Below are 90,785 nucleotides of genomic sequence, written 5' to 3'. Positions count from 1 at the left end.
GCTGATAAAATTCAAGCGGATAAAGACCGCTTAGCCAAAGAGCAAGCTGATAAAATTCAAGCGGATAAAGACCGCTTGGCAAAAGAGCAAGCCGATAAAGCCAAAGCCGAGCAAGATCACTTAGATAAAGAAAAAGCAAACACAAAACCCGTTATCGCTATCAGCAATCCCATTGATATAGAAAATACATATCGCTCTATGCAAATGGCGGCTGAAAATGGTTACAAAGCGATAAACATGCAACAAGGACAACTACGTTACTTAGCCTCGGCAACTTGTAACGTTGGATTAGATAAAGCATGTATCAGTGGGTTTACACACCACCAGCGTTTAAGTAATGCTAATGCCACACAAACAGGCTTAAGTGGTGCTTACCGTGTAGATATTCGCAATATGCCTGTCGTGTTAGGTCTAGCACTTGATACCGATATTTATTCTTCATTACCTAAAGGCTATCAATATCAAGGTTATCCACTGCCTTTAATCGGATTTAGTATCGATTTAATTCCGTCACTGAGTCTTAAACCAAATAATAATGCGCTACACCTTTCTTTAAAAGGTGCCTATTTAAACCGAAAAGTTTCGATAAAGCGTCCATTATTAACGGATACCGAAGCAGGTAAAGGTGATGCGAAAATTAAAGGTTATCACATTGATCTTCAAGGCTATTATCCTTACAGTCTAAAATCCACACTTACATTAACGCCTTTTGCAGGGATCACCTTTACAGAAATGTCGCGTTCAGCTTACAGCGAAACACAAGGCGCTAATTTTGCTGCACACTATGACAAACTCAATACAGACGCTATCTTTGCCAAGTTTGGATTAGGTTTAGAGTATTTATTAGGTTCATCAATGATACTTACTACCAAAGCGGGTATGTATTGGCATATCACACAACATCAGAGTAATTTTAATAGTCATATTGAATATTTAGGTACACAATCTATTGATTATACTGAGAACAAAAAGCAGTTAAAACAACGTCCATTTGCACACACAGGATTAACTTATCAATTTGATAATCGCTCGTCGTTTAATACTTCTGTTAATTGGGAAATGACAACTTATCGCTATCATGATGTACAATTAGGCATGAGCTATACCTATCGTTTTTAAGACTAATTAATCTACTCCCTATCTAATTTTTAGGTAGGGAGTGAAATCTATCGATGGAAAAAACAATAAATAGGGAAGATAAATTGAATATTACTTTTGAAGATACGATGTTGTCGTAAATTGTTTATTGTCATCAACCCACCACACTTTTGTCGAAACCTTCTCAAGTAACGCTTTGTTGTGACTAAAGATTATCAAGCTTAAAGGACGTTTTTGGCTTTCTTCTATTAATACTCGCCAAATATCGGCTTGAATTTGCGCATCTAATTGCGCAGTCACTTCATCGGCAATCAAGATTTGAGTACGAGGATCAAGCGCCCTTAATAAGGCGATACGCGCTAATTCTCCACCAGATAATTCATTCGGTCTACGCGTTAACCACTCTTGTTTTATTCTTAGTTTTTCAAACCAACTTTCATCAGGCGTCCAAGCATCTTGGAGGCTATTTCCAGTTGTTCGAAAAGGATTAAAGCATTTATCAGGATGTTGAGGAACTAATTGGATAGGGCAATAACCTTTAGTCGATAAAGGCTTTTGGTTAAGTAGGATCTTACCACTGGATGGTGCTTGCCACTGCGCTAGAACTCGACCTAATGTCGTTTTCCCTGTACCGCTTGGTGCTGAAATACCCAGCCTTTCTCCTGCTTCTAACGAAAAGGAGAGATCTTGCCATAACATCTTACCTGCTTGCTGAACAGATAATTGTTTTAACTCTAAAAGTGGCATAAAGATAACTCCAGAAATAACAGATAAAATGTATAAAAATAAGACTTAAAAATACAATATTATAATGGATTAAGTGATGTTTCTTTTGTATTAATAAATTGTTGTTCAGGTAATGCATTCCACAGTGTTTTTAACCATTCGCTACCTTCGTGACGATTAAGCACCGTAGCAGGGATAACTTCATTGACCTCACCTTGATTAAGTACCGCTATCGTATCTGCGAAACGTGCAGCAAGAGCTAAATCATGTGTTACCCAAAGCACTGATTTACCCTGATTGCATAACTCTCTTAAATGCCCAAGCAACAGACATGCATGCTCATCATCAAGCCATGAGGTAATTTCATCAGCCAATATATATTGAGCATTAGATAATGTTGCATTACAGGCTAATACACGTTTTGCCATACCACCTGAAAGTTTGGCCGGATAGGTTTTAACTAACGAGCCTGATAGATGATAAAGCCCTAATTGCTGCACAATATCATCTGATGTAACTTCAGCACCACTCAAATGCGCTGAGCGGCTTAATTGTTCACCGATACAAATTAAAGGATTAAGTGCTGTCACGCCCTGAGGAATATAACAAAAAGTATTACCACGGTATGCAATCAGCTCTCGCTCACTCAATGTATGACCATTCAGTTTAATCGCACCACGCACTCGCATATTTGCAGGCAATAGCCCTAGTGCACTTTGCAATAGTAAGCTTTTACCTTCACCGCTACCGCCAACTAGAGCAAGCATCTTTCCCGGTTTAATATCCAGAGAGATTGATTTTAGCAACGGTTGCCAATTTCGTTTTCCTAGCCAACGAAATTGTGCAATATCAATGGAAAGCTGCTCAAAACTTAACATCCTGCTCCTCTTAACCACAATTGTTGCATTGCTTTAGCAAATTGATCGAAAATCAATACTAGACACATTAAAATCAACCCCGGAAACACCACCATCCACCAAGAACCTGTACTTAAATAGCGTAATGCATCAGCCAATAATAAACCGAGAGAAGGCTCATGAGCTGCTTGTCCAAAACCTAAAAAGCTTAATGCTGCGCTATGTAATACTGCATGAGGAAACATCAGTAACGTTCCCACAATCCACTGCGGTAATAACATGGGGATATAATGTTTTTTTACACATTCAAAAGGTGAATTGCCAATACGACGTGATAACATCACATAATCCGCTTCACGGATACGCTGAATTTCACCTCGTAAAATCAACGCAAGTTTAGGCCAATGAGTTAATGCCACTGCCCAAATCACCCCTTGCTGCCCTCCCCCTAATGTAAAGCAGATCAAAATCAACAATAACAAATGTGGTAATGCCAAAAGTGCATCCACAACCCCTCGAACAAAAAAATCACAATAGCGATTGATCGAGGAGATACCGGCAAAAATCAGTGCAATTGCGCCACTGACAACGGCACTTGTCACACCGATATTGAGGCTACTTAACATCCCTTGAAAGCAACGTAACCACAAAGAACGACCGAGATTATCTGTACCAAACCAATATTGCTCAGATGGCGCTTGGTTTCTTGCCAAAAAGTTCATTGCAATATCAGTATGAGAAACTGAAAAACCGTAAGCCACTAACCCTATCAGAGCGAGGGTAACTAATAACAATCTCAATAAAGGCTTGTTGGGATCGTAAATCATAAGTCTCGCAAAATTCCTTTATTAATACGTCTTAATAATGTGTTAGAAATACTATTACCAAAGAAAATCAAAATAGTGCTGAAAACAACAATCCCCATTAAGAGAGGAATATCGCCTCTTAATCCCGCATCAACCGTCGCTTGCCCTAAGCCTGGATAAGCAAATACTTTTTCAGCCAAAAGAGAGCCACCAAGTAATTCACCAATTGATGCAAACTGTAAGCAAAGTGCGGGCGTAATGGCATGACGTAGAACATGAAATAGCATCATAGCCCAACCTTTATCACCTTGAGCCTTAGCAAAATGGATAAATTCACTGCCCATCACTTCGGCAACTTTCGCACGAGTATGCAGCGCAATATTCCCTGTGCCTAATAATCCAAGCGCAATCATAGGTAAAATAAGATGAGAAAAACGTTGGCTTAACGTTGCTGTTTCGGCACTACTTCCCATTGGCCACGCACAACAAATTGGCGCCCAATGCAAGGTGACAGAAAACAGAGATAACAGCAGTAATCCTACCCAGAAAGTTGGTAACGCGGCTAATAAATAAGATAAAGTAGAAATAATCCTATCTGGCCAGCGATTAAGGTATCGACCAGCCACTAATCCCATCACAACACCAATAACACCTGAAAATACCCACGCTGAAAAAAGTAAAATAAAGGAAGGTCCAGCACGCTCACGAATAACATCAATAACAGGCATGTTATATAGCATGGAATAACCAAAATCCCCTTGAATGATTTGGCTAAACCAAAGCCAAAATCGCATCCATAAAGGCTGATCAATTCCCCAACGTGCTGCGATTAAAGGGTATTGTTCAGGAGGAACATTCAGGAGATCACTGCCGATATAAGCCTTAATAGGATCAATCGGTGAAAAACTTAATAAAATAAAAACACCCGCTGTTGTCACCAACAGCAGGCAGAGTAATCGCAGGAAAAAACCTGCACTTTGACGTATTACTGACAAGTCCACTTCCAAGTATCTACACTATTTAATAATGACCATGAACCATGGATTTCAGGTGTTCCTGTACCCAGATCAACACAAGGATTAGTTAGGTAAGTGTGTTGCACATTCATCAGCCAAGCCCAAGCAGCATCACCTTTTACACCAACGCCATTTTTACCATCCCACTCAACGGCTTTCCAATGAGGAACGGCTTCTTGCCATGTATGAGCATCGAGTGCTGCTTGCAGATGTTTTTCCACTTCAGGATTTTTATAATAACCGGGGTTATAGTAACCAACACCAGCCGCATTTTCGCTGTAGTGATGATATAACTCCATAGGATCAAGACTTCCCCAACCGAATAAAGTTGGATTTGAGTGCATATAACGCTCTACAGTATCCCAGCTCCCTGATTTAAGATCCATTTGGATACCAAGAGGCTGTACTAATGCACGAACTGACTCTGCTAAATCGCGACGTGTCGCATCACCACTGGTATACCACAAGGTTAATTTAGCCTCTAAACCGTCTTTTTCACGAATACCATTTTTATTGAGTTTCCAACCTGCATCTTCAAGAATTTGTTTTGCCTTTTCAACATCACCATCTTTAAATGCTGCTTCAGTTTGATCCCAAGGTAGTCCTTTTACACCGGTATAAGCGGGAACCGCATAACCATCAAGAACTTGTTCTGACAGTAATTTACGGTCAAGAGCATAATTTATAGCTTTACGGATAGCGATATCAGCCGTGATATCATTACCTATATCATAGCCTTGTGCATTCTTTTCACCTGATTTTACCATTGGGAAAACAATACCGCGATTTTCAACACTTGGTCTTTCCCATAATTTTGTATTAGGTAAATTTTTAGCAATAGCCGCGGTTGCTGGTGGAATGCGAACGATGCCTAATTGCCCACTTTGAGCAGCGGCAAAGGCCGCATCTTCATCAAGAAAAACAAAAATGAGCTTTTCAAAATCGTTTTTCTGCCCTGCATAATAAGGGTTAGCCTCAACAATTAATTGTTGGCCCGGTTGGAAACTGACCATGCGATAAGGACCTGCACCAATTGGCTTTTGTGCATAAGTTTTTTCATCATACTTATCAGCAGAGACAATGCCTAACGAACCTAATACATTAACAAACGTACTCTGTGGTGCTTTTAAGGTAATAGTGACATGTAAATCATCATCTGCTTTTGCAGAAAGAAAATTCCCCATATCTACTTTACCGCCACTTGCAGCCGCATTGTTATAAGTAAACACAATATCTTTTGCCGTTAGTGGTAAGCCATCCGAAAATTTTAAATCGGGTTTTAATGCTAATTTCCATGTTTTGCCATCTTCACTTGGCTGGTAGTCGCTTAACATATTGCTATACCAAGAGAGATCCGCATTTTGCTTTAACAATGGGCTATGAAGAAGTAAATAGCTACCATGGCTCCACCCCAACATTGGGTCAAAACCTTCGGTTGGCTCTTCGCCAATAGCCAGTTTTAACGTTTGAGCAGATGTTGCAAAAGGGACGCTTAGTGCGGCTAAGCAAGTTAAAGTTACTAATGATTGCCGCCAACCAAACCGAATAGACATAAAACATTCTCCGATTTTTTAGATACGACTTATCTCCAGTCTCTAATCCCATTAGAAAAGAGGCTGAAATAAGATAAATAACAATGATAATTATGTTGCTCTACAATTATTGCAGATAAAGAATAAATCAGTGACACCATAATAAAATTTTTCATTCAACTACTCGAATAATATTCGACAGTTTATTGATTTTACATAAACTTTTATTAAGCAGTATTACTCATTATGGCAAACTTCTAGCAAGTGCACAGTATTTTTCTGATAAATAAGTTATATATTTATCATTGAATTTATCAGTGAGCGCAAAACTAAATAAAGTGACTTTTTAACGAAATTAGATTATTTCATTTTATTTAATATGCATTAAAAATAAAGAAGGCACATTATTGTGCCTTCTTGTGATTATGAATTTAATATTTTCTTTAATTTAAAATAGCGCCGGCCTAAACGCCAACGTAATCTAAAATCTTTTGCATTCTGCCAGATAAGTGTCCAAATTCCTCTATCAAAAAGCTCTTTAACTATTTGTTTTTTAACTTCAATAGATTGAATAGCGCCGATTGAATGAATAATTCCTAAACCTTCTTTTGCGATTTGCCAATAACATGCATTAATATTTTTAACGATATCCTTATGCTTTTGATTAATAGCATCAAGCATCTCTAATATTTTCATGTAATTATGAATAGTTCGAACATGAATAGTATCATTAGGCGTTGCATGAGAAACAGATTCAGAGTGAATAAAATAGTCGTAATAACGCTCATCAATATATTTAACACGTTTGGCAGTTAATAATGCCTCCGTTGTCCATGGAATATCTTGATGATGTAAGCCTGGCTCAAAATAATAACCATGTGCAAGTAGAAATTCGCGTCGATAAATATTCAACCAAGTTACATGTAAGAATTTTTTAGAGTTTAATGCTATTTTTAACCACTGTGGTCCCGTTAAAACATCCGTTGAATGTAATCGGTTAGATGGGAAAATAGGACGTGAAGGACGCCCATCAGCATAAACATAATTACCATTGCAAGTCGCAATATCTAAATCATCAGCAAGAGCGATTTCGAGTAAACGAGAATACATTCTGGCATCAATAACATCGTCTATATCCGGAAAAGCGACATATTTTCCACGGGCAACATGAAAACCAGTGTTACGAGCAACGGAAACGCCTTGGTTTTCTTGTGTCAAAATAGTGACATCAGGGAATTTATCTTTCCATTCATTAAGTATTTTTAGAGAACTATCTTTAGAACCATCATCAACAAGAATAAGCTCCCAACTTTCTAGTTTTTGTGTTTGTAAGTAGCTAAAAAACTGAGGTAAGAATTTTTCGCCATTGTAAACAGCAACAACAATACTTAATTGAGGCGCAAAAGAAGACATAACCAACCTTTTTTTATTCTTAGTAAGAGGAAAATTTAATTGCCATCATTTGACTTAAGGATAACAAACATCATTACCCACATATCAAGCTATTCATGCGATCCTATATTGAGATTTAAGACAAAAAGTGGCTTTTCTACTAATTCGAAGCAAAAATCATTATTAATAAGGAATTAGTATAGTTAACTTTAGAAATACCCGATGAAGAAAAGGTTAAGCAACGTTATTTTTTAAAAGAGATGGCTAAAGGAAAACTTAAGGTTAGAGAGGAGAATAGATGTTATTAGCAATAGAATAACTTAACAATGAGTAATATAAGTTACAAAAAACACTTTTTTTATAATTAATGATACTTATATTACTCATTAACGAAAAACATCCGCAAAGCGGATGTTTTAGTTTTTATCTATATGAATAATCTTTGGATACTTGTTCTACTTTTATTCTTCGATATCTTCTTCATCACAAACTTCAAGCTCCGGAAAGTAATCAACTCGCCAAGACTTGATGCCTTGATAAATTTCATCAACGGCATTTTTTACTGCTTCGGTCATTGGGTAATAAAAACCGACTAAATCAGGTTGGATACCTAGAAAAGTGATATCAGGAATATCATCTTTTAATTGATCAATAAGAAAATTCAGCGGCATATTATGGGTGCTCATAATAAACATTTCCGCTATATAATCAGGATCTATCACCCTGATCTCACCCGGATTTAAACCAATATCAGCAGCATCAACAATGACAACACATTGCGGTTGTAGCTCTCTTACTTGGTAAGAAACATTCTCAGGCGCACTTCCCCCATTGATAACAATCCATCCATCAATAGGGTTTGCTTCCATTAACTCGGCAAGCAGAGGGCCTGCACCATCATCCCCCATCATACTATTGCCTACCGTTAATACCACTTTAGGTGCTGTCATTGCTTCACTCATGGTTTTCTCTTCACTATCAAATAAATCGCAGGTTCTGCGTGGATCTCACCCAGTAATTTAATCAGCGTTTGACTCCACTCACTAAAAATAGGATCGTCACTTTTTGTGATAGGATCAAATGCTAACGCTAATAAGTGAGTATGCTCAGAGTTAATATTGATTTCACCAAATGTCAGTAATCCATGCATTTTGCGCTTAGCTTCACCTTCAGGTAATAAATCAATCCACTCTTTATATTTTTCTAAAGGGCAGACTAACTCTGTTTTTAAACAGTCAATCATTCCCACATGGTGGCCAATTGCAAGCGAGTAATACATCACCTGTTGCGCTTGTTCAGGAATATCATCATCACTATCTACAAACTTTTGTCTTAATGACCAAAAGTAAACTTTAGCGTCATCAGGCATATATGCCTCCTTGACTTAAAGAGTAAACCAAGCGTTTTACAATCTCTGATAAACGAGGATCGTTAGCTTGTCGTAACCATTCATCAACACGACCATTCACTTCTTGAATTGTGGCACCTTCAAGTAACGTCAAGAAATGATCACTGATTTGTCTTCCTTGGTAATAACCTGCAAGACGACGCGCTTCACGCTCAATCATTACCCGAGCATCAAGAGGAATAGAAGGTAAAATAAGTGAAGCTTTTTCATTCTCAACTTCTATATGTGATTCGCCTTTTAATTTCTGATCAAGCAAACCTAAAGCAACAGCAAAACCATAAATAGTTGCTGCTGGCGTTGGAGGGCATCCTGGGATCCATACATCAATAGGCACGATAGATTCGCTACCACCCCATACGCAATACAGATCGTGGAAAATACCGCCACCACAGCCACAAGCGCCATAAGAGATACAGATTTTTGGATCTGGCGCTGATTCATAGGCACGTAATGCAGGAACACGCATTTGGCGCGTTACGGCGCCAGTGAATAATAAAATATCAGCGTGACGAGGTGAGGCTACCACTTTGATACCAAAACGTTCAGCATCAAAAACGGGTGTAATTGCAGAGAAAATTTCAATCTCACAACCATTACAACCACCACAGTCAACACGATAAACATAAGCTGAACGCTGAATATCTTTCAACAATGTTTGCTTTAGCTTTTGTACCTGATCATCTAAGGTGATTGGTTGGCTAACATGATGATTAATGGGAATTTCTGGTAGACTCATTTTATTGTACTCCCGATCTCGCCCATACTAATATTTTCACGGCCATCAGATAGTAAGTTATGTTTACGCTTACATTCAGGGCAGGTTTCAAATTGTGGTCGCATTGCTTCCACGGTATTTTCATCCCAACCCGATTGCACTAATAATGCCATCGCATATTCAACGGATTTTTTAGGGGTAAATGGCTGATGGCACTCACGGCAATTCAATAACTTAAACGTTCCTTTTATATAAAGGTCTGATTTTTTCGTCACTGCCGTTTCAAACATATCTGATAAAACAATCGCTCTTGTTGGGCAAACTTCTTCACAGCGACCACAGTAAATACAGCGACCAATAAACAGCTGCCAGTGACGCTCACCTGTTTCTAAATTGGTTTCCATCGTTAATGCATTGGCAGGGCAAGCCGCAGTACAAGCACCACAAACAATACACTGCTGTGGATCATATTCAGGCTTTCCTCTAAAACCATCCGGTAAATCCAGTGGTTTAAATGGATATTTTGTTGTTGCTTCGCCTGTTTTGATTATGGTTTTAAACAATTTTAACATCGTTCATTCCCTCACTTGAGCGGCGAATTTTTACGTTCGATGCTATAACGTTCAATTTCTTTATAAGAAACTGTTTTAGATTTACGTTTTTTCACATCGACGAGCGTTACCCTGTCAGTACAGGAATAGCAAGGGTCAAGGCTACCGATAATCAATGGTGCATCAGATACGGTATTGCCTTGCAACATATAACGTAATACAGGCCAGTTAGCATAAGTCGCAGCGCGACAACGCCAGCGGAAGAGTTTTTGGTTATCACCCAACATACTCCAGTGAACATCTTCACCGCGTGGTGCTTCTGTAAAACCCAGTGCAAATTTATATGGCTGATAGGTAAAGCCTTCTGTTAATAACGGGCCTTCTGGCAGGTTATCTAAGGCATATTCAATCATTGAAAGTGAATCAAGGACTTCTTTAATACGAACCATAACGCGTGAGAATACATCGCCACCTTCATAACTAAAGAGTGTCAGAGGAAGATTGCCATAATCAGCAAATGGGTGGTCAAAACGCACATCACGTTTAAAACCACTTGCTCTGATCATTGGGCCTACAGGGCTAAAATCACGAGCAACTTTTTTATCTAAAATACCCACACCCACAGTCCGTTGTTCCATGTTAGGTGCAGTGAGAAGAACATCGACAAGTTCAGTTACTTCACGACGCATTTCTCTTATTAATTGAATAGTTTTAAGACGCTGATCTTTTAATATATCGCGACGAATACCACCAATTAAGTTTAAGCCATAGGTTTTACGTGCACCGGTGAGCATTTCTGCAATCTGCATTGATTTTTCACGAATACGGAAAAATTGCATAAAACCAGTATCAAATCCTGTAAAGTGGCTCGCTAAACCGATGTTGAGTAAGTGGCTATGAAGACGTTCAACTTCTAATAAGATTGAACGAATGGTATGCGCACGACGTGGCACTTCAATACCTAACGCATTTTCAACAGAAGTCACATAGGCCACGCTGTGGGTAAATCCGCAGATCCCACAAACACGGTCTGATAAAAAGGTAACTTCATTATAACCCATACGGGTTTCAGCCAGTTTTTCCATACCACGGTGAACATAGAACATGCGGTAATCGGCATCGACAATATTTTCACCGTCTACAAATAAGCGGAAATGTCCAGGCTCATCCGAAGTAATGTGCATAGGACCGATAGGTACAACACGCGCATCTTGCTTACCTTCATTCACAAAAGGGTAAGTTTCAACTTCGGTTGTTGGTGCCGGACGTTGACGATAATCCATTGCATCTTTACGCAATGGATACATATCTTCTGGCCAGTCATCAGGAAGCACTAAACGACGCTCATCAGGTAAACCAACGGGAATAAGACCATACATATCACGGATTTCACGTTCCCCCCAAACAGCAGCTGGCACTCGCGGTGTTACAGACGGAAATTCTAGCGTAATTGGACTAACATGGGCTTTAACTACAATCCAGCATTTTTCACCCTCTTCCATTGATAATGCGTAGTACACGGCATAATCCCCGTTTAAACTACGTTCGTCATTACCAAATAAGACCGGTAACCAACCACCTAAGCCGTAATACAAATATTCCACCACTTCAGGAAGTGATTCTGTTTTTACTGTTATCGTCAATTGATCAGCGGTTTGTCGCTCTTCATCAAGAACAGCTGATGGGAATTTTTCACGAACTTTGGCAACATAATCTCCACCTAGTTCTTTTCCCTCTTTTCTACTGACATAATTTTGGTAGCTCACGTTACATCTCCTGAACTGATGTGGATTGATTGCTGATTAACGTTGTTGGCCATGCATAATTTGGTGATTCATTTTTATCAATATTCATCACGATATTAGCGGCATTTTCTAACAGCTCGCTGACAGGTTTAGGAATGTGAGTTCCCATTAACAACATAAGAGCAATCAGAATGACCATTGGTAATGTGGTTAAGATCCCCAGTTCACCTTTAACAACAACATCAGGTTTTGGACCAAAGACGGTTTTCGCCACCATACGAACTAATCCACCTAATACTATGGTTAATAACAATAATAATAGGATAGTTAAGCCAATGTGCTGAGAAGCTAAACCTGCCACAACAATCATAAATTCACTGATAAAGACGTTGAAAGGAGGCATTCCCCCTAACGCTAACGCGCCACCAGCAAAAAGAGCTGCACTTAATGGCATCACTTTAAACATACCTTTTACGACATTTAAATCACGTGTGCCATATTTCAATAACACGTTACCAGAGCCACAGAACAACAGTGCTTTCGCTAAACTGTGGTTTAAGGTGTGGAATAAAGCAGCCAAAATCCCAATTGGCCCACCAATTCCTAATGCCACGGCAATTAACCCCATGTTCTCCACACTGGAATACGCTAAAAGACGTTTCATATCGCGCTGAATAAGAATAAAGAAAGCCGCGATAGCCACAGAGAGGAAACCAAAAATCAGCAGTAAATTACGTGTAAATTCAGTGCCAATAGCAGCATCAATAATGATGTAGTAACGAATGATGATTAACAGAGCACAATTTAGTAATACAGCCGATAACAAGGCACTGACTGGGCTTGGTGCTTCACTGTGCGCATCGGGTAACCAAGCATGCATTGGGAATAATCCCGTTTTGGTACCAAAACCGATTAAAATAAAGACAAAAGCTAAATGCATCAGAGTTGGGTCTAACTGGTCTGTATATTTCAACACTTCAGTCCAGAAAATGGCCTGATCTGGATCAGGCATAAAGCTTGCGGCATTGGCATAAACCAAAATAGTACCGAAAAGACCAAACGCGACACCGACACTACAGATGATGATGTACTTCCACGCTGCTTCTAAAGAAGAACGCTGACCATAAATTCCTACTAAGAATGCAGAGCTTAGGGTTGTTGCTTCAATGGCTGCCCACATTAGGATCAGGTTATTACTGGTGACCGCTAATAACATGGTGAATAAAAACAGATGGAAGAAACCATAGTAATTACACAAAGTGCGTACTGAGATTTCACCCTCATCCACTTCGTGACCCATATAGCCAATAGAATAAAGCCCCGTTAAAAAGCCAATAATGCCTAAGATAGCGAGGAATAATGCACCTAAGCTATCAACGTGAACCCAATTCGCAGCAGCCAATATTTCGCCATGAGACATGACATCTGCCACAGTTCCTAATGCTGCGACTAACAAAACGGTGATACCAATCGCATGAATGCCTGTCACAACAGAACGAGCACCTGCTTTTAATAACGGACTCAGAAACGCTAGTATTGAAAATACCAACGGCGCAAACATTAAAATTGTTAACATGGTTGTTTGGTTCATCTCCTCACCCCTTCAGCGCGGTCAGTTGATCCACGTTCAGTGTGTTGAGCGTGCGGTAAATCTTACGAGCCAACACTGCCATCACAATCACAGCAAAGATGGCGTCAGTGGCAATACCGATTTCGACCAGTTCTGGTGCTCTCCACGCTAATAGTGCCAGTGTTAAATGAGAGCCGTTTTCCATTAAGCAATAACCAAAAGCTTGTTTTAGGATATTTCGTTGAGTCACGATGCAAAGCAGACCCAACATAAAGTGTCCCAGAGAAACTGCGAGAGCCGGTTTTAAATCAGCAACCATAGGTATTTGAATTGGCTCAACCACAAACCAGCTTAATATCACGATAACAGCCGCCAACAGCATTAAAATCGCAGGGCTGATAATGCTGACATTCGCACTAGGATCCGATAATTTACGAAACGCAAATCCTAGGATCAGTGGCACAAGCAGAACTTTAGTGAAAAAGGCGGTGATCGCCCAAAGTGTCAGTTGGTGTGCATCTAAGGTATTGGCTAAAGTGACGAAAATCATTACCAAGACGAAAGATTGCAATGCATAGAACCAACATGAAGCAATCGGCTTTTTCGCGCCAATTACTAGTAGCGAAGTTATCATCATTAACCCCGCCAAATTATTTACGATAAGTGCTCCAGTCATGATTTATCTCCCTTATCCTAGCCAAGTGACTGCGATAACACTGGATGCAAAGGACATAATAATCAGTATTCCAATGACAATTTGCATCGCCATAGGAACAGGTTGTCCTTCCTCAACTTCTTTACTTGGCTTGCCCGGTACAACACGGCCAAACCAGTAGATAAACCAAGTGAAGCTAGCAACAGATTCAATCAGCACCAGCACCATAATTGGTGTCATCACCCAGAAAATACTCGACAACTCAAAACCCGCGGCAAAAATTGGGAATTTACTAAAGAAGCCATTAAGTGGTGGAACACCTGCAATTGCCAACGCGGCGACACAGAAACCCACACCCAATAATGGATATTTATTAATTAGCCCTTTTAAGCGAGGCAACATGCGAGTACCGCAGCTATAGCTCAATGCGCCAGCAACTAAGAAGAACAAACTTTTAGCGAAGGCATGGTTAAAGATATAAGCAATACCGCCTTCAAACGCTTCACGCGGTCCAAAGATAGAGATAGATAATGCGAGGAAGATATAAGAGAGCTGAGTAATGGTTGACCACGCTAACAGACGTTTCATGTCTTTTTGTGGCAGATACATCATAAAGCCATAAATCAACGTGATAACCGCCATGGTAATACCCACCCAACCAATAAGATGAGGGACATCACCACCTGCTGACATAATGGCACGAGCAAAGATATAAACACCAACTTTCACCATTGATGCTGCGTGTAAGTAAGCACTCACAGGGGTTGGAGCTTCCATCGCATCAGGTAACCAAGCTTGTAGCGGTAGTTGAGCTGATTTACCCCAAGCTGCAAAGAGGATACCGCCAAACACAATCAGTTTGGTTGGCTCATCTAAGGTTGCAATTGCAGTTAATTCAAATGTACCCGTACTCACAAATAAGGTTGCTGCCGCGAGATAAAGACCGATTGAAGCAATGTGAGTGATCAACAACGCTTTCATTGCTGAGCGGAGTGATTTTTCAGATTGGTAGTAACCGATTAATCCCCAAGAACATCCCCCTGTGATTTCGAAAAACAGGAGTTGACCTAAAATAGTTGATGAAAGGACTAAACCAGCCATTGCTCCAATAAAAATCAGCAAGAAGGCATAATAGCGACGAGTACCCTCATGTGGATGCTCACGGTTGCCGTTAGTCAGATAGCCAGTAGAGTAAAAACTCACTAACAACCCTAAGAACACAACAGCGAAAGCAATCAAGGTACTAACACGGTCAATGGTAAAACCAAAGAGTGCAACATCACCATATTGTACTAGCGTAATTGTGGTATCGACTTTACCTTCAGCGAGGAACTGCCAACCTAAAACAACTGTTCCTAATGTGGCTAATAAAGCGAAAAGTGTACATAACCACTTCGCCATCCGATTTGGCATTAAGGACGTAATCAACGCCCCCGCAAATGGGATGAGTAAGGTCGCAAGAGCTATATTTTCCATTGTAATCATCGCTCCTTATAGACCGGTTAAATAGAAAACAAGAGCCAGTGCCGCAACACCGAATCCTAACCATGTCACATGGTGAGTTAGCAGGAAGCGACCACGCGCTAAACTGTTTTCAACCAATGACGCTAATACAAACACCACTAACAATTTCACAGCCATTAAAACTAACGCTATAAACAGTGCAATAAAGGTGAATTCTGTTGCTTTGCCGAAAGGAATAAATATGGCTAAGAACAGTTCAGCCACTACAACTTGTTTTAAACCAAGACCCAGCTTCACCATGGCAAAACCAGAGCCTGAATACTCAGTTAATGGTCCTTCTTGTAACTCTTGTTCAGCTTCAGCAACGTCAAATGGCATTTTGCCCATTTCGATAAATGCCGCAAAAGCACAAGCTAATAAGGCTAACAGTGTTGCTGTGGGTGATACCCAACCTTGAGCCAGAGTTGCACTGATGGTGCCAACGTTGGTTGAACCCACAATTAAAGCCACCACAATCAGTGATAACACTAAAATTGGCTCAACTAACACACCCAGTGTTAATTCACGGCTAGCACCAATACCCGCAAATGGGCTTCCTGAATCCAGCCCAGATAAAGAGAAGAAGAAACGATAAAGTGCAAACAAATAAATCAGTGCGATAAGATCGGCTGCACCCGCAAACAGTGACGTTGCAGTAAAGACAGGCAGTGCCATGGCAACCACTAACATACTTCCAAGTAACACATACGGCATCACTTGGAAGATCACACCAGATTGCTCAGGTGCTACTGATTGGCGTTTAAACAACTTAAAGATATCTCGATAATCTTGCAAAATTCCAGGGCCTCGACGCGAATGCATCTTGGCGCGAATTGTGCGCGAAATACCTGTACATAACGGGGTTATCGCCAGCAAAAAGAGTGCTTGAATTAGTGCGAATATTCCCATCATTAACGTAGGTGCTTCTTGGAAAGTCATAAGTCCCTCTCCTTACGCTGCGATGACTAAAAGCAAGATGACCAGCGCTGCAACAACGTATAGACAGTAAAGCCTAAAATCCCCGCCTTGTAGGCATTGGATACGTTTTGCAAATCGTTGGATCCCACGAACCAGAGGATAAATAATGCGTTCATCCCAGAATGGTTCGACCTTTTCAGCACCGAGCTGTGTTTTATTAAAACCACGAGACAGCAATGGAGATGGATCAAGCTGTTTACGCATACGATAAAGTGGTGCAAACATGCTACGTAGTGCTTGAGTAAAGCCACCTGCTGACACCGCCATGTCTTTTTCCCATACATAACCACACGCCCAAGGATTACCTTTACGACGAAACGCAGGTTGATTGCCTTTCAGGCCAAGATAAATCAGGAATGGGATAAGCGGTAAGGCAATTAATAAAACAAATGTTAATGCTGGAGAGAACATTGCTTGTGATGCGGTATCAGGAACAAGCATTGCGCCTTGAGTCACAGTTAATGCACTGGTTTCGCTAAGTGACATTGCAATGTTTGCAATAATTGGTGCAACAAAAGCCGCCCCAACACCTAACACAACACAGAAAAGTGCTAATAAACCCATTGCAATCGTCATTGGTAAAGGCACTTCTTTCGCTTTTGTTGCTTGCTCGCTACGCGGGCCACCACAGAAGCTAACACCATAGACTTTAACGAAACACATTGCCGCTAATGCACCCGTAATTGCCAGCATAATAATGGCGATAGGACCACTTAAGCGCATCACAAAGTTACCTTCGTAACTCATCGAAAATAGCGATTGGTAGGTATACCATTCACTCACAAACCCGTTTAGTGGCGGTAAAGCTGAAATGGACATACAACCAATTAAAAAGGCTGTTGCGGTATAAGGCATTAATTTTGCCAATCCGCCCATCTTATCCATATCGCGTGTGTGAATTTGGTTAATGATGGCGCCTGCACCTAAGAATAATAATCCTTTAAACACTGCATGGTTTAATAAGTGGTATAACGCCCCTAATAGACCCAGTGCAGCAATTACAGGATGGTCGGTTGCCATACCAACCATGCCAACACCCACACCCATTAAAATGATGCCGATATTTTCAACGGTATGCCATGCGAGTAAGCGTTTTAAATCGTGCTCTGCTAAGGCGTACATAACACCTAATACAGAAGAAACGGCACCAAACCCAAGAACAACAATGCCCCACCACATTTCTGTAGCGCCTAATAAATCGATACCGACTTTGATTATCCCGAAGATACCAATTTTAACCATTACACCTGACATTAATGCCGATGCGTGTGAAGGCGCTGCGGGGTGAGCTTTTGGTAACCAACTGTGTAATGGCAACATACCGGCTTTGGCACCAAAACCAAAGAAACCCAGTAAGAACACCACAGAAGCCATTGCAGGAGAAAGAGAGAGCTGGCGGAATGAATCAAAATCAAGGCTACCACTTTCACGCCACATTAAGAAGAAGGCAATCATGATTAACACGGAGCCTGCGTGAGCGATAAAGAAGTAAAGTAAACCTGCGTGAATAGATTCGTCATCTTGGTCAGCAATAACTAAGAACCAAGAAGCCAGTGACATCATTTCGAATAGGATAATAAAGTAAAACGCATTATCCATCACCACTAAGCCAACCATAGAAGCAATAAACAGATTCATAAAGAATCCCATGCTCCAAGCGCCACGTCCTTTATATTCTTGCACATAAGCAAGAGAATAAAGCGCACACACACTGACCAATAATGAAATGACGAACACCATAAAGGCGCCTAACATATCCATGCGTACCACGAAGGCTGCAAATTCAAATGGGCCTGCCGCGGTAAAAGTGGCGATTTCACCACCCAAAATAACCGGTAATGCACTTAAAACACCTAATACACCGCCGATGATTGCGCTGATCCCTGAAATAAGGATTGCCAATCCTTCCTGTTTCTTTAAAAACAGTGCAATAACGCCACCAACAACATACAGGATGACTGACCACAGCAGTAACTGAAGAGGTTCCATATTACTTCCGCTCCTGTGTCAAAGTAGATAAATCGTCAAGACTCGTAATAGGTTCCATCACAGAATCTAAGCGACGCGTTTTCATCTGCTCTTCAAGTTTGTCTTCTTCAACTAAATGCAATGCATCTGTCGGACACACCTTGACACAAGCAGGACCTTCATCAGAGAAAGCACACAAATCACATTTCACTGCAATTGCACGAATACCCACATTCCACGCAAGAAATGGGTTGGTGGTTGGAAGACTTGCTGGCACATCGGCCAACATTTCTTCAGGAACAAAATGTTCAAAGACAGCTGGTAAGTTAACGGGTTTGCTACCTGATGGTGTAATTGCCCCAAAGGGACAAACCAGACCACATAACTTACAGCCAATACACAGGCTCTCATTAAGAAAGATCATATTATCTTCATGAGTAATGGCATTGACTGGGCACACGCGAGCACAAGGAGCATCCTCACAGTGCCGACAAAGCATCGGGGCTGTCTGATCCTCCACTTTTACCACTGTAAGACGCGGGTGCGCCTGTAATCCCACAGCTTGATGAACTTCCGAACAAGCTGCCATACAGGTATTACACCCTATGCATCGTTGTGGCTCTGCAATTACAAAGCGATTCATTCGCCACATCCTCCGAGAAAAACGTTTAACAGCATGACTGTCGTCAATTTTTCTTTAGATGAAGCATATTTCGTGCCAAGAGGGGATTTATTTTATTTACATTTAAAATCAATGAATTAAAAAATAAAATGAAAATAAAAAATGACGTGTCGACAATTATGACGTTGACAGTGAGTGGTGAGTTCTAAACAACAATTTCGTCGTCACTATGATTAGGTATCAAAAATGGCGAAACACAAAGAAAAAAATAGCTGAATTATCTTTAGATAACTCAGCTAACTTTAAACACGTAATATTAATGTTTTCTTTTATAACATAAGATTAAGGCATTAAAGGAGATACCAGAGGTGTTCTTTCATCATTAACCACTTTACCAAAACGCTCACTGCCTGCATTCCAATCGGTGATTGCTTGTTGAATTTCTTCTTTGCTACGACCAATAAAATTCCACCACATCAAAATTTTTTCATTTAAAGGTTCGCCACCTAAGAAAAGAATTTGTGCATTGTCACTGAGTTCAATTGTTAATGACTCAGCGTTTTGTATCCCAATATAAGCAAGTTCATTCGCAGCAAAGCGTTCCCCTTCTATTGTCATTTCTCCCGTTAAAACAAAAAGCCCATATTCGTATTTAGGATTTAATGATAAAGGAATGCGAGTAGCATGTTTTGACATAATATCCATGCCAACCATGGGTAATAAACATAATACGGGAGAGCTGTGGTTTTGATAATCACCGATGAGTAACGTGAAGTCAGCGCCATCGGCTTGCCATTTAGGCAGATCAGGATAGTGATCAAAGCGCGGTGGCATATTTCTTTTATCGTTTGGTAGTACTATCCATAATTGTGCCAGATGAACTTCTTTTTTATCACCGTGACTATCTTCTGAATGGCTAATACCGTGACCGGCTGTCATTAAATTCACTTGTTGAGGTCGAATAACTTGCTGAAAACCTAAGCTATCACGATGTAAAATTTCGCCTTCTAACATCCAAGTAAAAGTTTGCAAGCCAATATGGGGATGTGGCGAAATAGCTAATTTATCGACAGTATCATTAAAAACGGTGGGGCCTAAATGGTCGAGAAAACACCAAGGTCCAATTAAGCGTTGTTTTTTATCAGGTAAAGCACGATAAGTTTCAATCCCTCCAACATCACGGGTTTTAGAGGTAATACGTAATGGGGCATTTACTGCGTCAGAGTGTTGATGTTCCATTGTTCACCTACTTTTTAATTTATTGTTAGGTCATAAAATACTTTATTTATTATCTAGTATAGATACTAAACCTTTATCTATTTAATAAGCAAAATATATCACTTAAATAAAAAATAAGCCTGATAATTCAGGCTTATAAAAGTGAATAATAAGAATGACTTAAATCTTATAAATTTTCTTTTCTATTTGTCTCATTGAATTTAAGCCAGATTGTAAATCTTCAGGTGTTGCTTCAGAAAAACCTTCTGTAAAGGTTGCTGATAAATAGGCATCAACCATCATTTTAGCTTTAAAAGGTGTTATTAATAAGCCACCCATTGCCATCATATTACAGTTATTAATTACCTTACAAAAACGAGCTGTCGTGATACTTTCACACACACCACAATAAACATTTTTATGTTTATTCGCACTAATACTCACACCCATTCCTGTACCACAGAAAACAAAGCCAATATATTCAGGGTGTTCAGAAACAATCGAACCAACTTTATCGCCCACATCACAATAGCCAATAGGGCCTGATTCTGTGAGATCTTTTATTGTGTAATTTTTTTCTGACAAATAAGATTTAATCGTATTTTTAAGCTCAAATCCTGAAGGATCTGCTCCCATAATAATCGTTCTATTTTCCATATAGCCTCCTAAATTAACTCAAGTACTACTGGTAAATATAACTCATTGATAACATTTAAATTTAAAATAAACTCAAAGGCTATTATTTATATTTAACCTAAATAAAGTATAGATTAAAATTCTATTATTTGTGTTTAAGTATGGGGATTTTACAAAAAAAGAAGAAATAAAGAATGGAAATTAATTCTATAAAGAAGTTAATTAACCTATAAAATAAGTTAATTTTATTACGTTATAAATTGAATTAATAAAAAAATAAAAGAGATATATCAAAGTAAATGTCTATATTGAAAGGGTTTCCCTAGTACAACTAAAATATAAAATAAAGATCAATAATATTACAGGATTAATGTTTTTATCTATACTCTTCAATATCTCTTAAAGGAAAGTCAAAAAACTTAAAGTAAATATTGCTGTGGATAATCTTTACCAAAACAACCTACACACTCATTCTAAGAAAATGGTTATTTTTTACCAATTCCAATATTGAATAGAGCATTCATTTTTGGCATTCTAAATATAATAAAGGGATAAATAAATTATGAACAAAATAATAACATAAAAAATTAAATAATGCAGTAATACAAATTAATCAATTTTTTAGAAAGAAAATAGTATAGTTTATTCAATTATTATAAATTAAAAATAAAAAAATACCGCAGATAGTTAACATTATCTGCGGTAATTAATTATTGTACTTAACGTTACTCTCAGTAAAATAATCTACACGATTATTTTACGCGTGATACGTATTCGCCTGAACGAGTATCAACTTTGATGACTTCACCAATTTGTACAAACAGTGGTACTTTAACGACTGCACCTGTACTTAATGTTGCTGGTTTACCACCTGTACCTGCGGTGTCACCTTTCAGGCCTGGATCAGTATCAACGATTTCTAATTCAACAAAGTTTGGTGGAATAACAGCGATAGGACGATTATCCCACAGAGTTACGATACACTCAGCTTGGTCGATCAACCATTTAGCATTATCACCAACAGCTTTTTCGTCTGCAGCTAATTGCTCAAAAGTTTCGTTGTTCATGAAATGCCAAAACTCACCGTCGTTGTACAGGTAAGTTAAGTTGATATCCATGACATCAGCACCTTCTGCTGAATCAGTAGATTTAAATGTTTTTTCTAGTAATTTGTTAGAGATCAGTTTACGCAGACGTACACGAGCAAATGCCTGACCTTTACCTGGTTTAACAAATTCACATTCAGTAATGACGGCTGGCTCGCCATCTAACATGATTTTAAGACCTGAACGAAAATCGTTGGTATTATAAGAAGCCATGAATATCCTCTAACTTTTTTAATTTAAAATGGCATAGCCAAAAAATGGCACACATTGTAACTCATAATCACCCCACCAGAGAAGTCTGGTTAACACAACTCGCGCAGGCAATCAGTGATCCTGTTGAATTACTCCAACTTTTAGCATTGGAACATCACGCTGATCTCCAAAAAGGGGCTCAGGCGCGACGGCTTTTTCCGCTACGGGTTCCCCGTGAATTCGTTGCACGCATGAAAAAAGGCGATCCTAACGATCCATTACTTTTACAAGTATTAACTGCAAATGCTGAATTTACCATAACACCGGGATTTTCTACGGACCCGTTAGATGAGCAACAAAATGCGGTGCCAGGTTTATTACATAAATATCAGAATCGTGCATTGCTTCTGGTCAAAGGTGGTTGCGCTGTCAATTGCCGCTACTGTTTTCGTCGTCATTTTCCTTATGAAGATAACAAAGGAAACAAGGCAAATTGGCACAAGGCAATAGAGTATATCAAAAATAACCCAAAACTCGATGAAATCATCTTCTCTGGGGGCGATCCTCTTATGGCAAAAGATGATGAACTTGATTGGTTAATAACACAACTAGAAGCAATCCCTCATCTTAAGCGTTTACGCATCCACTCTCGCCTACCTGTGGTTATTCCTGCTCGCGTCACTGATGCGCTATGTCAGCGCTTACAACAATCACGTTTGCAAAATATCATGGTACTGCATATCAATCACGCCAATGAAATTGATGATACATTGAGAGAAGCGTGTTTAAAGTTAAAAAAAGCCAATGTGACTTTATTAAATCAAGGTGTGTTATTGCGGGGGATTAATGACAGCGCTGAAATTCTCGCCGAGCTAAGTCGCGCCTTATTTGATGCTGGTGTTATGCCTTATTACTTGCATGTTCTAGATAAAGTACAAGGCGCGACCCACTTTATGGTGCCAGACAGAGAAGCTAGAGAAATTATGAAAGGACTTATGAGTTTAGTATCAGGTTATATGGTACCTAAACTCACGCGTGAAATTGGTGGAGAACCAAGTAAAACGTTGTTAGATCTTGGATTACGCCAGCAATAATCAATATGACAGAAACAAAAAAGCTGTAGCTCAATTCAAATAGATGAAGTGACTACAGCTTTTTTATCTATTAGCAGACTAATAAATAGTGAATAAATTAAATGCCCTTATTGGCATTTATAAACTTGTCCACTCATTTTGCTATCTAATGGTGCAAAGCTATCAACAAAGCTACCTGCGCCAGTACCAACATTAAAAATAACGTTACCACCCATTGCAGCTGCTTTATTACGTAAGTCGTTAGCAGCACCTCGCAGTGATTGGCTTTCAGTACGGGAACCTGATAACCAGTTATTTTGAACACCTGTCACTGTTCCTAATAATTGGCATTCACTGCCTGGTTGCGTATCAGTGATTTGTACCTGTGAGCCAGCAGTGCTTAATGTGTTTGTTGCAGAACAGCCTGCTAATAACAACGCTGCAGCAGCTCCCAATAACAATTTAATTCGCATGATCCCCTCATTTATTTGAGTGTCCGTTTAGTCAAGACAACAATATACCTTGTCATCCCTCTTATGCGCAAAAATAAATCATTATTACTATCTCACATTAGCCAATAGCCTTAAGATATTATTTTCGCTTTAAACTTATTTTAACGTACAAATTCGGCTTTGAGATAGACAAAGCAACAATGCCTCTATTCTACACCGCTTTTATGCTTTTAAAATGATCTGTCCTATTTTCAGCCTACACAGTGCGAGAATGAACACACTATTTGTTCATTTTTTAAAAATCGTCAGACAATCAATAATCACCTGACGATAATATTGGCCTAAATTAACTCAAATGATGATTCAGCGCTTCTTCTTTTAAATCTAATTCATGGCGTAAACGATGAAAAATATGCTCGCTAATATGACGTGATTTACGCAGTTGTTGCAATGCATCACGTTCAACCTTTAATGCACTACGAGATAATTTACGCTCCATACTAAACAAGCGTTTAAGATCAAGTGCACCTTCTTGCACACTATCTTCACTATCAAGACGACGGCTATAAATTTCTAATAAATGTGAACCTGCCTCATTGCGTAGTGACATTTCATCTAAGTCTTCGCAAGGTTGATTCATTAATTCATTGATATGTGCAATTGCTGCTTCATTTAAAGCTAAGCGTGTACGAATTTCATCATTTTCATAAGGTAAATCTTCTGATAGCCCTTTAGTTAAAATCGGCAATGCAATTGTTGCGATTAATAATGAGCAAAGAATAACGCCCATAGCAATAAAGATAGCCAGATCACGTGTTGGGAAAGGTGAGCCGTCAGTCATTAATAAAGGAAGTGTTAAAATACCAGCTAATGTAATTGCACCTCTCACCCCAGCAGTTGCCATAATTGCCATCAAACGTAAATCATGACGTGATAAATGCTTATTCGGTGAGCGGAATACCGTTAACCACATTGAGATCCATACCCATGCAAAACGTAGCACAGCAAGGGCTATTGTAATAACAATAATATAACCTAATACAGCCCAAGGATTAGTAGCCCCAGCAGATTGTGTCACTTCAGGTAAAATTTTCCACATTGCCGGAAGTTGTTCACCTAATAAAATAAAGATCATTCCATTAAGCGCAACTTGAACCGTATCCCACACAGCCTTACTTTGCATACGTGTTGCAGCTTGCATACGACCCACAATTTTCTCGTAGTGCATTGCAATACCGGCAACAACAGCAGCAAGAATACCTGACACATGAACATGCTCCGCCAATAAATAAGCAAAAAATGGCATCAGTAAGCTAATCAAGATTTGGATAGCCGGATCTTCACCTGTGCGTCTCACCAAAAACTGATTTAACCGCCCAATAATACCCGCAACAATTAGACCAATTGCCGCCCCGCCTAAAGCCACAACTAAAAACTGTCCTGTGGCTGAAACAATAGAAAAAGATCCCGTTAATGCCGCAACAACCGCAAAGCTAAAACAAACTAAACCAGTTGCGTCATTAAGTAACGATTCCCCTTCTAAAATATGCGTCATACGAGAAGGAAGTGGCGAATTTACAGTCATAGCTGAGACTGAAACAGGATCGGTCGGTGACAAAATTGCCGCTAGAGCAAATGCAATCGCAAGTGAAACAGAAGGAATAAGCCAGTGAATAAAAAAGCCCATGCCAATTACGGTGACAACCACTAAACCGATCGCTAACGACATAATCGGTTTAATCTCTTGGAACAACGCTTCTTTGGGAATACGCCAACCATCTAAAAACAGCAATGGAGGAATAAAGAGGAACAAGAAAAGATGTGGATCAAACGCCACTTCAAAGCCAAAGATCGACAAACAAGCTCCTACAGCTATTTGGATCAACGGCAGAGGAATTTTTTCTGACAGTAATCGTGAGATAAACACACTCACAATCACGGCAAAAAGAAAGATGAGTACAATTGCGACGACAGACATGGTGAACACCCCAATTTATTTAATATTTTTTAAGCGGTGCAGTAAAAACGATCTGTTGTCTAGTTGTAAAGAAATAAGTTGTTTCTAATTATATAAAAAATGAATTATCTGATAATTCCTAAATCAGAGATGTTAAGCAAAATAACCTAACCATTAACCATATCGTTGATTTTTATTTATCGCTGACATAAAAAAACCCGAGCCTAAGCTCGGGTTTTCTTGTAAAACGGTAAGCTGATGAATTACATCATGCCGCCCATTCCACCCATGCCGCCCATACCACCAGCGCCACCTAAATCCATTTTGTCGTCTTTAGGTGAATCGGTGATCATCGCTTCTGTTGTGATCATCAGACCTGCGATAGATGCAGCAAATTGTAATGCAGAACGAGTCACTTTAGTTGGATCTAAGATACCCATATCAATCATATCGCCGTAAGCATCAGTTGCAGCGTTATAACCGTAGTTACCTTCACCCGCTTTCACGTTGTTTACAACAACAGATGGTTCTTCACCTGCGTTAGCAACGATTTGACGCATTGGAGATTCCATTGCACGTAATGCAACGCGGATACCTACTGTTTGTTCTTCGTTATCACCAACCATCTCACGCAGAGCGTTAGCAACACGAACCAGTGCAGTACCACCACCAGCAACAACGCCTTCTTCAACTGCTGCGCGAGTTGCATGCAGAGCATCGTCAACACGAGCACGTTTTTCTTTCATTTCAACTTCAGTTGCTGCACCGACTTTAATTACTGCAACACCGCCAGCTAATTTAGCAACGCGTTCTTGTAATTTTTCACGGTCATAATCTGAAGTTGCATCTTCGATTTGTTGACGGATTTGAGCTACACGACCGCTGATTGCGTCTTGGTCACCTAAACCATCAATGATTGTAGTAGTGTCTTTGTTGATAACAACACGTTTTGCTTGACCTAAGTCTTCTAACGTTGCTTTTTCTAACTCCATGCCGATTTCTTCAGAAATAACAGCACCGTTAGTTAACGTTGCGATATCTTGCAGCATTGCTTTACGGCGATCACCAAAACCAGGTGCTTTAACCGCAGCAACTTTAACGATACCACGCATGTTGTTCACAACTAAGGTTGCTAGTGCTTCGCCTTCAACATCTTCTGCAATGATAAGCAGAGGTTTGTTAGCTTTAGCAACACCTTCTAAAACAGGTAGTAATTCACGGATATTTGATACTTTTTTATCAACTAACAGAATGAATGGGTTTTCTAATTCTGCAGTACCTGTTTCAGGTTTGTTGATGAAGTAAGGAGACAGGTAACCGCGGTCAAACTGCATACCTTCAACAACATCTAGCTCGTCTTCTAAGCCAGTACCTTCTTCAACAGTGATAACGCCTTCTTTACCAACTTTGTCCATCGCCTGCGCGATCAGAGTACCAACGGTTTCATCAGAGTTCGCTGAAATGGTACCAACTTGAGCAATTGCTTTAGTATCTGAACATGGAACAGACAGTTTTTTCAGTTCTTCGACAGCAGCAATAACTGCTTTGTCGATACCACGTTTCAGATCCATTGGGTTCATGCCTGCGGCAACTGCTTTTAAGCCTTCGGCAATGATTGATTGTGCTAATACTGTTGCAGTTGTAGTACCATCACCTGCCGCATCATTGGCTTTAGAAGCGACTTCTTTCACCATCTGCGCACCCATGTTCTCGAATTTATCTTCGAGTTCAATTTCGCGTGCTACAGATACACCATCTTTAGTAATAACAGGTGCACCGAAAGATTTATCTAAAACAACGTTACGACCTTTAGGGCCTAAAGTTACTTTAACTGCATCTGCAAGAACATTAACACCACGTAACATTTTATTACGAGCATCTACACCGAATTTGACGTCTTTAGCTGCCATCGTATATTTCCTTTGAATTCGTTCAGTTTAAGAAGATCTTAAAAGAGAAAAATTATTCTTCTACAATTGCTAAAATGTCGCTTTCAGACATGATAAGCACGTCTTCGTTATCAATTTTTTCTGTTTTAACGCCATAACCGTCGTTAAAAATTACGATATCGCCAACTTTAACATCCAGTGGTTTAACGTCGCCGTTTTCCATAATACGGCCTTGACCTACGGCTAAAATTTCGCCACGAGTAGATTTACCCGCCGCGGTGCCAGTAAGGACGATACCGCCTGCTGATTTAGCTTCGACTTCTTTACGTTTAACAATAACACGGTCATGTAATGGACGAATCTTCATTAATAGTGCTCCTATAAAAAAGTCCATATCAGGATTAAGGTTGATACCAGTGCCTAAGATGAACCAGTACCATGACGATACAGGTGGGGGCATCCGGTAAAACTTCAAGGGGAGAAGTGTGTTTTTTTTTCAAATTTTCCCCTTTTTAGTCGATTATGCTTTGGGCTAATTATTTTTTATCAGAAAAATGGTCGTTATCCTGATCTTCACCCTTATTATTCAGTTGGTTACTCGGTGAATCTTCTTTGCGCTGATACTCACCTTCAAAGGTGGCGCCATTTTGACCAGAAGAAAATCCACTTTGTCCATGATTGCCTGAATAAACACGAATACGAGAAATTAATTTTGTCACTAACAGTGCTTGTAATGGTGGCAGTAACAACAGTAAACCTAAGAAGTCCGTAAAGAAACCGGGGATCAACAATAAAATACCCGCCAGTATTAACGAAACGCTTTTCACCATTTCAGCAGCAGGCACTTCACCCACTGCAAGTTTTTGCTGCATTGAAGCAATATTTTTTACGCCCTGATTTTTTACCAATGAGACACCAACACAAGAAGTCAGCACCACAAGGAATAGTGTTGTAAGTACGCCAATCGAAGATGCTACATTGACGAAAATCACAGCTTCTATATAGATAAGAAGACAAATAACAATTAATGGGAGCCAACGCACTTGGTTCTCCTTTTTATAAAAAAAAGATTCATATTATTAATAGAAAGGAGTGTGAACTACATCTAAGGTGATGGTTTACGAACTCGCTTTTTCTTAGTTTATCTACATAATAATGGGGAGCCTAACACTCCTTTTCAAGGGGCGTTAAAAAGAGAAGTAGAACTGTAAAATCCATGAGATAGATCACAAAAAGAAAATATTTAGACGTTATTTACGTATAAAGTGATCCAGCTTAAAGGTATTTGTTCACAACCCGAATATGATCGTGTCAGTACCAAGCAAAACGGTAAGTTATATTACATTATTAACCGTTAACGATATATTTTATTAACAAGCGCATAACTAGACAGTTAAAATTTTAATAAGAAGGTTCTCATGTCAAATAAAACTCGTATCGAAGAAGACCTGTTAGGTAAAAGAGAAGTTCCTGCTGATGCTTATTATGGCGTCCACACTTTACGTGCAATTGAAAACTTCTACATCAGTGATCGTACCATCAATGATGTTCCAGAATTCATCCGCGGTATGGTAATGGTGAAAAAAGCTGCTGCATTAGCAAACAAAGAACTTCACACTATTCCTCGTGAAATCGCTGATACGATTATCAAAGCCTGTGACGTAGTATTAGAAACAGGTAAACACATGGATCAATTCCCAGTTGATGTATTCCAAGGCGGTGCTGGTACTTCATTAAATATGAATACCAATGAAGTTATCGCAAACATCGGTCTGGAATTAATGGGCCACCAAAAAGGTGAATACCAATACCTGAACCCGAATGACCACGTCAATAAGAGCCAATCAACAAACGACGCTTATCCTTGTGGTTTCCGTGTAGCGGTTTATAACTCTGTTATCAAATTAACTGAATCTATCGAACTGCTGAAAGCTGGTTTTGATAGAAAAGCAGTTGAGTTCAAAGACATCCTGAAAATGGGTCGTACTCAATTACAAGATGCTGTACCAATGACTTTAGGTCAAGAATTCCATGCTTTCTCTGTACTGATGAAAGAAGAAATCAAAAACCTGAAACGCACTGCTGAGTTACTGTTAGAAATGAACTTAGGTGCAACAGCTATCGGTACTGGTCTGAACACAGCTCCTGGTTACCAAAAACTGTCTGTTGAAAAACTGGCAGAAGTCACTGGTTTAGCTTGTGTTCCAGCAGAAGACTTAATTGAAGCAACTTCTGACTGTGGTGCTTATGTAATGGTTCACGGCGCATTAAAACGCTTAGCTGTGAAAATGTCTAAAATCTGTAATGACTTACGTTTACTGTCTTCTGGTCCTCGTGCTGGTCTGAAAGAAATCAATCTTCCAGAACTACAAGCAGGTTCTTCAATTATGCCAGCTAAAGTAAACCCAGTTATTCCAGAAGTTGTTAACCAAGCTTGCTTTAAAGTTATCGGTAATGACACTTGTGTAACTATGGCTGCTGAAGCAGGTCAATTACAATTAAACGTAATGGAACCAGCTATCGGCCAAGCAATGTTCGAATCAATCGCTCTGTTAAGCAACGCTTGCCGTAACTTAGTAGAAAAATGTGTTGATGGTATCACTGCGAATAAAGAAATCTGTGAACACTTCGTATTTAGCTCAATCGGTATCGTTACTTATCTGAACCCATTCATTGGTCACCATAACGGCGACATCGTTGGTAAGATTTGTGCAGAAACTGGTAAGAGCGTACGTGAAGTTGTTCTAGAACGCGGTTTATTAACCGAAGAACAACTGGATGATATCTTCTCTATCGAGAACTTAAAAAACCCGGCTTACAAAGCAAAACGCTTCGATGATTAATAATTGTGTTTTATAACATGACACTGTTAAACATAAGAATGAGCTCTTAAAAATACAAGGCACGAACTCTTTAAGAGGCGTGCCTTTTTACTTGATTGTAAAAACAAAAATTTAACTTATCTTTCTCATTTTTTTAATTATCTCAAGGAGTAAACGCTATGTTAGCCGTAGAATTGATTATCGTTCTGCTGGCCATTTTCCTCGGTGCGAGACTTGGGGGAATTGGTATCGGGTTTGCCGGTGGTTTAGGGGTTTTAGTTTTAGCTGCTATCGGTGTTAAACCTGGTTCAATCCCTTTTGATGTTATCTCCATCATTATGGCTGTTATTGCCGCAATCTCTGCGATGCAGGTTGCTGGTGGTTTGGATTACCTTGTTGGGCAAACTGAAAAACTGTTAAGACGTAATCCAAAATACATCACAATTCTTGCGCCAATTGTGACTTATTTCTTAACTCTATTTGCAGGTACAGGGAACATCTCTTTAGCAACACTGCCAGTTATTGCAGAAGTTGCAAAAGAACAAGGCATTAAGCCTTGCCGTCCTTTATCAACAGGTGTTGTTGCAGCTCAAATCGGTATTACTGCATCTCCTATCTCTGCTGCAGTTGTGTACATGGCATCAGTCATGGAAAACCCAGCAATGGTCGGTGAAGGTAATACAGTAAGCTATATCACACTGTTATCTATCTTATTACCAGCAACCTTCCTAGCAATCATCCTGATGTCATTCATCGTATCTTGGGTATTTAACTCAAAACTATCTGATGATGCTGTCTATCGTGAGCGTTTAGAACAAGGTCTGGTTGAGTTACGTGGTAGCCAAGAACGTAGAGAAACATTACCAGGTGCTAAATCATCTGTAATGCTGTTCTTACTGGGTGTTGTCTGTGTTGTTACTTATGCAATCATCAACAGCCCAAGCTTAGGTATCGTGAAAGAACCGTTAATGAACACCACTAACGCTATTCTTATCATCATGCTGAGTGTTGCAACGCTTATCACTGTTTTCTGTAAAGTTAAAACTGATACCATCCTCAACTCAAGTACTTTTAAAGCAGGTATGAGTGCATGTATCTGTATTCTGGGTGTTGCATGGTTAGGTGATACTTTCGTTTCAAGTAACATTGATTGGATCAAACTGACTGCGGGTGATTTGATCACTGGCCATCCTTGGTTATTAGCCGTTATCTTCTTCTTCTGTTCTGCACTGTTATATTCACAAGCGGCAACAGCAAAAGCATTAATGCCAATGGCTTTAGCGCTAGGTGTATCTCCATTAACTGCAATTGCATCTTTCTCTGCGGTTTCTGGTCTGTTCATCCTGCCAACTTACCCAACACTGGTTGCGGCAGTTCAAATGGATGACACAGGTACAACCCGTATCGGTAAATTAGTCTTCAACCACCCATTCTTTATCCCTGGTACAATTGGTGTGGTATTAGCTGTCGGATTTGGTTTCCTCTTCGGCGGTATGATCCTGTAGTTTGAAGTAAAAAATTAAAACATTGCAAAAAAGCGCCTAGCGCTTACAAGAAATAAAAAAACAAAAAAATACCCTATCACAAGATGGGGTATTTTCATTTTACCCGGTCGCCTCTTGCTTTCATTTTTAGTTAAAGTCTGCTAATTATGATGTTTTCGCGACAACGTGATTTAAGGAGATTTCCGTGCAACGTGAAGCGTTATTAGACCACGTACTTATCCAGCTAGAGCAATATGGCTTAGCGGCGACTTTACCAGAGCTTCTTCAGGACTCGGGTATTAATGAATCTCAACTTCACCCATTTTGGCCTGATAGAGATGCCTTAATTTTTGATTGTCTTCGCCATCACGGGCAACAAATAGATATTTGGCAACGCCAAGTTATGCTAGATGAAGAACTGACGATCGAACAAAAGTTACTGGCTCGTTATGATCAGCTCACTATACGTTTAGAGAAAAACCGTTTTCCTGGTTGTTTATTCGTTGCAGCATGTAGTGCATACCCTGATGAACACTCTCAAATCCACCAATTAAGCCAACGTCAAAAACAGAGCTCATTTGATTACTCTAGAACGCTACTACGCGAGCTTGATATCGAAGACAGTGAGTTAGTTGCTAAACAAATGGAACTCATCTTAGAAGGCTGTTTAAGCCGTTTAATGGTCAATCATCATGCTGATGATATTATTACAGCAAAATTATTGGCAGAGGATATTCTTAAGATTGCTCAATGCCGAAAAAATGGTGCATTAAGTTAGTTATAAGTGCAGGAAAACAAGAAAAACGGTCTATTTTTTCGTTTGTACTCAATTTTTCTCTGCTGAGTAGCAAAAAACAATTTAATCATCAAAAAAAGAGAAAGTTTTCTCTTCGATATACAAAAAAGTGAATATCTTTACTGATTGTTATTTAAGCATTTTTTACTAAAAAATCGCTTATGATGAAAATTTAAACTCAAATAGAATAAAAAGAAAGCAAACAAACTTATTTTTGTATTTTTTATTAAAAAGACGTTGACGCATCCCGCTGAATACGGTTTAATGCGCCTCGTTAGCCCGAATAGCTCAGTCGGTAGAGCAGGGGATTGAAAATCCCCGTGTCCTTGGTTCGATTCCGAGTTCGGGCACCATCTTTAGAAAAACCAGCCTTAGGGCTGGTTTTTTGCTTTTATAGACTAAGCTAGTTGTTGTGATTAACAAATACACTTCATCACCTTTTCCCTTTTCTACCTACCTCATTCCTATCTGTTAGAAAGTAGATCAAAATAAATACAACACTATTAATAATATGCTAGTCCAGATATATTTGCCTCATATGAGAATAAGGAAGGTAGATTATGAAAAATGGAATTGAAGGCTTAATGTTAAAGAATGGGTTCACACCAAAATCTTCATTATTAGAAATAGCCATTCCTAATAATGGTGTTGATTTATCTAAAGGTTTTTTTATCATTATGGGGAAATGACTGGCATTTTGAGCTCTTGAAAGTGAATGATTTAATTCATAAATATATATTTTATCTTCCTTCCCATTTTGACAAAGGTTACCAATAGATTCTTGTGTTGAACACCCTGATGAAATTAACCCTTGTTTTTAATTTTTATTGTCAAATAAATAATGTTTGCCATTTTCAACCCTTTTATCAAGAATTTAATCTAAGTATATTTATACTTGCATAGTATATTTCCTCTAATCGTTCATTAATCAAAATAATAAGGTCACTTTGTATATTTAAATTGATTAATGATTTAATCATTTGAACATTTGAACATTGTAATCAATATTCTGTAAAATTAAATGATGCCTCCCATACAAGGACAAACAAAAATGGAATTTCCCAAAGATCGAGTTTACCATTCAGTCATCTGTGTATTTGCCTTTATAGGCTACTTTTTTTCCTCATTTAGTCTCTTGCTCACCCCAGCCCCTGCTACATTGTTTCAATCGCCTTATATCATCTCATTAATCAGTTTTTTTATTTACCTCCCCTACTGCTTGATTATTTGGATTGCTTATCAAAAAAAGATTAAATTAATGCCATTAGGCCACCTTCAATGGAATTCACTGAAAGCCCCTTTTTTAGCCTTATTGGGATTATATTTTATTAGTTTATTTTTAGGCTCTGAAGATGATTCATGGGTTACAGAAATCGAATCTATTACAGGTTTTGCCTTCTTCTTATTTGCACTCTCAGTTATCTTTATTGCTCCCATTACTGAAGAAGTCATTTTTAGAGGTTTTCTACTAAATGCAGGCATGTGGTATGGCAATATAGGAAAATGGATTGCCATTATTATCTCTTCACTTCTATTTGCCGCTATGCATACTCAATATGAGTCAATTACTACGTTTATCCTTATTTTTGTTGTGGGTGTTGTGTTTTGCCAAATCAGAATAGGGACTCGTTCATTAATCGCGCCGATAGTGATGCATGGAATACACAATACAATTAGTATCGTTTTTTTAATGTTATAGAGTTTTTATTTAATAAATTTATATTTTTTATAACAAAACACTTATTCACTTTATAAGAAATGATATGTAATAGATGAAAATGTTTTTATTATTATTTTAGAGAATGATCTGATTTTATGCGCAATAATACCGAATATTATTCATCACTATCTAAATAAGTTATATTAACTTCCATAAAAATAAAATGAAAAAATAAATATAGAATGTGATTATAACTACATGCTTTTTCAGCGTATTAAAGTATGATAAGCGATATTAATATGACAAGGATATTACCATCTTCTTAAATTAAGAGAACTCTATATGAATTTGTTTTTCCAAAATAGCCTAGCTTTTCCTAGCATTATTTTTAGTGCATTACTAATTATTATCTCTTTTTATTGGCTTTGTGCTGCTTTTGGATTATTAGATATTGATTTATTTAATATTGATAGTGAATTAGATGTTGATGCAACAGGTTTCGCAGGTTGGTTAACAAAATTAGGGTTAGCGGGTATCCCAGTTACGATTATTTTAACCTTCTTTACCCTTATAGGCTGGTTTATCAGTTACTTTACTAACTATTGGATTATCAGCGCTATTGAAACAGATTTTATTTATTATTTAGTTGGCTTTATTGCATTAATCATTATCTCTTTTATTTCTCTTAATCTTACTGCGGTATGTTTAAAACCCATTCGTAAAAAGCTCATATCACGTAATAAGCCTAAATCAGTACACCAATTGATAGGCAAATTAGCCATAGTACGATCAGCGAATGTCGCGGAAAACAAAGGTGAAGCCCTTTTAGAAGATGGGGGTGCAGGTTTAATTTTACAAATTAGAGCACCAGAACACGAGAATATTAAACGAGGAGACAACGTTATTATTATTAGTTATGACGCGTCTACTCACAGTTATCAAGTCGTAACGGAAGATGAATTTCATCGCTGATATCCACATTCGATGAAATGTAATTAAGTTAATAAACAAATACGATTAAAAAATGACGGCATCGTCTGAACCTATGGAGAAAAAAGTATGGATTTGGCTTTCGTTATGCCTTTCTTAACTATTGTTGGCTTCGCAATTCTAATTATTTTAGGGTTATTTGGATTATTTAAAGCTTTCTATATAAAAGTGCCTCAAGGTACAGCCTTAATAGTCAATGACATGACCTCACAACCTAAAGTCCATTTTACAGGTGCGCTGGTTTATCCAGTTATCTACAAAAAAGAGTTTATGCGTATTTCTCTTTTAACGTTAGAGGTTGATCGTCGTGGTAAAGATGGTTTGATTTGCCAAGATAACTTACGTGCTGATATTACCGTTGCATTTTATTTACGTGTAAATGAAACCACTGAAGACGTATTAAAAGTCGCAAAAGCCATTGGTGTTGATAGAGCGTCTGATCATCAAGCAGTCAGCACTCTATTTAGTGCTAAATTCTCAGAAGCATTAAAAACAGTAGGTAAACAGTTTGAACTGTCGAAACTTTTTGAAGATAGACAGAATTTCCGTGATCGTATTGTTGATGTTATTGGTAAAGATCTTAATGGTTATGCATTAGAAGACGTTGCTATCGACTATTTAGAACAAACACCAAAATCTGCACTTGATCCTAACAATATTTTTGACTCTGAAGGTATCCGAAAAATCACGGAAATTACCGCTATTCATAATATTGAAACTAACCAAAAAGAGCGTGATCAAGAACTTGCTATTCAAAAGAAAAACGTGGAAACCCGAGAAGCAAGTCTGGCCTTAGAACGCCAACAAGCCGATGCAGAAGCACGCCAAAAACGTGAAATCGATAATATTCGTGCTCGTGAAACATCAGAAACCCTGCGTGTACAAGAAGAAGAGCGCTTAAAAGCAGAACAAGCTCGTATTCAGACTCAACAAGAGATTGAAATTCGTGAAGAAAACCGTATGCGTGAAGTGGAAGTTGCACAACAAAATCGTACTCGTGCAGTCACCATTGAACAAGAACGAGTTAATCGTGCTCGTGAATTAGAAATTGTTGCTCGCGAACGCGAAGTTGAGTTGCAACGTATTGAGAAAGAAAAAGCGTTAGAAGAAGAACGCAAAAATATCTCAAATGTTATCCGTGAACGTGTCGCCGTAGAAAAAACGGTTGCTCAAGAAGAAGAACGTATTAAAGAAGTACGCGAAGTTTCAGAAGCTGAACGTATGCGTCAAGTCACCATCATAAATGCACAAGCAGAAGCAGAAGAGTCTTTAGTCCGCCAAGTGAAAAGAGCCGAAGCTGATGAATCTAGTGCTAAACATAAAGCTGAAGAAATCAGCACGATGGCAAAAGCTGAATTAGAAGCCTCGGTAAAACAATCAGAAGCGAAAAAACGTTTAGCGGAAGGTATTGAAGCTGAGCATGCAGCATTAGGTCTTGCCGAAGCTCGAGTGCGCCAAGCAACCGCAGAAGCCGAAGAGAAGGAAGGCCTTGTATTGGCTAACATCACTGCTGAAAAACTATTAGCAGAAGCACGTGGCATGAAAGAAAAAGGCTTAACTGAAGCGCAAGTGATGGAAGCGAAAGCACAAGCCCAGCAACAACAAGGCCTTGCAGAAGCAAAAATCTTAGAAGAGAAATTAGCCGCTCAAGCGCGTGGTGAAGAACAACAAGCCAATGCAAAAGAGAAATTAGGCCTTGCTGATGCGAAAATTCTTGAAGAGAAACTCGCAGCACAGGCGCGTGGTGAAGGCCAATTAGGATCAGCACAAGCTGAAGTTATTCGTCAACGCTTAAAAGCTGAAGCTGATGGTTTAACAGATAAATTCAAATCTATGGATCACCTCAGTGATACGGCGCGTTCACATGAAGAATTCCGTATGAGTCTTGAAAAACAATTTGAACAAGCGATGGCATCTATTGAAGCCAACAAAGAAATTGCACGCGAACAAGCCGATGTATTGGCAGCTGCACTGAGCAAAACCAATATTGAAATTGTGGGCGGTGATGGCAACTTCTTTAATACCTTCTCTAAAGCATTAAGCTTAGGTAAAGCGGTAGATGGTTTTATGGATAAAAGCAGTTTTGCCAAAGAGAACGTTGAAAAACTGATTAACCGCACTCAACAAGATAAAAAACTCGATATTGCTTCTTTATTAAAAAATCCGGAAGTCCAAGATTTAATTAATGGATTTATGGCAACAAAAGGTGCCAATCCACTGATTAAAGATGTGACAACTAAATCAGGCTCCTCTAAAGAAGAATAATGTTATTTAGAGGGCGAAAGGCATAGAGATATCTCTATGTCTTTTATCTTGTTTTTATCGTTTAAGCCAAGGAAATCCGTTATACCATGTCTGAAATTCTGGATACGAATCGTGAGCAGGAAATACTCGATAGTGCTGTTGCACAAGGTGGCGCGTATGAAATCTTACGCAAACGCCTAACAGAGCAAGGCCAACAACTTCATAAAAAAGCCACTGAATTAAATCAACATCGCTTAGATGAATTTGGTCAAAGCCAAATGGATATTATTGGCCGTATCCGTATTCGTACTGAAAATAACTGCCAAGCCAGAGACATTGTTCGTGTAGGTGAATGGCTACTGTTTGGTTATAACGTTTTCCTTGGATTAAAACGTGAAATTCATCTTGAAGATGTCTTTTCACTTTATCGTTTAACTGAAAGTGAGGGAGAGTTTGATGTTGAAGCCGTCCCTTATGAAGATACTTTTTTAAACGATAATCGTTTTATTCAGGATTTTACTGAGCTTTATACTTATTACAAAAATACACAACTACTACAACTTGTTGAGCGTGATGGAAAACTGCTTGCCAGTTTTCAAATTGGTGCGCGAATTACTGATGTGCGTGTTTTCCGCTGGGCTATCTCAAGTGATAAAAAGCGTATCGACTACATTGATAATCGTGGTGAAAGAGATATTGCCCTCCCTCCTGCTTACGATTTCGAATGGACGAAAACTCAACGTGAAGATACGGTCAATGGTCGTTTTCCTCATATCAATATTCTTGATACCGTTTTTGTCGAAACAACCGGTGGCGATCTAACAGTTAAATGTGAAAATAACACCGAGGATGGTTTAGGGATTTATCGTGAAGCCGTATTAGATAAAAACCAATCTCTCGATGATGCACAAATTGAATATGCTCAAACAGGTAGTTTGATTCTGTTAAAAATCTTACCTTATCGCGAAGAAAACTGGCGTTATTTGGTCTATAACATTTTGACGCAAACCGTACAACGCATTGATGCAATTGGACAAGCTTGTGTTCAATTACCTGAAGATCACGGTATTATTTTCCCTGGTGGTTATTACCTGCAAAATGGCGAATACAAAACCTTTGATCAACCAATGGAAGGGATGTATTTCCGCCGTCTACGCCGTTCGCCTAATGGCGAAGATGTGTTATATGTTTTCTACTCTCCTTCACAAGGTCGCCTTGCGCTTTTCAATTACAATATGATTGAGCGTAAACTTGCTGTGCCTTTAGTTGGTCATGGCTATGCGATGTTAGAAGACGGAAAAATGGTGCTGTTTGAAGGTGAAGGCGAAGAAGCAACTCGCGTTCATCCAATGCAAGTTTGGCAAACTCCCTTCTATTCTGAAGAATTTGCTGATAAACAACCTCCCCGTAATGGTTTTTATGGCCGTATTGGTAATGCTGATTTAGTACGAGGTATTTCCGAAATATTGCATGTCGCAAAAGAAATTGAAGGTAATCAAATCTCTATTGCTCGTTATGAGCAACTCAGCTTACAACCTAAAAACTTATTAGATCTCTATTATTGGTTTAATGACGAGCACTGTTTGGGGATTGGTAAATTATTAAAAGATATCGCTCAAACCAGTGAATTAGTACTTGATGAATATGAAAAAGTGGAAAGTATTCGTCAGCAATCTGCGAAATCAATGCTTGAAGCGATTAATCGCCAAAAATCACTACTGGCCTTAACACTCCCTGATAGTTGGACAGATATTCAACAATTTGTTGATAGCTTAAATTTATTAAATGCCCACCGTGGGCATCTGATTTCCTTGCGTGAATTCCGTTATATGGATTTAACCAAGCTTAGCACCATGGAAACAGAAATTACCGAAACGCAACAACGTGTTTCACAAGCGACCGCACTTTTCCTTGCCAGTGATAAAGCATTACAACCGTTTAAAGCACAACTTGTTACCTTTGAAAACCTTATTGAAAAAGCCCAAAACAGCGCACAACTAGATGTACCAATGAATGACATGGAAAAAATGTCTGCTGATTTGGATATGCTTTCTAACTTAATGGCATCTTTAACATTCCAAGACGTTACCCAACAAACGCACATTATTGATGCAATCTCACAAATCTATGCTCAACTCAATCAATCTCGCGCTCGACTACAACAAAAACGTAAATCACAAAGCAGCGTCGAAAGCGTGGCACAATTTGGTGCACAATTTCGCTTATTTAGCCAAGGGCTCACCAATGCTTTATCCCTTGCAACCACACCTGAAGGTTGTGACGATCAACTTTCACGTCTTTTAGTTCAATTAGAAGAGTTAGAAAGTCAATTTAGCCATCATGATGAATTTCTTGATGATATTCTGGCTAAACGTGAAGAGTTAGTCGAAACCTTTGAGTCACACAAACAAGTGTTGCTTGATGATCGCCAACGTCGCTCACAAAGCCTATTAACCGCAGCCAATCGCTTACTGGAAAATCTACAACGCCGAACCTCTCGATTACAGTCACAAGATGAGTTAAATGCCTTTTTCGCATCAGATCCTTTATCACTAAAAACACGAGAGATCATTGAAAAACTAAGAGAAATCAATGATAACGTCAAAGCTGATGATATTGATGCACGCTTAAAATCCTCTCGTGATCAAGCTATTCGTATTCTGCGGGATAAAACCGATATTTTTGAAGACGGTGGCAATGTTATTAAATTAGGGCCTCGTCATCGCTTTAGTGTTAATACACAAGAACTTGATCTCACTATCTTACCGAAAGAAGATAAACTCTGGTTATACCTGACAGGAACGGATTACCAAGAACCGATTGAAAATACAGAACTCGCTCAATTACAACCTTATTGGAATGCCTCACTTGAGTCTGAATCGGATACTGTTTATCGAGCAGAGTATCTCGCTTATTCCATTATTTATGCGGCAGCAAAACGTCAAGATGGTCTTGATTACGAAACGCTAAAAGAAGCACTCACTCTTCCTGAAAAGCTTGAAAAACTCGTGCGTGATTTCGCTACCCCACGTTATAAAGAAGGCTATGAAAAAGGTATCCACGATCACGATGCTATCGCCATATTGAAAAAGCTGCTGCCTATTGGCGAAAGTGCTGATCTTCTACGCTATAACCCAACGGCACGTGCAATAGCTGCGCTTTTTTGGGAAACTAAACAAAATGAACAATATCCAGCGCTGTGGCCTGAACGTGCAAGAACTGCACTGAATATTCAGCAATTATTCCATACAGACGATGCGTTAACCGATCTGCAAGCAGAGATCGAAGCAGATATACGCCTCTTCCTTCATGATAATCCAATTGAGTGTGAACACTATGTACCGATGCAAGCCTCTGAATATTTAAGCTTTGCGTTGGCGAGAACTCCCATTGAATTGGTTTATAGCAAATATGCTAAAGAGTTAGTGATTGCATTACAAAGTCGATTAGAAGAAGCCCATATGTGGATAGACTTTAATCGCTCACAACAGAATTTAGGTACGCGATACGCACAGCGTTGGGCGCTGATCCAAAATTGGCTACAAGGGCTGTGCTCTTTGCCTGATTATGCCGAACTTACACCTTATATTCCGGGCGCTATCGCTATCATTATTTTAGATAAAGTCGCATCAGCGCGTTATAGTGAAGCTGATTTATACTTTACAGTAACTGACCTATTAGGCTCCCATCCCACCATTGAAAACCAAGCGTTATCACTCAGTTTGGATGACTATTTCAGCCGAATGCGCGGCCAAAGAAAGAACTTTATTCCTGCATTCAGACAGTACCTCACACTGCGTCAAAAAATAGTCAGTAATGAACGTGAACGCTTAAAACTGCATGAATTTAAAGCCAAACCATTAAGCTCTTTTGTCCGTAATAAGCTAATTAACGATGTCTATTTACCTATTATTGGCGATAATATGGCAAAACAAATTGGTGCGTTAGGCGAAGGTAAGCGCACCGATTTAATGGGATTATTATTAATGATCTCCCCTCCGGGTTACGGCAAAACCACATTAATGGAATATGCAGCCGCACGTTTAGGCCTTATTTTTATGAAGATCAATGGCCCCGCATTAGGACATAGCGTGCTATCTCTCGATCCCGAACAAGCGCCTAATGCAACAGCAAGGCAAGAGCTTGAAAAACTCAATTTAGCATTAGAAATGGGTAATAACGTTATGCTGTATGTGGATGATATTCAGCATACTCACCCTGAATTCTTACAAAAGTTTATTTCTCTCTGTGATGGAACAAGACGTATTGAAGGGGTATGGAAAGGAAAAACCAAAACCTATGATATGCGGGGTAAAAAATTCTGTGTCGTCATGGCGGGTAACCCTTACACCGAATCAGGTGAAGTCTTTCGTATTCCTGATATGTTGGCTAACCGAGCTGATATTTATAACTTAGGTGAAGTATTAGGTGGTATGGATGATGCTTTTGCTCTGAGTTATATCGAAAATAGCTTAACTTCAAATGCGCTATTGGCACCACTTGCACTGCGTGATCTTAACGATCTCTATATTTTAGTCGATAAGGCGATGGGGAAATCTGTCTCTACCAATACATTAAGTTACCCTTATTCTGATGCTGAAATTAATGAAATAGTCATGGTGCTTAAGCACTTAATTACGCTACGCAATATCATTTTAAAAGTAAATCAGCAATATATCGCCAGTGCGGCACAATCGGATAAATATCGCACAGAACCCGCATTTCGTTTGCAAGGCAGTTACCGCAATATGAATAAGTTAAGTGAAAAAGTGTCTGCGGTAATGAATGATGAAGAAATTGAACGTTTACTTGATGATCACTATCTGGGTGAAGCGCAATTACTGACAACAGGTACTGAAGAAAATTTATTAAAACTCGCTGAATTACGTGGAAAACTAACTGAAAAAGACACTATTCGTTGGCAACAAATCAAGAAAGACTTTATGCGTAATAAAGCATTGGGTGGTGATAATGCCGATATAGGTGACCGTGTGGTTTCACAGTTAGCCAATTTAGTAGAGAGTGTACAAGGTCTACGCTAAAGATAGAAAACAACCATTTTCAGCCCACTTATTTTAGTGGGCTAAATACTACATAGGTAATATTTTATAAATCGAGAAACCTATTTCACATTCACGATATTAAGATTAAATATATTTACTATTAATAAATCATGATATCAAAGGAAGAATTGTTGTAATATACATTATTAATTCTATTAATAATTAAATTTATAAAAATTTTATTTTATATAATTAATAATGCTATGATTAACAATAAATAACAATATTATTTAACAAACGATTATACCCCGTACATAAAATCCATATTAACTCACACTCTGAAAAGAATGAAATAAATAAGATATTAATAAGAATCACTCTTGATCTATTTATGAGATCTCTCTCTAACTATCAGAAATTACCTAATGATTAATTAGATAGAGGTGATAGCATCAATTATGCTATAAATTAATTATATATTTTTCATGATCCTAGCTCAAATTAATTAAAAAAAATTAAATATCTTATCTTCAATTTATTAACAAACGAAAAAGGATCACTCGTTATTAATTTTATTAGTACATTATGCTAATTTTAAACTTAAAATCATTGCAAAAAATTATTCTATTTTAGTCTGATTTAAGATGTTTTTATTCCAGGCAGATAGCGACACAACAAAAATACTTTCAATAAAAGTGGGCGTACTATGAAAAGCATGTTTACGACTCGGGAGCTCCCTGACGTAGATCGGTTTTCCGTATTCAGGGATACAATAAAAGACCGCTTTTTATCGTCTTATGAATGCAATGAAGTCGAATTGCCTCCTCATTCTCGATTTTATGCCAATATTGTTGAGCAGAAGGTGACAAATATTCGCTTTATTCAACTAGAGTCTAATGGGCACTGGGCAAGCAGCCGTCCTTTAACCCATAAACTGAGCTTAGAAGAACATTTTCAAATTGAGATACAGCGTTCAGGAACCAGCCATCTGACGCAAGATGGAAGAACCGCATTTCTGCGACAAGGCGACTTTTGTATTTTTGATATGGCAAGACCCGTATCCTGGTCTTTTGATAACGACTACTCGTTATTTAAAATTCTGATCCCAAGGGAGAAACTAGCATCTCGTTTAGGGAATACCCAAAATCTTACAGCAAGAGCGATACGTGGTAATAGTATTACCGGCTCTCTCGTTTATAGTTTTGTGATGCGTTATATTCCATTCTTGGATTCAATGCCACCACAACATGCGCAACAACTTGCTGATATTTTATTGAATTTAATTACCTCAGCCTTTAGCGAATTCAGTATTGCGACACCACCGCAAAGCTTAGGAAGATCAACACTGTTTTATTTTGCTCAGCACTATCTTGAGCAACATCTTTCCGATCCCGATTTAAGTGTTAATGAATGTGCTAATGCGTGTGGGATCTCAGTACGCTATTTACAGATGCTATTTAAAGAACAAAATACATCTGTACTTCGTTGGATCTACCAAAAACGTCTTGAGAATTATAAAGCAGCATTGGTTAATCCACTTTTAGCAGAGAAAAATATTACACAACTCGCTTATGAATGTGGGTTTAGTGATATTTCTAATTTAAGCCGAAAATTTAAATCTGAATTTTTTATGACACCTTCAGAGTATCGAAAAATACACTCGTTGAGATAAGTTCTAAAACAAATTTATGGGTTATATATGAATCAATATATAGCCAGTATACTCATTCCCCTCTAGTTTATATTTTGGAGGTTACACTAGAGGGGAAAAGGATCTATTTCATTAGCCGTAACGAAACTCTATGCCTAATGTGCCACATGGGTATTCCCATTTCTTTAAGATCGTCTCGCCACATAACACACGGCAAGTACCACACTCTAAACATCCTGCATAATCAAAAAGATATTGCCCTTTTTCATCTTTTTTATATAAACCTGCTGGGCAAGCTTTCATTAAGATTTCAAATTGCGCAGGATCGATATCATCCTTTAAGACAATATGTGGATTTTCTTCATCCACGTTAAATTTATTGACGCCTAATTTAACGTCTACGTTTACTTGACTCATAAAGAACGTACTCCTTTAAAGCCATCTTTAATTAAGTTCATCACACCGACTTTCTTCACTTGAGACAGGATTTTCTTACGTACTGGTTTTTCTGGGCCATTAATCACGAATAAATCATGCATTACATTAGCGGCCATTTGTGGGTAATCAGTAAAAAATCGGGTGTTATCAAGGAAAGCAGGTAGATCTTTATATAGCTTCATATCTTTCATAACAAAGCTGTCATTTAATAAAGATTGATAACAACTCAGCTCTTTTTGACTATAGCTGTTTTGTTCTTTTGCCATTAATACCGCTTTTGCAGCAGCTTCACCTGAAGCAATCGCCAGATCCATTCCTCTTACGGTATAGCCAACGTTGAGACAAAATCCAGCAGCATCACCCGCAACTAATACGCCGTCTTTCACTAATTCAGACACCATATTCATGCCACCTTCCGGCACCATATGAGCTGAATATTCTAATAATTTTCCGTCTTTGATAAGCGGTGCAACAACAGGATGTTGTTTAAAATCTTCTAATAATTGAGGAACCGTTTTTTCGAACTTATCGACGTTATGTAGCCCTAAAACCAGTCCTAAAGAAACAGTATTTTTATTGGTATATAAAAAACCACCGCCTAAGTATCCCCCTGATGGTGCGCCTGCAAAAAGCCAAGCTAATCCTTCATCATTTGTGCAACCAAATCGGTCTTCCATTTGTTGAGGAGTAAATTCAAGTAGCTCTTTCACACCGACAGCAACAGTATGAGGATTTACTTTCTGTGTCATACCTAATTGCTTCGCTAACAGTGAATTCACACCATCGGCTAAAATCACGACATGCGCTTCAATTTCATCATCACCGGCTTTAACGCCACACACTTTGCCATCTTTTACTAATACTTCATCGACACGAACGCCAGTGATCACTTGTGCGCCAGCATCTTCCGCTTTTTCCATTAACCACTGATCAAACGAAGAGCGTAATACAGTATAAGAACGCGCCGCATCCTCTTCTTGCTGAGTATGTTGATAATCTAACGTAACGCCATCTGTCGGCGTTAACATGGAGATTTTTTCACGCGTCACAAGGCGCTCAACTGGAGCTTCTTCGGCAAAATTGGGGATGATTTTTTCAAGGCTGTGTGCGTATAAACGCCCGCCCGTCATATTTTTACTGCCAGCGAAATTACCTCGCTCAACCACTAACACATCACATCCTGCTTGCGCTAAAACATAGGCAGCAGTACCACCAGCAAGTCCACCACCCACAATAATGGCGTCAAAAATATCGTCTGACATACTTTTCTATCCTTTTATTATGTGTGGTCGCTTAGCACGCTTTCACTAAGCGACCGACGGGGATTAGCCGCCAAGTTTTGCTGTTAATGCAGGTAACACTTTGTAGAGGTCGCCGACAATCCCGTAGTCCACCATATTGAAGATAGGCGCATTTTTATCTTTGTTGATACCAACAATAATTTTTGCTCTATCTACACCGACCATATGCTGAATTTGTCCTGAAATACCGACAGCAACATAAACATCAGCACCTAAGGTCACGCCTGAAACACCAATGTAGCGATCGTGTTCCATCCAGCCTTCACCTTCAGCAATTGGACGTGAACAACCCACTTCACCTTGAAGGGCTTTCGCTAATGCTGACGCTAACGCAATATCATCAGCCTTACCAAAGCCACGTCCAACACCAACAACACAATGTGCTTTACCTAAATCAACGCTACTACCTTGTTTTGGCTTACGTGCTAACACTTTTAATGTATGCGCAGGGGCGACAAAGGTACCTTGTACCACTGATGCATTGGGAGCATCTGTAATGACTTCCACATCTAATGCACCACCAACGGTAGCAATAGCATAAGGTGAGCGAATTTCTGCTTTAGCATGTGCTAAACCACCATAAACTTGGTGTGTTGCAATCACGGTATTGTTTTCAACGGTTAGGCTTAATGCATCACTGACAACACCCGCTTTTAACGTAACACCAAGGCGAGCTGCAATAGCTTTTGCTCGTTTTGATGATGCTAATAAAACCAATGCATTAGCACCCGCTTCTTTAATAATTTCAGCAAAAGAAGTCGCATAATCTTCAGCAATCACACCTTCTTGTGGTTCAAAGCAATAGACACAATCAGCACCAAGGCTGACACATTCACGAGTGCTTTCATCATCACCGATAAATAACACATTCACTTTTTCACCAAGACCACGAGCAAACGCTATCAACTTCGCTAAATCATCCGCTTTCTCGGCATAAACAAAGGTAGTAGGTAGTAAACTAGCCATTTTTAATCTCCTTATTGATTAACCGCTTGGCGTAAATGCTCAGCAAATGTGGCAATATTTTCATCTGAATCACCTTCTAAAATAATGCCAAGGCGATCAGTCTGTTCTGGTGCGCACACTTGCGTTTGCACTACGGTGAGTGCTGAAAGATCAACACCAATATCTCCTAACCCAAGTTTCTCAACAGGTTTTTTATTAGCCGCTAAAATGGCTTTCATTGACGGTAATTTTGGGGTGTTAATGCTTGATGTCACGCAGACAACGGCAGGTAATGTCAGCTCTAACTCTTCAGTGATATTTTCTAAATCACGTTCAACAATAATTTTTTCACCTTCAACGGTGATTTTATTAACGGCATTAACACAAGGTAAGCCTAAGTATTCGCCTACCGCTAAACCTGTTTGTTGAGCGTATAAGTCACCAGAACCTTCACCGAAAACTAATAAATCAAAACCCACTTTTTGTGCCGCTTGCGCAATAATATTGGCGGTATCTGTTGAATAAAGCGCATTACACGCATCATCAGCAACAAGTGTTAATGCATCAGGGCCACGCGATAAAATATCTTTTTTAATTTTCGCGTTTTCTACCATTGCACTAGTGCCTACACTCAGCGCAGTTACGGTGCTATCACCAAGAGCCGAGGCAATTTCTACTGCCGTTTCAATCGCGTTTAAATCATATAAACTAATTTTTAAACCCGCATTATCAGTTGCGAGTGTACGATCAGGCCGCGTTGTGATGTCTTGTTCGTCATGAACAACCTTACAGCAGGCAATAAGTTTCATAATTCACATTCTCCGTTTTGCTCAATGGAGCAAATTAATAAAATCCCAATGTCATTACGCTAAAATATGTTTAGCGATCACCATGCGTTGCACTTCGCTTGTGCCTTCAAAAATTTCGGTGAGTTTTGCTTCACGCATTAGGCGTTCAACAGGATAAGATTTGGTGTAACCCATACCGCCGTGGAGTTGAACGGCTTTTTGAGTCACATAGGTTGCTGTTTCAGAAGCGTATAATTTGGCTTGCGCTGATTCGCGGGTATAAGGAAGCCCAGCAATTTTTGCCGCAGCTGCGCGATACACCAACATACGAGCACAATCTACACGGGTAGCCATATCCACTAACATCCATTGCACACCTTGGTTGGCCGCAATAGGTTTTCCAAATTGAATACGCTCTTTGGTGTAATCAATCGTGGCATCTAATGCACTTTGTGCGATACCTAATGCAATAGCTGAACAGCTTAAACGACCACCATCTAAGGTTTCCATTGCAATGCTAAAACCTTTACCTTCAGCGCCTAAACGAGCACTAACAGGTACAACACAGTCACTAAAACTGACAGAACAGGTTTCAGAGCCATTCATACCCATTTTTTCTTCAGGTAAACCAATGCTGATCCCTGGATTATCACGCTCAACTAAGAATGCAGTGATCCCTTTAACACCCGCACTTTTATCGGTCATGGCAAATACAATAAAGAATGCACCTTGAGGTGCTGCTGTGATCCACAATTTAGAGCCATTGATCAGATAATTATCACCTTGGCGAACAGCCGTTGTTTGTTGAGCAGCAGCATCACAACCCGCGCTTGGTTCTGATAAACAGAAGCAACCAATTTGCTCACCTGAAACTACTCCCGGTAAAATACGTGCTTTGGTTTCTTCATCAGCATATTTTTGAATAACAGGGCCAGTTAATGAACACTGTGAACCCATGATCATGGCGTGTGCAGCGCTGACTTTTGCCATTTCTTCTGTTGCTAATACATAGCTAATTGCATCTGCTTCTGTTCCACCATAATTTTCATCAATATTGAAACCAAAGAGTCCTAATTCAGCCATAGGTGCAACGCTTTCACTTGGAAAACGGTGTTCTTTATCGATTTCGCCAGCAATAGGCTTAATATCGTTTTCAACAAACTCTCTGACCATATCGCGGATCAGAACTTGTTCTTCTGTTAGCTGAAAATCCATGTTTATCTTCCTCTGTGAATATATAGGGTTATCTCTATGGCGTGCGATTTCACGTTTGTCGTCTTATCGCACGCCTTAATGGGTTAGCGTTATTTCTACATCGTCGCTATGGATGCAGGTAAGAAGGTGTACAGCAGCAACATAAACATCATGGCTAACAGTGGGATAGCGAGAGTTAACGTTCCTACAGGGCCATACCCCTCTTTATGACTGACACCACAGACACTAAAGACAGTAATAATCAATCCGTTAAATGGCGGAGTTGTACTCATTGATGCCATTGTGGCCACACGATGTAAGGAGCCTTGATCAACCACAGTTGCAGGGAACATTGCAGCAATCATTGGCATAGCAATACTTAACGCACCGGAGCCTGAACCACTGATAAACACCAAGGCACCGACTGAAATTGCAGTAACAACAAGTGGATTAAGACCTGATTGAGCAATCGCTTGGAATGATTCTTTAAACGCAGGCAAGGTCATCACTAATGCCCCAAACCCAACAATAACTGCCGTGTTAAAGAGGGAGGACACCCCTTCCATCGTTCCTGCGGCTAAATTAGGTACAAGCTTTTTCCAATCGAGATAGCGTAAGTACACAATCAAGGCTGCGATAATGGCGCAGAATAAGGCAATAGCAGGGTCCCATTTCAGAATATTCAGCACGACAAGCAAAATAAGCATAGGGAGTAATGCAACAAGCACATTAGGTAATTGGCGATCTTTTTTACCTTCTTCGGCTTTGGCTGTTTTTTCATCTTCAACCCAGCCTTCACCTTTCGCTTTTACGCGCTTAAATAACCAAGTGAGATAAATAATCACTAAGGTGACTTGGAACAAGGCTGTCAACATACCCGGTACTAACCCTGCCGTCGCTGACGTACCTAAAAACTTCATTGGGATAAGGTTTTGGATTTGAGGTGATCCAGGCATTATCATTACAAACGTACCTGCACCGGCAAAATAGACAGCAGGAATAAGTCTGCGAGGAAGATTTGCTTTGCGGAATAAACTCACCATCATCGAATAAACGGTAAACAGTGCAACAAACACTGAAACACCGCCGTAGGCTAAAATGGCACAAGCCGCAACTAATGAAGGAATAACGGCTCTTTCACCAAATTTACCAATAATAAAAGAGGCAACACTATCAGCAGCGCCACTGATAGCGGTTAATTTGCCAAAAATCGCACCGAGTACGAAAATGAAGAAGAAGCTACCAAAATAGCCACCTAACCCACCGGTATACACTTGTAATAGTGCATCGACAGGATTAAGCATATCTGGTGATACAAGCCATGCAGTCACAGCAAGAAATAGGCTGGTGGTAAAGACAGAAATGAAGATATGTATGCCTTTCATACACATAATCATTAATATCGCTAGCCCAATGATTAAACAAATAATACCCATGATTGCCCCACTTATATGTGTTAGGGTTCAATTGACCTGTGCTATTCACACAGGTCTTTTGTGACTATTGATTAATGTTGTTAAGCAGAAAGCACATCAGCAAAAGTTTGCAATGCCGTTCTAGCTTGTTCATACGTTTTGGTTTGCTGATCGATTTCGATAATGATGGAAGGAATGCCTTCTCTATCGAGGAATTTCTTCACTATCGGGGCATCGAATTCTTCAGGATCACAGAATTTTGTTAACAAATAGACAACACCATCTGCACCTGTGTTTTTCACCATATCGGCAATTAAACGACCACGTTTTTTCTCTGGATCATATAAAAGTGAACACCCTTCAAGCTGAGCGATTTGCTCTGCCATTGCTTCATAAGGGGCGTTATTTTCTGGAATATCTTGACGGAACTGACGAGACTCATGTGCCACTTCATCTGCCACAATCGCCATCTTGTTATCAGCCAAAATTTGTAGAATAGAAGGGCTATCCGCAATAATGCCTGTCACAACAACTTTATGCCCTTTCCAAGGTTCTGGAGATAAGGTTTTGCATTGCGCAACAATGGCTTCAACGGCTTTTGTATGTTCAACAACATCCATAAAATAACCACTTTTGATCACGGTATTACGGCGTTGTGGTGTGATTAAATTTGGATGAAGCGCAGCCATCTCTGAAAACTCGCGTAACGCGGCACGACGCTGATTAAACAGATGAATTGCATTTTTTAGTGCATCATCTGTCACAGGCTGACCTGAAATCTCCCCTAATTGCAGTGCAATTTTTTTGTATTGTTCGGTTAAGAAAGCAATCCCTGCTGGGGTTTTACGATTTTGTGGATGCACCAGTTGGATAAAAGGCACTTGAGGAACACCCGCTTTCCAGTTTTGCCCTAAGCATTTTAAGGTGTCACACAAAGAAGGAATTATGGCTGCTGACAGTTTATTCAGCGCACCATCCAACCCCATCTCAAGAGAAGAAAGCACTAGCGCACAATAGAAAGGAGGAAAGTATTTCTTCGCTTCTGAGATCTCACGGCCTTCCGCACCCCAAATGCCAAAAGGCACCATGCCCGCTGCATAGACAATTTCATTCGGCGTATATTCAGGGAAACAACCAATCACCTTTTTGCCACTACGAATAAAACCTTCTAATTGCGCAACGGGGTTATCCACCACCACTTGCAGCTCATCAAATCTATCCGTTAATGTTTTCATTAGATGTCTCCCTTTTTCATATCTGCTTTATTCGCAGCCATAATTTCTGTTAATGCTTCAACACGGGTGACATACTGCGCTTCTGAGAAAACACGAGGATCTGCTTGGTCGCCATCAAAAGTCACCGTTGGGATCTTAAGTTCATGGCGAATACGGCGCTCAATTTCGGGCATAATGCCACTCCAGAGCTTACAACTGCGGTTAACGTGGATAATCGCGCCATCAACTTTATTTTGACGACTCACATCGATACGCATATCAGCAGCACGCTCAACAGAGACACAGTTAGGCACATAAGAGTAAGCGCGCATCATCTCGTCACTGTTTTGATAAATCACACCAAATGCAGTGGCGTAAACAGTAGCGGTAACGTTGATACCTTGTTCTTTTAACGGGGTAGATGTGGCACGCAAATAAGGCCAGCAGGCAATACCTTCAAAGAGAACACGGTATTTTTCTTCACCGCGGTAAGTCGATTTTTTCTCTTTGATGTTTTGTTCCATCTCTTCACACAGTTGCTCAAAAGCCAGTGCTGCTTCGAGTTTTCCGCGTGCACAAACAGCAACGGCCATATGATTAAACAGATCAAAACCATTCATTGGTGATGGTTCGTATTGGCAATATTCAGCTGCTTTTAACCATGCACGTCCTGTGCGTTGAGAAATTTCACAGACTTCTTTAAATTTCTCTTCAGAGAAGACTTTGCCAGTGACTTTTTCAAGTTGTTTAATCGCATCATCAAATTGCGCTTGAACATACTTCACAGTCACATCATCAGTGTCATAATCATTTTTATAAGGAATATCGATAAGGATCATCGGGATATTCAATTCGTATGCGATATTTTCATACCACTTGATCATGCAGTTACAGATATTGTTGCAGCACAGCAAGAAATCAGGCTGAGGCATATCCATCTCTTCACACTGCTTGATATCCATGTAAGAAAGGCTGATCCGAGCATAAGCACAGATATCATTGGAATATCCCATGCTTTCTGCATGCTCACACATTTTTAAACCTGCACCTTTTGCCGCAATTGCTGCGGCTTGGTTTTCAGGATAAACCACACATAAACCTAATGTTTCCGCAATTTCTTGTGGGAAGTTAGAGGCACACCAGCCTATTTTTTCACCGCTATTTTTAGCATCCCACGCACGCTGATAAGCATCAGCCGCGATTTTTTGCAGTCGTTTTTTCGCAGGAATATAATCCGGCGCATTCATATCTACATTGCTCATTTTGATGTTCCTATTGTTAACGCATCGTCTTCCAGTTGATGGCGGTACGCTTCAAAGGCATAAATGGCGGCACCTATCGCCCCGTTGTATTGTGATAAAGGTGAGGTGGCGATAGAGGCGTTCAACTCTTCGCTTACATAACGAACAACTTCAAAATTACTGGCAACACCGCCTGTCATCACAACAGGGGCTTCAACACCCACTCGTTTTGCAAGACCAGCAATACGGCTAGCTACAGAGCGGTGAATGCCATTAATAACGTCGGGTATTGTTTCGTTATTCGCGAGATGAGAAATCACTTCTGATTCAGAGAACACAGTACAGGTTGAGCTAATCGTGACTTTCTTAGTGGACTTAGCGCCCTCTTGAGCGAGGTCAGAAATCTTGGTTTCTAATACTCTCGACATTACATCTAAAAAGCGTCCTGTACCGGCGGCGCACTTGTCATTCATCACAAAGTTTAATAAACGGCCTGCACCATCCATATGAAGTGCTTTAACGTCTTGACCGCCGATATCAATCACTGTTTTGACGCCCGGAAAAAGAAAGTGCGCGCCTTTGGCATGACAGCTCAGTTCACTCACTTCTTTATTGGCTTCTTTCAGAGAATTACGCCCATAACCTGTTGCACAGATCCAACTGATCTGACTGAGGGAGCCACCAAATTGGCTTAATACTTCAGCGATCGCTTTTTCAGGCCCTGAGGTTCCTGCACCCACTGATGCCAGTGATTTAGCGACAATTGCGTCACCATTTTTCATGATGATGCATTTTGATGCAGACGATCCGATATCAACGCCCATTGTGAAAATGTCTTGTTGCATGCCTTTGCTCTCCTGAAAATTAAAAAAATAAGTGGATTATTTTTTCCACGTCATCACGTCTTTATTGGCTTCAAGGCTGGCAATTTCTTCTGCGCTATACCCTAATTCAGCTAATACAGACGGTGTGTCTTCACCTAACAAAGGACCACGACGATATTCAGGTAAACCACTCTCTAAGAAATCAATAGGTGGACGAACTAAGGCTTTTTCACTGCCATTTTTGTACTTCATGTTGTAGAAGGTGTTAATTGCCCAAGCCTGTTTGTCTTCCAGCACTTCTTCCCATGTTTGCGCAATACTGAATGGGATATCGTTTTTGGTGAAAATATCGGCCCACTCTGGCGCTGTTTTTTGCTCAATTTGTTGCCAAATCAGGTCATATAATTCAGGGGAGCGATTATTTTTCGCCACTTCTTGTAGGCGTGTATAACGAGCGTCTTCCGCTAAATCTGGACGACCAATACAAGAAATGAAGGTTGGATAGTAGGCGTCATAAACTGGCATACAGACTTGAATAAAACGGTCATCTTTTGTTTTATAAGCCAGAATAAATGGGCTGGTAGTATTACGACGATCGATTGGATACGGCTGACCATAATCTGGGTATTGTGCTGCTTGGATCATGATTGCTTGAGTATAAATTGAGGTATGCAGTAAGTTAGTTGAAACATACTCACCTTGACCAATATTTTTAGCGCGAATATAAGCAGCTAACACACCTGAAACCAAGCCTAATGCACACTGGTGATCGCCAAGACCCGGGATCACGTTCATCGGTACTGTGCCTTTTTGGTACAGCGAACCTAAAATACCACCACGAGCAAAGAATGCAGTGTAGTCAAATCCTGGTAGATCTTTATCTGGGCCTTCATCACCATAACCTGTCACGCTGGCGTAAACTAATTTTGGAAAACGTTGTTTTAACGTTTCATAATCCAATCCCGCACGCTCTCTTGCACCAGGACGCCAGTTAGTTAAGAAGATGTCGGCTTTTTCTAGCAGTTCAAACAGAATTTTTTTACCTGCTTCTGTTTTTGTATTTAATACGATGCCACGTTTATTGGCATTTTCTAAATCAAAACTGGTGTTTTCATGTTGATCTAATGGACGGCCTTCAGTCGGTGCGGTGTAACGTAAATTATCACCACTTGGGGATTCAATTTTGATCACGTTCGCACCCATATCAGCTAAAATACGTCCCGCTGCGGGTACGGCAATAAAGGTCGCCAACTCAACTACAGTGACGCCTTCCAGTGCTTTACGACTTGTCATTTTTTCTCCTAATTATTTTTAGACTTCATACTGCTGTTGTCAGAATGTGGATAAATCCGTTGTCACTTAACCCGCTACTTTGGTTTTTTCATCCTTGATTGAAACGCCATAACCCAATTGCAATTTCAGGGCTTGCACATCAATTTTTCCGCAAGGGGTATGAGGAAACTGCGTAAAGAAATGGAGTTCTTTGGGGATTTTGTAGCGAGCTAGCCGCTCTTGTAGAAATGCCTGTAATTCGCTTTCCGTAATGGTATGGCCTTGTTGCACACAAACAGAGGCAATCACTTCTTCACCTAAATCAACCGAAGGAATACCAAAAGCTTTTGTTGCGTCAACACCGGGATATTCCGCAATAGCCTCTTCTATTTCACAAAGACTGATATTTTCACCACCACGGACTACAATCTCTTTCATGCGATAGGCGTAGTGGTAATTTCCTTGTTCATCGACATAACCGATATCGCCTGTGTGTAACCAACCTTCTTCATCGATAGCTTCTTGGGTTTTATCAGGGGCATTGTCATAACCCATCATCACATGAAAACCACGGGTACAAATTTCACCCAAAATACCCACTGGCATAGGTTTACCCGTTTTTGGATTAATAATTTTCATTTCAACAAAAGGTAATGGCTTACCGATAGAACTGCGTTTTATTGGTAAAGCATCGTTTGGTAATGTTTGAGTACAACAAGGAGAAGCTTCGGTTTGACCATAAGAGATGGTGATCCCTTTCATGCCGAGGATAGTTTCAATATCATCGATTAACGCAGGAGGAAAACTTGCCCCGGCTATAATGCCTTTATCAAGGCTAGATAAATCGTAGTGAGAAAATTGCTCATGTTTCATTAAACGGCTAAAAATCGTTGGCACACCATGCATAACGGTACAACGATAGTTTTGAACCACTTTCAAAACATCTTCTGCACAATAGTTATCAAGCAGAACTAATTGACATCCTGTTGTTAACGCAAAAAAGAGACAAGAAGAGAGCCCAAAGCAGTGAAATAGAGGAACAGCAAGGCAAATGACATCGTTATGTGTTACGCCTAATCGCTGTGCTGACAGCATGGCATTATTAATTACATTATATTGGCTTAACATGACACCTTTAGGCATAGCTGTGCTACCTGATGTCATTTGAATTGTCAGTAAATCTTTTACACTGACTTGTGAAACAGCGTGTTGATATTCTTTATCTGATATTTTTTTGCTAATTGCTTTTAATTGAGATAACGAAACACTTTTTTCTGCCGTTTTATTTCCCATGCTAATAAATAACTGAGGTAATACATCTTTATTTTCGGATGCTTTTTTAGAAAGACAATTAATCACCTCAATAAAGTTATTACTTTTAAACCCATCAGAAAAACACAATGCTTTAATACCGGTTAATCTACATAAATCTAATAACTCTCTTTTTTTAAAATGAAAGTTAATACAAACAACAGGAACACCAATTTGAGCAGCGGCAAGAAAACAAATTATCCACTCTTTACTGTTAGCAGACCAAATACCTAAACGATCGCCTTTTTTTAAACCAATCGCTAAAAAACCACGCGCAACATTTTCTACTTCTTGTTGTAATTGTTGCCAAGAAAGTGTCTTTTTACTTTGGTTTTCAATCAAGGCTGTTTGTGAAGCATATTGCTTTACAATATTGTTTAGACATTCTTTAACTGTCATTTCTAATAAGGCCATAAATACCTACTCAACCGCTTTTTTGCTGGTGTTTGCGTCTGTAATGACCTTATTCTGGGTAGGGGATATTATTCATTCTTGGTAAATAACGAACTGTTTTTCGTCATTTGAATAGTATGAGAGAGATCTGTGATTGGGATCTAGATTTGATGAGTTAAATATAATTTGTAATTGAAGAGTAATTAATAACAATGAGATAAATTTGAAACCAAGGCGTTATAAAGGTGTTATTTTAAATAAAGAAAAAGGAGAGTCACTTTATTTAAATAAAAAATAAAACCACTCTCTTTTTTTAATATAAATATACTCAGATCACTTTAAGATATAAAAAAATCTTATCAATAAATATCGACGTGATAATTTAAATCAATATAATATAAAAATAAATACAATAATGATTAAACTTTATAACATCTAAATAAAAAGTAAATTAAATCACTTAATTTATTTATTAATTAAAAAGATTATTTACCTCGTCGCATTGGCATGGTTGAGGTCTGATTAAGCGTTAATCCTTTGGTTTCTGGTGCAAACAACACAGAAACTATCATGCCGAATAAAGAAATTGCGGCACCCACTAGCATCGTCGTATTAATTCCATAAGTAGCGATAAAGGCAGGAAGCGCACAAGTTGAAATAACCGTACCAATACGGCTTATTGACATAATAATGCCCACGGCTGACGCTCGAATATCAGTCGGAAATAATTCATTAGGATAGAGCCATTGTAAAATGCCGGGGCCACCAGAAAAGAAAGCATAAGTCGCAAATGCTAAGATAACAAATAAGATAGGTAAATCAGGGAAAACCCCTAACACCAATAATGCCAATGTCATCATGGCGAAACTACCAATCAATAACGGACGTCGCCCTGTTTGATTTAACCAAAACATGGCAGGAATACACCCAAACATGAAGAACAGGCTAATCACTACATTCCCTAATGCCGCACTTCTTCCCGCATCCCACCCTAATAAACCGACAATTTGTGGTCCAAAGGTATAAATGGCGAACATCGGGATAACTTGGCAAGTCCAAATAACGGCAACAAAAAGCACAAAAGAAAAATGACGTTTATTAAAGAGCTCGATAAAACGGGTTTTTTTGGCATTTTCAGCTTCAAAAACAACAGGTTCACCAAAAAGTTTGATCATCATTTCATTACACTCTTGAATACGCCCTTTTCGTATTAACCAAAGCGGGGATTCAGGCAAATCAAAACGACCAATTAGAATAATGACACAAGGTATAAAAGCACTGCCCAACATCCATCGCCAGCCATCTGCCACATCATATAAAAAATAACCGACTAAGTTGGCACACGTCGCCCCGATATACCACATTGCGGCAATAAAACCGACAGCAAAAGCACGTTGTTTTTTATTGGAAAACTCCGTGATCATCGACGTCGCAATGGGGTAATCAGCACCAATCACAATCCCAATAAGGAATCGCATCACCAAGAGACCCACTGGCGTTGACACAAACATCGTTGCAATCGAAATAAGCGCAATAGCCACAATATCCACAAGGAACATTTTACGACGACCCACTTTGTCACAAATATAACCAAAAAGTGATGTGCCAATAAAAAGTCCGGCTAATGTTGCCGCACCAAGCAGACCTATCCATTGTGAATCAAGCTGTAATAACGGTGTGAGTTGCTCTAATGCCACACCGATAATCACTAATACATAACCGTCAAGAAAAGGGCCACCACTCCCCCATAACATCACTCGACGATGCACAGAGGTAAAGCGAATATCATCAAAGTTTCTGGGTTGCATGACTGCGTCCTGGTATTTTTTCTAAATAAAGCAAAAAAGAAAAGCTCCCAGGCCGGAGGCAGCACTGGGAGAAAAGTAGCGATACATCATCCGTAACGATATTCCACGCCAAAAGTTCCACGTGGGTATTCCCATTTTTCAAGCGCACTATCTAAACCAAGAATTCGACAAGTTCCACACTCTAAGCACCCTGCATAGTCAAAGCTGATGGTGCCATCTTCTTGTTTTTTATAAAGACCAGCAGGACAGGCTTTGACTAAGGTTTCCAACACCTGCATATCAGGTTGCTCTTTAACGACGATATGTGGATTTTCTTCATCGACATTAAATTTATTGATGCCTAGTTTGACATCGACATTTACGGGAGAACTCATATTGCTTTTACTCCTTTGATCCCATCTTTGATCAGATTCATCCAACCGACTTTTTTGGTATGACGCATCATGGTTTTACGCATTGGTACAGGTGCGTCACCCGTAACAGTAAAGAGATCTTTCGCGATCCCAACGACCATTTCAGGATAAGCAGTAAACATACGAGGATTATCAAGTAGATCAGGCATACGCTGATACGCTTTCATATCGCGTAACGGGCCATCTTCTAAATGTTTGAGATATTCATTAAGTGATTGTTTACTAAAATCATTTTTCTCCATAGCAGAAAGCACCGTTTTTGCAGCAGCTTCACCAGATGCCATCGCTAAATCCATGCCACGGATAGTAAAACCAAGGTTCATACACATCCCTGCTGCATCACCTGCAATCAATACGCCATCACGTACTAATTCGTTTTGCATTCTTAAGCCCGCTTCTGGAACGACATGCGCACCGTATTCCACCATTTTTCCGCCCTCAATTAGCGGCGCAACAACGGGATGCTGTTTAAAATCTTCCAGCATTTGTGGTACTGATTTCTTCGCATCTTTAACATGGTGAAGCCCACAAACAAGACCTAAAGAGAGCGTAGTCTTATTGGTATATAAAAACCCCCCTCCCATTAATCCATCGGTAGGTGATCCCGCAAATAACCAAGCTGTGCCTTCGTTATCTTTTAGGTTAAAGCGATCTTTAATCACACTTTCAGGTAATTCGATGATCTCTTTTACGCCTACCGCGACATTTTCAGCGGCAACACGTTTTGTCATCCCTAACTGTTCAGCCAAGATAGAATTCACGCCATCAGCTAAAATAACGGCTTTGGCTTCTAACACATCCCCATCGGCTTCAACACCAACAATTTTGCCATCACGCTCGACTAACTTATCAACACGAATGCCTGTGATGCATTGCGCACCCGCATTTTCGGCTTGTTCCATTAGCCATTGATCAAACTCACCACGTAATACAGACCAAGAGGCGGTTTTTGGGTTATTTCCTTGTGCATTTTGGTAATCCATTGTCATTGCGCCGGTTTCAGTCATAAACGACAATTTTTCGTGAGTAATAACGCGTTCAACTGGTGCTTCTTGCGCAAACTCAGGAATGATGCGTTCAAGAGTATGTGCATACATACGACCACCGGTTACATTTTTCCCGCCAGCGTAGTTACCTCTTTCTATTAGCAATACTTGTGCGCCTTCCCTTGCTAAAACAAGTGCAGCCACAGATCCTGCTAATCCTGCGCCAACAATAATGGCATCGAAAATATCTTCGGAATCGGACATAACATCTCCAGAATTTGCGATAAACGCAGAGAAGTCACCTTCTCTGCTTAAATAAATCAGTTAGATAATTGACGAGTTAATGCAGGTAAAATCTTCATTAAATCACCGACAATGCCGTAGTCTGCAAATTGGAAGATAGGTGCATTTTTGTCTTTATTAATAGCAACAATAATTTGTGCGCCATTAGCGCCAACCATATGTTGAATTTGCCCTGAAATACCGGCAGCCAAATAGAGTTCAGGTTTCAGCATCAGGTTAGAAATACCAACATAGCGCTCGTGCTCCATCCATTTTTCGTTTTCGGCAACAGGACGAGAACACGCGATTTCAGCACCAATGGCTTTGGCTAATTCTTCTGCAATAACGATATTTTCTTTGCTACCAATACCGCGACCTACACTGACAACAAAGCGCGCTTTATCTAAATCAACCGCATTAATTTCGCGAGGCTGAACTGCATTGCGAATAATGGTTTGAGCTGGGGCAATCCATGCCACTTTTTGTGCATTACCCGTAGCACCTGTTTCTGGTGCAACATCAAAAGCACCTACACTTGCAGTCACTACGCAATAAGCGGTTTTCAAGGTTTCATCACCAAAAGCAAGACCACCGTAAACCATGTGTTTTGCTACTAATGCATCACCGTCTACTTTTAAAGATTGTGCGTCATTAGAAACAACCGCGTCTAAACGATGACCTAAGCGCGCTGCGAGTAATTTGCCACGACGTGTATTAGGTAATAGCACTAAACCTGCATCACCTTTTTGTTTGATGGTTTCAATCATGCTTTGCGCATAGTCTTCAATAATGCGATCGTCTGGTTTGCCTTCTAATTGGAAAACCGCTGTTGCTCCTAATTTAAAGGCTGCTGCACTTTGTTCGTCATTCAATGTAAATACATTGATAGATTGCCCTAATGAAGAAGCGCCGCCCATTAATTCTGGTAAACGGGAAAGTGCATCACTAAATACCCAAACAGTTGAAAACTGACTCATAACTCCCCCTATTACTTAAGAATTTTACGTAAATGTTCTGCCAACTCAGCAATCTGATCGTCACCATCACCTTCAATGATGATGCGTTGACGGACTTTTTGTTTTGGTGCCGCGATTTTTTGCTCTGAACGCGCAGTAATAACATCCAGACCCAAATCGGCAACACTCCATTGCTGAACTGGTTTTTTGGCTGCGCCAAGAATGGCTTTCATCGAAGGAATTTGAGGTGTGTTAATGTCGGTAGAAACCGCGATAACAGCAGGTAATGGAATGGTCAGTGTTTCAATTTCATTTTCTAATTCACGTTCAACCGTAATTGAATCATTAGAGAGAGAAACAATGTTATTAATGCCATTTATTGCTGGGATATTTAAAATTTCTCCCACCAGCAAACTAACTTGTTGTGAGCTGAGATCGGCAGAGCCATCGCCACAAAGAATTAAGTCATAACCTTTTTTAGTGACTGCTGCCGCCAGTGTAATCGCCGTTTGGTAGGGTAAAGAGGCTTCAAATTGGTCATCAACCACAACAACTAAATCGTCAGCACCGCGAGAAAGAACATCTTTACGTGCTTTCGCATTTGTCAGTGCTTTACCACCAACACTCATTGCCGTGATTTGAATGCCATCAAGTTGCGTCTTAAGCTGATTAGCGGCTTCAATCGCATTTAAATCATATTGGCTGATTTTGGTATTAGCACGAGAAAAATCCAGCGAACTGTCTGCGCTATTTACCGTAATATCCTGCTCATCGGGAACACTCTTGTAACATGTAATAATATTCATTACATCTCCTGAAATTAATAAATAATGTCATTTACTCTGGCAATGTAATATAGAATTAACATAATTAAGTGATTAAAAAATTAAACCTAGGTCACCAATATTGAACATTATTAAATAAAGAAGAGATAGCGTTCAATATTGCTAAATACATCACCAATATTGAAATTGGTTTTAATTGAAGTATTCAACTTTCAATATTGCTACTTCGATCAACAATATTGAAAGACAGAATATAACAAGCCGATTACATACAAAGCAATATTAATAATTATCAACAAGTTACAATGAAAATAAAACGTTATAAAACGTAACATAAAATCGACAAAAAGAATAGTGTGAAGTGAATAACAGAATAGATTTCTTATAATATCCATCATTCTTCATCATTAATGGATTTGTAGATTAGCCAATGACTTTATTTTTCTATTATGATGAATCACCAATAGACAAAATATTCATAAATAAACTTAATTGTTTTATTAGTTATTAAGAATTAACACTACTTAAACTTCTGCGCTAAATATATTTGGAAATTTTACCTATGAGCAAAGATAATAAAAAGGCAGGAATAGAACCGAAGGTTTTTTTTCCGCCATTGATCATTGTTGGTATTTTATGTTGGTTAACGGTACGCGATCTTGATGCTTCAAATGAAGTGATTAATGCCGTATTCAGCTATGTTACCAATGTCTGGGGTTGGGCCTTTGAATGGTACATGGTTATCATGTTCGGAGGTTGGTTTTGGTTAGTCTTCGGTCGTTATGCCAATAAACGTCTTGGAGAAGATAAACCTGAATTTAGTACCGCAAGCTGGATCTTTATGATGTTTGCGTCTTGTACATCAGCCGCCGTCCTTTTCTGGGGTTCGATTGAAATATACTACTACATTTCAAGCCCACCTTTTGGAATGGAAGGTTATTCAACTCAAGCTAAAGAAATTGGCCTTGCTTACAGCTTGTTCCACTGGGGTCCTCTACCTTGGGCAACTTATAGTTTCCTTTCTGTTGCGTTCGCTTATTTCTTCTTTGTTCGCAAAATGGAAGTTATTCGCCCAAGTAGCACCTTAACGCCATTAATCGGTGAAAAACACGTTAATGGGATTGTTGGAACGATTATTGATAACTTCTATCTCGTTGCTTTAATTCTAGCAATGGGAACTAGTCTTGGTTTAGCAACACCGTTAGTCACTGAATGTATTCAATACTTATTCGGTATTCCTCATACCCTGCAATTAGACGCCATTATTATCTCTTGCTGGATCTTATTAAACGCAATTTGTGTGGCATTTGGTCTGCAAAAAGGGGTGAAGATCGCCAGCGATATTCGTACTTACCTGAGTTTTTTAATGTTGGGCTGGGTGTTTATCGTTGGTGGTGCGAGCTTTATCGTCAACTACTTTACCGATTCAGTCGGTACATTGATGATGTATATGCCTCGCATGCTGTTTTATACCGACCCAATCGGTAAAGGGGGATTTCCTCAAGGCTGGACAGTCTTCTATTGGGCATGGTGGGTTATTTACGCCATCCAAATGAGTATCTTCTTAGCCCGTATCTCTAAAGGCCGTACTGTTCGTGAACTGTGTTTAGGAATGGTTTCAGGCTTAACCGCAGGGACTTGGTTAATTTGGACAATTCTTGGTGGTAACACCTTACAACTGATTGACCAAAATATTCTCAACATTCCACAACTGATTGAACAATATGGTGTTCCACGCGCCATTATCGAAACATGGGCGGCATTACCGCTTAGTACAGCGACAATGTGGGGCTTCTTTATCCTCTGCTTTATTGCCACTGTCACCTTAATTAACGCCTGTTCTTACACACTAGCAATGTCCACTTGTCGCTCTATGAAAGAAGGCTCTGAGCCCCCTTTATTAGTGCGTATCGGCTGGTCTGTGCTGGTCGGTGTTATCGGCATCATTCTGCTCGCACTTGGGGGTTTAAAACCAATTCAAACCGCCATTATCGCCGGAGGATGCCCACTATTTTTCGTCAATATCATGGTCACCTTGTCCTTTATTAAAGATGCCAAAGTACATTGGAAAGACTGATCCGCTATACGCAAAGAATGACATATTAAGAGGTTATTAACATGGATTTTAGATTGAATGATGAGCAGGAACTGTTTGTTGACGGTGTCCGCGAATTAATGGCCAGTGAAAACTGGGAAGCTTATTTCGCACAGTGTGATCGCGAAAGCAAATACCCAGAACGTTTTGTCAAAGCCCTAGCGGATATGGAAATTGACAATCTGCTTATTCCTGAAGAGCACGGTGGATTAAATGCAGGTTTTGTTACTGTTGCTGCAATTTGGATGGAATTAGGTCGTTTAGGTGCACCAACTTACGTGCTTTATCAATTACCTGGTGGCTTTAACACCGTCTTGCGTGAAGGGACTCAAGAGCAAATTGATAAAATCATGGCGTTCCGTGGTACAGGTAAACAGATGTGGAACTCTGCTATCACCGAACCCGGTGCAGGCTCTGACGTCGGTAGCTTACAGACCACTTATACCCGTAAAAATGGCAAAGTTTACCTTAACGGTAGCAAATGCTTCATCACCAGTAGTGCTTATACCCCTTATGTTGTTGTGATGAGCCGTGACTCTGCATCTCCAGATAAACCTATCTTTACTGAATGGTTTGTGGATATGAGTAAACCGGGCATTAAAGTCAACAAGTTAGAAAAATTGGGTTTACGCATGGATAGTTGCTGTGAAATCACTTTCGACAACGTTGAACTTGAAGAAAAAGACATGTTTGGTCGTGAAGGTAACGGCTTTAACCGTGTAAAAGAAGAGTTCGATCACGAACGTTTCTTAGTGGCTCTCACTAACTACGGTACAGCAATGTGCGCTTTTGAAGATGCCGCTCGTTATGCCAACCAACGTGTGCAATTTGGCGAAGCTATCGGCCGTTTCCAACTTATTCAAGAAAAATTCGCTCATATGGCGATCAAACTCAATTCAATGCGCAACATGTTATATGAAACTGCATGGAAGAGTGACAACAACTTAATCACTTCTGGTGATGCAGCTATGTGTAAATACTTCTGTGCGAATGCGGCATTTGAAGTGGTCGATAGTGCAATGCAAGTGCTTGGTGGTGTGGGTATTGCTGGCGAGCACCGTATTTCTCGTTTCTGGCGTGACCTTCGTGTTGACCGTGTCTCTGGTGGCTCTGACGAAATGCAGATCCTGACATTAGGACGCTCAGTGCTTAAACAGTACCGCTAATTAATCACGAAAACTCTCTCATCATTAGGTGAGAGAGTATTCACTCAACCACTTATGAGGTGACGCTATGACAGAACATTTACCAATGCCACAATTCGGCCCACTTTCAGGGGTTCGTGTTGTGTTTTCAGGAATTGAAATTGCAGGGCCATTTGCAGGACAAATGTTTGCAGAATGGGGTGCTGAAGTGATTTGGATTGAAAACGTTGCATGGGCTGACACCATTCGCGTTCAACCTCACTATCCTCAGCTTTCTCGCCGTAACCTTCATGCACTATCGCTAAATATCTTTAAAGACGAAGGTCGTGATGCGTTCTTAAAATTAATGGAAACAACCGATATCTTTATCGAAGCCAGTAAAGGCCCAGCCTTTGCGCGCCGTGGCATTACTGATGAAGTATTGTGGGAGCATAATCCTAAATTGGTTATTGCGCATTTATCGGGTTTTGGCCAATACGGTGATCCGCAATATACCAACCTCCCCGCTTATAACACCATCGCTCAGGCCTTTAGTGGTTACCTTATTCAAAATGGTGACAAAGATCAGCCAATGCCAGCCTTCCCTTATACCGCAGATTATTTCTCAGGAATGACAGCAACCACGTCCGCGTTAGCGGCACTGTATAAAGTTCAACAAACGGGTAAAGGCGAAAGTATTGATATTGCAATGTATGAAGTGATGTTGCGTATGGGGCAATACTTCATGATGGACTATTTCAATGGCGGTGAGATTTGTCCTCGTATGACCAAAGGGAAAGATCCGTACTACGCAGGCTGTGGGCTTTACCGTTGCCAAGATGGTTATATCGTGATGGAAGTTGTCGGTATCACTCAAATTGAAGAAATTTTCAAAGATATCGGCCTTGCTCATCTGCTTGGTACACCTGAAGTGCCAGAAGGTACGCAACTTATTCACCGTATTAATTGCCCTCATGGTCAATTATTTGAAGACAAATTAGATGAATGGTTAGCACAACAACCGATCACTGATGTCCTTAAACGACTTTCAGAGCTCAATATTGCCAGTGCCAAAGTGCTGACTATTCCTGAGCTTGAAGACAATCCGCAATATATCGCGCGCGAATCGATCACCGAATGGCAAACCATGAATGGTGATACCTGCAAAGGGCCAAATGTGATGCCGAAATTTAAAAATAATCCTGGAAAAATATGGCGTGGAATGCCATCTCACGGCATGGACACTGATGCGATTTTGAAAAATATCGGTTATAGCGACGAACAAATCAGGGGGCTAGTCGATAAGGGACTGGCTAAAATCGAAAAGTAATACCGCTGAATTCAGATAGCGCAAAGATAGAAAGCGCATCTGAACTCATGGCAAAAGAATAGGATAACAGTTTAATGGATGTGATTGGCAAACAAAACTTACGCCAAATATGGGATGATTTGGCTGAGGTTTATGGCACAAAAACAGCGCTAATTTTTGAAGCCGCACAAGGACAAGTGAGACAATTTAGCTACAGTGAATTAAATGAAGAGATAAACAGAACCGCAAATCTTTTCCATGCTGGTGGCATAAAAAAAGGCGACCACGTTGCCTTACATCTTGATAACTGCCCAGAGTTTTTCTTTTGCTGGTTTGGGCTGGCAAAAATAGGTGCTGTCATGGTGCCGATTAATGCGCGCTTTATGCATGAAGAGAGCGCATGGATAATCAATCACTGCCAAGCCCATTACGTAGTAACACGTGATAATTTCTATCCTATTTACCAACCTATGTTACAGGATGAACAAAATCCTTTAACTCAGTTGTTTTTAATAACAGAAAACAGGCTTCCTACTGAGAAAGGGATTATTGATTTTCTAAAAGAGAAAGCCAAGCATCCTGTTACACTTAATCATCACACTCCATTAAGTGTAGATGATACCGCTGAGATCCTTTTTACCTCAGGTACAACCTCTCAACCCAAAGGCGTTGTTATCACACATTATAATTTACGCTTTGCCGGTTATTACTCATCATGGCAAAACGCATTACGTGAAGACGATGTTTATCTCACTGTTATGCCTGCCTTTCATATTGATTGCCAATGCACCGCATCTCTCGCAGCATTTTCTGTAGGTGCGACATTTGTCCTACTCGAAAAATACAGTGCTAGAGCCTTTTGGAAACAAATTCTTAAGTATCAAGCGACGGTGACGGAATGCATTCCCATGATGATGAGAACGTTAATGGCACAACCGATTTCATCCGAAGAAAAGCAACACAAATTACGTGAAGTGATGTTCTACCTCAATCTCGCAGACGAAGAAAAAGACGCCTTTATTGAGCGCTTTAACGTGCGATTACTCACCTCTTATGGCATGACAGAAACTATAGTTGGTTTAATTGGTGACAGACCCGGTGATAAACGCCGCTGGCCATCAATTGGCAGACCGGGTTTTTGTTATCAAGCACAAATCAGAGACAAACAAAACCACGAAGTCCCTGATGGCGTTGTGGGCGAAATCTGCGTAAAAGGCGAACCCGGTAAAACCATTTTCAAAGAGTATTACAACCGACCTGATGCCACAGCAAAAGCCTTAGAGCCAGAAGGTTGGTTACATACAGGAGATTATGGTTATCGGGATGATGAAGGCTTTTTCTATTTCGTTGATCGCAGTTGCAATATGATCAAACGTGGTGGTGAAAATGTTTCTTGCGTTGAGATTGAAAATATCATTTCTTCACATCCTAAAATTCAAGATGTCGCCGTAATTGGGGTGCCTGACAACATTCGTGATGAAGCAATCAAAGCCTTTGTAGTACTGGTTGAAAATGAAACCTTGAGTGAAGAAGAATTCTTCCATTTCTGTGAGCAAAATATGGCGAAGTTTAAAGTCCCTTCTGCCGTTGAATTTAGGGAAGGCTTACCACGTAATTGCTCCGGAAAAGTGATTAAAAAGCATTTGAAATAAGGCATAGGTAGGTTCAACCACAACTTAATAACCTCAATCATAAATGCTTATTTTTGATGATGAAAAGGAATACAACATGAGCCAATCATTACACTTAACAACACGTGGTTCAGTACTTGAAATTGTATTAGATAGACCAAAAGCCAATGCTATTGATGCAAAAACCAGTCATGAAATGGGAGAAGTTTTCCTTCGTTTTCGTGATGATCCTAGCTTACGTGTCGCGATTATTACTGGTGCAGGCGAACGCTTTTTCTCGGCAGGATGGGATTTAAAAGCAGCGGCTGAAGGTGAAGCTCCTGACGCTGATTTCGGTGCGGGCGGTTTTGCTGGTTTAACCGAGCTTTTCAATCTAGATAAACCTGTCATTGCGGCGGTTAACGGCTATGCGTTTGGTGGTGGATTTGAATTAGCACTCGCTGCCGACATGATGGTGTGCTCAGACAACGCTTCTTTTGCATTACCTGAAGCACAGCTGGGGATCGTGCCAGATAGTGGTGGTGTACTGCGTTTACCTAAGCGTTTACCACCTGCGATTGTCAATGAAATGCTGATGACAGGCCGTCGCATGAATGCGGATGAAGCATTACGTTGGGGCATTACAAACCGTGTTGTGAGCTCTGCACAATTAATGGATAGTGCTCGTGAACTCGCAGACCAAATCGCTAATAGCGCCCCACTGGCCGTTGCAGCATTAAAAGAGATCTATCGTGCTACCAGTGAGCTTTCTATTGAAGAAGGCTACAAATTAATGCGCAGTGGTGTATTAAAACATTACCCAAGTGTTCTCCATTCAGAAGATGCCACAGAAGGGCCACTTGCCTTTGCTGAAAAACGTGCCCCTGAATGGAAAGGACGGTAATTATCTCGTGTTTCGATAATACAACAAAGAGGAAAACGGATGAGTATCTATGCGTTTGAAGGTCTTGTTCCTGTGGTACACCCAACCGCCTATATTCACCCATCGGCAGTATTAATTGGTGATGTAATTATAGGCGCAGGAGTTTATATCGGCCCTTTAGCCTCATTAAGAGGTGATTATGGACGCTTAATTGTCGAAGCAGGTGCAAACCTTCAAGACGGTTGTATCATGCACGGTTATACCGATATGGATACCATTGTTAGAGAAAATGGACATATTGGACACGGTGCCATTCTTCATAGTTGTATTATCGGGCGTGATAGCTTAGTCGGCATGAACAGCGTGATTATGGACGGCGCAGTGATTGGTGAAGAAAGCATTGTAGCCGCAATGAGTTTTGTAAAAGCGGGTTTTCAAGGGCAACCTCGCCAAATGTTAATTGGCAGTCCTGCCAAACATTTCCGTGATATTACTGAACAAGATATGGAATGGAAACGGATGAACACTCGAGAATATCAAGACTTAGCGGTACGCTGTCGTCAAAGCTTAGTCGAAACTACGCCTTTAACAGCACCTGAGCCTAATCGCCCACGTTTACGAGGCACAACAGAAGTGAAACCGAAAGGTCAGTAGCAAACAGCGACAGGCGTTATACGCGCCTGTCGTCATTGTTTTTTAGCCTACCACTTAATAAGTCACGTTAGCGTCGTTGTGATTTTGATAACATCCATTGCCATTTTTGTTCATGGTTTAATCCATGAGGGATCATCGCTGCTAATTTTTCAGGAGAACTTTGACTACTTTTACCCTGAACATGGCCCTTTAAGCGTGAATAAAGTTGAGGATCGATATGACTCACTTTGATCATTCGTTGGCACTGACATCCTCTACCTTCTAACTGATTAGGGACACTTTTCGTTTCACATTCGATTTCTTTTACATCAGAAAGAATATAAGAAACGATATTAATCGCATTGCATTGAGGAATATCGAATTTTGTTGCAATTTCTTTCGCACTTACCCAACGCTCTTGCGCTTGAACCCAGTCAGCAATTGATAGATAAAGTGGCTTATTCATGTATTCTTCGCACATATTTACTCCAGTATCACAAATAAAGTTTTATTTATCGCTAAATAAAGATAATAACTGTATATGTTAATTATCATTGCACCGCGGAGTATCGGTTTTCCCTGTTAATCTGGTAAGTTAACAACCCCATCAATATAATATTTAGTTTATCTTTAACAACCAAACTCTTTAATTAACACACTTGTCACAATTTATTACTTTATTATTAAAGCCAAAGCAATAATAATTAAACCGAGTAAAAACAAAAAATTAATTAAATATTAAAATATAAAACAGCTTTTAGAGAAAAATAACAATTCATTGATAAATAAACTATTTTTTCAAAAAAATAAAAAATAGATAAATTGTATTAATAATCCATTTATAGACTAAGATTATAGTAATAGATCTAAATTTAGATTGCCAGAAAGGTGGCTTATTATTAGATGTAAATCAATATTCGTTTATTTTAAGCCATCCAAATCTAGTTATTAATACATTAGTAAAAGTGAAGTTTAATATCTTAAATATACCAAAATGGATAAATTAAGTGCTATAGCGCTATAGCGCTATAGCACTTAGTCTCATATTATTAATTTGATTATAAAAAACGACGTTCAAATGCGGTTTGCCAATCATCTGCAAATCTATTTACTGCATCATCGACAACCGGTGAGCGAATAATAGAGTAAGCAAGTTCAATCGGTAATGTCACTGAAGAAGCCCCTGCTAATAAACAATCAACAACCTGACGGGGTGTTTTAAAGCTCGCAGCGAGGATTTTTGTGGGTAAATTATGCATGGTAATCAATGTTTGTAACTCTTTTACCACTCTTACCCCATCAGAGCCTTGCCTATCCATTCGGTGAACATAAGGTGCAATATAATCTGCCCCAGCTAAGGCTGCCATTAATCCTTGTGAGACACTGTAAATCGCGGTACCTAATACCAGCATATTTTTTTGTTTTAATTGTTTAATGGCGACAAGTCCCGCTTCAGTAACTGGGATTTTAATCACAGTATTATCTGCAATATTGCCAATACGTAATGCTTCTTCAATCATGGTATCGACATCACTGGCAATGACCTGAGCAAATACTCGGCCTTTGCCTCCCATGGCTGCTTTTAATTCAGGTAACAGTGTTTCAATATCTTGTGCCGATTTAGCAATAATAGACGGATTGGTAGTGACACCTGCAATAGGAAGAACTTGAGAGAGTTTTCTGACTTCTTCGATATCCGCTGTATCTAAATAGATTTCCATAATCGCGCCTCAATGATGTGGTTTTTAAGCTAAATAATTATAGGTATAACGTAGAAAGTAGCATTGTGAGCGAAGGATTTCTAGTCGATCCAATGAAAATAGCGCCCACACAAAGGCGCTATTGATTAAATTTCAATAATAAATGTCTATTATTTTTATTTAACAAATAAATAATTATCAATCTAAATTTAAGATTTTAATTTAATATCCAAGATCGGATTATATTTAAGATGGAATAATATATATCCAACATTCTTATTGATATTAAAAAATAATTTCAATTAACTTGGTTATTTTTTAAACTCAGCATCAATAACTTGATAAAAAGCATTACCTGTATCCGCAATATCCCAAACACCTAAAATAACCTGATAACCAGAACGCTCTGGTATATTACAATTTATCTCTACGGTTTCCTTTGGTATTTTACCATTATCATCTTGTTGGCAGAATGGTATTAAATCAAAATCAGCACGAGTCAGTGGTTTATTAACATCCCATTCTGGTTTAGTAATAAAGAATCGCCATGATTCTGTACTGTGCTTTGCAGTTAATGTCCATTTAAAGGTATTTTCTCCACTTTTCATTGCTACTTTATGCCAACGATCAGCACTTTGTGCATTTAACGCAGAAAAAGCCTCTTTGCCGCCACTGGCGATTTGACCATCTGCTGGACCACCTTCAGGGAAACCTTTAAGTCCTTCAATAGATTGAGGCTCATACTGTATTGGACCACAGTTTTTATTTAAATTGCCCCCTTTTGATGAACAAAGGAAAGCTCTACTGGGGGGAACATCAATATATCCATGCTTTAATGTTACATCGGCTGACGCTGTTGAAACAAAACCCGCTGATGATAATAATAACGTTGCAGTAAATACCATAAGTTTATTTTTCTTCATAATAAAACCTCATAATTATTAATAAGTATTTTTAAATATCATGATTGCGTTAATCACATTAGATATTAGTCAAAAAAAGATAATTAAATATGTATTTATTTATATTTGTGAGCGATGTCGCTATTTAATTTAATATTAAAACGGGAATAAAACGCCATATTAATATTAATTAGATGATGATTTATTATTGAAACAATATATTAAATTATTTTTTAATACTTTATTTTACACATTATTAAAAGCATTCAAATTATCAAGATAAGATAAAAACAACCCAAATGAGGCAAAAATACTACCTCACCGGATTGTATGTTTTAGATATATATTTTAACGAGATTACATTCTATCAATGTACAATCGTGAACGATGTTCTCTTGTAACAACGATGTGTTAGCGTAAACGAACTTTCATTGAGTCAAGAACAGTAATTTTGCTGGTATTCTTGTTGATAGTTACATCTTCCGATAATACTTTTACATTGACTTTTCCTGTATCCCGAGCCAATAAAGCGTAGCTATAGCCAGCTCTGGGTTCAAAACGAGATACTTTATGTTGATTGTTATAATCAAATACAGCGACATTTTCTTGAACTTGATCTATCCTCGTGCCTTGTTTCCCAAGATAAGTTATTACCGAACGTTCAAACTCACTTAATGTACCAATCAAGTCATTATTATGATTTCCTGATACCGATAAATTCTTACCCGACAGGGCTCTAAAGCTGTGTTGTGTTGTGCTCACTCCTTGAATACCCGTTTTCCAGCTATCGTCGCCGGGTTTTTGTCCGGTATGAACTGCATAAAATTTTTCTTTATCTACAGCGTATTGCATCGTACAGCCACTTAAAGCTCCTGACGTAATGACAATGGGTTTCTTCTCCTGAATATCATCCAACTGAATGCTTATGCCCACACTGCCTGATCTACCATTCGTAACATAAATAGCGGTTAGATCATCAAAAAGTGTTTTGCGCCCCCAATAAGTTCCTACTGTTCCAACACCAGGCTTTTGGGACGTAACCTGAGAACCTCGGAAGATATGAACTGATTGGTATAAATCACCGCCTCGTTTCAATAATTCCGGACTATACTCTCTTAACACAGGATTATGCTCAACTGAATCAAATCGACTGATAGCGAATGGCAATGTCGCCTCAGAACTTTCTTTATTACTCCCCACAAATAATCCACGATTTCGTAACGGAGTAATAGATCCCTTTTGTAGCTTCATATCATCTGATGCGAAAAGAAGAGAGAAACTGCTATTAGGCATTCGCCCATCAGGATCATGTAACGTCACGGGGTTATTACGCACCATACGATATAAATTTAGCCCATCAATCGTACCTGCGGGATCGGCACTTAACCAACGACCAATCCACGGCTGATAATAACGGTAACCGTAGTAATACATTCCTGTTGAATCTTTTTCTTTACCCGAATAACGAATAGTTTTGTAATCGGCTTCTACCGCATTTTCACTCGACCAAATCGCAGTCCCGCCATAAGGGTAATACTCTTCATAACTGACTAATTGTCCTTGGCCATCGGTTTCTAATCCGCTATTACCCATACCGTCATCATAGTTATAACGCAGTGAATTATTTTCAATCCCTTTAGGCGAACCTATTTCCCAACACAATGCTCTCACACCTGCTCTTGTGCCTGCGTTTACTTGCGCGACGATATATTTTTCCGTCACCGGATTTTCATTTACTTCCCATATTTCAATATTCGGTAAATAATGCGTCGTAACTTTTTCTAAATGGCCATAAGCTGCTTTACGCCCCCGTATTTTCGTAACACGTTGCCCTGTATTATTGTATTGGTAAGTTTCACCTTCATATAAAAAACCACTCTCTATTACCTGATTTGTGGCTTTCAGATGATTACGTTCATCCCAAATAATGGCATCACCATTGAGAAGCTTGATTAAATTACCACTCTCATCAAAATAGCTATCCACCATTTTAGGATCTTCACATTGTGATTTTAATAAGGCTCGATTGGTTTTATTTGAAACAACGATATCTTGAGTAAAACTTTGTTGTGCAATTGAAGAGTTATGTCGGATCTGCGTTAAATTACCACCGCGATCATAAGCGTATAACCGCGTATAATTGGTATAGCTTTGTGTATCTTTGACTAATGTGGTAATGGTCTGAGATTGCATCGCCGCGGGTGTTTGCTGATTTACTGATTCTCGTCCTGTCGCACTCACTAATTGATAGAGTGAGTCATATACATAACGATTTTCAGGCACCACTTTCTGATTACGCCAGTAGCGAGTCGCTTCAGCATCATTTTTCAAACAAATAATATTACCGACAGGATCGTATTCATAACGCAGATCTTGCATGATCTTCGCCCCTAATGCATGACCTTGAAGGCGTGCTGTTTTAATATGTAATAAACGCTGGGTTTCAGGCTCATATTCATAAGTCGTCACCAAACCATTACCCTGCTCTTCACGTAATTTTTGTCCTGCGGCTGAATAAGTTAATGAACGTAAAATAATTTGTTCTGATTGTCCTTTTAGCGTAAGCCAAGACTGCTTAACAAAACCCGCAATATCATAAATCATGCGGCGTTGATGCCCTTTACAATCCGTTTCAGTTAATATTGTTCCCGTGGCATCATAGGTATATTGTGTGGTGTATTTTTCTGAATTTTCTATTTTAGAAACGTCATTATTTGAACTCAAATCAATATATCTTCCAAAATATAATTGTTGCGTTTCAGATAACACACCACCTAATAATGAAAAACTATCGGCGGTTTTCTTTCCTGCGATATCAAAGTGTTCAATGCATTTTCCTACCTGATTTTTAGCAATAAATTCATCCCAAGCTTGAGCCCACTTAAATTTCTGTACCACTCTAGCGCTACTTTCGCCTAGCTTTCCTTCTTTAATGTTATCTAAATTTCGCTCAAAACGTGGATCGGTATATTCATAGGTTATGACGGTTCCTTTGGCATTAATCTGTTGCGAAATCGCACCCTCAATATCATTGAGATTAAAGCTATTCCCATTATCAACACCTTGTGAAAGTGATAACGCTCCCCCTAAACTAACTGTTTGCTGAATATTGGATTGAATAGTTGAGTCGGATTGCCGGGCTTCATACAATCTTGCATCAATACTGTGTTCTAAATAACCGCGAGCATGATAATGGTGACGAGTAATACGTTCATCGGTTTTATTTATTGTGTCAGGATGACGACAATAACTAATTTCACGAATGGTTGATCCGCGATTATCATGAACCACTACGGTTGGGGTTCTTGTGTTTAATTGTTGATTTTTCATATTTTTATGATCCCTTAATTGATTTTCTTTTTATGATCTAATTCATGGCTATTACGCTGATCCTTTAAGGCTAATATGTCAGCAACCGCTTTTTTATCGGTGTTGCATTTCTCCAATATCAACATTAAACGTGCCACATAATCAGGATAATCCCCCCACACTTGCACATTAAAAAATGGTGCAGAGCACGGTTGTAACAAATGCGCAGGAACAAATTTATCTGGCGCTTTAACGATGATTGGGGGAGTTTTGCTGCAACTGGATAACAGCATCAGGCACAGGCTCATTAGCGCAAGGCGTTTGAACCAAAATCTGCCGTAACTCTTGGCGTATAACATGATTTTCTTCCTCTAAAGCTTGTTGCTCCTTTTGTTGATGTATAAGTGTTTCAGAGACTTTTTCCGTTTGTTCGTGCCATTGCACTAATTGTGATTGCAATGTGCGTTGTTGATATTCAAGCTGACTATTTTGTTCAGAAAGTCGATTTATTTGGTTATATTGATAACGAATAACCAGTAATGTGATAATAATAATTATTGCCACACCACCTCTAACGCCCAAGCGTAAAAAAGTACTTATATTCATGGACTTGCCTCTCTACAAAGCTCGTAATGGGGACCATCACGAAATGAAACCCAATCTCCTCCCCAATTAATTCGAACATTCAATTGATAAGCAGCTTTTTTCATCGCTTTTGATACCGACTCGAATACTGACCAATCTTGCCAAGGGATCGCACCATTCACTAAGGGCACAATATCAACGGCATGCCCTGTTAAATGACGGCTATTAAGTGTTTTACTTTTACCTTCCTTCATTAGCTCTTTTTGTCGAGCTAATGAACGTACCCCTTCAATAACAACGAAATCATATTCACTAAATGTCAGTGCCAAATTAACCACTCGGACTAAATCCTGATCCACACCTTCTAGATTTTTCTGGCTACGTTGACTCAATGTATATATGCTCATTTAGGCTCCTTAAGGTTATTCACACCAAAAACACGGTTCCACAACCAAATTAAAGTTGTACTACCCATTGAGCCAAAAAGTCCTGCAATCATGTAAGACATATAACGACTTGCCCCACTTTCAAAACTTAATAACCCTCCTAATAATCCTGTAAAAACAGAGATCACGACTTGGCTGGTGATACCACACCAAGACCACTTAATTTTTTTCTGCCTAATTTCCATTAAATACCTCACGACACCTCCCCAGGCTGAAAATCCACCGATAATCATCCAAGCCAGCGCATCGCTTTCTGATGGGATCGCCACTAGCATAATAAAATTCCTAAATTAAGCGGATTAAACGACATCGCCAATTAACCCGCGTTGATAGGCAATAAATAACTTACATTAGAGTGTCATTTTCATCTTCCTGGACCACAAACCAAGGTGTTACTATCATATTACGCTGATAGTTTTTTGCCGTATTCACTCGATATAAGCGACTTAATGCATCGTAATAATGGGTATCTGCAAAACGATTCGGTTGTGCAGAACTATCGGTGATATAACGCCAATCATTGAGGAAATAAGGCTGATAAACACGCTTTACATTTCCTTGATTGTCATATTCTGTTTCACCTGAGATAGCCCAACGTGTTGTGGTACTTTTTTGCTGTACCTGTTGTGCACTATCAACTGCTAATATCCCTTTTTCATCGCGCAAGAAAGCGTCTCCAGCTTCAACTCTCACGGAAGTTTGCAATAAACGACCAAAACCATCGCTAAAAGCAATTTGTTGACGAATTTGCTGTTGTGGATCGCTGTCATAACGGTCGGTCATAATTTGCAGTGCATGAGGTGGTAATTTTGAAGATGTGGACATCCAACTGTCAGTGATATAAACAAAACCTGTTGCAATAGGCAGTGTTGATGTCAACGCTAACGCATCATTAATCGTTGTCGGCATCATAAATGGCTTATCGCTATAACCGCTTTGCTTGCCATTTTCGCTACCTGAAAAACGTGTTGTCGTTACTCGCCCAAAACCATCAAACATCACTTGATGAATATTTTCATTTGCATCCGTCATTGAATTAGGTGACAAAAAGCGCCAATCATAAGTAAGATGGAAATCTTGTATATTGAGTGGAGACTCTTTTCCCATTAACACACAAAATTGCTTATCCCATAATAAGTTATACTCACAAGATAAGTTAGATTGCTTATAAATAAGCGGCTTATAAAATTGCGCTAATGAGCCATATTGGGTAATGCCTAATAGTGGTTTCACCCACAACGTATTGCCTTTTTCTGTTTCATCCGCAAACAAATACGCTTTTTGCTGATAACCCGCATTTGTCATCACGTCATTCAGTGCTAAATCGGGATAAGGTTGTGAAATAACGTTGGCAGTTTCTTCATCTAATTCTGCACTTTCGCTATAGGCTAAACGAGCTGGAAAATCAGGCTCTAGCAATGTGCCACTTCCATTGACATCCATATAAGCAAGCTGTTGTTGCCCAACAAATACTGATTTTTGTGTCAGTAAATTATTGGTGGCTAATAGTGCTTCGACACTTAGCCCCTCTTTAGGCTGCTTTTCTGCCCCATATGTCCAAATATCTTGGCGACTTGTTGCTATAACACTTAGCTGATAAACCTGTCTTTCAGGGTGATTAATATGATGACAAGTTTGACGCAATAAACCTAAACGCAGTGTATTTTGTTGCTCATCATAACTGGATGCCCATAACGTCTCTGGCAAGCTTTCATAATGCTGATAAGGATTTTCCGTGCCTTTAACTCGTCTTGGATAATCAATAGAAACAGTTTTAGAGGCAAAACCATAACTATCTTGTTCTAAAGCGATTTGTTGATGACAAACTGGATCAGTCGCAATACGCTCATAGTGATATTCACGACTTTCTACTACAGAAGGCATCACTACAGGTGAGCGCCCTTGCATTTCAATTAGACGTACTTGAGGTCGCTGTTCTGTGACAGCATAAGGCACACTGGAAACAACAGAATTATCTAGTCCATAGACCTCTTTTCGAAGCAATTGACCTTGCAATCCACGCTCAAGCCAATAGCCTTGTTCTTGACGCACTGTGTTATCACAGATCTTTTCAGCGCTTCCTTCACCTTGTGTAAAACGTGGTGAGAAATGGGGAAATGCACCATTATCGCCTTGCCAAAACTCGTTATAAAGCTGAGCATCAACAATAGATTTACCCGTTAAGAACCATTGACGGGTTAACACACTTGGTGTTTTATCCGTCGTATTTTCTTCACTTTTAAATGATTCAGCGTTCGTAGCTTCAACACAACCAAAACCACGAAACTCTTTTTCTTTACCGTCCCAGACACCATAACGATAATTAAAAGTTTGTGTTAACTGGCTTTGTGTAATTTCATCAACCGTGTCAATTTTCCAAAGCGTATGCAAAGGGAATGGTAAATGACTTACTACATTATCTTTATTTTGTTGTTGCCGAGTTAATTTTTCGTCCAAACCATATTGGGCAGAACTACGGTAGTGTAATTTTTGGAGTAGCCCCATATTGTTATTAATAGAGGTTAATAACCACGGTTTGTTATTTTGCAAAGAAAGAACCCAATGTTGCGGTGTTGGATAAGATTTTGTTAGTAAAATACTGGCAATACCTAAACCTTGAACGTCCGCTACTTGCAATTGGCATTGATTATCAAAACGCACACCTTTAGGTAATGGGATATCATCACCACGTACAAATTGGTTACCACTTTGGTTAAAATAAACTTCTAAATGAGTAGATTGGGCATAAATGATATCAGTTGTACCACTACCATCTAAATCGGCTAAATAGAGCTGGTTAGGATTAAATTTAAGGCGATCTGCCGAAAATCCCGAAATAGTGATTGGTTTGCTAAATTTACCCTCACCGAGATGAATCCAACAAGTTACTCCTTGATAATCCACTTTAATTAGGTGTTGTTGTCCAGAGCCCAAAACATCACTAAAGGCGACTAAAGCACGACGATTAATATTCTTAATCGGCAAGATCACCCCTTCAGCCTGCATTATCTCTTTACTTTCTTTCCAACCTTGCGCTGAGCCAGCATAAAGACGAATACTGCGAGGACCAATCAAGGCGAGATCAGCAAAACCACTGCCTGTTAATGAGGTAATTTCAGCTCTAGGATGAAAATATTCCACAGGTATGGCACCAAGTGGCACAAAATTAAGCCAATTCTCTGCTTTAGTGTCATCCTGAATGTAATAACCGTTTACATTACCTTGTGTGACTAACCATTCTAATTTGCCGTCACCCGTAATATCAGTCAGCGTTGCTGAGCCACGTAACGATGGAATAACAGGGAGTTTTTTAGGGTTATCCCATGTTATGGCATTAGGATTTTGCTTATCTTCTTTTCTCATTGGTGCGCGATACCACCAAGCACCACTGTCTTGATACAACACACCCGCAAGCCCTTCCCCTAATAAATCAACATATTGATAAGGCTGTTGTGGTGTAAAAGATCTGAGTTCATCCAGTGATTGCCATAATGCTTGTTTCGTTGTACCGACTTTTTGCCAATCAAATTTTACAGGGGGCAATGTTATTAACGACTGTGTATCTTTATTATCGTTAAAAGCCGATTGTTGTGCTGAAACTAACACCGTACCCGATGCTGACTCATCATAAGTAAGCGTTAATCGAGCGACTAATTCCGGTGTTTCCGCCAATGCTGTTTGTTTTTCTAAACTTTCAATACGGTGATACATCAGCACTTGACGACATAAACGACGAGTACGGACTTCAAAACCGTAATGGAAAAGCGAAAAACAGTCTTTACGCAGTGTCCAGTCTGAATTGCTCTGCCATTGCGGATAAGAGGCTAATGCACTGTTACGCTCACCGTAATCAAACACTAAAGTAAATAAAGCATTTTTCGGTAATGTATTATCGCTTTTAGTACAGGAGAAAGCGCGTTCACCCACAGGATTACCGTAATACACTTTCTCTAAATAACGTTGTGTATTGGCATTGCTATGTGATTGAATTTCTTGTTTATCACAACCTTTTTCATCTTCAGCACAATAGTGATATTCAATTTGTTCACCCATTGCTGAAACCGAAGCATTGAGGTTCCATTGCGCAATATGCTCGCTGTTTTGGCTATCCACGATCTGTGCTGTGGTTTCATAACCAAATAAGTGAACCTCACCATTTGCACTCAACATCACCCAAAATTGTTTTGGTGTATTAGCAGAAGTATTAGCCTCATTTAATGACCAACATTCAAAACGACTAAAGCTTTTTTCAATACGAGAACGATAGGTTGTGACTTGGTATTGATGTGCAAGTTTTACGCCTAATAATGTATTACGTTGAGTATTTTCAATGTCGCCTTTTTTATTCAAAACAGGCACAATCACTTCACCTTCTGGCCCAATAAACTCATCTTGTGAAGAATAAGATGGCACGCCTTTTGAAGTACGACGACGAATAGACATCACGCCCACAGACCAACCGAAACCAAATACCCCATTGCCTGCTTGATTTTGATACGTCAAACCTAAAGAAGGAGCATAACCACGACCTTGGCTAATGGGTAATGGTAAGCTAAAAGTCGCCGCACCATCAGGACCTACGGCACCCATATTGCCGGTTAATCCTGTAACTGCACCACCACCTTTTGGTAAATTCGGCGCATCAAAGGTTAAATTCTCTGAATTTTGCATGTAGAACTCCTTACAGGCTCAGTTAAGAGCCTGTAATTAATATTTAGATAATTAACGAATGGTGTAATTAATATGGAGAATGATGTCGTTTAATGTCAGTAACATCTCTTTTTGCTTACTTGTTGCATCAGGGAAGCTTAAAGTCAGTGTACTGTTATCATTCACGGGTAAACCTTCAAAAGGCAGATAACGATCATCATTGAAGTTCAGTTGGAATTGACCACTGTCATTCATGCCATGAGAAATCGCAATTGCATTACAACCTCTTGGTTTCACCGCACTACCGCCATAATTCAGCACTGCTCTTATATTCTGATAAGTGCCTGTTAATGCTGGTAATGTCACACTAATTTGTTTAACTCGACGTAACTTACCTAAATCAGCAGGATAATCTTTGTCGATAGCTAAATCAGAGAGCTTAATTGAAGCTTGTAATTGACCATTTTTCAGCGTGATACCATTTTCTGTGGTACCCAGTATTGTCGCTTTCCCGTTGATAACATCAGACACTTTATCAAAGCCAAATTGATTGCTACTTAAGCCTTGATATACATCGTCCAGCGAAACAATTTTGGTAATTTCTAATGTGCGCTTATCTTTTTCAAGGTAGCTGTTTTCCATCTGAGTCAGGTTATGCATTAAGCTTTCACCCGCCATCAAACCAGAATAGTTACCTTGCCATGCACCAGGGCGAATAAAGGTTTGAGTTTCACCTAAGTCGTACTGATAAGCTAATTCCGCCATACGACAACGAGATACGGTTAAGTCGTAGAAAGGCTTATAAATCGCCATTAATTTACCGCGTAACCAGTTATACAGGGCTGTATTGGTAAATTTATTTTGTAAGAAAGTTAAGTGCTCTTGCGTTTGTTGCTGTTGTAACTTCATACTCTCCAACTGCAAATTCGCGGCTTCTTTACGTACTTTCAGGGCTTCAAGTTGTGCATCAATTTGTTCCAACTCCGATTTTGCATTATCACGAGCCAGTTCCCATTCTTCACGACGACGGCGATAAGCCTCAGACTGGCTTAATCTATCTGCTGCAATACGGGTAGCAGAGCCTGATAATTGCAATCCAATTGAAGTGGCATTAAAAATAGCCCCAAAACGAGAGCCACCCACAGCCATACCGTAAATATTGGGTACTAAATCAGCAGCAGCTCCTGCAATATTCAACCCTTGGCTTGCCGTATTTAATACAGAAGATGCTAAATAGAGATCCATTGCTTGTTGTTCTGATGTACTAATATTTTCATCATACAACTTGCTATAGTGATCACAGCGATTTTGAGCCCCCGTACGCACGGCTTTTAGTGCTTTTTCACTATGCGTAAATTCTTCAATGATTTTCGCTTGATACTTTATATTTTGCAGAATAATCTCGCTACCCTGCGTAGAGAGTAATTCTGATAATGCTTGTGCATCTTGACGCTCTGTAATGCTAGCAAGCGAGCTACCAAACTGCATTAACTGACTAACCACAGATTTTGCACTATTTAAAATCACAGGAAAGCGCTGTACTGGCATCATTGCATTTGGCAATGTACTGCCACCTTGAGACTGATTGACTGCTGCATTTTGTAATGCTTTAGGATCAGCCGGAGTTGCATAAATCGCTAACGACAAAGGTTGCCCATCAATTGATAAATTGTGACGTAAATTAAACAAGCGTATTTTTAGCGTATCGCGATATTGCGCTAATTTTTCATTAATTTGCGGTAAAAAGAGTGACGTTAATGAGTTAGCCGTACGCGGTGATACAGTTTCTTCACTTTCTTCAGTCATCGTACGAGTTGGTTGTTTGGTTTTTGATGCTGCCTCTGTTAATTTAGGAGAAGACCATACGTTATCACCTAATAATTCGGTTTCATCACCTAGCAATTTCAGCACTTGCATATACCACATTTTGGCTTCATTTAATGCGTCGCGCTCTAATACACGGTAAGCACTGTCACCACGATCCATGAGAATATCGAGGCACTTCATAAAAGTCGCTAACTTGTAATGCATAGGGTCAGTTTGCGCCACGGCATCAGGGTCGGTTGAATCAAGTTGATCTTTATCCCAAGCGGTATCAGTCAAAAGCGGTTGTGAATTCCAAGCCCGATCAACATGAATACCATTCTCAATATACCCATTCGGGCTAAAGACATAACGTAACCAGCGACCAGCTTCATCATAGTTATGTCCTTCAAGCATCACACTGGCGACCATCATTGGGGTGTAATAGAATAACTCCCAAAAATAGAGCGCATTGGCACCATTGAAGTCCATCGTTTCATCCGTATTACCCTCTAATGCAGGTTCAGGTAAACGTTGAGTATCTAGGGTTAAAATGCTATCAATTCCTTTATTGGCACGTTTAACTAATTGGCGGGCAAATAAGGTATTTAAACGAATAAATGTAGGTTTATCTTTCAAAGTCATAGAAAGATATTGAGCACCTTTAGCATTTGTCTTTATAAAAATGACATCGTCATGCTTCCCTATTAATATTTTTTTAATATCAAAACTAAATTCTTTTTCAACCAAAATTCCAGTCGTCTTACCTGTTACGATAATTTTAACATCTAAAACAGAAGAGTTATCTGCTAAAAACTCACTGGTTGGAATGTTTAAATTAAGAATATTATCTTTACTATTATAAGTATTTTCACCGACATTAATTGAAGATGAACCAGAAGACCAAGTCGATAATGAAAATTCTTTTTTAACACTATCCGTTTTAGAGCTTAGATTAATTGAAATATCATTAATATTTTCTATATAGCTAGTACCAAGTACCTCTAAATCCACATATATAAATTCAGCTTGGCGTCTATCTCTCAAGCCCAGATCGAGTGGTAAATAAATATTACCATTTCTACCAAGGGTAAAACCGACTTTTAATTTTCCAGCATTTTTATTAAAAGTCCCATTATATTTATTTGGTATTAATTTATCCGCTAATGAAAGAGAAAATTGTTGACCTGCGGCAGAGTACGATATACCGTCCTGCATAAGGAAGATCCCTAATTTATCATAATTATCTAGATATTTTATATATACATCATCTAACTCATCTTTTTCAGTATTGTAAATAAACATATATAAATCGTTATTTTTACTATTAATAACACAAATTAAAATTAAATTTCTAGGCTCTAAGGTAAACGTTTTATCACGCTCAGACAGACCACCTAAAGGCGTCGTAAAATAATAAAGATCTGAAGGATTTATAGAACTGGATTTGAATAGCTTTCTTATTATTTCATTATTATAAACTGGGGCATTAACATGACAATTAACAAACGCTGATACCTCACAGTTGATATTATCATTATTAAAATCAATAATACGTGCTTTGTTAACTTGACTACCATCAAGAGAAATAAAATCACTTGTCGTGATATTACTACCATTTGTTGTTGAAGGATCACTATTTATTAAATATGATGATTGAGTTTTAGCAATAAATTGATTGTTAATACGCTTGGTTAAACCTTGATTTCCAGAATAAGAATCGAAATAATACTTAACATTAGCATAAATTATACCAGCAGTATCTTCCGGAATTGAAATTTCATTCATTTCCTCTTTGATTTTAAATATAAAACATTTATTTTTATCAAGTTTATCTGGATAGTCATTATCTATTTTATAAAAAGATAATATTAACTCCTCATTTTCCACATTACTAGATAAGTAAAAATTAATATTTTTATCCTCAAAAACACTATTATTTAATTCAAAATTAACAGGCGTACTCCAAGAACCATCATAACGAATATGAGAAAGTTTTAAGTTATATTTAATTTCCTTTTCGACTGTATTTGAATTATTATTTTTTGCTATTTCATTTTTTTCAATCCAAGCAATATATAAACGGCTATTAAAAATGACTGGGCGAATTAAACCATTATACGGATTTAAGCCATTTTCAATTTTAGTCCATTCTGTCCACGCATTAGCCGCCATTTTACCATCTTTAATTTTGCTATGGTCAGCACTGCGCCAATAATAGCTCATTTGATCTGCAGGATTTCGACCAATAAAATAGGTCAATCCATCATCTAATGTCACACTATCATGATAACCACTTAATATTTCTAAATTCGCAATTTGTTCAAATGAGGTTAAATAGGTTTTAAAGGCATCTTCTACCGTATCGCGATTAACACTATTTTGGCTAATAGACTGTAATAGGGTATCCATCATTTTGGTTTGCCCAATACGTATAGTCGGGTCAACATAGTTTTCAGGATAATAGACTAATTTCGAAACACCAGCCCATGTGCTATAACGTTTATTAAACTCATTCCATTGCGCAAAGAAAGTCCGCCCCTTCACATTCTTATCAACATCCTTTTCATCACCAGATAAACAGTTATTGATATAAAATTGAATATTAGCAATCGCTTGTGCAATCGCAGTTGTCATAATTTCAGCAGAAACTTGGTTATCAATTAATAAATGGTGATAAACATCGTCTCGACTGATTAATGATGGATTACTGCTTTGATTGGCATAATATTGGGTTAATACTGTCGCTTTTTTCTCATCCATTAATTGAACAAGTTGTGCTGTTTTTTCACTGCTTAAACCTGACTGCATAACTTGGCTAAGTTTATTCCAATTATCATAAGTACCTTCTACATCATTGTTTTCCGTGTATTTTAAATCAACTAATAATTTGAAGTCATTTGGGGAAATACCGAGTGTTTTAGATAATTCAATATATTGAATAAGAACAGTAATATTTTGAAAATCTTTTAATGCTTTGGTTGGTGTTAATTCTAAGGCTTGAGTAATAGTTTCTTCATCAATATTTAAAATTGATGCCATTGTTTCAGTTGTTAATGATTGATTTTTAAGTTCAATTAAAAATTCATTCGCTCTATCGCCACATTGCGAAATAAAATGATGGAATTGAGTGATATTTTTTATTTTATCAATTGTTAACACATGAGGTTCTTTAGGATAAAAAGCACTAGGTTTGACACTGATAATTTCTAATGCATACTTATTTAACCCGATTTTATTTGAAACCAAGGTGGTTTTTTTTAGTCGATTAAAGAATAGTGCAATATTTTCTTTATCTTGTTGAGTTAAATTATCTTTAATAATTATTGGTAATATATCTTTTAGATATTTATTACCCGGTTCTAGATCAACCCAATGTAATATCCAGCTCGCTTTTTCAATAGAGTCAATACCCATTTCAGCGGCAATGAATGATACAACAACTGAGAATTGTTCGTCATAATCTGTTGGTGTGTTTTTTAATATTGTTTTTAAATTATCAATTAAAATTCCAAGTTCAGAACTAAATTCAGAGTCATATTTTGATGAGCAAATTAAAAACAATTCACTTATCGTCCATTTTTCTTTTTTAGCGAATTGTATATATTCATTAATTGTATGAATTAAATTACCTAGTTCATCTGAAGTAGAATAGTCTTTTATTGCGCCATTAAATGGTGCAGGTAAAATATCTATAAGTAATACTAATTCATTAACAGATAAACCGTGAATTTTTGCTATTAATTGGAGACGATAAAGTAAAGAAAGATCTTGTAAATTACAATTAAACATACTCATAGTTTTATATGTTAAGTGCCATAACATCTTCAATTCAATATAATTCACATTAAAAGCACGTTTTAAAATATTTACACGAATTGATTGCTCTGGAGTTAACGGGTGATAAAAACTGATCTCTTTATTATCGTCAATCAAAAGCGTATCATCAAGTGGTGGATTATTAAATAATTGATCAAATTGAGATGGTGTATTATCAAAAGATATTTTTGAAATTAACCCACCATTAAGCACAATCGCCTGTTCCACGGTAATATGATAATTATTCATCATCATCTTTATATGAAAAATAGAACTTAATATTTCCTTATCAATATTAAATTCACTATTTTTTGATTTAATTGCCGTGATCACAGATAAGACAGGCATTCCTATCGCTTTATACAGCCTAATAATTTTATTTATATTTAATAGTTCTTTATTTGTTAACGCTTCTTTTTTATTAAATGCTTTTAAAATAAATCTGATATCTTTAACATCAACATCATAATATTCAGCGAGAAAACGAGAACTTTTTAATATTTCTTTATTAAGATTACCGAAATTTTTCTTGAATAAAGTATCAGTATCTTTATCAACATTCTCTGTTAAAATATTATAAAGTTCAGGAGAGATATCCGCTTGAATAGACGCTAACAGTGCTGAATCTAAAGTTTTAGTCACATCAGGGGATGACATTAAACCTTCAAGATTTCTATCTTGAAGCATAATAGCTTGGCGGATAGTTTCATAAGGTTGATGATAAGGAGTGCCACCAGTTAAACGGTTAGTCGCTAATTCACGAAATAAATCTTTACCACTACCTAATTTATTTTGTAGTGCAGTGGTTAGGATTTGATTAGATAAAGAAAGTGTAGAAACTTCTTTATCCATATTTTCTTGAGAAAGCACTAATTGCGCTAAATCAGGGCGACGTTTATCAAGATGATAAACAGAGCTTTCAGTATGTAAGGCTTTTGCTTCACGATAAAGCTCAGTTAAATAACCTGCTGGTGAAAACATAGAAGCCACAGATTTGCCATCGACAAAAGTATCCCCTCTTTCTGGGATCCAATCACTTAATGCACGGCTTTGTGCTGATTGTGATTGAATACCTAACGTGACCGCATTTTGTACTTGAGGATTATTACGCGCTAAATAATGAGATTCATTCAATTTATTACGTTTTGCAGCTTCTTTTGCCTCTGTATATAATGTTTTTGCTTCATCCCAAGTTAATTTTTCATCACTTAATGCCCGTATTTCATGCAATGATAATGGTGCTAATTCTTTTAATGTAATAGTTTCTGAGGTAGAAGATTTCATTTTCGTTAAAAGTGTATTAATGTTTTTCATTAAATATTTCCCAATATAAGTTAATTAAAAATAGAGATAATTAAATTGCCGTTTCATCTCGAAAATTAAAATATCAAAAAAAACAAAAATGAAAGTTGAATTTTTTATAATTTGATATTGAGTTTTTTTATGCTTTATAGGTTGATGGCGATTTTCAATAAAAAATAACATTAAAAAAATAGACATAAGTAATAAATAAAATATAGTAATAACAAAAAATCAATCATTTGATTTTGTTATTTATAAAAAATACTATTATTTATTATCAAATTTAGTCGCCAATGTTATTTTTTTAATTTATCTTCGATAATTTTTCACTTTTAGTCGCTAGAAAAATATTATTGACAAATATCAATGTAAAAATCTCATTCAAGCAGATTATTAATTTCAATTAATATGTCTCTGTGGAGAACACCTGCATGTTTTTCTCAAGAAAAATAAATCAGTTCTTTGCTGTCGCGACTTATCAAAGTCTAGTAAAAGCAGCCGAAAAAATTAATGTCACCCCATCTGCGTTACGTCATGGTATTAATGAACTTGAAACCAAAATCGGTAAGTCATTGATTAAGCGCTCAAAAAATGGAATGACACTTACTCCGGCAGGAAAAACACTGTATGAGAGTCTATATCCTTATTATAAAAAAATTAGAAAAATCGAAAATCAGATCCTTGATTTAAATGAAGATAAGACATTGCTTTCAATTAAGTTAGATGGGCTTTACTATCCAGATTTGAAAACAAAATTATTGGAAATAAGACAAAAAAACAATCAATATAAACTGTCTTTAGAAGATGGCTATATTGACGATATTAATGAGGAACTCTTTGATAAAGAATTTGATCTTGTGATCTCCTCTCTTGAATTTGACTATTCACATGAAAATATTAATACAATTAATTTATGCACTCAAAAAGTCGGCTTATTGGTTAATAAAAAACTCTTTGAAAAATATTCAGATACCAAAACATTCTTTGCTAAAGAAACGTTAATACAAAGGAACAGTTCTTTGCATAATCCGATATTTTCAACAATTTTAGATAGATTAAAAAAACAGGGTTACCAATATCATACTTTAGGTTTAACAGAGATGGCTGATGTATTGCATTGCATTGATGAAGGAGCAGGTTATTGCTTTATGCCTGAAAATATTCATTATATTTCAACGATCACAAATGATGAGGTGCAATTTATTCGCTCACCATTTCCTTTTGATATTTTTTTACATCAAAAGGTCTATTTTAAAAAAAATAATGATAAAAAATTAGCTGATATTGCAATGGCACTACGTTAATCAATTAAAACAATGCATTGATATAATCAGAGGTAAACCCACGATATTGTAAATAGCGGATTTGTTTCGCTTTCTCTTTATAGTCTTTGGGCTTGCCTGTGCCAAATTTTTTCTCTTTGACCTCTAGGCAAAGTGCGTACCAATCGGTGTCTGTTTCTTCTAATACACGTTCAATAATTTCGCTGGGAAATCCTTTTAGGCGTAATTCTTGGCGAATACGTAACGGCCCATAAGATTTATTTAAATAGCTACGAAAAAAACTATATATGGTTCGATTGTCATCAAGGTATTGGCTTTCAAGTAAGCGTTCAATTACTTGAGGCAAACATTCAGGAGCGGTAGGTGAATCTTTCTCCGTTTCGCGAATTCGGCGTTCGATTCGACGTTGTAGTTCTTTTGTACTGTAATCACGGCGAGACAACATAAAAATAGCGTACTGATAAAGCTCTTGATAGGTCATAGCGTTCCTTTATTAAAAGAGTCCATGTGAAGTTGACTAATATCATAACGGTTTATCACTAAAATAACTTATTTCGACGTTAATTTAATCAGTATTATAGAAAGCAATAAAAGAACGATAATTAAAAGAATAATTATTATTCTCTTTTATAATTTTAATTGACTACTTTTCTTAAGATTAGCTTAGAAAAAATAAGGTTTTTTACTTAATAAACCCTTAATAATCCTATAATAACGCGAAATATAAGCATCTCTTACTGTATATCGCACTTATAGCTGGTGACCATCAATTAGAAAAAGATTAAAATTTACGGCTACTCTTTTACTACTTACTTTTTTAATTTTCTGTGGGTTATGTATGAACTTTTCCAATTTAAATAAGGTGGTATTGACCGCCTCCCTCCTTGCCACGAGTTTTTCTTATGCGGACAGCGATCGTCCTCTGCTCTCTTTAAGTGTGAGCCAATCTGGTGGCACTGCATTAAATAATGAAGGTTCGCTAGATACACGTACCCCAGCAAGCCAATCTCGTGTTTTACCAATTTGGGGTGATGAAGCCCGTGCTCGTGGTTATGATATTCCTGAGCCATTTGGTGCAAGCTATAGTTATATGAATCTACGTCAAGATATTATCGTGGATAAAATTGGCTTTTCGACACCTGCATGGCCTGAAATCAGCGATGTTGTCAAAATTGATGTGGGACACACTCGTGAAAAAAGTGAAACCCATATGCTTAAATTAGACAGTTGGGTGTTTCCTTTTTTCAATGTTTATGGCTTATACGGTAAAACTAAAGGTACTTCTCGTTCTGTTCTAAACGATGTTCGCGCTGACTTTGGTGGCGGTTTCGTTATCCCTGTTGCTCAAAACGAAATATTTAATTTAGATTTTGAAGGCAAAACTTATGGTGGAGGTTTTACTTTAGCAGGGGGCTATAACCAGTTCTTTGGTACTTTTGACTTAAACTACA

The 90,785-nt window shown here is 38.8% G+C and carries 70 protein-coding genes, 1 tRNA gene and 1 pseudogene (1 of these 72 cut by a window edge); 19 read left to right on the top strand and 53 right to left on the bottom strand.

All coding sequences use genetic code 11. The annotated features are described in order from the left end of the window. Positions 1-1,119, top strand: a 1,119-nt coding sequence (locus ABN256_RS10920; protein WP_349439473.1) for an autotransporter outer membrane beta-barrel domain-containing protein, incomplete at its 5' end; no start/stop codon positions are given. Positions 1,120-1,209: 90 nt separating this feature from the next. Here ABN256_RS10920 and ABN256_RS10915 read toward each other — a convergent pair. From ABN256_RS10915 to efp, 20 genes are all read right to left on the bottom strand, one after another. Beyond that, positions 1,210-1,845: an ATP-binding cassette domain-containing protein gene (locus ABN256_RS10915; protein WP_349439472.1), complete on the bottom strand. Its 636-nt coding sequence runs from the start codon at positions 1,843-1,845 to the stop codon at positions 1,210-1,212. 59 nt (positions 1,846-1,904) lie between these two features. Continuing rightward, entirely contained in the window at positions 1,905-2,702 is a 798-nt protein-coding gene (gene yntD / locus ABN256_RS10910) for a nickel ABC transporter ATP-binding protein YntD (RefSeq protein ID WP_072069025.1), read from the bottom strand. After that, positions 2,696-3,508 (bottom strand): ABC transporter permease, encoded by an 813-nt coding sequence (locus tag ABN256_RS10905; RefSeq protein WP_196554479.1) that lies wholly within the window; start codon positions 3,506-3,508, stop codon positions 2,696-2,698. The genes yntD and ABN256_RS10905 overlap by 7 nt, the downstream gene beginning before the upstream one ends. Further along, positions 3,505-4,488, bottom strand: coding sequence for a nickel ABC transporter permease YntB (gene yntB / locus ABN256_RS10900; protein WP_371032919.1), 984 nt, complete (start codon positions 4,486-4,488; stop codon positions 3,505-3,507). Before yntB ends, ABN256_RS10905 begins: the two co-directional genes overlap by 4 nt. Further along, positions 4,473-6,056, bottom strand: a complete 1,584-nt coding sequence (locus ABN256_RS10895; RefSeq protein ID WP_196554480.1) for an ABC transporter substrate-binding protein — start codon at positions 6,054-6,056, stop codon at positions 4,473-4,475. The genes yntB and ABN256_RS10895 overlap by 16 nt, the downstream gene beginning before the upstream one ends. A 402-nt stretch (positions 6,057-6,458) precedes the next feature. After that, positions 6,459-7,448: a glycosyltransferase gene (locus ABN256_RS10890; protein WP_340893894.1), complete on the bottom strand. Its 990-nt coding sequence runs from the start codon at positions 7,446-7,448 to the stop codon at positions 6,459-6,461. A 440-nt stretch (positions 7,449-7,888) separates the two neighbouring features. Further along, entirely contained in the window at positions 7,889-8,389 is a 501-nt protein-coding gene (gene hycI / locus ABN256_RS10885; RefSeq protein WP_072069030.1) for a hydrogenase maturation peptidase HycI, read from the bottom strand. Continuing rightward, positions 8,386-8,796 (bottom strand): formate hydrogenlyase maturation HycH family protein, encoded by a 411-nt coding sequence (locus ABN256_RS10880; RefSeq protein ID WP_072069031.1) that lies wholly within the window; start codon positions 8,794-8,796, stop codon positions 8,386-8,388. Before ABN256_RS10880 ends, hycI begins: the two co-directional genes overlap by 4 nt. Then, positions 8,789-9,571, bottom strand: a complete 783-nt coding sequence (locus ABN256_RS10875; protein ID WP_109402372.1) for an NADH-quinone oxidoreductase subunit B family protein — start codon at positions 9,569-9,571, stop codon at positions 8,789-8,791. Before ABN256_RS10875 ends, ABN256_RS10880 begins: the two co-directional genes overlap by 8 nt. After that, positions 9,568-10,122 carry a hydrogenase 4 subunit H gene (hyfH, locus tag ABN256_RS10870; protein WP_036934329.1) on the bottom strand — a complete coding sequence of 185 codons (555 nt, stop codon included), beginning with the start codon at positions 10,120-10,122 and terminating at the stop codon, positions 9,568-9,570. Before hyfH ends, ABN256_RS10875 begins: the two co-directional genes overlap by 4 nt. Positions 10,123-10,133: 11 nt before the next feature. Further along, complete coding sequence (locus tag ABN256_RS10865; RefSeq protein WP_196554483.1) at positions 10,134-11,867, bottom strand: hydrogenase large subunit; 1,734 nt, start codon at positions 11,865-11,867, stop codon at positions 10,134-10,136. A 1-nt stretch (position 11,868) separates the two neighbouring features. Then, entirely contained in the window at positions 11,869-13,437 is a 1,569-nt protein-coding gene (locus ABN256_RS10860) for a hydrogenase 4 subunit F (RefSeq protein ID WP_349439471.1), read from the bottom strand. A 4-nt stretch (positions 13,438-13,441) separates the two neighbouring features. After that, the gene (gene hyfE, locus ABN256_RS10855) at positions 13,442-14,092 is read right to left on the bottom strand and encodes a hydrogenase 4 membrane subunit (protein WP_196554484.1); all 651 of its coding nucleotides are present in this window, start codon (positions 14,090-14,092) and stop codon (positions 13,442-13,444) included. Positions 14,093-14,104: 12 nt separating this feature from the next. Further along, entirely contained in the window at positions 14,105-15,556 is a 1,452-nt protein-coding gene (locus ABN256_RS10850) for a hydrogenase 4 subunit D (RefSeq protein WP_349439470.1), read from the bottom strand. A 6-nt stretch (positions 15,557-15,562) separates the two neighbouring features. Further along, entirely contained in the window at positions 15,563-16,513 is a 951-nt protein-coding gene (locus ABN256_RS10845; RefSeq protein WP_072069036.1) for a respiratory chain complex I subunit 1 family protein, read from the bottom strand. Between the two features lie 12 nt (positions 16,514-16,525). Continuing rightward, positions 16,526-18,541: a hydrogenase 4 subunit B gene (gene hyfB, locus ABN256_RS10840; RefSeq protein WP_115350239.1), complete on the bottom strand. Its 2,016-nt coding sequence runs from the start codon at positions 18,539-18,541 to the stop codon at positions 16,526-16,528. Between the two features lies 1 nt (position 18,542). Next, positions 18,543-19,163, bottom strand: coding sequence for a 4Fe-4S dicluster domain-containing protein (locus ABN256_RS10835; RefSeq protein ID WP_072069038.1), 621 nt, complete (start codon positions 19,161-19,163; stop codon positions 18,543-18,545). A 321-nt stretch (positions 19,164-19,484) separates the two neighbouring features. Continuing rightward, complete coding sequence (locus ABN256_RS10830) at positions 19,485-20,381, bottom strand: pirin family protein (protein ID WP_072069040.1); 897 nt, start codon at positions 20,379-20,381, stop codon at positions 19,485-19,487. 159 nt (positions 20,382-20,540) lie between these two features. Continuing rightward, positions 20,541-21,017: an RpiB/LacA/LacB family sugar-phosphate isomerase gene (locus ABN256_RS10825; protein WP_072069044.1), complete on the bottom strand. Its 477-nt coding sequence runs from the start codon at positions 21,015-21,017 to the stop codon at positions 20,541-20,543. A gap of 731 nt (positions 21,018-21,748) precedes the next feature. Next, positions 21,749-22,315, bottom strand: a complete 567-nt coding sequence (gene efp / locus ABN256_RS10820) for an elongation factor P (protein WP_006536168.1) — start codon at positions 22,313-22,315, stop codon at positions 21,749-21,751. 44 nt (positions 22,316-22,359) lie between these two features. On the opposite strand from efp, the gene epmB reads away from it, so the two are divergent. Then, positions 22,360-23,388, top strand: coding sequence for an EF-P beta-lysylation protein EpmB (gene epmB, locus ABN256_RS10815; protein WP_349439469.1), 1,029 nt, complete (start codon positions 22,360-22,362; stop codon positions 23,386-23,388). Between the two features lie 107 nt (positions 23,389-23,495). On the opposite strand, the gene ABN256_RS10810 is transcribed toward epmB, so the two are convergent. The 5 genes from ABN256_RS10810 to ABN256_RS10790 form a co-directional block, all read right to left on the bottom strand. After that, positions 23,496-23,840, bottom strand: a complete 345-nt coding sequence (locus ABN256_RS10810) for a DUF4156 domain-containing protein (protein WP_023582946.1) — start codon at positions 23,838-23,840, stop codon at positions 23,496-23,498. Between the two features lie 325 nt (positions 23,841-24,165). Further along, positions 24,166-25,797 carry a Na+/H+ antiporter gene (locus tag ABN256_RS10805; protein WP_196554487.1) on the bottom strand — a complete coding sequence of 544 codons (1,632 nt, stop codon included), beginning with the start codon at positions 25,795-25,797 and terminating at the stop codon, positions 24,166-24,168. Positions 25,798-26,039: 242 nt separating this feature from the next. Next, positions 26,040-27,686, bottom strand: a complete 1,647-nt coding sequence (groL, locus tag ABN256_RS10800) for a chaperonin GroEL (RefSeq protein ID WP_196554488.1) — start codon at positions 27,684-27,686, stop codon at positions 26,040-26,042. 52 nt (positions 27,687-27,738) lie between these two features. Further along, a complete protein-coding gene (locus tag ABN256_RS10795) occupies positions 27,739-28,032 on the bottom strand; it encodes a co-chaperone GroES (RefSeq protein ID WP_036914050.1) in 294 nt (97 codons plus the stop codon). A 169-nt stretch (positions 28,033-28,201) separates the two neighbouring features. Further along, on the bottom strand, positions 28,202-28,708 hold the full coding sequence (locus ABN256_RS10790) for an FxsA family protein (RefSeq protein WP_196554489.1): 507 nt from the start codon (positions 28,706-28,708) through the stop codon (positions 28,202-28,204). Between the two features lie 375 nt (positions 28,709-29,083). Here ABN256_RS10790 and aspA point away from each other — a divergent pair, with 375 nt between their 5' ends. The 4 genes from aspA to ABN256_RS10770 all read left to right on the top strand — a co-directional run bounded on the left by aspA (position 29,084) and on the right by ABN256_RS10770 (position 33,120). Then, complete coding sequence (gene aspA, locus ABN256_RS10785; RefSeq protein WP_196554490.1) at positions 29,084-30,508, top strand: aspartate ammonia-lyase; 1,425 nt, start codon at positions 29,084-29,086, stop codon at positions 30,506-30,508. A 158-nt stretch (positions 30,509-30,666) separates the two neighbouring features. Further along, on the top strand, positions 30,667-31,992 hold the full coding sequence (locus ABN256_RS10780) for an anaerobic C4-dicarboxylate transporter (RefSeq protein WP_072069058.1): 1,326 nt from the start codon (positions 30,667-30,669) through the stop codon (positions 31,990-31,992). A gap of 184 nt (positions 31,993-32,176) precedes the next feature. Continuing rightward, positions 32,177-32,749, top strand: a complete 573-nt coding sequence (gene dicD / locus ABN256_RS10775; protein ID WP_196554491.1) for a division control transcriptional repressor DicD — start codon at positions 32,177-32,179, stop codon at positions 32,747-32,749. 295 nt (positions 32,750-33,044) lie between these two features. Further along, positions 33,045-33,120: transfer RNA gene (locus ABN256_RS10770), tRNA-Phe, on the top strand. A gap of 260 nt (positions 33,121-33,380) precedes the next feature. Here ABN256_RS10770 and tssD read toward each other — a convergent pair. Further along, positions 33,381-33,619 (bottom strand): annotated as a pseudogene (gene tssD / locus ABN256_RS10765) (type VI secretion system tube protein TssD); the annotation flags it as partial. Between the two features lie 199 nt (positions 33,620-33,818). On the opposite strand from tssD, the gene ABN256_RS10760 reads away from it, so the two are divergent. The 5 genes from ABN256_RS10760 to ABN256_RS10740 all read left to right on the top strand — a co-directional run bounded on the left by ABN256_RS10760 (position 33,819) and on the right by ABN256_RS10740 (position 44,336). Further along, positions 33,819-34,466, top strand: a complete 648-nt coding sequence (locus ABN256_RS10760; protein ID WP_196554492.1) for a CPBP family intramembrane glutamic endopeptidase — start codon at positions 33,819-33,821, stop codon at positions 34,464-34,466. A gap of 303 nt (positions 34,467-34,769) precedes the next feature. After that, positions 34,770-35,399: an OB-fold-containig protein gene (locus tag ABN256_RS10755; protein WP_196554493.1), complete on the top strand. Its 630-nt coding sequence runs from the start codon at positions 34,770-34,772 to the stop codon at positions 35,397-35,399. Between the two features lie 87 nt (positions 35,400-35,486). Further along, positions 35,487-37,682 (top strand): flotillin family protein, encoded by a 2,196-nt coding sequence (locus tag ABN256_RS10750; RefSeq protein ID WP_115350246.1) that lies wholly within the window; start codon positions 35,487-35,489, stop codon positions 37,680-37,682. A gap of 86 nt (positions 37,683-37,768) precedes the next feature. Next, positions 37,769-42,703, top strand: a complete 4,935-nt coding sequence (locus ABN256_RS10745) for a DNA repair ATPase (RefSeq protein ID WP_349439468.1) — start codon at positions 37,769-37,771, stop codon at positions 42,701-42,703. Between the two features lie 667 nt (positions 42,704-43,370). Beyond that, the gene (locus ABN256_RS10740; RefSeq protein WP_072069064.1) at positions 43,371-44,336 is read left to right on the top strand and encodes a helix-turn-helix domain-containing protein; all 966 of its coding nucleotides are present in this window, start codon (positions 43,371-43,373) and stop codon (positions 44,334-44,336) included. Positions 44,337-44,447: 111 nt separating this feature from the next. On the opposite strand, the gene ABN256_RS10735 is transcribed toward ABN256_RS10740, so the two are convergent. The 16 genes from ABN256_RS10735 to fixA (ABN256_RS10660) form a co-directional block, all read right to left on the bottom strand. Further along, positions 44,448-44,732, bottom strand: coding sequence for a ferredoxin family protein (locus ABN256_RS10735; RefSeq protein WP_060556296.1), 285 nt, complete (start codon positions 44,730-44,732; stop codon positions 44,448-44,450). Beyond that, a complete protein-coding gene (locus ABN256_RS10730) occupies positions 44,729-46,015 on the bottom strand; it encodes an FAD-dependent oxidoreductase (RefSeq protein WP_072069065.1) in 1,287 nt (428 codons plus the stop codon). The genes ABN256_RS10735 and ABN256_RS10730 overlap by 4 nt, the downstream gene beginning before the upstream one ends. Positions 46,016-46,078: 63 nt before the next feature. After that, a complete protein-coding gene (locus tag ABN256_RS10725; protein WP_196554495.1) occupies positions 46,079-47,020 on the bottom strand; it encodes an FAD-binding protein in 942 nt (313 codons plus the stop codon). Between the two features lie 11 nt (positions 47,021-47,031). Then, complete coding sequence (gene fixA / locus ABN256_RS10720; RefSeq protein ID WP_196554496.1) at positions 47,032-47,808, bottom strand: putative electron transfer flavoprotein FixA; 777 nt, start codon at positions 47,806-47,808, stop codon at positions 47,032-47,034. 54 nt (positions 47,809-47,862) lie between these two features. Beyond that, positions 47,863-49,002: an acyl-CoA dehydrogenase family protein gene (locus tag ABN256_RS10715; protein WP_072069068.1), complete on the bottom strand. Its 1,140-nt coding sequence runs from the start codon at positions 49,000-49,002 to the stop codon at positions 47,863-47,865. A 95-nt stretch (positions 49,003-49,097) separates the two neighbouring features. After that, positions 49,098-50,417, bottom strand: coding sequence for a GntP family permease (locus ABN256_RS10710; RefSeq protein WP_349439467.1), 1,320 nt, complete (start codon positions 50,415-50,417; stop codon positions 49,098-49,100). Positions 50,418-50,497: 80 nt separating this feature from the next. Then, positions 50,498-51,631, bottom strand: a complete 1,134-nt coding sequence (locus ABN256_RS10705) for a 2-hydroxyacyl-CoA dehydratase subunit D (protein ID WP_072069070.1) — start codon at positions 51,629-51,631, stop codon at positions 50,498-50,500. After that, positions 51,631-52,872, bottom strand: coding sequence for a 2-hydroxyacyl-CoA dehydratase subunit D (locus ABN256_RS10700; protein ID WP_109400051.1), 1,242 nt, complete (start codon positions 52,870-52,872; stop codon positions 51,631-51,633). The genes ABN256_RS10705 and ABN256_RS10700 overlap by 1 nt, the downstream gene beginning before the upstream one ends. Continuing rightward, the gene (locus tag ABN256_RS10695; RefSeq protein WP_072069072.1) at positions 52,869-53,696 is read right to left on the bottom strand and encodes an acyl-CoA dehydratase activase; all 828 of its coding nucleotides are present in this window, start codon (positions 53,694-53,696) and stop codon (positions 52,869-52,871) included. The genes ABN256_RS10700 and ABN256_RS10695 overlap by 4 nt, the downstream gene beginning before the upstream one ends. Positions 53,697-53,732: 36 nt before the next feature. After that, a complete protein-coding gene (locus ABN256_RS10690; RefSeq protein ID WP_349439466.1) occupies positions 53,733-54,968 on the bottom strand; it encodes a CaiB/BaiF CoA transferase family protein in 1,236 nt (411 codons plus the stop codon). A gap of 66 nt (positions 54,969-55,034) precedes the next feature. Then, positions 55,035-56,672, bottom strand: coding sequence for an AMP-binding protein (locus ABN256_RS10685; RefSeq protein ID WP_340893928.1), 1,638 nt, complete (start codon positions 56,670-56,672; stop codon positions 55,035-55,037). 464 nt (positions 56,673-57,136) lie between these two features. Next, on the bottom strand, positions 57,137-58,459 hold the full coding sequence (locus tag ABN256_RS10680) for an MFS transporter (RefSeq protein WP_349439465.1): 1,323 nt from the start codon (positions 58,457-58,459) through the stop codon (positions 57,137-57,139). Between the two features lie 86 nt (positions 58,460-58,545). Continuing rightward, positions 58,546-58,833 (bottom strand): ferredoxin-like protein FixX, encoded by a 288-nt coding sequence (gene fixX / locus ABN256_RS10675; RefSeq protein WP_023582978.1) that lies wholly within the window; start codon positions 58,831-58,833, stop codon positions 58,546-58,548. Further along, positions 58,830-60,122 (bottom strand): FAD-dependent oxidoreductase FixC, encoded by a 1,293-nt coding sequence (gene fixC, locus ABN256_RS10670; protein ID WP_196554499.1) that lies wholly within the window; start codon positions 60,120-60,122, stop codon positions 58,830-58,832. Before fixC ends, fixX begins: the two co-directional genes overlap by 4 nt. Positions 60,123-60,178: 56 nt before the next feature. Beyond that, positions 60,179-61,117 carry an FAD-binding protein gene (locus ABN256_RS10665; RefSeq protein WP_196554500.1) on the bottom strand — a complete coding sequence of 313 codons (939 nt, stop codon included), beginning with the start codon at positions 61,115-61,117 and terminating at the stop codon, positions 60,179-60,181. A gap of 11 nt (positions 61,118-61,128) precedes the next feature. Further along, entirely contained in the window at positions 61,129-61,902 is a 774-nt protein-coding gene (gene fixA, locus ABN256_RS10660; RefSeq protein WP_196554501.1) for a putative electron transfer flavoprotein FixA, read from the bottom strand. 541 nt (positions 61,903-62,443) lie between these two features. On the opposite strand from fixA (ABN256_RS10660), the gene caiT reads away from it, so the two are divergent. The 6 genes from caiT to caiE all read left to right on the top strand — a co-directional run bounded on the left by caiT (position 62,444) and on the right by caiE (position 69,556). Then, complete coding sequence (gene caiT, locus ABN256_RS10655) at positions 62,444-63,958, top strand: L-carnitine/gamma-butyrobetaine antiporter (RefSeq protein WP_072069078.1); 1,515 nt, start codon at positions 62,444-62,446, stop codon at positions 63,956-63,958. 41 nt (positions 63,959-63,999) lie between these two features. Then, positions 64,000-65,142, top strand: coding sequence for a crotonobetainyl-CoA dehydrogenase (caiA, locus tag ABN256_RS10650; RefSeq protein ID WP_069369791.1), 1,143 nt, complete (start codon positions 64,000-64,002; stop codon positions 65,140-65,142). Positions 65,143-65,209: 67 nt separating this feature from the next. Continuing rightward, positions 65,210-66,430, top strand: coding sequence for an L-carnitine CoA-transferase (gene caiB / locus ABN256_RS10645; protein WP_196554502.1), 1,221 nt, complete (start codon positions 65,210-65,212; stop codon positions 66,428-66,430). A gap of 74 nt (positions 66,431-66,504) precedes the next feature. Further along, positions 66,505-68,061: a crotonobetaine/carnitine-CoA ligase gene (caiC, locus tag ABN256_RS10640; RefSeq protein ID WP_349439464.1), complete on the top strand. Its 1,557-nt coding sequence runs from the start codon at positions 66,505-66,507 to the stop codon at positions 68,059-68,061. 76 nt (positions 68,062-68,137) lie between these two features. Continuing rightward, positions 68,138-68,923, top strand: a complete 786-nt coding sequence (gene caiD / locus ABN256_RS10635) for a crotonobetainyl-CoA hydratase (protein WP_115350255.1) — start codon at positions 68,138-68,140, stop codon at positions 68,921-68,923. 39 nt (positions 68,924-68,962) lie between these two features. Beyond that, a complete protein-coding gene (gene caiE / locus ABN256_RS10630; RefSeq protein WP_072069082.1) occupies positions 68,963-69,556 on the top strand; it encodes a carnitine operon protein CaiE in 594 nt (197 codons plus the stop codon). A 67-nt stretch (positions 69,557-69,623) separates the two neighbouring features. Here caiE and caiF read toward each other — a convergent pair whose 3' ends face one another. From caiF to ABN256_RS10585, 10 genes are all read right to left on the bottom strand, one after another. Then, positions 69,624-70,016: a carnitine metabolism transcriptional regulator CaiF gene (caiF, locus tag ABN256_RS10625; protein WP_072069083.1), complete on the bottom strand. Its 393-nt coding sequence runs from the start codon at positions 70,014-70,016 to the stop codon at positions 69,624-69,626. Positions 70,017-70,593: 577 nt separating this feature from the next. After that, on the bottom strand, positions 70,594-71,256 hold the full coding sequence (fsa, locus tag ABN256_RS10620) for a fructose-6-phosphate aldolase (RefSeq protein WP_072069084.1): 663 nt from the start codon (positions 71,254-71,256) through the stop codon (positions 70,594-70,596). A gap of 290 nt (positions 71,257-71,546) precedes the next feature. Next, positions 71,547-72,158 carry a lytic polysaccharide monooxygenase gene (locus ABN256_RS10615; RefSeq protein WP_196554505.1) on the bottom strand — a complete coding sequence of 204 codons (612 nt, stop codon included), beginning with the start codon at positions 72,156-72,158 and terminating at the stop codon, positions 71,547-71,549. A gap of 390 nt (positions 72,159-72,548) precedes the next feature. Next, positions 72,549-75,467, bottom strand: a complete 2,919-nt coding sequence (locus ABN256_RS10610) for a cytotoxic necrotizing factor Rho-activating domain-containing protein (protein WP_349439463.1) — start codon at positions 75,465-75,467, stop codon at positions 72,549-72,551. Between the two features lie 14 nt (positions 75,468-75,481). Then, positions 75,482-75,739, bottom strand: a complete 258-nt coding sequence (gene lysC, locus ABN256_RS19225; protein ID WP_196554507.1) for an Rz1-like lysis system protein LysC — start codon at positions 75,737-75,739, stop codon at positions 75,482-75,484. After that, positions 75,696-76,052, bottom strand: a complete 357-nt coding sequence (locus tag ABN256_RS10605) for a hypothetical protein (protein ID WP_196554508.1) — start codon at positions 76,050-76,052, stop codon at positions 75,696-75,698. The genes lysC and ABN256_RS10605 overlap by 44 nt, the downstream gene beginning before the upstream one ends. Further along, positions 76,049-76,438, bottom strand: a complete 390-nt coding sequence (locus ABN256_RS10600) for a M15 family metallopeptidase (protein ID WP_196554509.1) — start codon at positions 76,436-76,438, stop codon at positions 76,049-76,051. Before ABN256_RS10600 ends, ABN256_RS10605 begins: the two co-directional genes overlap by 4 nt. Next, a complete protein-coding gene (locus ABN256_RS10595; protein WP_196554510.1) occupies positions 76,435-76,752 on the bottom strand; it encodes a phage holin family protein in 318 nt (105 codons plus the stop codon). The genes ABN256_RS10600 and ABN256_RS10595 overlap by 4 nt, the downstream gene beginning before the upstream one ends. 70 nt (positions 76,753-76,822) lie before the next feature. Beyond that, positions 76,823-81,148, bottom strand: coding sequence for a SpvB/TcaC N-terminal domain-containing protein (locus tag ABN256_RS10590; protein WP_349439462.1), 4,326 nt, complete (start codon positions 81,146-81,148; stop codon positions 76,823-76,825). Positions 81,149-81,199: 51 nt separating this feature from the next. Then, positions 81,200-88,063, bottom strand: a complete 6,864-nt coding sequence (locus tag ABN256_RS10585; protein WP_349439461.1) for a Tc toxin subunit A-related protein — start codon at positions 88,061-88,063, stop codon at positions 81,200-81,202. A gap of 419 nt (positions 88,064-88,482) precedes the next feature. Here ABN256_RS10585 and ABN256_RS10580 point away from each other — a divergent pair, with 419 nt between their 5' ends. Continuing rightward, positions 88,483-89,355, top strand: coding sequence for a LysR family transcriptional regulator (locus tag ABN256_RS10580; RefSeq protein ID WP_196554513.1), 873 nt, complete (start codon positions 88,483-88,485; stop codon positions 89,353-89,355). Positions 89,356-89,359: 4 nt separating this feature from the next. Here the strand turns inward: ABN256_RS10580 and ABN256_RS10575 are convergent, their stop codons facing one another. Continuing rightward, positions 89,360-89,815: a RecX family transcriptional regulator gene (locus tag ABN256_RS10575; protein WP_196554514.1), complete on the bottom strand. Its 456-nt coding sequence runs from the start codon at positions 89,813-89,815 to the stop codon at positions 89,360-89,362. 357 nt (positions 89,816-90,172) lie between these two features. Between ABN256_RS10575 and ABN256_RS10570 the strand changes: the two genes are divergently transcribed. After that, positions 90,173-90,785, top strand: partial view of a hypothetical protein gene (locus ABN256_RS10570; protein ID WP_164526775.1) — the 5' portion only. 380 nt of this gene lie beyond the right edge of the window; 613 of the gene's 993 nt are visible here — the first part of the coding sequence; its start codon is at positions 90,173-90,175; its stop codon lies off the right edge, out of view.

The sequence above is a fragment of the Proteus sp. fly-1008 genome (assembly GCF_040140305.1).
Lineage (GTDB): Bacteria > Pseudomonadota > Gammaproteobacteria > Enterobacterales > Enterobacteriaceae > Proteus > Proteus vulgaris_B.
This window is presented reverse-complemented; position numbering and strand designations above follow the sequence as displayed.

Bases quoted from the DNA above. Each gene is read 5' to 3' on its own strand.
- ABN256_RS10915 (WP_349439472.1), bottom strand. From the start codon at position 1,845: ATGCCACTTTTAGAGTTAAAACAATTATCTGTTCAGCAAGCAGGTAAG.
- yntD (WP_072069025.1), bottom strand. From the start codon at position 2,702: ATGTTAAGTTTTGAGCAGCTTTCCATTGATATTGCACAATTTCGTTGG.
- ABN256_RS10905 (WP_196554479.1), bottom strand. From the start codon at position 3,508: ATGATTTACGATCCCAACAAGCCTTTATTGAGATTGTTATTAGTTACC.
- ABN256_RS10895 (WP_196554480.1), bottom strand. From the start codon at position 6,056: ATGTCTATTCGGTTTGGTTGGCGGCAATCATTAGTAACTTTAACTTGC.
- ABN256_RS10890 (WP_340893894.1), bottom strand. From the start codon at position 7,448: ATGTCTTCTTTTGCGCCTCAATTAAGTATTGTTGTTGCTGTTTACAAT.
- hycI (WP_072069030.1), bottom strand. From the start codon at position 8,389: ATGAGTGAAGCAATGACAGCACCTAAAGTGGTATTAACGGTAGGCAAT.
- ABN256_RS10880 (WP_072069031.1), bottom strand. From the start codon at position 8,796: ATGCCTGATGACGCTAAAGTTTACTTTTGGTCATTAAGACAAAAGTTT.
- ABN256_RS10875 (WP_109402372.1), bottom strand. From the start codon at position 9,571: ATGAGTCTACCAGAAATTCCCATTAATCATCATGTTAGCCAACCAATC.
- hyfH (WP_036934329.1), bottom strand. From the start codon at position 10,122: ATGTTAAAATTGTTTAAAACCATAATCAAAACAGGCGAAGCAACAACA.
- ABN256_RS10860 (WP_349439471.1), bottom strand. From the start codon at position 13,437: ATGAACCAAACAACCATGTTAACAATTTTAATGTTTGCGCCGTTGGTA.
- hyfE (WP_196554484.1), bottom strand. From the start codon at position 14,092: ATGACTGGAGCACTTATCGTAAATAATTTGGCGGGGTTAATGATGATA.
- ABN256_RS10850 (WP_349439470.1), bottom strand. From the start codon at position 15,556: ATGATTACAATGGAAAATATAGCTCTTGCGACCTTACTCATCCCATTT.
- ABN256_RS10845 (WP_072069036.1), bottom strand. From the start codon at position 16,513: ATGACTTTCCAAGAAGCACCTACGTTAATGATGGGAATATTCGCACTA.
- hyfB (WP_115350239.1), bottom strand. From the start codon at position 18,541: ATGGAACCTCTTCAGTTACTGCTGTGGTCAGTCATCCTGTATGTTGTT.
- ABN256_RS10835 (WP_072069038.1), bottom strand. From the start codon at position 19,163: ATGAATCGCTTTGTAATTGCAGAGCCACAACGATGCATAGGGTGTAAT.
- ABN256_RS10830 (WP_072069040.1), bottom strand. From the start codon at position 20,381: ATGGAACATCAACACTCTGACGCAGTAAATGCCCCATTACGTATTACC.
- ABN256_RS10825 (WP_072069044.1), bottom strand. From the start codon at position 21,017: ATGGAAAATAGAACGATTATTATGGGAGCAGATCCTTCAGGATTTGAG.
- efp (WP_006536168.1), bottom strand. From the start codon at position 22,315: ATGGCTTCTTATAATACCAACGATTTTCGTTCAGGTCTTAAAATCATG.
- epmB (WP_349439469.1), top strand. From the start codon at position 22,360: ATGGCACACATTGTAACTCATAATCACCCCACCAGAGAAGTCTGGTTA.
- ABN256_RS10810 (WP_023582946.1), bottom strand. From the start codon at position 23,840: ATGCGAATTAAATTGTTATTGGGAGCTGCTGCAGCGTTGTTATTAGCA.
- ABN256_RS10805 (WP_196554487.1), bottom strand. From the start codon at position 25,797: ATGTCTGTCGTCGCAATTGTACTCATCTTTCTTTTTGCCGTGATTGTG.
- groL (WP_196554488.1), bottom strand. From the start codon at position 27,686: ATGGCAGCTAAAGACGTCAAATTCGGTGTAGATGCTCGTAATAAAATG.
- ABN256_RS10795 (WP_036914050.1), bottom strand. From the start codon at position 28,032: ATGAAGATTCGTCCATTACATGACCGTGTTATTGTTAAACGTAAAGAA.
- aspA (WP_196554490.1), top strand. From the start codon at position 29,084: ATGTCAAATAAAACTCGTATCGAAGAAGACCTGTTAGGTAAAAGAGAA.
- ABN256_RS10780 (WP_072069058.1), top strand. From the start codon at position 30,667: ATGTTAGCCGTAGAATTGATTATCGTTCTGCTGGCCATTTTCCTCGGT.
- ABN256_RS10760 (WP_196554492.1), top strand. From the start codon at position 33,819: ATGGAATTTCCCAAAGATCGAGTTTACCATTCAGTCATCTGTGTATTT.
- ABN256_RS10755 (WP_196554493.1), top strand. From the start codon at position 34,770: ATGAATTTGTTTTTCCAAAATAGCCTAGCTTTTCCTAGCATTATTTTT.
- ABN256_RS10750 (WP_115350246.1), top strand. From the start codon at position 35,487: ATGGATTTGGCTTTCGTTATGCCTTTCTTAACTATTGTTGGCTTCGCA.
- ABN256_RS10745 (WP_349439468.1), top strand. From the start codon at position 37,769: ATGTCTGAAATTCTGGATACGAATCGTGAGCAGGAAATACTCGATAGT.
- ABN256_RS10740 (WP_072069064.1), top strand. From the start codon at position 43,371: ATGAAAAGCATGTTTACGACTCGGGAGCTCCCTGACGTAGATCGGTTT.
- ABN256_RS10735 (WP_060556296.1), bottom strand. From the start codon at position 44,732: ATGAGTCAAGTAAACGTAGACGTTAAATTAGGCGTCAATAAATTTAAC.
- ABN256_RS10730 (WP_072069065.1), bottom strand. From the start codon at position 46,015: ATGTCAGACGATATTTTTGACGCCATTATTGTGGGTGGTGGACTTGCT.
- ABN256_RS10725 (WP_196554495.1), bottom strand. From the start codon at position 47,020: ATGGCTAGTTTACTACCTACTACCTTTGTTTATGCCGAGAAAGCGGAT.
- fixA (WP_196554496.1), bottom strand. From the start codon at position 47,808: ATGAAACTTATTGCCTGCTGTAAGGTTGTTCATGACGAACAAGACATC.
- ABN256_RS10715 (WP_072069068.1), bottom strand. From the start codon at position 49,002: ATGGATTTTCAGCTAACAGAAGAACAAGTTCTGATCCGCGATATGGTC.
- ABN256_RS10710 (WP_349439467.1), bottom strand. From the start codon at position 50,417: ATGGGTATTATTTGTTTAATCATTGGGCTAGCGATATTAATGATTATG.
- ABN256_RS10705 (WP_072069070.1), bottom strand. From the start codon at position 51,631: ATGAAAACATTAACGGATAGATTTGATGAGCTGCAAGTGGTGGTGGAT.
- ABN256_RS10700 (WP_109400051.1), bottom strand. From the start codon at position 52,872: ATGAGCAATGTAGATATGAATGCGCCGGATTATATTCCTGCGAAAAAA.
- ABN256_RS10695 (WP_072069072.1), bottom strand. From the start codon at position 53,696: ATGCAACAAGACATTTTCACAATGGGCGTTGATATCGGATCGTCTGCA.
- ABN256_RS10690 (WP_349439466.1), bottom strand. From the start codon at position 54,968: ATGACAAGTCGTAAAGCACTGGAAGGCGTCACTGTAGTTGAGTTGGCG.
- ABN256_RS10685 (WP_340893928.1), bottom strand. From the start codon at position 56,672: ATGGCCTTATTAGAAATGACAGTTAAAGAATGTCTAAACAATATTGTA.
- ABN256_RS10680 (WP_349439465.1), bottom strand. From the start codon at position 58,459: ATGCAACCCAGAAACTTTGATGATATTCGCTTTACCTCTGTGCATCGT.
- fixX (WP_023582978.1), bottom strand. From the start codon at position 58,833: ATGAGTTCTCCCGTAAATGTCGATGTCAAACTAGGCATCAATAAATTT.
- fixC (WP_196554499.1), bottom strand. From the start codon at position 60,122: ATGTCCGATTCCGAAGATATTTTCGATGCCATTATTGTTGGCGCAGGA.
- ABN256_RS10665 (WP_196554500.1), bottom strand. From the start codon at position 61,117: ATGAGTCAGTTTTCAACTGTTTGGGTATTTAGTGATGCACTTTCCCGT.
- fixA (WP_196554501.1), bottom strand. From the start codon at position 61,902: ATGAATATTATTACATGTTACAAGAGTGTTCCCGATGAGCAGGATATT.
- caiT (WP_072069078.1), top strand. From the start codon at position 62,444: ATGAGCAAAGATAATAAAAAGGCAGGAATAGAACCGAAGGTTTTTTTT.
- caiA (WP_069369791.1), top strand. From the start codon at position 64,000: ATGGATTTTAGATTGAATGATGAGCAGGAACTGTTTGTTGACGGTGTC.
- caiB (WP_196554502.1), top strand. From the start codon at position 65,210: ATGACAGAACATTTACCAATGCCACAATTCGGCCCACTTTCAGGGGTT.
- caiC (WP_349439464.1), top strand. From the start codon at position 66,505: ATGGATGTGATTGGCAAACAAAACTTACGCCAAATATGGGATGATTTG.
- caiD (WP_115350255.1), top strand. From the start codon at position 68,138: ATGAGCCAATCATTACACTTAACAACACGTGGTTCAGTACTTGAAATT.
- caiE (WP_072069082.1), top strand. From the start codon at position 68,963: ATGAGTATCTATGCGTTTGAAGGTCTTGTTCCTGTGGTACACCCAACC.
- caiF (WP_072069083.1), bottom strand. From the start codon at position 70,016: ATGTGCGAAGAATACATGAATAAGCCACTTTATCTATCAATTGCTGAC.
- fsa (WP_072069084.1), bottom strand. From the start codon at position 71,256: ATGGAAATCTATTTAGATACAGCGGATATCGAAGAAGTCAGAAAACTC.
- ABN256_RS10615 (WP_196554505.1), bottom strand. From the start codon at position 72,158: ATGAAGAAAAATAAACTTATGGTATTTACTGCAACGTTATTATTATCA.
- ABN256_RS10610 (WP_349439463.1), bottom strand. From the start codon at position 75,467: ATGAAAAATCAACAATTAAACACAAGAACCCCAACCGTAGTGGTTCAT.
- lysC (WP_196554507.1), bottom strand. From the start codon at position 75,739: ATGCTGTTATCCAGTTGCAGCAAAACTCCCCCAATCATCGTTAAAGCG.
- ABN256_RS10605 (WP_196554508.1), bottom strand. From the start codon at position 76,052: ATGAATATAAGTACTTTTTTACGCTTGGGCGTTAGAGGTGGTGTGGCA.
- ABN256_RS10600 (WP_196554509.1), bottom strand. From the start codon at position 76,438: ATGAGCATATATACATTGAGTCAACGTAGCCAGAAAAATCTAGAAGGT.
- ABN256_RS10595 (WP_196554510.1), bottom strand. From the start codon at position 76,752: ATGCTAGTGGCGATCCCATCAGAAAGCGATGCGCTGGCTTGGATGATT.
- ABN256_RS10590 (WP_349439462.1), bottom strand. From the start codon at position 81,148: ATGCAAAATTCAGAGAATTTAACCTTTGATGCGCCGAATTTACCAAAA.
- ABN256_RS10585 (WP_349439461.1), bottom strand. From the start codon at position 88,063: ATGAAAAACATTAATACACTTTTAACGAAAATGAAATCTTCTACCTCA.
- ABN256_RS10580 (WP_196554513.1), top strand. From the start codon at position 88,483: ATGTTTTTCTCAAGAAAAATAAATCAGTTCTTTGCTGTCGCGACTTAT.
- ABN256_RS10575 (WP_196554514.1), bottom strand. From the start codon at position 89,815: ATGACCTATCAAGAGCTTTATCAGTACGCTATTTTTATGTTGTCTCGC.